This window comes from Marinomonas sp. THO17 (assembly GCF_040436405.1).
Taxonomy (GTDB): domain Bacteria; phylum Pseudomonadota; class Gammaproteobacteria; order Pseudomonadales; family Marinomonadaceae; genus Marinomonas.
Window position 1 is genome coordinate 735,515 of the sequence record NZ_AP031575.1, and the last position, 115,343, is coordinate 850,857.

Annotated in this window: 100 protein-coding genes, 16 tRNA genes and 1 other RNA gene (2 of these 117 running past the window's edge); 35 read left to right on the forward strand and 82 right to left on the reverse strand. The window is 43.6% G+C overall.

Going from position 1 to position 115,343, the window contains the following annotated elements:
• The 3 genes from ABXS85_RS03435 to ABXS85_RS03445 all read left to right on the forward strand — a co-directional run.
• A protein-coding gene (locus ABXS85_RS03435) for a hypothetical protein (protein ID WP_353668653.1) crosses the window boundary here: on the forward strand, positions 1–425 show its final stretch. 670 nt of this gene lie to the left of the window's left edge; the window shows 425 of its 1,095 coding nt (coding positions 671–1,095); the start codon falls outside the window, past its left edge; its stop codon occupies positions 423–425.
• Positions 426–485: 60 nt separating this feature from the next.
• Entirely contained in the window at positions 486–902 is a 417-nt protein-coding gene (locus ABXS85_RS03440) for a hypothetical protein (RefSeq protein ID WP_353668654.1), read from the forward strand.
• Between the two features lie 544 nt (positions 903–1,446).
• Positions 1,447–2,289, forward strand: a complete 843-nt coding sequence (locus ABXS85_RS03445; protein ID WP_353668655.1) for a DUF6279 family lipoprotein — start codon at positions 1,447–1,449, stop codon at positions 2,287–2,289.
• Positions 2,290–2,536: 247 nt separating this feature from the next.
• On the opposite strand, the gene ABXS85_RS03450 is transcribed toward ABXS85_RS03445, so the two are convergent.
• From ABXS85_RS03450 to ABXS85_RS03460, 3 genes are all read right to left on the reverse strand, one after another.
• Positions 2,537–2,833 (reverse strand): hypothetical protein, encoded by a 297-nt coding sequence (locus tag ABXS85_RS03450; RefSeq protein ID WP_353668656.1) that lies wholly within the window; start codon positions 2,831–2,833, stop codon positions 2,537–2,539.
• An 86-nt stretch (positions 2,834–2,919) separates the two neighbouring features.
• Positions 2,920–3,288: a hypothetical protein gene (locus tag ABXS85_RS03455; protein ID WP_353668657.1), complete on the reverse strand. Its 369-nt coding sequence runs from the start codon at positions 3,286–3,288 to the stop codon at positions 2,920–2,922.
• Between the two features lie 321 nt (positions 3,289–3,609).
• A complete protein-coding gene (locus tag ABXS85_RS03460) occupies positions 3,610–3,849 on the reverse strand; it encodes a hypothetical protein (RefSeq protein ID WP_353668658.1) in 240 nt (79 codons plus the stop codon).
• A 170-nt stretch (positions 3,850–4,019) separates the two neighbouring features.
• Here ABXS85_RS03460 and ABXS85_RS03465 point away from each other — a divergent pair, with 170 nt between their 5' ends.
• Positions 4,020–4,916 (forward strand): endonuclease, encoded by an 897-nt coding sequence (locus ABXS85_RS03465; protein ID WP_353668659.1) that lies wholly within the window; start codon positions 4,020–4,022, stop codon positions 4,914–4,916.
• A 296-nt stretch (positions 4,917–5,212) separates the two neighbouring features.
• On the opposite strand, the gene ABXS85_RS03470 is transcribed toward ABXS85_RS03465, so the two are convergent.
• From ABXS85_RS03470 to ABXS85_RS03490, 5 genes are all read right to left on the reverse strand, one after another.
• Positions 5,213–5,845 (reverse strand): hypothetical protein, encoded by a 633-nt coding sequence (locus ABXS85_RS03470; protein ID WP_353668660.1) that lies wholly within the window; start codon positions 5,843–5,845, stop codon positions 5,213–5,215.
• A 261-nt stretch (positions 5,846–6,106) separates the two neighbouring features.
• Positions 6,107–6,772 (reverse strand): hypothetical protein, encoded by a 666-nt coding sequence (locus ABXS85_RS03475; protein WP_353668661.1) that lies wholly within the window; start codon positions 6,770–6,772, stop codon positions 6,107–6,109.
• A gap of 1,023 nt (positions 6,773–7,795) precedes the next feature.
• Complete coding sequence (locus ABXS85_RS03480; protein WP_353668662.1) at positions 7,796–8,182, reverse strand: hypothetical protein; 387 nt, start codon at positions 8,180–8,182, stop codon at positions 7,796–7,798.
• The gene (locus tag ABXS85_RS03485) at positions 8,160–8,456 is read right to left on the reverse strand and encodes a polymorphic toxin type 44 domain-containing protein (protein WP_353668663.1); all 297 of its coding nucleotides are present in this window, start codon (positions 8,454–8,456) and stop codon (positions 8,160–8,162) included. Before ABXS85_RS03485 ends, ABXS85_RS03480 begins: the two co-directional genes overlap by 23 nt.
• Before the next feature lie 1,451 nt (positions 8,457–9,907).
• Positions 9,908–11,614 carry a hypothetical protein gene (locus tag ABXS85_RS03490; protein WP_353668664.1) on the reverse strand — a complete coding sequence of 569 codons (1,707 nt, stop codon included), beginning with the start codon at positions 11,612–11,614 and terminating at the stop codon, positions 9,908–9,910.
• A 686-nt stretch (positions 11,615–12,300) separates the two neighbouring features.
• Here ABXS85_RS03490 and dusA point away from each other — a divergent pair.
• The 4 genes from dusA (at position 12,301) to ABXS85_RS03510 (ending at position 16,290) form a co-directional block, all read left to right on the forward strand.
• The gene (dusA, locus tag ABXS85_RS03495) at positions 12,301–13,338 is read left to right on the forward strand and encodes a tRNA dihydrouridine(20/20a) synthase DusA (RefSeq protein WP_353668665.1); all 1,038 of its coding nucleotides are present in this window, start codon (positions 12,301–12,303) and stop codon (positions 13,336–13,338) included.
• Positions 13,339–13,343: 5 nt separating this feature from the next.
• A complete protein-coding gene (gene tal, locus ABXS85_RS03500; protein WP_353668666.1) occupies positions 13,344–14,294 on the forward strand; it encodes a transaldolase in 951 nt (316 codons plus the stop codon).
• Between the two features lie 186 nt (positions 14,295–14,480).
• Complete coding sequence (locus tag ABXS85_RS03505; RefSeq protein ID WP_353668667.1) at positions 14,481–14,993, forward strand: sugar O-acetyltransferase; 513 nt, start codon at positions 14,481–14,483, stop codon at positions 14,991–14,993.
• Between the two features lie 169 nt (positions 14,994–15,162).
• Positions 15,163–16,290 carry a PQQ-dependent sugar dehydrogenase gene (locus ABXS85_RS03510; protein ID WP_353668668.1) on the forward strand — a complete coding sequence of 376 codons (1,128 nt, stop codon included), beginning with the start codon at positions 15,163–15,165 and terminating at the stop codon, positions 16,288–16,290.
• Positions 16,291–16,485: 195 nt separating this feature from the next.
• Here ABXS85_RS03510 and ABXS85_RS03515 read toward each other — a convergent pair whose 3' ends face one another.
• Positions 16,486–16,908: an HPF/RaiA family ribosome-associated protein gene (locus ABXS85_RS03515; protein ID WP_353668669.1), complete on the reverse strand. Its 423-nt coding sequence runs from the start codon at positions 16,906–16,908 to the stop codon at positions 16,486–16,488.
• A 121-nt stretch (positions 16,909–17,029) separates the two neighbouring features.
• Here ABXS85_RS03515 and nhaR point away from each other — a divergent pair, with 121 nt between their 5' ends.
• Positions 17,030–17,920, forward strand: a complete 891-nt coding sequence (gene nhaR / locus ABXS85_RS03520) for a transcriptional activator NhaR (protein WP_353668670.1) — start codon at positions 17,030–17,032, stop codon at positions 17,918–17,920.
• Between the two features lie 114 nt (positions 17,921–18,034).
• On the opposite strand, the gene ABXS85_RS03525 is transcribed toward nhaR, so the two are convergent.
• On the reverse strand, positions 18,035–18,853 hold the full coding sequence (locus ABXS85_RS03525) for a VacJ family lipoprotein (protein ID WP_353668671.1): 819 nt from the start codon (positions 18,851–18,853) through the stop codon (positions 18,035–18,037).
• A gap of 53 nt (positions 18,854–18,906) precedes the next feature.
• The gene (gene hrpA, locus ABXS85_RS03530; RefSeq protein ID WP_353669749.1) at positions 18,907–22,782 is read right to left on the reverse strand and encodes an ATP-dependent RNA helicase HrpA; all 3,876 of its coding nucleotides are present in this window, start codon (positions 22,780–22,782) and stop codon (positions 18,907–18,909) included.
• Positions 22,783–22,984: 202 nt separating this feature from the next.
• Here hrpA and cysK point away from each other — a divergent pair, with 202 nt between their 5' ends.
• Entirely contained in the window at positions 22,985–23,950 is a 966-nt protein-coding gene (gene cysK / locus ABXS85_RS03535; protein ID WP_353668672.1) for a cysteine synthase A, read from the forward strand.
• Between the two features lie 81 nt (positions 23,951–24,031).
• On the opposite strand, the gene ABXS85_RS03540 is transcribed toward cysK, so the two are convergent.
• From ABXS85_RS03540 to ABXS85_RS03585, 10 genes are all read right to left on the reverse strand, one after another.
• A complete protein-coding gene (locus tag ABXS85_RS03540; RefSeq protein ID WP_353668673.1) occupies positions 24,032–24,829 on the reverse strand; it encodes a class II glutamine amidotransferase in 798 nt (265 codons plus the stop codon).
• Between the two features lie 22 nt (positions 24,830–24,851).
• Entirely contained in the window at positions 24,852–26,720 is a 1,869-nt protein-coding gene (locus tag ABXS85_RS03545) for a VWA domain-containing protein (protein ID WP_353668674.1), read from the reverse strand.
• Between the two features lie 49 nt (positions 26,721–26,769).
• On the reverse strand, positions 26,770–27,249 hold the full coding sequence (locus ABXS85_RS03550) for a YcgN family cysteine cluster protein (RefSeq protein ID WP_353668675.1): 480 nt from the start codon (positions 27,247–27,249) through the stop codon (positions 26,770–26,772).
• Between the two features lie 2 nt (positions 27,250–27,251).
• Complete coding sequence (locus tag ABXS85_RS03555) at positions 27,252–27,545, reverse strand: YcgL domain-containing protein (RefSeq protein WP_353668676.1); 294 nt, start codon at positions 27,543–27,545, stop codon at positions 27,252–27,254.
• Positions 27,546–27,571: 26 nt separating this feature from the next.
• Positions 27,572–28,717: a ribonuclease D gene (gene rnd, locus ABXS85_RS03560; protein WP_353668677.1), complete on the reverse strand. Its 1,146-nt coding sequence runs from the start codon at positions 28,715–28,717 to the stop codon at positions 27,572–27,574.
• A 1-nt stretch (position 28,718) separates the two neighbouring features.
• Positions 28,719–29,312 (reverse strand): recombination mediator RecR, encoded by a 594-nt coding sequence (gene recR / locus ABXS85_RS03565; protein WP_353668678.1) that lies wholly within the window; start codon positions 29,310–29,312, stop codon positions 28,719–28,721.
• Between the two features lie 11 nt (positions 29,313–29,323).
• A complete protein-coding gene (locus ABXS85_RS03570; protein WP_353668679.1) occupies positions 29,324–29,650 on the reverse strand; it encodes a YbaB/EbfC family nucleoid-associated protein in 327 nt (108 codons plus the stop codon).
• A gap of 15 nt (positions 29,651–29,665) precedes the next feature.
• The gene (gene dnaX / locus ABXS85_RS03575) at positions 29,666–31,885 is read right to left on the reverse strand and encodes a DNA polymerase III subunit gamma/tau (RefSeq protein WP_353668680.1); all 2,220 of its coding nucleotides are present in this window, start codon (positions 31,883–31,885) and stop codon (positions 29,666–29,668) included.
• A gap of 218 nt (positions 31,886–32,103) precedes the next feature.
• Entirely contained in the window at positions 32,104–33,105 is a 1,002-nt protein-coding gene (locus tag ABXS85_RS03580; protein WP_353668681.1) for a rhodanese-related sulfurtransferase, read from the reverse strand.
• Positions 33,106–33,274: 169 nt separating this feature from the next.
• Positions 33,275–33,967 (reverse strand): 2OG-Fe(II) oxygenase, encoded by a 693-nt coding sequence (locus ABXS85_RS03585; RefSeq protein WP_353668682.1) that lies wholly within the window; start codon positions 33,965–33,967, stop codon positions 33,275–33,277.
• Positions 33,968–34,052: 85 nt separating this feature from the next.
• Between ABXS85_RS03585 and ABXS85_RS03590 the strand changes: the two genes are divergently transcribed.
• On the forward strand, positions 34,053–35,810 hold the full coding sequence (locus tag ABXS85_RS03590; RefSeq protein WP_353668683.1) for a DEAD/DEAH box helicase: 1,758 nt from the start codon (positions 34,053–34,055) through the stop codon (positions 35,808–35,810).
• Between the two features lie 161 nt (positions 35,811–35,971).
• Here ABXS85_RS03590 and ABXS85_RS03595 read toward each other — a convergent pair whose 3' ends face one another.
• Positions 35,972–36,562 (reverse strand): TetR/AcrR family transcriptional regulator, encoded by a 591-nt coding sequence (locus tag ABXS85_RS03595; protein ID WP_353668684.1) that lies wholly within the window; start codon positions 36,560–36,562, stop codon positions 35,972–35,974.
• Between the two features lie 85 nt (positions 36,563–36,647).
• Complete coding sequence (locus ABXS85_RS03600) at positions 36,648–37,412, reverse strand: DUF1499 domain-containing protein (RefSeq protein WP_353668685.1); 765 nt, start codon at positions 37,410–37,412, stop codon at positions 36,648–36,650.
• A 336-nt stretch (positions 37,413–37,748) separates the two neighbouring features.
• Between ABXS85_RS03600 and ABXS85_RS03605 the strand changes: the two genes are divergently transcribed.
• The gene (locus tag ABXS85_RS03605) at positions 37,749–38,456 is read left to right on the forward strand and encodes a DTW domain-containing protein (RefSeq protein WP_353668686.1); all 708 of its coding nucleotides are present in this window, start codon (positions 37,749–37,751) and stop codon (positions 38,454–38,456) included.
• Between the two features lie 86 nt (positions 38,457–38,542).
• On the opposite strand, the gene ABXS85_RS03610 is transcribed toward ABXS85_RS03605, so the two are convergent.
• Positions 38,543–39,025 (reverse strand): DUF2947 family protein, encoded by a 483-nt coding sequence (locus ABXS85_RS03610; protein WP_353668687.1) that lies wholly within the window; start codon positions 39,023–39,025, stop codon positions 38,543–38,545.
• A gap of 170 nt (positions 39,026–39,195) precedes the next feature.
• Here ABXS85_RS03610 and ABXS85_RS03615 point away from each other — a divergent pair, with 170 nt between their 5' ends.
• Together ABXS85_RS03615 and ABXS85_RS03620 are read left to right on the forward strand one after the other, a co-directional pair.
• The gene (locus ABXS85_RS03615; protein ID WP_353668688.1) at positions 39,196–39,384 is read left to right on the forward strand and encodes a hypothetical protein; all 189 of its coding nucleotides are present in this window, start codon (positions 39,196–39,198) and stop codon (positions 39,382–39,384) included.
• 243 nt (positions 39,385–39,627) lie between these two features.
• Complete coding sequence (locus ABXS85_RS03620) at positions 39,628–40,275, forward strand: HAD family phosphatase (RefSeq protein WP_353668689.1); 648 nt, start codon at positions 39,628–39,630, stop codon at positions 40,273–40,275.
• Positions 40,276–40,373: 98 nt separating this feature from the next.
• Here the strand turns inward: ABXS85_RS03620 and ABXS85_RS03625 are convergent, their stop codons facing one another.
• On the reverse strand, positions 40,374–41,402 hold the full coding sequence (locus tag ABXS85_RS03625) for a nucleoid-associated protein (RefSeq protein ID WP_353668690.1): 1,029 nt from the start codon (positions 41,400–41,402) through the stop codon (positions 40,374–40,376).
• 147 nt (positions 41,403–41,549) lie between these two features.
• On the opposite strand from ABXS85_RS03625, the gene ABXS85_RS03630 reads away from it, so the two are divergent.
• From ABXS85_RS03630 to ABXS85_RS03670, 9 genes are all read left to right on the forward strand, one after another.
• Positions 41,550–41,825 carry a hypothetical protein gene (locus ABXS85_RS03630; protein ID WP_353668691.1) on the forward strand — a complete coding sequence of 92 codons (276 nt, stop codon included), beginning with the start codon at positions 41,550–41,552 and terminating at the stop codon, positions 41,823–41,825.
• An 87-nt stretch (positions 41,826–41,912) separates the two neighbouring features.
• Entirely contained in the window at positions 41,913–42,335 is a 423-nt protein-coding gene (locus ABXS85_RS03635; protein WP_353668692.1) for a VOC family protein, read from the forward strand.
• Positions 42,336–42,559: 224 nt separating this feature from the next.
• Complete coding sequence (locus ABXS85_RS03640) at positions 42,560–43,189, forward strand: OmpA family protein (protein ID WP_353668693.1); 630 nt, start codon at positions 42,560–42,562, stop codon at positions 43,187–43,189.
• Positions 43,190–43,449: 260 nt separating this feature from the next.
• Positions 43,450–44,325, forward strand: a complete 876-nt coding sequence (locus tag ABXS85_RS03645) for a GIY-YIG nuclease family protein (RefSeq protein ID WP_353668694.1) — start codon at positions 43,450–43,452, stop codon at positions 44,323–44,325.
• Positions 44,326–44,460: 135 nt separating this feature from the next.
• The gene (locus tag ABXS85_RS03650; protein WP_353668695.1) at positions 44,461–46,092 is read left to right on the forward strand and encodes a class I SAM-dependent DNA methyltransferase; all 1,632 of its coding nucleotides are present in this window, start codon (positions 44,461–44,463) and stop codon (positions 46,090–46,092) included.
• An 11-nt stretch (positions 46,093–46,103) separates the two neighbouring features.
• Entirely contained in the window at positions 46,104–47,171 is a 1,068-nt protein-coding gene (locus ABXS85_RS03655) for a PDDEXK nuclease domain-containing protein (protein WP_353668696.1), read from the forward strand.
• Between the two features lie 32 nt (positions 47,172–47,203).
• Entirely contained in the window at positions 47,204–48,664 is a 1,461-nt protein-coding gene (locus ABXS85_RS03660) for a restriction endonuclease subunit S (protein WP_353668697.1), read from the forward strand.
• A gap of 132 nt (positions 48,665–48,796) precedes the next feature.
• A complete protein-coding gene (locus ABXS85_RS03665) occupies positions 48,797–49,771 on the forward strand; it encodes a virulence protein RhuM/Fic/DOC family protein (RefSeq protein WP_353668698.1) in 975 nt (324 codons plus the stop codon).
• A gap of 21 nt (positions 49,772–49,792) precedes the next feature.
• Positions 49,793–53,137, forward strand: coding sequence for an HsdR family type I site-specific deoxyribonuclease (locus ABXS85_RS03670; protein ID WP_353668699.1), 3,345 nt, complete (start codon positions 49,793–49,795; stop codon positions 53,135–53,137).
• A gap of 668 nt (positions 53,138–53,805) precedes the next feature.
• Here ABXS85_RS03670 and ABXS85_RS03675 read toward each other — a convergent pair.
• The 6 genes from ABXS85_RS03675 to ABXS85_RS03700 form a co-directional block, all read right to left on the reverse strand.
• Entirely contained in the window at positions 53,806–53,949 is a 144-nt protein-coding gene (locus ABXS85_RS03675) for a hypothetical protein (RefSeq protein WP_353668700.1), read from the reverse strand.
• A 465-nt stretch (positions 53,950–54,414) separates the two neighbouring features.
• Positions 54,415–55,860: a hypothetical protein gene (locus ABXS85_RS03680; RefSeq protein ID WP_353668701.1), complete on the reverse strand. Its 1,446-nt coding sequence runs from the start codon at positions 55,858–55,860 to the stop codon at positions 54,415–54,417.
• 87 nt (positions 55,861–55,947) lie between these two features.
• Entirely contained in the window at positions 55,948–57,327 is a 1,380-nt protein-coding gene (locus ABXS85_RS03685) for an 8-oxoguanine deaminase (protein WP_353668702.1), read from the reverse strand.
• 480 nt (positions 57,328–57,807) lie between these two features.
• Entirely contained in the window at positions 57,808–59,301 is a 1,494-nt protein-coding gene (locus ABXS85_RS03690; protein ID WP_353668703.1) for a tripartite tricarboxylate transporter permease, read from the reverse strand.
• Position 59,302: 1 nt separating this feature from the next.
• Positions 59,303–59,737, reverse strand: coding sequence for a tripartite tricarboxylate transporter TctB family protein (locus tag ABXS85_RS03695; protein ID WP_353668704.1), 435 nt, complete (start codon positions 59,735–59,737; stop codon positions 59,303–59,305).
• 11 nt (positions 59,738–59,748) lie between these two features.
• Positions 59,749–60,726 (reverse strand): tripartite tricarboxylate transporter substrate binding protein, encoded by a 978-nt coding sequence (locus ABXS85_RS03700; protein WP_353668705.1) that lies wholly within the window; start codon positions 60,724–60,726, stop codon positions 59,749–59,751.
• Between the two features lie 119 nt (positions 60,727–60,845).
• Here ABXS85_RS03700 and ABXS85_RS03705 point away from each other — a divergent pair, with 119 nt between their 5' ends.
• Genes ABXS85_RS03705 through ABXS85_RS03715 form a run of 3 tightly spaced genes read left to right on the forward strand, consistent with a single transcriptional unit; the run spans position 60,846 to position 63,955 of the window.
• The gene (locus ABXS85_RS03705) at positions 60,846–61,514 is read left to right on the forward strand and encodes a response regulator transcription factor (protein WP_353668706.1); all 669 of its coding nucleotides are present in this window, start codon (positions 60,846–60,848) and stop codon (positions 61,512–61,514) included.
• Positions 61,501–62,943: a sensor histidine kinase gene (locus tag ABXS85_RS03710; RefSeq protein ID WP_353668707.1), complete on the forward strand. Its 1,443-nt coding sequence runs from the start codon at positions 61,501–61,503 to the stop codon at positions 62,941–62,943. Before ABXS85_RS03705 ends, ABXS85_RS03710 begins: the two co-directional genes overlap by 14 nt.
• Positions 62,936–63,955: an ABC transporter substrate-binding protein gene (locus ABXS85_RS03715; protein ID WP_353668708.1), complete on the forward strand. Its 1,020-nt coding sequence runs from the start codon at positions 62,936–62,938 to the stop codon at positions 63,953–63,955. Before ABXS85_RS03710 ends, ABXS85_RS03715 begins: the two co-directional genes overlap by 8 nt.
• Positions 63,956–63,973: 18 nt before the next feature.
• On the opposite strand, the gene ABXS85_RS03720 is transcribed toward ABXS85_RS03715, so the two are convergent.
• Positions 63,974–65,152 (reverse strand): NAD(P)/FAD-dependent oxidoreductase, encoded by a 1,179-nt coding sequence (locus tag ABXS85_RS03720; RefSeq protein WP_353668709.1) that lies wholly within the window; start codon positions 65,150–65,152, stop codon positions 63,974–63,976.
• A gap of 394 nt (positions 65,153–65,546) precedes the next feature.
• Between ABXS85_RS03720 and ABXS85_RS03725 the strand changes: the two genes are divergently transcribed.
• The 6 genes from ABXS85_RS03725 (at position 65,547) to ABXS85_RS03750 (ending at position 73,658) form a co-directional block, all read left to right on the forward strand.
• Positions 65,547–66,131, forward strand: a complete 585-nt coding sequence (locus tag ABXS85_RS03725) for a hypothetical protein (protein ID WP_353668710.1) — start codon at positions 65,547–65,549, stop codon at positions 66,129–66,131.
• Between the two features lie 150 nt (positions 66,132–66,281).
• Positions 66,282–67,577, forward strand: coding sequence for an imelysin family protein (locus ABXS85_RS03730; RefSeq protein ID WP_353668711.1), 1,296 nt, complete (start codon positions 66,282–66,284; stop codon positions 67,575–67,577).
• 158 nt (positions 67,578–67,735) lie between these two features.
• Positions 67,736–69,118 (forward strand): di-heme oxidoredictase family protein, encoded by a 1,383-nt coding sequence (locus tag ABXS85_RS03735; RefSeq protein WP_353668712.1) that lies wholly within the window; start codon positions 67,736–67,738, stop codon positions 69,116–69,118.
• A gap of 2 nt (positions 69,119–69,120) precedes the next feature.
• Positions 69,121–70,176 carry an imelysin family protein gene (locus ABXS85_RS03740; protein WP_353668713.1) on the forward strand — a complete coding sequence of 352 codons (1,056 nt, stop codon included), beginning with the start codon at positions 69,121–69,123 and terminating at the stop codon, positions 70,174–70,176.
• 1 nt (position 70,177) lies between these two features.
• Positions 70,178–71,296 (forward strand): DUF1513 domain-containing protein, encoded by a 1,119-nt coding sequence (locus tag ABXS85_RS03745; protein WP_353668714.1) that lies wholly within the window; start codon positions 70,178–70,180, stop codon positions 71,294–71,296.
• A gap of 112 nt (positions 71,297–71,408) precedes the next feature.
• Positions 71,409–73,658 (forward strand): GGDEF domain-containing phosphodiesterase, encoded by a 2,250-nt coding sequence (locus tag ABXS85_RS03750; RefSeq protein ID WP_353668715.1) that lies wholly within the window; start codon positions 71,409–71,411, stop codon positions 73,656–73,658.
• Between the two features lie 133 nt (positions 73,659–73,791).
• Here ABXS85_RS03750 and ABXS85_RS03755 read toward each other — a convergent pair whose 3' ends face one another.
• From ABXS85_RS03755 to thrS, 24 genes are all read right to left on the reverse strand, one after another.
• Entirely contained in the window at positions 73,792–75,108 is a 1,317-nt protein-coding gene (locus ABXS85_RS03755; protein ID WP_353668716.1) for an outer membrane protein transport protein, read from the reverse strand.
• Between the two features lie 225 nt (positions 75,109–75,333).
• Positions 75,334–75,409, reverse strand: a tRNA-Val gene (locus ABXS85_RS03760).
• Positions 75,410–75,848: 439 nt separating this feature from the next.
• A tRNA-Asp gene (locus tag ABXS85_RS03765) sits at positions 75,849–75,925 on the reverse strand.
• A gap of 34 nt (positions 75,926–75,959) precedes the next feature.
• Positions 75,960–76,035, reverse strand: a tRNA-Val gene (locus ABXS85_RS03770).
• Positions 76,036–76,223: 188 nt separating this feature from the next.
• A tRNA-Asp gene (locus ABXS85_RS03775) sits at positions 76,224–76,300 on the reverse strand.
• Positions 76,301–76,334: 34 nt separating this feature from the next.
• A tRNA-Val gene (locus ABXS85_RS03780) sits at positions 76,335–76,410 on the reverse strand.
• Positions 76,411–76,621: 211 nt separating this feature from the next.
• Positions 76,622–76,698, reverse strand: a tRNA-Asp gene (locus ABXS85_RS03785).
• Positions 76,699–76,732: 34 nt separating this feature from the next.
• Positions 76,733–76,808, reverse strand: a tRNA-Val gene (locus ABXS85_RS03790).
• Positions 76,809–77,023: 215 nt separating this feature from the next.
• Positions 77,024–77,100 (reverse strand) — tRNA-Asp (locus tag ABXS85_RS03795).
• Positions 77,101–77,134: 34 nt separating this feature from the next.
• Positions 77,135–77,210: transfer RNA gene (locus ABXS85_RS03800), tRNA-Val, on the reverse strand.
• 188 nt (positions 77,211–77,398) lie between these two features.
• Positions 77,399–77,475 (reverse strand) — tRNA-Asp (locus ABXS85_RS03805).
• Positions 77,476–77,509: 34 nt separating this feature from the next.
• Positions 77,510–77,585: transfer RNA gene (locus tag ABXS85_RS03810), tRNA-Val, on the reverse strand.
• A 161-nt stretch (positions 77,586–77,746) separates the two neighbouring features.
• Positions 77,747–77,822, reverse strand: a tRNA-Thr gene (locus tag ABXS85_RS03815).
• 45 nt (positions 77,823–77,867) lie between these two features.
• A tRNA-Thr gene (locus ABXS85_RS03820) sits at positions 77,868–77,943 on the reverse strand.
• 43 nt (positions 77,944–77,986) lie between these two features.
• Positions 77,987–78,062 (reverse strand) — tRNA-Thr (locus ABXS85_RS03825).
• Between the two features lie 61 nt (positions 78,063–78,123).
• Positions 78,124–78,199 (reverse strand) — tRNA-Thr (locus tag ABXS85_RS03830).
• 10 nt (positions 78,200–78,209) lie between these two features.
• Positions 78,210–78,286 (reverse strand) — tRNA-Pro (locus ABXS85_RS03835).
• Positions 78,287–78,542: 256 nt separating this feature from the next.
• Positions 78,543–78,839, reverse strand: coding sequence for an integration host factor subunit alpha (locus tag ABXS85_RS03840; RefSeq protein WP_353668717.1), 297 nt, complete (start codon positions 78,837–78,839; stop codon positions 78,543–78,545).
• Between the two features lie 4 nt (positions 78,840–78,843).
• The gene (gene pheT / locus ABXS85_RS03845; protein WP_353668718.1) at positions 78,844–81,228 is read right to left on the reverse strand and encodes a phenylalanine--tRNA ligase subunit beta; all 2,385 of its coding nucleotides are present in this window, start codon (positions 81,226–81,228) and stop codon (positions 78,844–78,846) included.
• Between the two features lie 22 nt (positions 81,229–81,250).
• The gene (gene pheS / locus ABXS85_RS03850) at positions 81,251–82,246 is read right to left on the reverse strand and encodes a phenylalanine--tRNA ligase subunit alpha (RefSeq protein WP_353668719.1); all 996 of its coding nucleotides are present in this window, start codon (positions 82,244–82,246) and stop codon (positions 81,251–81,253) included.
• A gap of 126 nt (positions 82,247–82,372) precedes the next feature.
• A complete protein-coding gene (rplT, locus tag ABXS85_RS03855) occupies positions 82,373–82,729 on the reverse strand; it encodes a 50S ribosomal protein L20 (RefSeq protein WP_063331359.1) in 357 nt (118 codons plus the stop codon).
• A gap of 43 nt (positions 82,730–82,772) precedes the next feature.
• Positions 82,773–82,967, reverse strand: coding sequence for a 50S ribosomal protein L35 (gene rpmI, locus ABXS85_RS03860; protein WP_013795993.1), 195 nt, complete (start codon positions 82,965–82,967; stop codon positions 82,773–82,775).
• A 74-nt stretch (positions 82,968–83,041) separates the two neighbouring features.
• Positions 83,042–83,575 (reverse strand): translation initiation factor IF-3, encoded by a 534-nt coding sequence (gene infC, locus ABXS85_RS03865; RefSeq protein ID WP_353668720.1) that lies wholly within the window; start codon positions 83,573–83,575, stop codon positions 83,042–83,044.
• A gap of 8 nt (positions 83,576–83,583) precedes the next feature.
• The gene (gene thrS / locus ABXS85_RS03870) at positions 83,584–85,521 is read right to left on the reverse strand and encodes a threonine--tRNA ligase (RefSeq protein WP_353668721.1); all 1,938 of its coding nucleotides are present in this window, start codon (positions 85,519–85,521) and stop codon (positions 83,584–83,586) included.
• A gap of 239 nt (positions 85,522–85,760) precedes the next feature.
• Here thrS and ABXS85_RS03875 point away from each other — a divergent pair, with 239 nt between their 5' ends.
• Together ABXS85_RS03875 and ABXS85_RS03880 are read left to right on the forward strand one after the other, a co-directional pair.
• Positions 85,761–86,387: a class I SAM-dependent methyltransferase gene (locus tag ABXS85_RS03875; protein ID WP_353669750.1), complete on the forward strand. Its 627-nt coding sequence runs from the start codon at positions 85,761–85,763 to the stop codon at positions 86,385–86,387.
• Between the two features lie 90 nt (positions 86,388–86,477).
• Positions 86,478–87,176: a GIY-YIG nuclease family protein gene (locus ABXS85_RS03880; RefSeq protein WP_353668722.1), complete on the forward strand. Its 699-nt coding sequence runs from the start codon at positions 86,478–86,480 to the stop codon at positions 87,174–87,176.
• Positions 87,177–87,355: 179 nt separating this feature from the next.
• Here ABXS85_RS03880 and ABXS85_RS03885 read toward each other — a convergent pair whose 3' ends face one another.
• The 4 genes from ABXS85_RS03885 to ppiC are packed head-to-tail and all read right to left on the reverse strand — an operon-like array spanning position 87,356 to position 90,090.
• Entirely contained in the window at positions 87,356–88,702 is a 1,347-nt protein-coding gene (locus tag ABXS85_RS03885) for a class II 3-deoxy-7-phosphoheptulonate synthase (protein WP_353668723.1), read from the reverse strand.
• Between the two features lie 39 nt (positions 88,703–88,741).
• On the reverse strand, positions 88,742–89,353 hold the full coding sequence (locus ABXS85_RS03890; protein WP_353668724.1) for an XRE family transcriptional regulator: 612 nt from the start codon (positions 89,351–89,353) through the stop codon (positions 88,742–88,744).
• A 7-nt stretch (positions 89,354–89,360) separates the two neighbouring features.
• Positions 89,361–89,789 (reverse strand): TIGR01244 family sulfur transferase, encoded by a 429-nt coding sequence (locus ABXS85_RS03895; RefSeq protein ID WP_353668725.1) that lies wholly within the window; start codon positions 89,787–89,789, stop codon positions 89,361–89,363.
• Positions 89,790–89,811: 22 nt separating this feature from the next.
• Positions 89,812–90,090, reverse strand: a complete 279-nt coding sequence (ppiC, locus tag ABXS85_RS03900) for a peptidylprolyl isomerase PpiC (protein WP_353668726.1) — start codon at positions 90,088–90,090, stop codon at positions 89,812–89,814.
• A 143-nt stretch (positions 90,091–90,233) separates the two neighbouring features.
• Here ppiC and ABXS85_RS03905 point away from each other — a divergent pair, with 143 nt between their 5' ends.
• The gene (locus tag ABXS85_RS03905) at positions 90,234–91,031 is read left to right on the forward strand and encodes a response regulator (RefSeq protein WP_353668727.1); all 798 of its coding nucleotides are present in this window, start codon (positions 90,234–90,236) and stop codon (positions 91,029–91,031) included.
• A gap of 64 nt (positions 91,032–91,095) precedes the next feature.
• On the opposite strand, the gene mutT is transcribed toward ABXS85_RS03905, so the two are convergent.
• From mutT to ABXS85_RS04015, 22 genes are all read right to left on the reverse strand, one after another.
• Positions 91,096–91,479: an 8-oxo-dGTP diphosphatase MutT gene (gene mutT / locus ABXS85_RS03910; protein ID WP_353668728.1), complete on the reverse strand. Its 384-nt coding sequence runs from the start codon at positions 91,477–91,479 to the stop codon at positions 91,096–91,098.
• Positions 91,479–92,699 (reverse strand): bifunctional glutamate N-acetyltransferase/amino-acid acetyltransferase ArgJ, encoded by a 1,221-nt coding sequence (argJ, locus tag ABXS85_RS03915; RefSeq protein ID WP_353668729.1) that lies wholly within the window; start codon positions 92,697–92,699, stop codon positions 91,479–91,481. The genes mutT and argJ overlap by 1 nt, the downstream gene beginning before the upstream one ends.
• A gap of 17 nt (positions 92,700–92,716) precedes the next feature.
• Entirely contained in the window at positions 92,717–95,437 is a 2,721-nt protein-coding gene (secA, locus tag ABXS85_RS03920) for a preprotein translocase subunit SecA (protein WP_353668730.1), read from the reverse strand.
• 145 nt (positions 95,438–95,582) lie between these two features.
• Positions 95,583–96,500, reverse strand: a complete 918-nt coding sequence (lpxC, locus tag ABXS85_RS03925) for a UDP-3-O-acyl-N-acetylglucosamine deacetylase (protein ID WP_353668731.1) — start codon at positions 96,498–96,500, stop codon at positions 95,583–95,585.
• A gap of 104 nt (positions 96,501–96,604) precedes the next feature.
• Entirely contained in the window at positions 96,605–97,837 is a 1,233-nt protein-coding gene (gene ftsZ / locus ABXS85_RS03930) for a cell division protein FtsZ (protein ID WP_353668732.1), read from the reverse strand.
• 40 nt (positions 97,838–97,877) lie between these two features.
• Entirely contained in the window at positions 97,878–99,152 is a 1,275-nt protein-coding gene (ftsA, locus tag ABXS85_RS03935; RefSeq protein WP_353668733.1) for a cell division protein FtsA, read from the reverse strand.
• A gap of 73 nt (positions 99,153–99,225) precedes the next feature.
• A complete protein-coding gene (locus ABXS85_RS03940) occupies positions 99,226–99,873 on the reverse strand; it encodes a cell division protein FtsQ/DivIB (protein WP_353668734.1) in 648 nt (215 codons plus the stop codon).
• 41 nt (positions 99,874–99,914) lie between these two features.
• Positions 99,915–100,862, reverse strand: a complete 948-nt coding sequence (locus ABXS85_RS03945; RefSeq protein WP_353668735.1) for a D-alanine--D-alanine ligase — start codon at positions 100,860–100,862, stop codon at positions 99,915–99,917.
• A gap of 1 nt (position 100,863) precedes the next feature.
• Positions 100,864–102,285 (reverse strand): UDP-N-acetylmuramate--L-alanine ligase, encoded by a 1,422-nt coding sequence (gene murC / locus ABXS85_RS03950; protein ID WP_353668736.1) that lies wholly within the window; start codon positions 102,283–102,285, stop codon positions 100,864–100,866.
• Positions 102,282–103,355, reverse strand: coding sequence for an undecaprenyldiphospho-muramoylpentapeptide beta-N-acetylglucosaminyltransferase (gene murG, locus ABXS85_RS03955; RefSeq protein WP_353668737.1), 1,074 nt, complete (start codon positions 103,353–103,355; stop codon positions 102,282–102,284). The genes murC and murG overlap by 4 nt, the downstream gene beginning before the upstream one ends.
• The gene (gene ftsW, locus ABXS85_RS03960; protein WP_353668738.1) at positions 103,352–104,539 is read right to left on the reverse strand and encodes a putative lipid II flippase FtsW; all 1,188 of its coding nucleotides are present in this window, start codon (positions 104,537–104,539) and stop codon (positions 103,352–103,354) included. Before ftsW ends, murG begins: the two co-directional genes overlap by 4 nt.
• Positions 104,536–105,882, reverse strand: coding sequence for a UDP-N-acetylmuramoyl-L-alanine--D-glutamate ligase (gene murD / locus ABXS85_RS03965; RefSeq protein WP_353668739.1), 1,347 nt, complete (start codon positions 105,880–105,882; stop codon positions 104,536–104,538). Before murD ends, ftsW begins: the two co-directional genes overlap by 4 nt.
• Before the next feature lie 10 nt (positions 105,883–105,892).
• A complete protein-coding gene (gene mraY / locus ABXS85_RS03970) occupies positions 105,893–106,975 on the reverse strand; it encodes a phospho-N-acetylmuramoyl-pentapeptide-transferase (RefSeq protein ID WP_353668740.1) in 1,083 nt (360 codons plus the stop codon).
• A gap of 14 nt (positions 106,976–106,989) precedes the next feature.
• Entirely contained in the window at positions 106,990–108,336 is a 1,347-nt protein-coding gene (gene murF, locus ABXS85_RS03975; RefSeq protein ID WP_353668741.1) for a UDP-N-acetylmuramoyl-tripeptide--D-alanyl-D-alanine ligase, read from the reverse strand.
• Complete coding sequence (locus tag ABXS85_RS03980; RefSeq protein WP_353668742.1) at positions 108,326–109,789, reverse strand: UDP-N-acetylmuramoyl-L-alanyl-D-glutamate--2,6-diaminopimelate ligase; 1,464 nt, start codon at positions 109,787–109,789, stop codon at positions 108,326–108,328. Before ABXS85_RS03980 ends, murF begins: the two co-directional genes overlap by 11 nt.
• A gap of 3 nt (positions 109,790–109,792) precedes the next feature.
• Positions 109,793–111,556, reverse strand: coding sequence for a penicillin-binding protein 2 (locus ABXS85_RS03985; protein ID WP_353668743.1), 1,764 nt, complete (start codon positions 111,554–111,556; stop codon positions 109,793–109,795).
• Positions 111,553–111,831, reverse strand: coding sequence for a cell division protein FtsL (gene ftsL / locus ABXS85_RS03990; protein WP_353668744.1), 279 nt, complete (start codon positions 111,829–111,831; stop codon positions 111,553–111,555). Before ftsL ends, ABXS85_RS03985 begins: the two co-directional genes overlap by 4 nt.
• Complete coding sequence (gene rsmH / locus ABXS85_RS03995) at positions 111,824–112,762, reverse strand: 16S rRNA (cytosine(1402)-N(4))-methyltransferase RsmH (protein ID WP_353668745.1); 939 nt, start codon at positions 112,760–112,762, stop codon at positions 111,824–111,826. Before rsmH ends, ftsL begins: the two co-directional genes overlap by 8 nt.
• Entirely contained in the window at positions 112,759–113,214 is a 456-nt protein-coding gene (gene mraZ, locus ABXS85_RS04000; RefSeq protein ID WP_353668746.1) for a division/cell wall cluster transcriptional repressor MraZ, read from the reverse strand. The genes rsmH and mraZ overlap by 4 nt, the downstream gene beginning before the upstream one ends.
• Before the next feature lie 345 nt (positions 113,215–113,559).
• An RNA gene (gene rnpB / locus ABXS85_RS04005) (RNase P RNA component class A) lies at positions 113,560–113,910 on the reverse strand.
• A gap of 63 nt (positions 113,911–113,973) precedes the next feature.
• A complete protein-coding gene (locus ABXS85_RS04010; RefSeq protein WP_353668747.1) occupies positions 113,974–115,281 on the reverse strand; it encodes an ATP-binding protein in 1,308 nt (435 codons plus the stop codon).
• A gap of 6 nt (positions 115,282–115,287) precedes the next feature.
• Positions 115,288–115,343 carry the final stretch of a response regulator transcription factor gene (locus ABXS85_RS04015; RefSeq protein WP_353668748.1) on the reverse strand. The gene runs 643 nt beyond the window's last position, so only the last 56 of its 699 coding nucleotides appear in the window; the start codon falls outside the window, past its right edge — the gene reads right to left on this strand; its stop codon occupies positions 115,288–115,290.

Genomic DNA, 115,343 nt, shown 5'->3' on the forward strand with positions numbered 1-115,343 from the left:
TCATGTCGTCCCCCACTCAACAAGGCTTGCTGAACTATTCTTTAACTCTGATTCACCGCTACCAAAATTATTCCGTGGGGGTGCCCATCAGTGGTTCCATGGGAGCCAATCATAAAGTCATCGAATATTTACGCTTTTGGAACATGGTACAACGCTTCATGGACATCAGCCAGCCTTTGCCCGACATCTTGGTCTTAGAACCAGCCCGACTGCGAGACCCCACTACCATCGCCTACGACAAGGAACATGACCGCGATCCTCGCTACTGGCGCGACATGACGGACGAAGAGTTTGCGCACAGAATGAAAGCCATCGAAGGCGAACAACGCAACACCCCAGCCACAGGCAAGGCGATTGATATTTTCAAAGGCCCAAACAGCAAGACCTCGGCTCGAAAAAAGCCAACGAATAAAAAGAAGAAATAACTCAAGATAAATAATCAAGTGGTAAAAATTCACTTTAAAAGTATTTATAAGGACAACACCATGCCCCTAGTTTGCATCGACGGAACGACCGTTGCCATCAGTGTGGATGGCCCACAGGTATTAGCGAAAACCTCGGATACCGTGCCATCTTCCACGCAAAACACCTTAAAAGTAGGGGGTAAATCCGCCCTCTTAGAAGCCGATGTGGCCGACTGGCTGGCAGGCTATGCAACCGACTACGACAACCCACCCTATGCTGGAGGCAAAGCACAGGGAGATTCCATTACGGGCGTGTCGGCCCTAACCGTTAACTCCGTCTCCAGTGCGGAAATCGTCAAAAGTGATACCGTATTCAACGCTACCTTAAGCGTCACCACACCCGGTGATGGCCCAAACGGCTCCAAAGACCCAGTATCCACCATCAACATCATTGTGGAAATCACCGACCCTGCACAGACGCAGTTGAAGGCCACCTGATTGGAAGGTGGCTTAATGGGGAAAGCGGTTAAGCTTGAAATAAGTATTTGCAGTGATATTTGCTTCATCATGCTAGAGAATACAAACAGGCGCACCAAGGGCCGGGCTTTAACGGCTTTTTAAAGAGACTGTTTCGCAGGCCAAGCCTTACAAGATTAGAAACCAGTCTACTTGTCCTAAGGCCCAGTTTTGATTGCCACTCAAAACTGGGCCTTTTTCTTAGGAGTACTTTTTTCATCACTTACTCAGTAAACGGCCCTAAAACTATAAATGACACAATGCAAATGTAAACTAATTGTCAAGATAATGATTTAAGCATCCTATTTTATGCATCTGAATGTCATACATCATACACTCGGAACAAGTTTGCTGGTTGATTGTCAAAGAAAATGCGTTTCTTGCCAACGAATCCCATTGACCAAAAAGCCTTCTAGTCTTCAATATGAGATCTGAAGCAAATTGAAAGATAAAGGTTGTTGTCGGCCATCATTAAATAGCAATGGCAAGACACAATCGAGGTTTAGCAAAGAAAAACGAGGTTGTTATGAAAAAAACAAGGTTACCCTTGATCATAGTGTTCAGTTTTTTGTTAAGTGCTTGTTCCACCTCCTTTGTTTATAACAATCTAGATTGGCTGCTCTATTGGTATTTAGATGATTACATTACGCTAACGGCGGAGCAAAAATCCCAGTTAGACGACCGTGTAGAAACATGGCAAGCATGGCATCGCGCAGTAGAATTACCCAAATACCAACAGCAAATCGATCAACTCAGAAACCAATTGCAATCAGGCCCACTAGACCAACAAGCTTGGCTCCTTGTGTTTGATGAGGTGCAACAAAGCGCCAAACGCTTACGCGAAAAAATTGCCCCGGAGCTTGCCGAGCTCGCCAAACAGTTATCCCCTGCGCAAGTAGAGGAACTCTTAACAGAGTGGCAAAAAAACACCCAGGAACGAATCGAAAGACGCACCAATAGCAGCCCAGAAGAACGTTTGGCGGAACGTCAAGAAGAGCGCATTGAAGAAATCGAAGACAATCTAGGCAAACTGACCCCAGAGCAAAAGGACATAGTGAGCTCACATATCAAAAAGTTAAAATCCACTTTTGAGTATCGAACCGCTTACCAAACGAGACTGCAAGGCATTGTTAAAGACCTATTTAATCATCCCGAGGACGAGAACTTCAGTAGCCAACTCAGTGCCTTGATCATAGACCCAAATCAATACAAAACAGCAGAACATACCGCCCTATCAGAACAAAATAAAATTCAATACGCGCAAATGATGGCCGATCTTAACCTTACGTTAAGCACTAAGCAGAAACAAAAACTGGATGAAAGCTTGGCTGACCTTAGCCAAACGATTCAGGCTCTGGTAGAAGATTGAGAGGTTCTATTATTACGACAGTCACTGTTTCGGCCATTAACAGTAATGCTATTAGCGAGTACAGCCATTACTGATGTTCGTGCCTTGCTTTAACAAGACGACAAAATCGGCAATTGAAATCGTTTAGCGCCATTTAGCGCAAGAGAGCTCCTCATTTTTTGGGGCTTAGAAACGACAAAGCCCATCGGATGATGGGCTTAGTTTTGCTAGCTTAGCAGCAATAGACAACGTCTGTTACCAATGGTATTTAAATACCCAGTTTTTTCTGGACATCACAAGTCATTGACGCCTGCCGAATGGCTTTTTTCCTTACTTCTTCAGCGTTATTCATGTCTTTCGCAATATTATAATTTTTAAACATTGTCTCTTCCCACTTTGAACGTGTTTCGGCAGAGCTATCATCACCTACTTTTTGGTCAATCACCGAATTCAAATAGGGAACGCAGTCTTTTTCATACATTGATACATAAGTTTCGATAGACATACTAGAACAAGCTGTTGCAAAAACCATCACAGATAATACTAAACCAAGTTTTTTCATCATTCCTTCACATCAAAACAAGTAGTTACATATTTAGGAAAAGAATAAAATAGATAGTTCATTCTCTTTATCTGAACTCAAAATTGCTCTTATTGTGAATATGTCTTATTGATAAAATGATCCGTTTCTGAGGAATAATAGCGATTCTGATATTTGTGTAAGCACTCCGTTTCTAATGATTTATTCTCATTTTCACATGTTGAGATTAACTTATCTTCATTGTACAAAAGGTAATAGGTTTCCATAGAATCCACCGCTCGCTCCGCACGACTATTACATAAGGTAGTCACGTCTTTCGTACTGTATTTTTGCGTCATACTGGGTGAATTTTGACAGGCTGCTTTTATTTCATTTTGATAGACCGTCATGTCAACTTTTTGCTGTTTAGTCAAACCACTACCAACACAACCAGCTAACATAACAAGACTAAAACCGAATACAATTGATCGCACGAACATTTTCACTCCTTAACAACAAAAACTAACTGAATCAATGATATGGTTTTAACAATATCACCTCATCTAAGCAAGCCTTTTCCAAGCTAGGCTGGAATATGACTAGCTTGTTCGTTTTACCGCTAAATAACACTGCCGCTTAACCTTGTTAGGCTTACCTTATTAAAAAGAAAGCTGAGAGCTTTAGGTTTGACTTTTATCAAAGAAAATACGGATGGCTTTAATCTTGTGAATAAACTCATGCAAGAATTTCACAGGAAAACCATCAAGCCCTTGATATGACTGAGTATAAAAAATGACTATCCTATTGCGATAGAAGTTTTGCTAAGTGTTAGTAAAGTCTGATTTTTCAAAGACGCCATAAGGCAATTTGTCCACGTACTTATTCTTATCCCAAGAAATAGAACTGCCAGAGCCAATATTGGCAATAGTGGTAAAGTAAGGCCCTTGCCCACCACCAGGTAAAATCCGCGTCTTGATCTTAGAGTCAATACTGCTCATTGGCGTACTGTCATTGTTCAGAGAATATCCGCTGAGTAAGAATACACTGGTTAGACGCTTCACAATCGCCCCCATAATGGATTGAATAAAGGGTTAAAGAAGACTAATTAATTCAATTGTAAAAACATCATTAAATATTCTTTTGGCATTTTTTAGCTCTCACCCTATAAAAACAAATCACATATGGAAAAACTCTCCTACACTTTTTATACAAGTCATAAGGAGAGAAAAAAATGTCTCGCTGGATTGTATTTGTTCTCATTACCTTCCCTTTTACTACTTTTGCAAGCTATTACGATGGCACTGAAGGTCTAATAGGGGACGCTTTAAAAGCCAAGCTCCATTCGATAATAGATGGCCATACGCCTCTCAAATATACGCAAAGTGGAAACGATAATTGGTACGATGGGGAAAAGATGGATGTGTGGGAAGCATTAGTATACACAGACTCAGCCTGCCCAGATGAAGCACCTAAATGTGGTCTAGTTCAAATGCTGTATCTCGATGAAGTCAGAAGCATTGACCAGGCGAACCGAGGCAAGTCTAAACACGACTCTTGGGATCGAGAACACGTGTGGCCGACTTCACGAGGGTTTAAAAAACAAAGCCAAGATGGTTATACCGACTTACATCACATTCGTCCTGCCGATCGCAATATAAACGGTGCTCATAGCAACTATGGTTACGATGAAGGTGGTGTCCCCTTCTATGACACCTTAGCGGATGGCAGCAAAGTTCTTAGTGGTACATACGTAGACAAAATCAATGAATCCTTCGAACCAAGCGATAAAGCCAAAGGCCAAATCGCACGTATGATTTTCTACATGGCAACACGCTATGAAAAAGGCGACAACGCCTCACCAGAAAACATGCCGGATTTAATCATATTAGACAGTAACGAAAAACAGAGCGGTAAACCAAGCATTGGCGACCTTTGCACCCTGGTTGAATGGAATTATGAATTTGCCGTCTCCGACTTTGAAAAAAGACGAAATGATCGGATAGAAGAACTGCAAGGCAACCGAAATCCCTTTATCGATCATCCTGAGTTTGTGGGTTTAATATGGGCCAGTAAATGCCCATCGCATGATATGAATAAGCGACCCAATGATACATTAATAATATTTTGAAACGACTCAAATATTATAAGCCTGCCATTTTTTATACCGACAAACCGCGCCATTAAGCTCAGGGTTGAGCTCGAACAAAGCTTCCTCGGCTTCGTCGTCATTGCGGCCTAGACTCATCCATACGATGTTGGAGATAGCGTTGCCCACTTCCCTATTAATGGGGAAGTGGGCAACGCCATTTGGCGCATGGGATTCCTCATTTTATGGAGATTAGAAACGAAAAAGCCCATCAGGGATGGGCTTGGGAATGTTTGATTTGGGCTGAGAGGTTAAGCGGGATTCAGCCTTAAACTCAATTAATTTGCGGGTAGCCCTTTTAATTGTGTAATTGGAGCACAAAAACCTTTATATTTTTTATCTCTAAAGGCCTGATAATATTTAAACTTACCTGAACTAGACGCTGTAATAGTGAGTGTAACCGAATTGTCTTCAAAACTTGGCGTTGACAATACTTGATAAATTTTCTTGTCGATCGATCTTATATATTTTTCTGATTTATCCTTTTTAATCTCTTCCCACAAAGGTGAGTTCTTATTTTCCTGGCGAATTACATTTCCTTGTGTCAAAAAGAGATAAGTAATTTTATTACCTTCAAGTGTCCAAGAACCCGTTGAATGACGAGTGTAAGTGAAAAGTGTCTCCTCAGGATTCAGCCGGATGGGAAAAGAAGAAGTTGAAATATTACTGAAAGTACCATCGTGCCTAATAGCCATAAGATCAGCAGCCTTAAGACTCTGATCTGTATATATTGTCATACACGCCCATTCCCCAACTAACTGCTCTTTCGTCATATGTTGAGTTTTTTCAACTTTAGCATTCGGTTGTTGATTCGTCGTCGAACACCCTGAGATCATAACAGCACCAATTGCGGCCAATAAAAAAGTGCTTCTCATACTTTCCTCTGTGAATAAAAATTCTAATAAAATCATGTATAAACTTATCTTCTTGAGCCAATAAACACAACAACTAAATCCTAAATTGACTGATGGGCTTTTGCCCGTAGCGTGGCAGCGTTGTCCAACCGCCATCGCTGGTGCGTTGCAGCCCTTCGTATGGCGTGCCTTCGTTTAACGAGAACACAAAGCCGCCGAGCGACATCATTTGGCGCATGGGATTCCTCATTTTGTAGGGATTAGAAACGAAAAAGCCCATCGAAGGATGGGCTTGGGGGGGAGTTAGATGAATAAGAGCTATCTTGTGCCTGTTTCCAGATTTTTTAAAAACTGAGAGACATCATCTCCCCTTAAAATATCGAAATCATCTTCTATATTGTACATCAAAGACTCATAAACAACTGGGCTAACATTAGAAAAGTGATCTTCAGGTACTATAATAGCTGAATAAGCATCCATAACTTGACAAACTTGTGCGATTGATAAACCAGCTTCAGCTGCATCATGTTGCATACTCAGTATAATGACTTTATTCATCTGAGGTTTAATCTTACGATATAAATCATCTATTTCTGATGTACTATACTCTTGAACATCTATGGCTTTAGCATATTCTTTTGCGTGTAATTTATTAAATAAGCTTGAAAATGACGAGATATCGACTCCTAAATCTCGACAATACTCATCTTTATATCTAGCACTAAGATAAAAACCCAAAAATACATCAGCTGCTTTTTTTTGCTTTCCTATTTTAGATGTTTGACTATTTAATATATTTTCAGACATTTCAACTGATAATTTTTTTATAGCTACAGCTTCTGGTACACTAGGGTAAGCCTCCTTAGCCTCTCTTATCATTTGATCAGCATTATATGCTTCTTCAAAAAAATACCCTTTGAGAAAATTTACTAAATAAAAAATCGATAGGAAAATACCAACTCCTAATATGATGAATTTTTTCATTTTTTGTAAGGATCCATTTTCTATATATAGATGGCCAATTCAATCTAACCCAATATCAAGTTTATCTTTTTACCGCATGAAAAAAAACAACTAAAGCCCTCTTTCGTGGGCTTAGTTTATACTGCTTGAAGAGTTGCCGCTTAGCTTAGAAATCGACAAAGTTGCGTTGGGCGTAGTCTTTGACGCGGGTGATGTTGTCGTTTACCCAGTCTGGTTACCCTTGATAGAAAGAAAGCTGGGCGATTTGTTTTTACTTACTTTCTCAAGTAAAGGTCGGATGGCTTGTATCATGTCGGTGATTTCACTCGCGGGTAAAACGGCGACTTTAACTCTTTGAATCTCTATTTAATTATACTATCTCCAATTTCTTGATATGAGCCCCAGCCAGCTTGAATAACTTCGTCTAAGTCACCTGACAAGATGTTAAAAGATACGATATATCTATCGTAAGCATATTTAGATATTTCATCCGAGTGTAAAGGTCCTTTATCTACTAGGCTAATTTCAAAATAGCTTTCATTTAGCTTTTTGCTTTTGACGTTTACATCTAAGTCAACAAGAACGAGGTTGTTTTTATAATTTTAGGGTATAATTTTATTATTTCGGCTTTCGATCTTTCTGTAAAACTACTAATGTCAATTCCTGCACCTGCTTGTGAAGTAAAAGAGAGCAATGAGGTCAATAAAAAAATAAGATATTTCATAATCATCCTTAAATAGTAATAGCTTAACAGTGTATTTCGCGTTTACATATTCGATGATACTAAAAGACTTTCTCGTTTCCTACTAGCCCAAACAACAGCTAAAGCTCACTTTCGTGAGCTTTGTTTTTACTGCTTGAAAGTTGCTGCTTAGAAGTCGACGAAGTTGCGTTCGGCTGGAGTAAAACACTTTAACATCGCAATGGCGGCATGTTGGCGATTAATCACAGGTCTTTTTTAATGAATATGTTTTGTTCTGGCACAAAAAACCACCCGTAGGTGGTTTTAGAAAACCCTATGAAAAAAAGGTTATGTAATATCCATTAAGGGGTTGCTATAAAATCAATCTTAACAGGAGCCAATTGTCCATTGTCCTTAACCCAAACAACATTCGTAAACTGGTACACTTTTCCTGAAATGGTAATGGATAAGTGATTAACATCTTCAACGTTAACTTCAACGTTAGGAGTGTCTGAAACTAAAAAGGGTGTAGATAGCTCTACTCCATCTGACTTTATATAAAAATTATAGTGATAACCTACCGTAGCATTGCCACTATTATTTCTAAAACCAACGACAGACAATGAAGTCGACATTGACACATTTAATATTTGTTTATCTAAATTTGTTTCAGGCTCGAAAAACTTTGAGCTTGCATACGCAAGAAGAAAACCTAGCACAACCAGACTAATAGCCTTTACTTTTTGCATATTCGATACCTAGAGAAATATAATATTGGTCTTCAGGGTCATCACCATAGGGCTCTTCTCCCCAACAGCTACCAAAGCTCTCAGAAGAAGTGCCGGATCGCATTTGAGCACATCCCGCCCCACGCAACAGTGTATTTTCAGAAATGCCGCCAGCGTAACCTACGGCTCCATAATGAAAATTACCAAAGTGCTCAAAAGGACCGATTTGCTTAAGGAAGGTACGAACAAGTCCACTGACTTCAGCGTGTGGATAACTCTCTTTTATTCGAGGCAAGTTTCGCTGTCCAATATAAGTATATTGGCAAGAAGCTTAACAAAGAATAAAGAGAGCTTAGACCACGCCCTTCGGGTCTTTCAGAGAAACGCCCTCTCTGTGTTAAGAGTGATTGAAAGGTATTAACATTCCTGCTCACTCTTGCCTTGATAGGCCGTTTCTCTGATAAGACTGATGTTCAGAAGACTTATTCGCACCTTCCTTAGAGTCCCATGGCCCCTTATTTCTTACCTGCTGATAAAACCAATAATAATCTATGGGACCAACTATTTTTCCAAACTTAGCCCTGATCATATTCATATTTACATCAACAGAGACCCCTTTCGGGCTTGTTGGATATAACGGCATCAATGACCTCCTTTTCATTTTTATTAATCTAAATAACAGCCTTAATTTTCTACTCAAAATATCTATATAGTTCGTTGATGCTAAAGCAGTTTTTATGTCTTTACCAGATCAGGATTCACAATGAGCCTTTTTGCTATAGACAGGATTTCCAATTTATTGACCAGAAATGAGGAAGTGGACAATTTGATATTAAGTACTTTCACACCTTCTGCAAATAAAATCCCTCAAACCACTTCACTCGCCACAACCATACACCGATACCCTACTTTGTTGTCGTATCGGGCGGTGACTTTATCGATGCTCCAGTTGCCGCGCATTTCGGCAGGGAAGGTGTCGTTTAGGGTGAGGATGCCTTCGGCAACGAGTTTGGGGTTACCTGGGAATTCTAGGTGTACGCTGGCGCCTTGGCGTTTGGTTTGAATCTATTAATGTCAGATGGAAATTAAAAACTTTTGAAACATTGGGGTCAGGTAAAAAATCAAACTATTATTCATCTGACACCAAGCTTATGTTTGTGCCTGCTTCCAAGACATTATTGAATCGTGTGCAGCATTCAGGAGCTCCTTATTTGTGATATTTCTTAGATGGTTTAAATCAGATTTCTCTGCAATGACCTCTGCCAAATCCTTTATATATTTAACGCCCTGATTATTATAATGCATTTTCTCAGAGCCATTTAGCTGAACTAGAACAGAGAACCCCATGAAACTACTATTACAGTTAACATCGATATAGTATTCGTCGTCGTGCTCCAAGAGAAACCATGCCGCTGGACTGTGATCTACCACTTTCACTTAATCTATGCTCCTAAAAGCAATTAAGGGGCTCAAGCCCTGAGGAATCCCCAAAAATTGTCAATAAATAACAATAAATTAGAGTCTATTAGGAACATTCATGGCTTTTGGTGATCAATAATTTCCCAAAAAACAACTAAGCACCTAGAGCCATGAACGCGACGAAAAGCGTTGCTCGCTTGTCTTCAAAGTATTACACAAGGCAATCTCTGTACCGTGAATAACATTGGTCGTGGTATTCAATCCCTAATCTTTTACTGAACATACTCCATTAAATGCTATTTTTCCTACTCCCTAATGTCGGCGTCCCTAATAAACAAGTATACTCCCATAGTCATTAATTTCGACGCTTCGACCTTCTGTCTCTAGGATTTTCTTAGCACTTGGTAACTCATATACGGTAATATCACCATCAGAAATATTCACACCTTTATTGAAGGTAGCTCTTAGGCTACCTTCATAATTAGCCGCTGTTAACTCCACACCATCTTTCGTAATAAAACCAGACCGGCTGTCAAGACCATAACCTATAGAGTAAACACCAAAATCACTATTATTGGATGCAATATATGAATATTCAGAAGGCTCTAAAACCCAACTATTTTTTTTAAAATCCCATAAACCATAAATATATTCCTTGGTTCTAACAGTCAGAACTGAATCACTGAATTTATCAAAACTAAGTGCTTTTAAGTCCAAAAGTCCATTTTTTTCAGTAAATAAATAAACAGGTTTTTTATAACCAGAATTCAGTCCATAAACACCATACCCAAAATAGCTCACATTACTAAAGTCACCTTTTAAAATCATCCGTCCATTTGAGTCAATTAACCCACTATTGCCTTCTGTTGATTTCAAATGAAAAAGTTTATCTTCTTTATCATCAGAATAAGTTCTGATAAGATCAATCTCACCAAATATAGGCTTTGATCGAATTGAGCTATCAAGATCAAGTATGATTGAATAATTATTATAATCTGTTGCTATAAAATGACCTTGATGGAGGAATGCAGACTTAACATAAGCATCTAACTGAAGCTTTCCTTCTTCATCAAAAACTAGAAAACCTTTATCTGTTTTAACTTTCCATAAGTGCTCAAGCCCAGGAAATCGGAAAAATCTTGTTGCTTCAAAGTCTAAATATTCTTCAGTTGAAGCTGACCAAAACTGTCTAATTTTACTATTATTCTTCCGAATTGAAAAAACGTTATAGGCAGGTTGGTTATAATCAAATTTCCCTTCTTTTATTACAACTAATACATTTCCATTCAAATCTATTAACTTCTGATTTTCACCATCAGGTACAGCATAGCGATTTCCCTTAAACTCTATCATATCAGAATAAGAGCAGGGAATTTCAACTTTTCCTTTAGTGGAAATAACACAAAAACTCTCGCCATTGTAAGCCATGAAGTGTTTCGAATTTAAAATATCACTTCCAATCCACTTGTAATCTTCACTTACCGAGTGCCCCTTGTCATCGACTATTTTGGAAACATCATTCGACACCAATAGGTAATAACCTTTTTCTACCTCTTTAACCTGAGTATATTCACCACTAAAAAGAAGTTTAGCGTCATTACTAAAGACTTTAAAATTTTTCTCATCTTTAGAGGGTAATGATTTTTTTTCTGAAACAATTTTTCCGTCAACTACCTGATAAAAAATACTATTCTTAACCATTCCTGATGAATCTAACGGAATTGAGCCATGGCTACTAAAACCATCACCATTGTGGTATGTATGAACTTTATTATTTGACGGAGACAAGTAGTTCATAGTGAACGTAGGCTCTGAGTTGAACCATTCTAATAACTCCACTTTTGATTTTTTTATTCCGTTAAGTTGTCGGACCCTTTTACCATCAATAAAATGATAGGCGTTCTTCGTTATACCTTTTTCAGACACTTCCTCAACGACATAAAAACCATCTTTTTCCATCGGTTTTGAAGGGAGAAAAGCCGCACATCCTGACAAAATCATTAAAAATGAAAATATTAAAAAAAACCTTACCATTATTTAAATTCCTTATTAATTATTAATGTTTTAAACCACGTAATAACATCTTTTTAATTCGGGTAAACTGTCTTGATTGCTCTTGAAAACAATGAGTCATAATAATATTTTTGAGCACTGCATACGCAATGATTGAAGTCATCCTTCCCCTTTCAGATTTCTGTTACTTTTATGCGTCTTTTTTTCAAATACTTTTTGAACTAAAGCTATGAAACCATTACTAACGGCACGGCAAATTTTTGCTTTGCTGTCATGGATGCTATTCTTAACAATGCTATCACTTAAAAATTCGATTTATCGATCAAAATTAACAAAAAATTAAATGAGGTAATAAGCATATTCAACACTATATTTTCACACAGGAACCTCAAATAAGTCTAAAATAATTGATAATAAGAAACATTTTTCATCCTCTGAAACACAAAATAATGTTCAACTAACTATCCATTTTTGCCAAATACTTAATGCTCTCTTCATCTGTTCTCTCGAATGGGTGTGCATTTAGCGTTTGTCCAGTCCTACTCTCTTCTCACCGCGCATCCCAGAAAGAAAATTTCAATTCCACACTTTATACCAGGCTCCCCGTATCCCCATCCTGTAATTTTATGACATAATAACGACACTCATTTATCATGGCGTTGAGGGTTTGTGTTTCAGCGCCATTTTTCCACTACGACATTGATTGAATGCAATTAGACACGAGACTTAAGGCTGACGAGAAGTCAGCTAATACAAAGGATACACTGGATAGACGCTTCTCAGTTGCGCCCATGATGGATTGGACAACGTCCGATTATCGGGTGTTTGCACGCACCTTAACCAAGAACACCTTGCTGTACACGGAAATGGTGACCTCTGGTGCTTTGTTACATGGCCATCATCCCGAACGTTTTTTGCACTATGATGAATGTGAGCACCCTATTGCCTTGCAACTGGGCGGATCAAATGCCAAAGAATTAGGTCAATGCGCGGCAATGGCCGAGCAATTTGGTTACGATGAGGTGAATTTAAACGTTGGCTGCCCAAGTGATAGGGTGCAAAACAGTTTGATTGGCGCCTGTTTGATGGCCCATCCAGACAAAGTCAAAGACGCCATGAAAGCCATGCAAGACGCCTGTAACATTCCTGTCACCATTAAGCATCGCATTGGTTTGGACGATCAGCAAGATTACAGTGTGGTGCGCGACTTTGTCGGTGACATGGCCACCACGGGAGTGAAGACTTTTATCGTGCATGCCCGTAATGCCATTTTGCAGGGTTTGAGTCCGAAGGAGAATCGTGAGATTCCGCCACTTAAGTATCATTATGTTCATCAGTTAAAAGACGATTTTCCAGACCTTGAAATCATCATTAACGGTGGCATTAAAACCCTAGAGGAAAGCCAAACACATCTGCAAAAAGTAGACGGTGTGATGATGGGCCGTGAAGCGTACCACAATCCTTGGTTATTGAGCCAAGTGGATCAAGTCATCTATGGTAACGCCCCTATGGTGAGTGATCGCTTTGAGGCCTTAGCCGCCTTTGTTCCTTATGTGGAAACAAGGTTAGCGAAAGGCGAGCGTTTACTGCACATGACGCGACACATTTTGGGCATTTTCCAAGGCCAAGCAGGCGGTAAACAGTTCCGTCGCTACCTATCGGAAAAGGGTCATAAAGCTGACGCACAGGTTAACGTATTATTAGAGGCCATTGAATTGGTCAAACAACATCAACACAAAGGATAAGAGCAATGAGCAACAAGTTATCTCAATTAAAAGAGTTTACGACCATTGTAGCCGATACGGGTGACATCACGGCAATCAAAGACTTTTTGCCAGAAGACGCGACAACCAACCCTTCCCTAATGCTAAAAGCCGCTCAAATTCCTGAATACGCGCCTTTCCTAGAGCAAGCGGTGGCGTGGGCGAAAACACAAAGCGACGACAAAGCACAACAAATCCTAGACGCGGGCGACAAGCTTGCGGTGATTGTTGGCTGTGAGATTCTGAAATACGTACCGGGTCGCATTTCCACTGAAGTGGATGCGCGTTTGTCTTTTGATAAAGACGCCACACTGGCGAAAGCCCGTAAGCTGATCGCCCTATATGAAGAAGCCGGTGTATCACGTGACCGTGTATTGATAAAAGCGGCGTCGACTTGGGAAGGCATCAAGGCGGCAGAAGAATTGGAAAAAGAAGGCATCAATTGTAACCTGACCCTGCTGTTCTCATTCGCTCAAGCACAAGCCTGTGCCGAAGCCGGTGTTTACCTAATTTCGCCTTTCGTTGGTCGTATCCTTGATTGGTACAAAAAATCGACTGGTCAAGATTACACGGCAGAAACCGATCCGGGTGTCTTGTCGGTGACGGAAATCTACAACTACTACAAGCAACACGGCTACAAAACAGTGGTAATGGGTGCCAGCTTCCGTAACATTGGTGAGATTGAGCAGCTTGCTGGTTGCGACCGCCTAACCATCAGCCCAGCCTTGTTAGACGAATTGAAGAAAGACGAAGGCACTCTTGAGCGTAAATTGGTGCCAGCCACTGAAGTCACACCAGCACCTGCAGCCATCACGGAAGCAGAATTCCGCTGGGCAATGAACGAAGATGCCATGGCAACGGAAAAATTGTCTGAAGGCATTCGCAACTTCGCGGTTGATCAGCGCAAATTAGAAGACACCTTGTCATCTATGTTGTAAAGCTGTCTTTGCAGTAAAATCTTCTTTACTGTAAAAACCGTCTTTGTTGAAAAAAAGACGATAAAATGCGAAACGCGACTTAGGTCGCGTTTTTTGTGTTTCCCCATAACGGCTTGCCATCCATCCATGATGTTCCCTATAGTCGTTTCGACAAACCATGACGATAAACCATGACAGAGTAAAGCGATGACGGAATTTGAGAAAATGATCTCAGGACAGGCGTTCAATAGTCTGGATAACGAGTTGAGACTAAAGCGCGAAGCCGCCCGCCTCGCCTGCGCAAAATACACGGCTCATCCCAGCAAAGGCAACCTTCGTCACATTACTCGTTTATTCGCCCAATCCACACAGGCCGTCATTGAGCCCGGTTTTCAATGTGACTATGGCGGTCAAATTCATTTGGGTAAAAACGTCTACATCAATTTCCATTGCGTGATGCTCGACAGTGCTCCCATTTATATTGGTGATCAGGTATTGATTGGCCCAGCGGCACATTTTTATACGGTGGATCATCCACGAGCTGCCGCACAAAGAGCGACTGGTGAATGTGTGGCTCGGCCTATTAAGGTCGGTAATAGAGTGTGGATTGGCGGTGGCGCTAAGCTGTTACCTGGTGTGGAAATAGGCGATGATGCCATCATAGCCGCCAATGCCGTGGTGACATGCAATGTTGCACAAGGCGAACGTTATTTTGGCTAAATTGCACAAATATTAATCCATTGTTAGCATATTGGCTCGATTAAGCACAGAGTACTGAACACTTCTTCAAACTGGGTAAGCAATCAGTAATAGTAGAGGAAATCACTTTTCAGCCGCGGTTTATTTGACTATTTTCTCTATACTGAACGGAAAATATCAGGGGGGCCAAATGCAAAATTGGATCATTCTATTTATCAGCTTATTATCCATTAATCTTTATGCAGACAACCTGCAAGAAAATAATGATGATAAGCCACTTAATGTTTCGCAAGTTGCCGAATTCGACGGCATTCCTTGGGGCATTAGCTTGCTTAATGACCAATTTGCTATTGTGACCATTAAGCAAGGTGAAGCTTATAAGGTCAACCTTTCTACGGGTGAGAAACAAGCCTTGAGTAATCTGCCAAAAGTCGATAGCCGTGGCCAAGGTGGTCTATTGGATGTGGCTAAATTACCGGACGACCTTGCTGCGCATGCTTCCTTAGACAATAACTGGTTGTATTTTACTTATTCCAAATCGACGGAAAAAGGCTCAGTGACCACACTGGCAAGAGCCAAACTGGAAGGCACTCAGCTAACCAATTGGCAAGACTTATTGGTTAGTGATTCCGCCACCGACACCAGTAAGCATTATGGCGGACGTATAGCCTTTGACGACCAGCAACATGTGTTCTTTAGCATTGGCGACCGTGGTGTGCGTAAAAGCGCACAAAACTTACAAAATCACGCTGGCAGCATTATTCGTCTTAATCTGGATGGCAGCGTCCCTGCAGACAACCCCTTTGTGTCTCACGCCAATATTCGTAATGAAATCTGGAGTTATGGGCATCGCAACCCGCAAGGATTATTCTATGACCGAGACACACATACTCTTTGGTCCAATGAACATGGGCCACGTGGTGGCGACGAAATTAATCTTATCCGTCCCGGTGCCAATTATGGCTGGCCAATTGTCTCCCATGGTAAAGAATATTGGGGCCCCATTAGTGTCGGCGAAGGCACTGAAAAAGACGGCATTGATAACCCGATAAAAGTCTACATTCCTTCTATCGCACCCAGCAGCATGATTAAGTACCAAGGACGCTTATTCTCCAACTGGAATGGCGACTTTTTATCCACCGCTTTAGCACTGCGTCATCTCAATAAAATTCATATTGAGCAAGATGGGAGCACTAAGGAAACGCGATATCTGGAAGACTTGAATGAACGTTTACGTTCCATCGCGCAAGATTCAAATGGCGTACTCTATTTGGGCACCGACTCAGGTAAGTTACTGAAAGTCACAATTCAGCCCTAGAACCATCTTAAAGCTGTTCTTAAAAACACAGCTCTTAAAAACAAGTCCTTAAAACATAGTCTATAAAAATCTTATCTCGCAAAAAATAGCAAAACGCCCACCCCGATAAAGGGTGGGCGTTTTTACCCTGCACTTTTTATTCGTTCTCCTTTTATGCGCTCTCCTTTATTTTGCTCTACTTTTTATTCAAGCAAATTAATAGTAAGCCGCATAATCTTCGTATTCGTAGTCTTCTAGATCGTCCCTAATAGTGTCTTTAGACTCTCCTTGCTGAGCCTTAACTCGACGTAATCGCGATTTAATGCGACTGGCTTTGTGCTGCAATCGCTCAATTCGCTTAGACACGGTGCGACTGACTTTATCAGCGGCAATGTCGATCGCCGCCTGCAAACTCGTTTGTTTATGATCAACAATAACGTCTTGCTTTCCATCCAGTTGAACAAACACTTGACAGCGTTTGTCTTCCCCACCTTTCGGTCCATTAACATCCGATAAGGTCACTACGACACGCTTAATTCGATTAAATCGAGCGTTAAGGGCGAAACCGATGCGACGCTTAACGTAGTTTTTAAGCTCTTTGGTAAGCCTCAAACGGCGTGACTGTACTTTAATATTCATTTTTCTCTCCCATATCCTAATGTTGGATAAGTAAAGTTGAATACTCAGTCTACATAAGCAATAAATGAAGTTATAATCGAATTATAATTATTGAATATCAGATTTTTTCGAGGTATTTTTCATGATTAATTTCAAGCACCTACATTATTTTTGGGTCGTCGCCAAACAAGGTAGCATTAATAAAGCCAGTAAGATTTTACACATAACCCCGCAAACCATCAGTGGACAAATACACTTACTGGAAGATCAATTGGGTACGACTTTATTTGAAAAAGTAGGCCGCCGACTGCAACTCACAGACATGGGGCGAATGGCACTTGGTTATGCGGATGACATCTTCGCCTTAGGCGGAGAATTAGAACAAAACATGAAGGGCAAAGAGCAGGATCAGACCCAGTTCTTACAGATAGGCATTGCCGATGCGGTGCCAAAATCCATCGCTTATCGCCTGATCAAGCCAGCGCTGAATCTCGATTACCCAGTTCGAATCGTCTGCAAGGAAGATAGCCTGCCCAATCTGCTGAGCAGACTGGCTTTGCATAAGCTGGATCTTATTATTGCCGATGGCCCAATCCCTGAGAATATTGGCGTGCGAGGCTTTAATCATAAACTGGGAAAATGCGGTATTTCCTTTATGGCATCGCCATCCTTAATGGCGCAACTGGTTGGGGAATTTCCATCCTGTTTAACAGGCGCTCCCATGTTAATCCCCAGTGATGCTTCGAGTCTGCATAACCCACTTTTTCAATGGTTGGACAAGCATCAACTGCAGCCCAAAATAGCCGGAGAGTTTGATGACAGTGCCTTAATGAAAGCCTTTGGCCAAGCTGGCGTGGGTGTGTTTGGTATTCCCTCTGCGATTAGCCAAGAGGTGGCCAAGCAATTTGATGTTGAATTAGTGGGGGTTACCAATGATATTCGACAGTCTTTTTACGCCATTTCGACACAGCGCCGTTTAACCAACCCAGCCATTGTCGCCATCAACCAAGCGGCGAGAGATTGGCTAAACTGATTTTTCCGCTGACTTGGATGAAGGCTAAAAAGTCAATGCAACAACACGAAAGAGCCTGTGACGCAATGCCCTAACATGCTATCCATTTTCCAATCTCTGCAGTATCAACTTTTATTAGGACTCGCTGCTGTCGTCACCCCAGCTATCTGTTGAATCGTCGCCCCAGCTATCGCCAGAGTCATCTCCCCAGCTATCGCCAGAATCGTCACCCCAACTGTCACCTGAATCACTGTCCGGCTTGGCTTGAGAGGATTGCTCAGGAACCTGACCATCGTAAATTTCAAATTCACGATTTTGTAAGTAGATATCACGAATGAAACTGTAGCGGTCACCAATGATAAGCGACTCAGCGCTCAGTAGTCCGGCTCGTGTTTTCACTATGTCGATCGCGAATAAACCCGTTTCTTCATCCGAATTCACATCCAACAGACTGACGCCATCATCGTAAGTCAAATCCACCGCAAGACCGGCACCGTCACGCACCGTCGATGGTCCAAAGAAAGGCAACACCAAATAAGGCCCAGAAGACACCCCCCAATAGGCGAGTGTTTGTCCAAAGTCTTCATCGTATTTTTTTAGGCCCATTTCACTGGCAACATCAAAAATACCAAACCAACCCGCGGTACTGTTGATGATGAAACGCCACGTGGAGGATGCGGTTTGATCCCATTTTCCTTGCAACAAATTATTGGCGATATTGCCAATCTCCCCTAAATTCGAGAAGAAGTTGCTCACACCTTTCTGTACAGGATTCGGCGTCACCGCTTTATAGCCCTTAGCAAGAGGCTTTAAAACCGCCCCATCTACCGCGTCATTAAAGCTGAACATGGCACGATTAAAGCCTTCCCATGGATCTTCCTCTGTCGCCGCCCATATTGATTGGCTAAGCAATAACAAACAACCAAACACCAACACATTGATACGATTAAGCATGTTTCATTCCTACCGATGAAAATACAGGCCAAAGACTACATTCTAGCCAATTTTTATGACACTAATTTTTTGACTTCTTGCCATTGTTTGGCAAGGCGTTTTGCCGAAATGGGCTCCAATGTTCCGACCGATTGCGCAAATAATGAAATCCGATACTCTTCTAACATCCAACGGTATTTCATGAGTTCGGGATCATACAAGGCTTTCTCATCATGGGCCTTTTTCTGTTTTGCATAAGTTTGCCATAGGCCTTCAAGCTCTGTGACAAACTGATTTTCTTTGTTTAAGTGGTTTTGAAAGCGTTCCAAGCGCACTTCAATGCCTTTGAAATAACGCGGCAATTGCCCTAGCCAATAGAGTGGCGTATTGCCAATAAAGCCAGGGTAAATAAGTTGTCCAAGCTGGAACTGAATGTCACCGTAAATGCGTGTCCAAGGCAAAGGAATATTGCCTTTCATACGCTTGGCGACGCCTTGATAAGAAGACAAGACACGATACAACTGCTCCGCCATGTCATTGGCTAGGGCAATCAAATTGCCTTTGTTGTCGGCCACACGCTCAACAAACTCATGCTTCTGGCGAGGCAAAGGACGTTGATCCAAAAACACTTTATCCAGAATGGCGTCCAGCAAATCCTCCAACAAAGATTCTTTCGGCCCCAATGGAGCGAAAATCAGCATGGACTCTTTGAGCTTAGGCAAATTCTTTTTCAAGTAGCGCACTTCCTTGTTCAAGGTCAGCTTGAGCAAGGTAATCACGCCCTTACGATGGGCTTCAATGGCCGTGCTTTGATCATCAAACATTTTCAATGCCACAGTGTCACCCTGCGACACCAGCGCAGGAAAGGCCGTCACCTTAATGCCTGCTTGCTTGATTTCTTGACGTTCTGCAATACCCTGCTCTGGCCATTCGGTGAGTCCTTCCTCTTCATGGGCCTTGGTGCCAAATTTAGCAAAACTTTCTTCTACCAGATCACTAAACTGACGTTGTAATTGCGCCAGATCTTTCCCCTGACCTAATACCTTACCACGCTCATCCACCACAGCTAAGTTGAGTGTCAAATGCGCATCCAGTTTGTCAGCATTCCATTCGTTTAAGGGAATGTCGATCAGGGTTTCGCGCTTAATCTGCAAGCTCAGTTGCTCCAGTAAATCCCCTTTTTCTTTCGATAAATTAGGGTAAATACGATCCACAAACTGAGGAATCGGTACAAAGCGACGACGCAGTACTTTCGGCAAAGCACGAATTAAAGCCTCACAACGTTCTTTGATGTAACCCGGCACTGCCCAACCCAAATCCTCAATACTCAACTGGCGTAATAAGCCCACAGGCACTTTAAGGGTCGCGCCATCCGTGGTTTTACCCGGCTCAAATTTATAATCAATAGGCAGGGCCACGCCATTTAAAGCAAAAGAATCAGGAAAGGCCATGTCATCCACCGCCACCTGCTGATTGATCAGATCCGCTTTGCTCATTAACAAGGCATCGGGGTGGGTTTTGATAAAGTGCTCAAGGCTTTTCAGATTGCGCACATTGTCAGGCAGACGCTGATCATAAAATTGGAACACGGCTTCGTCATCGACCAAGATATCGCGTTTTCTCAGCTTGGCTTCCTGGGTTTCCAAGTCGTCAATTAGGGCTTTGTTGTGACGATAAAACGCCAGCTTAGTGCGTAACTCTCCTTCCACTAAGCCCGCTCGAATGAAGATTTCCCGCGCCTCTTCCGGTTGCACATGACCATAATCCACACGGCGCTTAGGCACTATGATTAAGCCATATAAGGACACTTGTTCATTGGCCATAACACGGCCTTGATTGCGCTCAAAGTGCGGATCCAGATACTGACGCTTCACAAAAGGCCCTGCGTATTCTTCAATCCAAGCTGGATCAATGCGCGCCACCACACGGGCATAAAGCTTGCTGGTTTCCACCAGCTCAGCCGCCATCACCCATTGAGGTGGCTTTTTAAATAACATGGACCCTGGAAAGATAGACAGCTTACGAGAACGACAGCCCAACATGTCTTTGCTGTCGTCCATCTTGTTGGCCACCTGGGTAAACAAACCAGCCAACAAAGCCCGGTGAATGGCTTCGTAATTACGGGTGTGACTGGCTTTGTCTTTGAAACCCAGTTGCTTACAAGCGATCATAATTTGGCGATGTATGTCTCGCCATTCGCGCATGCGCATGAAGTTTAAAAACTGCTTACGACAGAATTGGCGTAATTGATTTTGCGATAGGGCTTGGCGCTGGGTTTCAAATCGCTCCCAAAGGTTGAGAAAAACGGCAAAGTCCGAGTCTTCGTCCTTGTCTTGCGCGTGCGCTTGATCCGACTGGGTTTTCTTATCTTGCGGACGCTCTCTTGGGTCAGCGATGGACAAAGCACTGACAATAATAGATACATCAGACAAGACACCATATCTCTCGGCAGCAATCAGAATACGACCTAATTTAGGATCAATTGGCAATTTGGCTAACTGGCGACCAATCGGCGTTAAACGATCTTTTTTCAAGGCGCCTAACTCTGTCAGAGCACGATAACCGTCGTTGATCATGCGTTTTTCTGGCATTTCCACGAAGGGGAATTGTTCTACCGCGCCCAATCTCAGATTCGCCATTTGCAAAATGACTGAGGCCAAATTGGTACGGAAAATTTCCGGATCGGTAAACTCAGGACGATTGTTAAAATCCGCTTCATCGTATAAACGAATACAAATCCCTTCCGCAACACGACCACAACGTCCTGCCCTTTGATTGGCACTGGCTTGACTGATTTTCTCGATGGGTAACTGCTGAACTTTGGAACGCACACTGTAACGACTGATGCGCGCTAAACCCGGATCAATCACATAACGAATGCCAGGAACAGTCAAAGACGTTTCCGCCACGTTAGTAGACAATACAATACGTCGTCCTGAATGGGGCTTGAAGATGCGTTGCTGCTCGCTGGCGGTCAGTCTTGCGTATAAGGGCAAGACTTCGGTAGAACGCAAATCAGCACGGCGTAAAAGGTCTGCGGTTTCACGGATTTCTCGTTCCCCCGGCAGGAACACCAAAATATCACCCGCACCGCGATAGCCTGAGTCTTTTTCTTCGGCAATTAACCACTCCACCGCATCCAAGATGCCCTGCTCCATGCTTTGATCTTCGTCCAACTCGGAATCGGCTTTGCTCAATAAGGGCTGATAACGAATTTCCACCGGATAGGTTCGGCCAGAGACTTCAATAATAGGCGCATCATCAAAGTGCTTGGAAAAACGTTCCACATCTATAGTGGCCGAGGTGACGATCACTTTTAAATCTGGGCGCACCGCCAACACTTGTTTAAGATAGCCCAACAAAAAGTCAATGTTCAAGCTGCGTTCGTGGGCTTCGTCTATGATGATGGTGTCGTATTGATAAAGACGTTTGTCTTGCTGAATTTCGGCCAACAAAATACCGTCTGTCATCAATTTAATCAGGGTGTTGTCGCTGCTTTCGTCACTAAAACGAACCTGAAAACCCACCTGTTCACCCAGTTCAACCTGCAGTTCATCACTGATGCGTTCTGCGACGCTGCGCGCTGCAAGGCGTCGTGGTTGCGTGTGACCAATCAACCCAGCTTGACCACGGCCTGCCTGCAAACACATTTTCGGTAATTGAGTGGTTTTTCCCGACCCTGTCTCACCCGCGATGATGACCACTTGATGTGCTTCAATGGCCTGGATGATTTCATCGGCTCGCGCCGCCACCGGAAGACTTTCATCGTAACGGACGTTTGGCATGGCAGCCAAACGAGCCTCATAACCTTGACGAGATTGCGCCACTAAGTCGGCTAACTCTTTGGTCAATTTATCGAACGGCAACCCGTCTTTTTGACGCTTGTCTATTTGCTCTTGCTTACGACTAATACGATGACGATCTTTGGTCATCACAAGATGATTTTGCATGGTGTCCAAACAGATTTCCTAATTGATTAGGTGTATTGAGTACGCAAAGAAAATGAAAGGCGCACTCATTCTATCGATATAGTTGCAAATTCTAACATTAATCCCTATGAAGAGGTTATAGTGAAGCAGTGCTAAACCGCTTACTTAAGGATTTCGACACCAGCAGCACTTCTCAATTCAACAAAACAAAAAGGATAATGCTATGTCTCATCAAGTATTCGAAGACAACTCTCTCACCATAGGCAATACCCCTTTGGTTCGTTTGAACCGCATTGGTAATGGCAATATTTACGCCAAGTTGGAAGCACGTAACCCAGCCTTTTCGGTAAAATGTCGCATTGGCGCCAACATGATTTGGGACGCGGAAAAGAAAGGCTTGTTGACTAAGGGCAAATCCATCGTTGAACCGTCCAGTGGCAACACTGGGATTGCCTTGTGTTTTGTGGCCGCCTCTCGCGGTTACCCTATTACCATCACCATGCCATCCAGTATGAGTTTAGAACGTCGCCAAGTAATGAAATCCTTAGGGGCCAACATTGTATTGACGGAGCCAGCCAAGGGCATGAAAGGGGCCATTGAAAAAGCACAGGAAATTGCCCAAGACGACAAGTTTGTGTTGATGCAGCAATTTGAAAATCCGGCGAATCCAGAAATCCATGAACAAACCACTGGCCCAGAAATCTGGCAAGACACCAACGGAGACATTGATGTATTTGTCGCGGGAGTCGGCACAGGCGGTACCATTACTGGCGTCAGTCGCTACATCAAACATACCCAAGGCAAAGCCATTACCAGTGTGGCAGTAGAACCCACCAGTTCCCCCGTGATCACCCAAACCCTAAATGGCGAAACACCAACCCCTGCGCCACACAAGATTCAAGGCATTGGCGCAGGCTTTGTGCCGAAAAACCTAGACCTATCTGTGGTCGACTTGGTAGAACAAGTAAGCAACGAAGACGCCATTGCCATGGCCAAACGCTTGATGCGCGAAGAAGGCATTTTATGCGGTATTTCTTGTGGGGCCGCGGTGGTTGCCGCAGAACGCTTAAACCAGCAAGCGGCTTATCAAGACAAAAAAATCGTGGTGGTATTGCCTGATTCCGGCGAGCGTTACTTATCAACCGCCCTGTTTGAAGGCGAATTCAGTGACAATGAGTTAGTGCAATAAACCCATCAATTGCACAACAGCAAGCCCCCTGTTTGAATCCTTTCAAACAGGGGGCTTGCCTTTGTTCATGATGTTTAAAACTCAAACTGCGTCACTCTGTTGTGCATAAATCTGCGCCACCACTTCGCCACCATCAAACACACACAATTCGCCTTCCTGCATTTGTTGCCAGGTTTCATCCTGTGTCAAAGGTTGTGTCGCAATCACGGTAACCACATCTTTGTCTGTGGTCACTTCTTTGAAATCCACGATGACATCTTCATCAGAAAGACTGGCTTTTTTGAATGGCGCACGACGGGTAATCCAATGCAATTTGGTGGTACAAAAGCAATAGAGTCGTTGGCCATCCGACAGCATCATGTTAAACACACCGCGCTCTTTTAATTGCGACGCCAATGCAGACAAGGTACAAGCTAGACTTTGCAGATCCGGCTCCACCTCGTCAAAACGCTTTTGCAGTTGTTCGATAATCCAACAAAAAGCCCGCTCTGAGTCTGTATTGCCTAATGGATGGGTTTTGTCGATTGCTAATTCGTGCGCCTTTTCCAATTGTCCATTATGGGCATAAGACCAGGTCTTTCCCCATAACAAGCGGCTAAAAGGGTGGGTATTGAGTAAGCAGACTTGGCCCACATTGGCCTGACGAATGTGGGTGATAACAATGTCACATTTGAGTGAAGTTTGACTCATCACTTCGGCCATATCGGAATCGGCACTGGGTCTTGGGTCATGAATGGCCCAGACATCCCCGTCTCGATACATGGCCATACCCCAACCGTCTTTATGGGGACCAGTACGGCCACCACGGGCACGCAAACCCGAAAAACTAAAACAAATATCCGTCGGCACGTTGGCACTCATGCCTAACAATTCACACATCTTGGTTTATCTTCACTCTCTTTCAATTATGTTTAGATTTACGGATACGACGATACAAGATTACGCCACCCGCTATAATGGCAAAACCACCTAGATTTAACGCAGCGTATAACATCCAATCGGTGGACGTCATTTGCTCAGCATCGTCTTCCAACGCCGCCAGCAAATCTTCGTCAGAGGCAGTTTGCTCCGTGTTTTCCTCGGCAATATTGTCACTCCCCCCTTCTACTTGCTCATCGTCGTCTTCCACCACGGACACCACGGGAGCCACAGCGACCGCCATGGCTTCACGATTTTCCGAGTTGGTTGGCGTCACCAATAAACTCGGCAAACCAGACTGCCCCTCTTGCGACACATTGGCCTTCGCCTCTCCATGACGGTCGAGATGCCATTGCGGCGTGGTGTATTCAAAACGTAACCCGGCTTGTGTCACGCCAAGCAATGTTGCTTGCACCAATAAATGATCGTCAGGGGAAATCGGCATGACTTTCTCCCAATACCCCTGACCAATTAACGGCATCTCTTCACGACGCTGCGAGCCATCCTGTTCAATGAATTCCAACATCACGCTAGAGCGCAACAAATTCAATTTCAAGTTCACAGGTTTGGCGGTTAAGGCCACCATGTCATCACTTGGTGTTGAACCGGAAAAGACAATCGCCGGATACAGGGTAAAAAATTGACTGAGCTGACGCTGGAAGGTTTGTCCATCCACCGAGCTAACCAATTCATAATTACCCGGCTCAGAAATACCTTCCAAACGCACTTTGAATTGGTTGTTGGTCATCTTCAAATCGTAACCTACAATAGGTTCTTTTTGCTCGCCATTCAGGCGATACAAGGTCTGTTCAACCTTCAACAAGTCCAATATCTGGGGATCTTGTACCAACACTCCGTCTTGGAATAAGCCAATAGAAGAAAAGATGGGTTCATTGACAAAAATTACTGGGGCAATCTTGGTGGCTTGTGCCCCCAGATCCGTTATCACACGGACGCTGCTTCGAGACAAATCCACATTCTTCACTTGCCAAATACCAGCCATAGGGTCTTGCACACTGATGAGGGTGTAATGATCTGCTGCCGACACAGCTACTTTTTCTCCTCCCACCAGAGGCAACACAGTATTATCCGGCAAAATCACTTCTGGTTGCTCACCTTTTTCATGGAACACCACCAAGGTCAGCTCATTAATCGCCTCATCCACCACAAACTGATCCCCTTCAAATGGCAATTCATCAGAGGGTGAGGCTTGTGAGAATATGCGCTCAAAGGTGTCCAGCAAATCTTGCGGCACCGCTACTTCGGTGTGGGTGGCGTTGGTTCGCAGCGACAAGTTTTCGAGCAACAATTTGTCTGTGTAGCCCGTCATGGAAATGGTGTGCAAATGAATATCAAGTGATTCAAGTTGCTGCACTAAATCATTCAGAATACGTTCACGGGAGGCTTTGTTTTCCGCTTCGTCTAAGCTGATGTCCACCATGCCATCAGTCACGAGAATCCAATGACGATCAAAACCCGGTTCTAAATCACCAGAATCCGGTGTTTCTAACAAGAGTTTTATAATGGCTTCCAGATCAGTTTTAACGTCTTGTGTAACATAGCTATTGACGTAATTGGCTACCCGCGCTTTGGTTTGTGCATTGACTGGCGCTTCTGGTACTAACACACGTGGCGCTTCACCAAACAGCCAAATGCCCAAGGTGGCTTTTTCATCCGGAGCAAGATTGGAAATAAGGCGTAACGCCTCTGAGGTCAGTTTATCCGGGTCACTGATCAACATACTACCAGAGGCATCGACTATCACACGAAATTGCGCGTCAGCATAGACAACAGGCGTTGCTAAGCCCAACCAAACCAATAACAACAGAGCACGTATTTTCAACCATTTCAAAACGCTGAACTCCTTTAATCACACTGCTGTCATCGAACCATATGGTGGCCTAACTCAAGTCATAAGGCTCCGGCATACCGTGCACCCATTTGATAATATGAGTGTCCCAGTCTTCTTCATCTACCGTATTTTCATTAACAGCATAGTGTTGAACAGTCAGCCCCTGACGGAGCATTTCTTTGTTGCTACCGACACGCAAAGGATGCCAGTTAGGCAACTCCTTGGTTTCATGCAACACACGATAACTGCATGTGTCTGGCAGCCAGTGAAACTCATCAATCTGATCTGGTGTCAGCGTAATACAACTTGGCACAATAGTCTGTCTTGTTTCGTAAACCTTGCACTGACAACTACTTACATTCAACTGATGACACGAAAGATTAGTGTAATATACTTCTTCCGTGTCTTCGTCCTGCAACTTTTGCAAACAGCATTTGCCACACCCATCGCAAATGGATTCCCATTGCTCAGAAGACATTTTTTCCAACGGCACTGTCTTCCAAAAAGGCTCGTAACGCTTTGCGATCATAACTAGTAAACAGCCTCAGTCGGCGTTTTGTATAGATCCAACAAGTAATCGTCTTTCGCAGGAGGCAATTGCAAATAAAAGCCTTGCTCACGAATGGCATCAATGACAGTTTGTGCCTCGGCGCGAGCCAATTTCTTTTCAGGTGTTAACAGCATGGTCATGGCGCTGATGCCTTTGCCAAAGCGCACCATTAAATCCTCAGGCACTTTTGACAAACCGCTTGCCTTCTCTACGTAAATATACATTTCATCGCGCTTTGAGGAGCGAAATATTTCAATAATTAATGGCTCTTTCATGATTTTCTCTTGGTTGCTTAGGCAACTCAATTGGCATTTTTAAACTTTTCTAAAATGGGCTTCACAATGACGTCTTGTCGCCAACCTGTCATGGCTGGATTCTGCCAATCCATAGCAGAACCATCAAACAAATGACGCACTATGGGATCCAGCAACTTACGCTTCATCATGGCTTCAGGGGCGATGCCTAAGGTCTCTGCACGACCTCTCACGTAGGCTTTTACCGCTTTGGTCAATTCCCCAGCCTGTGAAGGCAAAGGGGCTTCCAAAGCTTGCTGAAACTCATCCGTTGATAACTGTTTGACGATGGCCACCTTCTCCAGAATAGTATCACCGTACAATCGTTGCTGACGGCCCGTCATCTCTTCCGCATTGGACATGGCTTTGTGGTGCGTCGGCATGCTTTTCGCCAAAGCCCACAAGGTGCGATCTTTCAAAATCTGACCTTTTGGCACGTTTTCTTGTCGAGCTTGCTCATCACGCCAGATAAACAACAAACGTAACAGTGTCAAACTTTGTGGTGAGAGACGCCAAGCTGTCTTGACGCCTTGCCAGTTTTGCTCAGGATCGGCATTGAGCTGGAACTGCCATTTTAAAGATTCACAATCTTCCATGACCCATTCAAGCATTTTCTTGTCTTGCAAACGCGCCACTTGCAGCGGATAGACTTTGGCTAAATACACCACATCCAATGCGGCGTAGCGTTTTTGAGCATCGGTAAGCGGTCGCTGCGTCCAATCCGAGCGCGTCTCATCTTTGGCCACTTCAATGCGCAAGTATTCGTGAATCAGCTTCACATAACTTAATGACCATTGTGCACTGACATAAGCTTCCCCCACTTGCGTATCGTAGAAGGGGCTCGGCAAGACACCCAACAAACGATCAAACACGTCCAAATCTTCAGAGCAGGCATGAAACACCTTCATCACCGACGGGTTTACCATCAAGGCTTTCAATGGTGACCAATCGTCTATACCCAGCGGATCGATCAGTACCGCTTTCTCCCCTTCGCTGATTTGAATCAAACCTGTGATAGGGAAATAGGTGGTACGGCGAATGAATTCCGTGTCCACAGCAATAACAGGCAATTGCGCCCAATAGTCACACCAACTGGCCAAGGAGACATTATCCTCAACCCAAACAATATTTAATGTCTCTTCGAGATCATTCATTTTAGAGTGTCTTCCGTCCCTCTAACGCTAACGCCAGAGTATTGCCATCAACGTATTCCAGCTCGCCGCCCATTGGCACCCCATGAGCAATACGACTGACGTTAATGTTCAATGCTTTTAATTTCTCGGCGATGTAATGACAAGTCGCCTCACCTTCTACCGTCGAGTTGGTGGCAATAATGGCTTCTTCCACCTGATTTTTCACCACCAAGTCTTCAAGACGGTCTAAACCTAATTCTTCTGGGCCAATACCATCAATGGGGGACAAATGTCCGAGCAGCACAAAGTAACGCCCCCGATAGGCTCCCGCGGATTCAATGGCGACCACATCAGCAGGGGTTTCAACAATACACAAGCGTGTCGCATCACGCTCTGAGTCTTGACAGATTTCGCACTCTGACTCTTCCGTCAAAGTACGACAACTGCTACAACGCCCTACTTTGTCCAAAGCATCACGAAGTGCTAGCGCAAGCTTGTCGGCGCCTTGATGATCACGCTCTAAAAGATACAAGGCCATTTTCTGTGCCGAACGCGGGCCGACACCGGGCAAACAGCGCAAGGACTCAATCAATTGTGAAATCAGCGGACTAAACAAGATGTCGGCTCCTAGAAAGGCATTTTGAAACCGGGTGGTAGAGACATACCTGCGGTTGCCGCTTCCATTTTTTCTTTCTGATTTTGCTCTATGTTGCGTACCGCATCGTTGACGGCTGCGGCAATCAGGTCTTCCAACATTTCTTTGTCGTCCTCAAACAAAGAGTCATCAATGGACACGCGCTTCACATCGTGACGGCCTGTCATCACTACTTTCACCAGACCCGCACCCGCTTGGCCTTCTACTTCCATGTTGGCAATTTCTTCTTGGGCCTTTTGCATGTTTTCCTGCATTTTCTGCGCTTGGCGCATCATGTTACCCATTCCACCTTTAAACATAGTTTTGTCTCCAAATTAAGCTTTAACTTTTACCGAATCATAGACCAATTGTGCGCCCATCGCGGACGATAAGGCTTGCACAACTGGATGTGAATTCAAATGTTCAATTGCCACCTGTAGGGCTTCTGCCCGCTTACTGGCGGCAAATTCTTCTGCGGTTACCCCTTCGGTATCCTCCACAGTATCAATTATCAAAGGCACTGGCATGGCAAAAAAATCACTCAGCGCCTGTTGAATTTGTTCATAACGAACTTGGTTCAGCATGTGGCCATATTCCAATGGCACCTGCAAACGAATACCCTGATCACTGGCGTCCACCATACTGGAATTCATTAAGATGTTTTGCACCAAGCCTGTTAAAGGCAAACGTGGCGCCACCAGCCACCAGGTTTGCATGGTCAGCTCATTATAATGATTCAAGGGCGGCAATGGCATAGCCAAAGCGGGTTGCGCTATGGTGTCTGGCACTTGTGCTAAAGGCGAATCCGCCGCTTGTTCTCTCTCATCTTGTGTGGCGTTTGCTTCCGTTTCAGTTACCAGAGCCTCAACCAAATCCGCCGCGGGATTAAACGGATCTTCCACATCAGCAATGGCACGTTCTTCCGCTTCTTCTTCGTCTTCTTCCTCATCCTCGTCGACCACGTGATTCAAACTGTGTGATGTTTCCAATAAGGATTCAACTCGAGCAGAAGTGACTGGCTCTTGCTGAGCCTCTTGTGCTTTCGTTGCGGATACACTTGTTTCAGGGACGATTGTTTCAGGGACGATTATTTCAGGGGTAGAGGCCTCAGGGACATGAGCAGGCTCAGCCGATACTTCTTCTTCGGTTACCGCTAAAGGCTCTTTTTCAGCGGAAGGCTCTTCTTCGGCTGACGGCTCCCAAGGTGGACGCTCGGCGTCAGGCTGAGTCTTGTTTGAGACAATCTCTGATTGACTGTCCTTTATTTGAGTCTCTTCAGGAGCCGCTTTTACTGATGCAAGTGGTGTAGATACAGCGGACTCAGGTGTAACCGAGGCTGACCTTATCGTCGCTGAACTCAACTCAGTTTCGTCAGGTGTTTTTTTTTCTGCCGTGATGTTTTCTGCTGCGATGCTTTCTGCAGCAAAAGTTTCTGTAGGCGGTGCCTCATGACTCACCGTCATAGGTGGCGCAGGGCGAAAGGCAATCAAGCGCAACATCAACATTTCAAATCCCGCACGAGCAGAATATGCCAAATGCAGGTCACGGCGACCAATCAGCAAGCTTTGATACATCACCTGAATTTCTTCCGGATGAATGCTTTGCGCCAAGTGTTGAATGCGCGCCAAATCGCCAACTTGATCTGCTAAGGCACCCGGTACTTGCTGCTCAATCGCCACACGATGTAAGGAATCCAACAAGCTGCCACAAATGGCAGAAAAATCCGGTTGATAATCGGCCAAAGCTTCTATACGTGATAACACCTGAGCGGCATTTTTTGCGGCAACTGACGCCAATAAATCCAGTATTTGCGCCTGATTCACCAAGCCCAACATGGCAGTCACACCAGCCTCTGAAATGCCACCGTCACCAAACGCAATGGCCTGATCCGTTAAACTTAAGGCATCACGCATACTGCCATTGGCTGCTTGGCCTATTTGCCAAAGTGCAGGCTGATCAAAGGAGATTTGTTCACTGGTCAATACCGTTTGCAAATAATCTACCACGCGCTGTGGTGACATATTCTTCAAGTTAAACTGCAAACAGCGTGACAGAATGGTCACTGGAAGCTTTTGTGGATCCGTGGTGGCAAGCAAAAATTTCACATGTTCGGGTGGCTCTTCCAAGGTCTTCAATAAAGCGTTGAAAGAATGAGTAGACAACATGTGCACCTCGTCTATCAGATAGACTTTAAAGCGCCCACGGGTTGGTGCATATTGAACATTTTCTAATAGCTCACGAGTGTCTTCGACTTTAGTTCGAGACGCCGCATCCACTTCGATCAAGTCAACAAAGCGACCTTCAGCAATTTCTCGACAACTGTCACAGCTTCCGCAAGGCTCGGGTGAAATACCATTGGTCTCACAGTTTAAGCACTTTGCGAAGATACGAGCAATGGTAGTTTTGCCCACACCACGCGTACCCGTAAACAAATAAGCATGGTGCAAACGCTGCTGTCGCAAAGCGTTCACCAAAGCTTGAAGAACATGGTCTTGCCCCGCCATTTCAAGGAAGGTCTGGGGGCGCCACTTACGTGCTAAAACTTGATAACTCATTTTGAATTCTGGCTATTAGAAAGCGATTTTTCATTGTACGGCAGTCAACGCCATTGGGAAACCACTGAAACGCGAAAGAAAGCTCGGATGAGTATTTTTCATTCGCTTAACTTTGCTTAAATATCAATTGTTTGCAGTAAAGATGATACGAATAGGTGGTTCTTTAAACAAAAGGCCTACCGAATCAGTAAGCCTTGAGTAAACAACAAACGTGATATTTAAGCATTTGCCTGCTTGGCAGCACGAACCTTACGTTGACGCTCTTTTTCTGCCACCTTTTCCTGACGATGCTTTTCTACCGCATCCAATACATCGGCCCCTATGTGCTCTTCACCACGCTGACGAGCCAATTGCACTTGGCGCTCACGCTCTATAAAACGCTGACGTTGTTCATCTGTGTACTTATCAAAACAATGTACACAACTGACGCCTTGCTGATAACGCTCATCTTGCTTCTCTTCTTCGGTAATCGGCATACGACAAGCGTGACATTGATCGTACTCACCCTTCTCTAGATCGTGATTGACCGACACACGATTATCAAAAACGAAACACTCACCTTCCCACATGGTGTCTTCTTTTGGCACTTCTTCTAGATACTTAAGAATGCCACCTTCCAAGTGATACACCTCTTCAAAACCTTGCTCCAACATATAGGCCGTGGATTTCTCACAACGAATTCCACCGGTACAGAACATGGCCACTTTTTTCTGCTTTTTGGGATCCATGTTTTCAGCGACATAAGCAGGAAACTCACGAAAAGTTTCGGTTTTAGGATTGACCGCATTTTTAAAGGTACCGATTTGCACTTCGTAATCGTTACGCGTATCCACCAAAACCACATCAGGGTCTGAAATCAACTCATTCCAATCTTGTGGCTTCACATAAGTCCCCACCACACGCTTGGGGTCAATGCCCTCTACGCCCATGGTAACGATTTCTTTTTTCAGTTTTACCTTGGTACGGTAAAACGGCATGTCTTGGTCGTAAGACTCTTTATACACAATATTTTCCAAGCCGGGTTGTTGGTCCAACCAAGCCAGCATGGCATCAATGCCTTCACGACTGCCAGCAACAGTGCCATTAATACCTTCGCTGGCCAACAGCAAGGTACCACGCACGGCATTGTCTTCTAAGACACTCAATAAAGGTTCACGAAGGGATTCGTAATGGGGAAGTTCAACGAATTTATAAAGGGCACAAACGACTATGTTTGACATGATTTCTATCTCCTATGCGATCTGGAACGTAAAACCAGAGCAATTAATAACGGCGCGCATTATAGAGAGTTATGCCACATATTTCGAGCTTAGCGGGAAAAAATACCTGAATTTTAGCAAGCAATCAGCCTAGATCTGTTCCTATTTATCACTATTCCTGTTTCTCTTTCTACTGATCTGGATCGACAAACTGCCCGGTAGAATTATTGACACGAAACCAACCGGCTATACTGTGGCGAGTGCGCTTAGCTGGCAAGACTTGATGCGGAAAGGCTTCGCTGAGAAAGATGGCCAACCTACCTTGTTGAGGCAAAAAACGCCCTAACTCATGCTCAGAGTCGCGCTCATCATACAAAACCAACTCACCGCCGTCTTGTTGTTGCCAATCTTGATTCAAATACAAGACAGTCGATAAGACGCGATTGCTGCGCCCGTGGAAAGCATCCACATGCTTTTCGTAAAACGCCCCTGCCTCATAACGAGCAAAATGCGCTTCATAATCAAACAAGCCCAAAAACAAACGACGGTTCAAGGCTAGGCGCAAGGCTTCCATTGCGTTAAGAAAATCTCGACGAATGGGCCGATCCCCATCAATCCATTGAATGGTATCGCGACGAGCGTTCAAGCTCAGCTGATGATCTTGCTGACGACCAATCCCAGCTTGCAACATGTTGGTAGACTCAATACCCTGCGCTTCAGCCATCAAGGCTTGTATGAACTCACTGGAAAAAACATTATCTTGCACACTCCAGCCCTGACGTTGCAAATCCGTCAAGATATCAGTAAATACCTCTTCTCGTTCAAATAAGGACATGGCGCTTTCGTGGTAATGAGTTGCAGCGGATAAAGTTTCTCGGGGCATGGATTAATCACTTTCAAACAGGCAAAATGGCCAATCGCCCTATGATACGTTAGCAAAGCCATTAACACACCCAAATTTGTTTGCCATGAGTCAAGCTTTTCAACTTCGTGATTATCAAGTACAAGCCGTGGATGCGGCGCTGACGCATTTTCGTCACTCAGACGACCCTGCTGTCATTGTACTACCAACCGGCGCGGGCAAGAGCTTGGTGATTGCCGAACTCAGTCGCTTAGCCAAAGGCCGTGTTATCTGCCTGGCGCACGTAAAAGAACTGGTGGAACAAAACCACGCCAAATTTATCGCCACAGGGCAAAGGGCTGGTATTTATTCTGCGGGGCTCAACCAAAAAGTCAGCGACGACAAAACCGTGTTTGCTAGCATTCAATCTTTATCAGCCAATTTGGATGCCTTTGATCAGCCCGTCAGCTTGGTCATAGTGGACGAGTGCCATCGAATTGGCATGGACGACAAAGGACAATATTTAACAAGCTTGGCGCATTTTCAAAGACTCAACCCCAAGGTCAAAATTCTCGGTTTAACCGCCACGCCTTATCGTCTTGGCAGTGGCTGGATTTATCACAAACATTACCACGGTTATACGCGCCCGATAGACAAGCCCTTTTTTACACACTGTATTTACGAACTGCCCCTGCAACACATGGTGAAACAGGGGTATTTAACACCGCCTATCCACTTTGACGCGGCCATTGCCCATTACGACTTTAGCTTGCTTACAGAAAGTCTGGATGGCGAGCAGAGTAGTGATGACATCGCTCTCAACGAACTGATACACAAATACCCTCGGGTTACCCAAGCCATTTGCGAGCAAATCTTACAACTCAGTACAGATCGACAAGGGGTGATGATATTCGCGGCCACCATTGACCATGCTGAAGAAATTCTAGGCTATTTACCTGCCGAACAAAGCGCTCTGGTAACAGGCAAAACCAAACAAAAGCAACGAGATCAACTGATACAAGCCTTCAAAGCCAGACAAATAAAGTATCTGGTGAATGTGTCTGTGCTCACCACAGGGTTTGATGCCCCTCATGTGGATGTGATCGCCATTTTGCGCCCCACTCAATCCATCAGCCTGTTCCAACAAATTGTCGGACGTGGTCTACGCCTAAGCCCAGGTAAAAAAGATTGCTTGGTATTGGATTACACCAACAATGGTTACAACATTTTCCAACCGGAAATTGGCGACAAGCGTCCTACTAATGATTCGGTTGCCGTGCAAATCCATTGCCCTGAATGCGATTTTGCCAACACCTTCTGGGGACGAAAAGACAGTGAAGGCAATATCATTGAACATTTTGGTCGTCGCTGTCATGGCTTACTCGACACCCCAGATGGTGAACAAGAATGCCAATATCGCTTTAAGTTCAAACGCTGCCCGCATTGCAATGAAGAAAACGACATCGCGGCTCGTCAGTGCCAACATTGTGGTGAAAAACTGCTCGATGCGGACGATATGTTAAGAAGTGCACTGAATCTAAAAGACAACAAGGTACTACGTTGCGCTGGCATCACGCCAGAAATCAATCGCAATGACAACAGCCTCAAAATCACCTATCACGATGAAGACGGTCTTACCCTAGCGGAAACCTTCAAATTTCAATATAAGAAATCACGTCAATCTTTCAATGAGCTGTTTGCGCGCCGCATTGCCAGCGGCAGCCAAATCATAGAATTTGATAAAGCAGAACAAGTAGAAGCCTTTTTTGACTACTTGCCCACGCCCGATTTCGTCATCGCCAAAAAGAAAAAACAGCATTGGCAAGTGACCGAACGCTTATTTGATTACCAAGGACCCTATCGAAAAGCCAATCAGCTTAATTAATGCAAAGCCAATCAAGGCCACTCTCTATGCAACAAAAGCCAATCAGCTTAATTGATGCAAAGCCAATCAAGGCCACTCTCTATTCAACAAAAGCCAATCAGCTTAACTGATGCAAAGCCAATCAATTGGGTTAGCAAAATAACTTGCCAATCAAGGCCACTTTAGCCCGCCACTTTTCGGGCGGCATTTTGATAAGACACTTGGAAGGGTAAATTAAGACTTGTGATTCGATCTAAGGCGGCTTGGCCCAGTTGACCTTTTGGCAGACTTTCCAATAACACAAACCAATAATTCGCCACCATGTTTTGTGCAAAAATATGAGCCGTTTTATCATCCACCCCCACTTGCAAGAAGCGTTTCACAATACCATCGGTAATCACACTAATTTGCTTAGTATGAAACCCGCCCGTCACCACACTGTCCAGCAAAACTTCGCGGGTGAATTCCGCATACTCATCGTAAAAAGAAAACAGCACTTGCGCCATTTGCGTTAAGTAGTCAATGGGCGAAATGCAAGTCGATTGCGCTTGCGCACCCGCACGCAACGCTGCATCCATCTCATCAAAAAAGATGTCTTTGACCAGGGCCAATTTGTCGGGAAAATGAACGAACAAGGTACCCACAGCAATGCCAGCTTGCTGACTTAAATATCGGGTACTGGTGGCAGCAATGCCTTGAGAAAGAAAAGCCTGCTTGGCAATGGCTTTGATTTTGGAACGGGTTTGCTGTTTTTGTTGCTGACGAAGACTCACTGGATCATGCCCTTCAATGAATGACTCAACAAGCCTAGCTTATCTGATATTTAATGACGAGCAGATTTTCACTTATCAAACAGGATTAACGCACAGTATTTACCCTAGGTAAATTGATGCGTTCTAAGCGAACCTGCAAATCCTCCATAAAGGACTCAACTCGCTCTGCATTAACACCATAATCACCACGCCCCACACGAGAACAAGAGCGTATATCGATTCTTACCTCGCCATCCTCCATTTGCAGAATACGAATCGCCACATCATCACGGAAACCAAAAATTGGCGTACGTGCTGTTGCCTCAATCATACCCGCGGCGGGGTATTTGGCGACCACTTCCCAACCACGATCAGACACCATATCAGCGACGATAAAATACACCTGATCTTTGCTCTGATCAGTAAAAACAGGCTTAACATTTGGGTAGTATTTCTTCTGAATAGGTGCCCAATCAAGGTTGTAAGCAAGGTCATTTTCGTTGGAGCTGCGGATGAAATTTACGTTAATGAAGGAGGGAGGCATTTGGGTGTCTGTGGTAATGTCGTTAATGTGAGGCAGATCTGAACGTTTAAGGTAAAAACCAATCCACATGAAGCTGTATACCAGCGAGACCGTCAAGACCAAACAAAAAAAGCGCTGGGTGCCTACGTTTCTCTCTTTACGACAAGCGACTAAGGAAACAATCGCCAAAACAGACAACACCAAAGAAGCGTAAACACTGTCACGCAGCATGGAGAACCCCGTTATGGGCTCAAAAATTCCCACCCTTACACCAGCGATTGACACAAATGCCATACAACCAACTAGCATCAGAAGGATATATAGCACTGGAGAGATATAACGACTCATAAATAACTCTGGAACATTAAATTAATATCTCACACCTTAGCGCGCGAATGAGACAAGGAACAGCAAGAAAATACAGCTTCCAATTCATTCCTCTGTATTTGCATATTTTCTATCAAGCTTTCTTAAAGAAAGTGTAAATTTCCTTATACAGTATTAACTTAACCACTACAAAGATGGCATTGCAAGCACACTTTTTAGCATTTTCAATAACCAAATCGCTCACTTTTATCTGCGCTTGTCAACTTAGCCCCCATCCCAAAGAGCCTCTATATTAAGATAGACAAAACCATCAAAAACCTCATAATAACGCAGCGCTTCAAATCGGTAAGCTTATTCATGAAACCACTTTTTCCATTTCACGGGGTGGATCGCCTCAGGCAAGATTGCCAAGCGAACGCTATGCGACCTTTTATTGCACATGGTGCCAATGCAATTCGCTGCCCATCCTGCCTAATGACAGAATCCGCCTGTTTCTGTGATAAAAGAAAAGCTATTGAATCCCCTGTGGAATTTATTTTGCTGTATCACAGAGATGAAATTCACAAACCAACCAACAGTGGCCGCTTAATCGCTGATCTCTTCCCACAACACACGCAGGCATTTTTGTGGCACAGAACCGAGCCAGAACAGGCTTTATTGGATCTATTGGACGCGAGACAGCACAGCATCAGCCTGCTCTTCCCCAATACCAACACGGCACAACAGCAAGGCAGAACGCCACGCCTAATAGCAGACATTCAAGATCCAACACAGCAACCCCATACTTTTGTATTGCTCGATGGCACCTGGAAGCAAGCCAGCAAAATGTTTCATCAAAGTCTATGGTTACACAAGATACCGCATTTTGAAATTCAGCAAGCCGCGCAACGCTCTTTCCTGGTTCGTCATGCCAAACACGAAAAGCAATTTGCCACTGCCGAAATCACCGCCATGTTACTACACAATCTTGGATACGAAGACCAAAGCTTAAGGTTATTAAACTATTACCAAGTTTTTAACCAAGCTTGTTTAAGAAGCCGCAAACGCGGCAATGAAAATGAATAAACATACAGGATGCCACCCTGAAAAAATGTAATTAAATTACAAAACCTGCATCATCAGCTGACTATTTTTCAACCAAAAAATCTGTCTCAACTATTTCTCATCAGTAAAGTAGCCCAACCATTTGAGTGGAATTGCACGGCTTGTTTTTTCTTTTTACCGATCAAAATGGGGCCATTGTCCAAGAACAAAAAGGCTTTCCAAGTGCGCTTAAAAACGCCCCAATTTAATTCAAAAATCAGCTCATTGTGACAACAAAAGTACACCTTGGTGTCTTCCCCCCAATGGCCACAATGGGACAATACTTCCACTGGCAATTCTGCAACCTCACTGTCCCACACTTTTTCCCACTGAACCTTATTCATTTCAAGGCCTTCTAATGTTTTATTCGGCCAATCCTGTTCCGTAAAATGCTCCGGATGTAAATGCTCCTGGCTAATATAATCGCGCCAAATTTGCTCTGCTTTTGACTCAGTTAAGTAGTGGATTTGCGCCAAATCTTCAGGCTGCACCTTGGGGTCCTGACGATGAAAAATCCAACGTTTGGGAAACTGAGATAATGCTTGGTACAAGACAAGATTCCTTACAAAAATAAATAGATGAAATAAACTAAACAATCAGGTGAAAAAGGATCGTTTGTTCAATTACTCGAGCTTCACTAATATTAGTCTTGTTGTAATAAAACAACATTTTTATCACCTACATTCCATTGGGAATGTTTAATCAAACATAGGAGAATAGTATGGACTCTCAAAAACAATACGAAGCACTGCTTGCTCAATGGGGCTACAAAGACACCACTGTGGAAGATTACGCTCGTCGCCAAAAACGTGCTCGTCAAGCCAAAGCGCTTGTTGCCTTTTTTAAAGCCACAGTTGCTTCTATCAAAAAAGTCAGCCTGCGTTCACACACCCTAAGCCAAGCTAACTAATAGCCGCTTAGGTTAACACCCGTATAAAAAACGCCACTAGCGTAGAATTATACCTTAGATATTTTCTCTTAAGGGGAGAAAAATAATAACACCCCCTCCCTTCCTTTCTGCTTAATAGCTTCATTCACCCTCTTCATATCAATAACGCCTTGTTATTTCTGCAAACCTTGCTTGCAAAGGCTTCCTTCATCACCAGCAAATTCGTTATTATCAAACCACATTCATCACTTCATATGTTGTTTTATGACTTACTCTTACAAGGCTGTTTTATTTGACTGCGACGGTGTGATCGTCGATACGGAAAACCTTTCAAACAATCTATTGCGCGCCATGCTGAAGGAACAAGGCTTAGTATTAGATGACCAAACCCTGCACGACCAATTCACTGGTTTTACCAATCAGGAAAACCTTCGTAATGCCGAAGCCATGCTAGGCAAAGCCTTACCGGCCAATTTCGATCAAGATTATCGCAAAAAATTTCAAGCCTTAATGGATGAAACCTTAGAACCCATTCAAGGGGTGCCAGAACTACTCAATAAAATTCAAGTCCCCATTGCCATGGCGACCAACGCCAGACGGCAAGAAATGAACTTCAAACTCAATAAGATTGACTTAGCAGAACGCTTTAAAATACGTTTTTGTGTAGAGGACGTTGACCACGGCAAGCCTGCTCCAGACTTGTATTTAAAAGCCGCTGCGGCAGTGGGCGTCGCACCAAAAGACTGTATTGTGGTTGAAGATTCTGTTGCTGGAATTCGCGCCGGGTGCGCCGCAGGTATGCGAGTGTTTGCTTTCAGTGAAACCGTACCTGCCGACCTGCAACTGGCCGCCGGCGCCACCGAGGTATTTGATACCATGCAGCAACTGGAAGCCTTACTTAATCTTAGTTAAGGCTTCCAGCTGTTAGCGATGGTATGTCTTAAGTAAATAGCACTCACTCAGCACATAGATTTGCCAGCAATGTATCTACTATTTATTCGCACCGCTTATTAATTTGATACGGCTTGCAACTGCTTAAGCAGACTCTTGGGCAATTCTTTGATTACTAGCGTGCCTGAATCAGCATCAAACTCAATGGACTCACCTAATAAGTCACTGTCAAAGCTCAAGGTCAAGGCACGTGAGCTGCCCGATAAGCGAGTTAGCTTTTTCAATGCGGCCTTCTCAACGAAGATTTCCTTCTCCATTTTAAAGCTGTCGGAATCGGCAATTTCTAAAAATTTATTCGCTTGCTCTATGGAGAAGCGGGATTCCACTTGCGAGGCAATTTCTTTAATCTCCAAAGGCTCGCGCTCTTCTGCTTTCGATTGACAATGCTCAGACACCACTTTCTTAAAGGCATTCGCTTGTTTTGGTGGAATGCCTTCTGCCTGACAAAAGGCCGACGTCAAATCCACCAGCTTACGGGTTTCCTTGGCCGCTGCTTTGGGTTCATCGCAACCAATGAAATGGGTGAAGTACTCACTTTCAAACTTAGGTGCGCGACCAAAGCGAAAGGCAATATAGCGCCCTTCGTCACGCGATTGCCAAGCGGTCAGATTAATGCGCAGCGCCATGTGCAGTTTTTCCATCTCAATTTGCTCAATCTGCGACAGACTCAAATCCGCATTTAAACCAATACCTTGCTTGCGCTTTAGCATCACTATGTACAAAAAATGCGTGTCATGCAGCTCATAATGGTTAAACCACAACAAGCCCCCTTCCGCCTCTTCTACTGGCTCCAAATGCCTCAAGTACTCCGCCGCACAATCTTTGGTGAAGGCGGCAAAGTCAGCAAAATCATTGTCTTTAAAGTGTTTATACAAAAGGCTCGGCAACTGTGAACCTTCCTCACTGCCCTGCGGATTGGCAAAACGCCCAGTATTCATGCCTGAACGATTGAATAAATTGGTCACCTGTGCCGACAAGGCCTCAGCTTGGCCGTCTATGGGATTTTCATTTGGTCGCGCAATCAAAATGGCCTTGCGCTCCCCTTCGTGCTTTTGAATCTCATGCACAATTAAGTTGCTAATAGACACCAGCTACCTCTTACGTTTAATATGATTGTTTGATGATTTTTTCATTGAACCTGTAACACCTTAATTAACAAAGAATTTTTCCATAATACAAGCGCCATGATAAAACCTAAAGCCACAAAAAAAGAGACACGAAAAGAACTCGAGTCCATGGTCGAGGAATTTATCAGAGCCAAAGGAAAAATTCAGCAAGTCGATATGGGCGAATCCGGCTTGGTTGATGGTAAGTATAACACGAGTCATATTGGCTTTAATGAGCCAAAGCAAGAACGTACTCCCCTTAACCACGTGGTGGCTGCCATCCAACAGAAAAAACAACAAAAGACCTCACCAAACAGCACCAAGTCTGGTAAGGCCAAGCCGAAGAAAAAGATCATTTACGACGATTTTGGCGAACCTTTGCGCTGGGTTTGGGAAGATGAGTAAAAAACAAGAAAGCCAGTTAAGCCTTTTGTGTTTCCACTGTCTTATTGCCATAATGCAAGCCATAGCAGATTCCAAAAAGGAGAGAATATGTCGATTCGTTACCTACACGCCATGATTCGTACCGATAAACCAGAGGAAAGCCACACCTTCTACACTCAAGGCTTAGGGCTCATCCAAACACGCCGTATGGACAGTGAAAAGGGCCAGTTTTCATTGATCTATTATGCTAGTGAGGAAGGTGCCCCAGAAATCGAGCTGACACACAACTGGGACGACAGAAGCTACTCAGGCGGCGACCAATTTGGTCACCTGGCTTTTCAAGTGGACGACATTTATCAGGTATGTGAAAACCTACAAAACATGGGCGTGACCATTCTGCGTCCACCTCGTGATGGTCACATGGCCTTCATTAAAGACCCCAATAATATTTCCATTGAACTTCTACAAAAGGGTGAATCCTTAGCACCAGCAGAACCTTGGGCGTCTATGGAAAATACGGGCAGTTGGTAGACAAGAAGCAGCCAGACATCCAATCTGCCACTCTAGACACTCTAAACGTCTAAGAAAAGAAAAAAAGAAAAGGAAGTCAAAGAAAAGACGGCATTTGTCGTCTTTTTTATTACACAAGATTACAAAATATTTTTTTTATCAAAAGATTGATACAAAAAGCGTCTAGAGACGTACCTTTTTTTAAATTACTCTAAATAGTAAGAAGTATTAAGAGTTGTGGTTTTATGAAGAAGTCAATCATCCACATCAGCATAGCAAGCTATATACTTGCCTTTAGTCATTTGGCAGCGGCTGAAAGCCTGTACGCGTCGAATGTTAAGGCACGTCTTGCTGACGCTGATCGTGATGGCGTGATTGACGCACGTGACTTGTGCCCAGACACAGTACAAGGGGCCGCGATAGACAATTATGGTTGTCCCGCACAAACGTCCAAGCTCTTGTCCATTGAATTGAATATCTTATTCGATTCAGGCAAAGCCAATATAAAACCCAAGTTTTACTCTGAACTTACAGAATTAGCGACCTTCTTGCGTAAACACCCTAACAGTAATGTGGTCATTGAAGGTCACACAGACAGCTTAGGTTCTGCTGAATCGAACCGAGTGTTATCACAAAAACGCGCTTCTGCCATTGCTGACGTATTAATCGACAGCTTTCGTATTGCAGCAGATCGCGTAAAAGGTGTCGGCTACGGCGAAACTCGCCCTATCGCCACCAACGACACGGCCGAAGGCCGTAGTCAAAACCGCCGAGTTGTGGCAGAAGTATTTGCGAAAGAGCAATTTGCCAATCAACGCTGGACCATTTACAGCGTTGAACAAAGCGCTAATAACGCTTACAACAGCAACAACTAAGCCTTTTCAGATTTGGGCTTAACCTGTTGCCTATTCCCTTTTAGTATCTTTATCGGGGCTGTCTAACAGCCCCGTTTTTTTGTTTGCAAAGTGTGTTTAATGGCGCATTTGATCCATTCTAACACGCCTATAACAGCAGATTTGCCAAACAAACAAGCCCTCAAAAGCATTGAGACATAAAGGGTTTTAGCCTATTCTTTAATGCGTTTTATCTTGAAATAACTGTTTCATGGACAAGGATAAACATCCTAAGACGCCATATGGTCACACCAAAACGCCCACGCACCATTCAAATCTTCTTACCAAGCGGCGATCCTTCCGGCATTCGCATTGCCGAACAAACCACCTCTATTATTCGCGTTGTCGAAGTGCCACGCAGTGATCTAGCGGATTTTCTTAAGATGCCAGAAGCACAACAGGTTGCTTTGTACTTCTTAGTATCGGGAGATACGAAAGACGAAGTCTACATAGGTCAATCGGGCGATGTGAGAACGAGGCTGATGCAACACCACAAAGAAGCAGCAAAAGACTGGGAACGAGCCTTGGTGGTGATTTCTCTAACTAATAACCTAACGCAAACCCATGTACTCTATTTGGAGTCCTTATCCATCGAGAAAGCCAAACATTGCCAGCGTTATGAACTACTCAATAGTAACAAGGGACAAAAGCCCCATACGCCGATTCCACTTAAAGCCGACTGCGACGAAATACACCTGATCGGCAGCCTACTGCTCGCCACATTAGGCTACCCTATTTTCGAACCCTTAACCGAGCAAACAAGCTTAGCAACCACTCCAGTATTTCACTGCAACCGCGCAGGCGTAAACGCCAAAGGCATGTACACCAACGAAGGCATGGTGGTGCTCAAAGGCTCTTCTGCCCCTATGTCCACTCAGCGCAAAACGGAACAACGCTTTTACGACAAACGCGACGAGCTGATTGCCAAAGGCATTATTTCAGTAGAAAACGAGCGTTTTGTTTTTCAGCGAGATTACTTATTTCAAACCCCCAGTGGTGCGTCTATGTTTTTACTGCTCGCCTCGTCCAATGGCTGGGTAGATTGGAAAACCGAAAACGGTGTCACCTTGCATGATCATCAGGGAAGGGATTTAGAAACAAAGGTGCAAAAAACCTAACAATAACAATATCGGTTAAGTGTACAATAAGGCGCATCATGACAAACAATTGCCGTTTTTCGGGCATAGATTTTAAGCAATTCCTCCTAGAAAATAGACAAACACCTTTTAAAAAAGAACACCAGAGATCAATCAATGGCCAAGCAAACAGCAAGTAAAAAAGAAATGGGATTTGAAGAGTCCCTATGGGACGCCGCCAACAAACTGCGTGGCAGTGTCGAGTCATCCGAATACAAACACATTGTACTCAGCCTGATCTTCTTAAAGTTCATCAGTGACAAATTCGAGACACAGCGCCAAACCTTAATCGACGAAGGTATGGGCGATTACGTCGATATGGTCGAATTCTACGCCAAAGACAATGTGTTTTACCTAGCCGAAGAATCACGTTGGACTTTTATTCAACAACACGCCAAGCAAGACGACATCGCTATCAAAATCGATACCGCACTGCATACCGTCGAGAAAAACAACGCCTCTCTAAAAGGCGCACTACCAGACAACTATTTCTCTCGTTTAGGTTTAGACGTCAGTAAATTATCCGCACTCATCGACACCATCAACAACATCGACACCATTGCGAACCAATGTCACATGACAGAAGAAGACCTCGTCGGTCGTGTATACGAATACTTTTTAGGTAAGTTTGCCGCCAGTGAAGGTAAAGGCGGTGGCGAGTTCTATACGCCAAAATCCGTGGTCTCTTTAATCGCTGAAATGATCGAACCCTACAAAGGCAAAATCTACGACCCTTGTTGTGGCTCTGGTGGTATGTTCGTACAGTCTCTAAAGTTTATCGACAGCCACAACGGCAACAAAAAAGACATTTCTATCTACGGCCAAGAATACACCAGCACCACCCACAAACTGGCGAAAATGAACCTTGCCGTGCGTGGTATTTCAGGCAACTTAGGCGACGTCGCGGGAGACAGTTTCTTTAGAGACCAACACCCAGATTTGAAGGCCGACTTCATTATGGCTAACCCGCCGTTTAACCAAAAGCAATGGCGCGCCGACAACGAACTGGTCGATGACCCACGTTGGACAGGCTACGAGGTGCCACCAACAGGCAACGCCAACTACGCATGGATCATGCACATGATCTCAAAGCTTAGCGAAAACGGCACAGCGGGCTTTGTCTTGGCGAACGGCTCCATGAGTTCCAACACAGGGGGTGAAGGCGCCATTCGCCAGAAAATCATCGAAAACGACCTCGTCGACTGCATGATCGCCCTGCCCGGCCAACTCTTTTACACCACGCAAATTCCTGTGTGTTTGTGGTTTTTGACAAAAAATAAAAGCGGCACCAACAAAGAACAACACCTAAGAAATCGCCAAGGCGAAACCCTCTTTATCGACGCCCGTGAAATGGGCACTATGATTAGCCGAGTACACAAAGAACTGACCGCAGAAGACATCGCCAAAATCGCCGATACTTACCACGCTTGGCGCTCGGAAACCTCTGAACCTCATCAACTTGATTCCGCATCCAGCACGTCGCAATCTAGCCCTTACAAAGACATCTCAGGCTACTGCAAATCCGCCACTCTCGACGAAATAAAAGCCAACGACTATGTGCTCACTCCGGGTCGTTACGTAGGCGCAGCAGAGCTAGAGGACGACGGCATCCCGTTTGAAGTCAAAATGACAGAACTTAGCCAAACCCTTTATCAGCAAATGGAACAAGCGGAAGCCCTCGACAACGCCATTCGAGAAAACTTAGCCATGCTGGGTTACGGCCCGTCATCAAAAGCATCAGGGAATTGATGGAGCAACAAATGACAACAGACCTAACAAGGGATTCAGCCGAACCTAGCCAGCAGCCGCTCCTCAGCGAGATAAGACAGATCCTTGAGCAAGCTCGTCACCAAGTTAAGCAAACGGTGAACAGTGCGATGGTGCAAGCCTATTGGCAAATTGGCCGCTTAATTATTGAAGACGAGCAACAAGGCAACACTCGTGCAGAATACGGCAAGGCTCAGCTTAAACAACTCTCCTCCCAACTGACCGCAGAGTTTGGTAAAGGCTTCGACGTAACGAACTTGCGCAATATGCGCCGTTTCTACTTAGCATTTGAAAAACGAGAGACAGTGTCTCTCGAATTGAGTTGGTCGCATTACAACCTTTTAGCACGGATTGAAAACGAGAATGCGCGACTTTGGTATCAAGCAGAAGCATCACAACAAAATTGGAGTGTTCGAGCATTAGAGCGCCAAATAGGCACCCTCTATTACGAACGCCTGCTCGCCAGTAAAGAAAAGCAGCCCGTAGAGCAAGAAGCCAATAGCAAAACCCAACCGCTCGCTGAAACAGCACAAGACTATTTACGTGACCCTTATATTCTCGACTTTCTCAATTTGGAACAGGGTCAATATCAAGAGTCCGATTTAGAGCAAGGTATCATCAATAACCTACAAAAATTTCTCTTAGAACTTGGCAAAGGCTTTGCGTTTGTTGAACGCCAACAACGCATCATGACAGACGACGGCGACTACTTTATCGACTTAGTCTTTTACAACTTCCATCTAAAATGCTTTGTGCTGATCGACCTAAAACTCAATAAATTAAGCCATCAAGATGTAGGCCAAATGGACATGTATGTTCGTATGTACGAAGAACAAAAACGCAGTAAAGACGACAACCCCACCATAGGTTTAATCTTATGTTCCGAGCATAACCGCACCGTCGCCAAGTATTCCGTGCTGAACGACAACCAACAATTGTTCGCCTCTACCTATAAAACTCAACTGCCCAGTGAAGAAGAACTGCGTATCGAACTGGAACGCGAACGAACACTGGTACAGCAACAGCTAGAACAACAGCGTAAGGAGAAATTGGGTGAGTGAATTAACACACGAAATCTTGGAGGTATTAGGTCTTGGCCAATAACTGGGAAGAACAAACAATCGAACAGCTTCAAGCTCCTAAAAAAGGAGCTATTGCAATGGGACCTTTCGGGTCAAGAATTAAAGCTGAAAATTTTGTTAATACAGGTATTCCTATTATAAAAGGTGCTCAATTACACGGTACATTCTTGAATGATGTGTCATTCGATTTCCTTACTCAAGAAAAAGCTGATGAATTAGGTAGTTCTAAAGCATACCGAGGAGATATTGTCATAACTCATCGTGGCACAATTGGACAAGTAAGTGTTATTCCATATAACTCTTCATATGAGACTTATATAGTGTCTCAAAGTCAATTGAAGGTTTCGTTGAATACGGAATTAATAAACCCATATTTTGCAGCATATTTTCTAAATTCACATCTAGGACAACATCGACTGCTGGCGAATTCTTCGCAAGTTGGGGTTCCAGCTATAGCAAAAGCATCTACCTCGGTAAAACAAATACTGATTCCTGTTCCTGAGTTAGATTTACAAAACAAGATAGTTAAAAACCTTTTATCCATTGACAACAAAATCGAACTCAATCGCCAAACCAACCAAACCCTAGAACAAATGGCGCAGGCGTTATTTAAAAGCTGGTTTGTGGATTTTGATCCTGTGATCGACAACGCCCTTGCAGCAGGTAACGCCCTACCCGACGCGCTGCAAAAAAGAGCACTTATTCGAAAAGAAATGCGGACTCATTACAAAGAAAAGACTCAACAGCTTGACGGTTTTCACCCTCTGCCCGACGGCCTCCCACAAGAAATACGCGCATTGTTTCCAAGTGAATTTGAACAAACCGACGAGCCAAGCATGGGGATTGAAGGCTGGATACCGAAGGGGTGGAAGGTCAAGCTATTAAGTGAAATAACAACTGAGCTTCGTAGAGGTATTTCACCAAAATACGTTGAAGAAGGTGGGGTACAAGTAATAAATCAAAAATGTATTCGAAACCATGAAATTAACTTTTCGCTTTGTAGACGGAATAATCCTGAATTAAAGAAGGTTACTGGAAAGGAATTACAGCTGGGAGATGTACTAGTTAATTCAACTGGAGTAGGAACTCTAGGTCGAGTAGCTCAGGTTAACTATTTACCCGAAAGTACAGTTGTAGATTCACATGTTACTGTTGTTCGTCCAGATTTTCTTATATACCCAAGATATACATTTGGCCAATTAATGTTAACAAATGAACACCGTATAGAAACGCTAGGAGAAGGAAGTACAGGGCAGACCGAACTAAGCAGAAAAATATTGGGAGAGCTAAAAGTTGTTCTTCCGCCAACAAATTTGACTTATGTAATTGAAGAAACTTTTAAATCATTTGTTGATAAACAAACAAGCAACTACATTCAAGCATCTTCACTTGAAAAGTTAAGAGACACCCTTCTCCCCAAACTTATCTCGGGAGAGATCACTATTCCAACATCAGAACAGAGCAAGCATTAGGCATAAGTCAACGCAGCACAAGGCAGTCACATGAAATTTACAGAAGCACAGTTAGAAGCGGCGATTGTTGAGTTATTGGGGACGCAATGCTAAAGATATTCTGTAACCTCACCCTAAAAAGGAATTTAGTTAATGGATAAAATTGAAATTTACCAAAATGAAGACGGTGGATTGGTCTTACCGGTTGCGATCAATGCCGAAACCGTATGGCTGTCTCAGGCACAAATGATCTTATTGTTTGGTCGAGATAAGTCCGTCATATCGCGGCATATCAACAATGTGTTCAAAGAAGGTGAACTTGAACGAGGCGCAGTTGTTGCAAAATATGCAACAACTGCCGAAGATGGAAAAACCTATCAAGTAGAACATTATAATCTGGATGTCATTATATCTGTTGGCTACCGCGTCAAATCACAGCAAGGAGTACGCTTCCGCCAATGGGCTACAACTCGCTTAAAAGACTATTTAATCAAAGGGTATAGTATTAACCAGCAGCGTTTTGATAAAAACGCTAAAGAGTTAGAGCAAGCGTTAACACTCATTGATAAAGCGATAAAGAGCCCTGAATTAAACCCAGATACAAGCAAGGGACTTGCTGAGATTGTGAGTCGCTACACGCAAACCTTTTTATGGTTGCAAAGATACGACGAGGGCTTGCTAGAAGACCCTTCTGGTCAAACAGGAGGGCAATTAGTGCCTCACGATGTTGCGATGCAATCATTATTACAACTTAAGCAACAGCTTATGGACCGAGGGGAAGCAACACCATTGTTTGCCCAACCGCGCGGTAACGGCTTGGCAAGTTTACTAGGGAATTTAGCACAATCGGCTTTTGGAGAGCTTGCTTACCCAACCATTGAAAGCAAAGCGGCGCATTTACTCTACTTTGTAGTCAAAAATCACCCATTTGTTGATGGAAACAAACGCAGTGGAGCGTTTTTGTTTGTCGATTTTCTGTATCGTAATCATCACTTATATCAAGAGAATGGGGAGGCAGTTATTAACGATACAGGCTTAGCGGCTTTAACGTTACTCGTAGCAGAATCCGCTCCTGAACAAAAAGAAACCATTATTCGCTTAATCATGAATATGCTTGCAAGGGAATAAAAAAGGAATAAAGAGGCAAAGTTGAACAAATTTACAGAAGCACAGTTGGAAGCGGCGATTGTTGAGTTATTGGGGACGCAAGGCTTCCCCCATGTGTCGGGCAATTCGATTGTCGAAGCCAATGGTAGTGCTCGTCATAAAAGCGATGTCTTGATTAAAGCCGATTTACGGGCGTTTTTGGCGACTCGTTATGCGGCGGATGGCATAACGGAAAGTGAGATAGATGCCATTATTCTGCAAATTGAATCCTTACCCGCCAGTGACTTGTATGAAAGCAATAAAACCTTCTGTAAATGGCTGAGTGATGGTTTTCTGTTTAAACGAAAAAGCACTCAACATGACACGCAAAACGCCTCTGAAAATCGAGCTCGTCAGAAAGACCTCTATATTCAATTGTTGGATTACGCCAATGTGGCGCAAGGCCTGTTGCCGTTTGTGTCTGGCCAAGCCAAAGAGCAACAGACTGATTACCCGATGGTCGCAGAGCCTACCGCTACTTACAATGACGCCAATATATATAAGCTGGTCACTCAGTTAGAAATTGAAGGCAGTGCATCTTCTAGCGGCCAAGGGGAAACACGCATTCCCGATGCCATCTTGTATATCAACGGTTTGCCTTTGGTGGTGTTTGAATTTAAGAGCGCCATTCGCGAAGAAGACGCCACGATTTTTGGCGCTTGGGATCAACTGACCAATCGCTACCGCCGTGATATCCCTACCCTCTTTGTGTACAACGCTTTTTGCGTGATCAGCGACGGCGTTAACAATAAGATGGGCGGGCTCTTCGCGCCTTACGAATTCTTCTATGCATGGCGCAAAATCACGGGCAATGAGTCGATTGAAAAAGACGGTATTAGCTCCCTTCATACCATGCTGCAAGGCTTGTTCGATAAAGCCCGTTTGCGCGACGTGATGCGCCACTTTATTTACTTTCCTGACGCGTCGAAATCTGAGACGAAAATCGTGTGTCGTTATCCGCAATATTACGCGGCTCGTAAACTGCACCACAGCATTAAGCAAGCCAGAAAGCCTAACGGAGATGGTAAAGGCGGCACCTACTTTGGCGCGACAGGCTGCGGTAAAAGCTACACCATGCAGTTTTTAACTCGCTTGTTAATGAAAAGCATTGAGTTTGAAAGCCCAACCATTGTCTTGATCACCGACCGAACTGATTTGGACGATCAGCTTGCCCAACAGTTTGGTCAAGCCATGAGTTACATTGGCGATCAAAGTATTGTCGCAGTGAAAAGTCGTGACCATTTACGAGACTTACTGCAAGGTCGCAACAGCGGCGGCGTCTTCTTAACCACAATCCATAAGTTTACCGAAGACACAGAGCTACTGACTTTCCGCAGTAATGTGATCTGTATTTCCGACGAAGCCCACCGCAGCCAAACCAATTTAGATCAGAAACTTCGCATTATCGAAGACGGCCCAAATAAAGGTATCCGCAAGACTTACAGCTTTGCCAAGTACCTGCATGAATCCTTACCCAATGCGACCTATGTGGGCTTTACGGGAACACCTGTGGATGCCACGCTGGCCGTGTTTGGTCAGGTGGTAGACAGCTACACCATGACTGAATCGGTAAAAGATGAAATTACCGTGCGCATCGTCTACGAAGGTCGTGCTGCCAAGGTAATTTTGGACAACGCTAAGCTGGCTGAAATCGAAACCTACTATCAGGAATGCGCGGACGCGGGGGCTAACGAGCACCAGATTGAAGAAAGTAAAAAAGCCTCTGCCAATATGACGGCTATTTTAGGCGACCCTGACCGCATAAAAGCCCTTGCCAAAGATTTTGTTGCGCATTACGAAACCCGCATTGAAGAAGGCTCGACCATCAAGGGTAAGGCCATGTTCGTCAGCTCCTCTCGTGAGGTGGCCTACTTGTTCTACCAAGAGTTGCAACAGCTTCGCCCACACTGGTTTGAGATAAAAGAAGCCGAAGACGTTGAACGGTTCAGTGAAGAAGAACGTAAACGCGCCATCGAAACAGGTAAGTTAGCCAAACCAATGGAACGGGTCAAAATGGTAATGACCCGTGGCAAAGACGATCCGAAAGCCCTATGGGATTTGCTGGGTTCAAAAGATTATCGAAAAGAGCTGGATCGTCAGTTTAAAAATGGTCAATCCAACTTCAAAATCGCCATCGTAGTGGATATGTGGCTAACAGGGTTTGATGTCCCTTTCTTAGACACCATTTATATTGATAAACCGATTCAGCGCCATAATTTGATTCAAACCATTTCCCGCGTGAACCGTAAATTTGAGGGCAAAGACAAAGGCTTGGTGGTGGATTACATAGGTATTAAATCCCAGATGAATTCTGCCCTAGCCATGTACTCCAAAAGTGAGGAAACCAACTTTGAAGACATCGCCCAGTCGATCATTGTGGTGAAAGACCATTTGGATTTATTAGGGAAGTTACTGCATAAATTCGATGCTGCGCCCTATTTCACGGGCGAACCTGTCGCACAACTTAACTGCTTAAACCATGCGGCTGAGTTTGTTTTACAGCACCCGCCAAAATTCGAACAACGTTTTATGGCGTTAGTAAAACGCCTAAAAACTGCTTACGATGTCTGCTGCGGTAGCGAAAAGTTAACACAACAAGAACGCGACTGGATTCACTTCTACCTCGCCGTTCGCTCTATTGTCTATAAACTTACCAAAGGCGACGCCCCCGATACGGCGCAAATGAATGCCCGTGTGCGAGAGATGATCTCGGCTGCACTCAAAAGTGACGGTGTCGAAGAGATATTCAAGCTAGGACAAGGGGAAGATGGGGTTGATATCTTCGACGATGACTACCTCGCCAAAATTGAAAAAATCAAACTGCCCAATACCAAGATCAAACTGCTGCAACAAATGCTGGCAAAAGCCATTGGCGAGTTTAAACAGGTGAACAAGCTCAAAGCGGTGGATTTTTCTGAGCGTTTTAAATCTTTAGTAGACAGATACAACGAACGCAAAGAAGAAGATGTGCTGGTCAGTGATGTTTTGGAAGATTTTTCTGATGAAATCATTACCATGTATCAAGACCTCAGAACAGAAATGGGGTCATTCGTGGACATGGGCATTAATCTAGAAGAAAAAGCCTTCTACGATATCTTGCTATCACTGGCAACTCGCTACGACTTTTCCTATCCAGAAGACAAGTTACTCGCCCTTGCCAAAGCCGTAAAAGAAGTCGTAGACGACAAAGCCAAATACACAGATTGGAGCCAAAGAGACGACATCAAAGCCGAGCTAAAAGTAGACTTGATCATGCTATTGGCAAAATTCGGCTATCCACCAGTGGATCGTGACGAAGTCTATAAAGAGATCTTCGAACAAGCTGAGAACTTTAAAAAGAATCGTTGACGGTAAGAGCTACATCGCAAGGTATTTGGTTTCAACACCCTGCGATGCTTGTTGTTTATGGTGCGGTCTTAATCTTGAGTCGAGTTAGCATTACACTAAAACTATAACAAGCTAACGACAGTATTAGCCCAGATACCACAGCGGCTTTCCAGTACCCCACCAGTCCATGATCTAGCAACTCTAGCACTAACACCATTACAACAGCACCAGCAACAATTCGGTATATACCCTGTATAGCGAACCCTAGTTCATAAGTAAATTCATGCAATTTCCTAAAGAACTCCTTCCTCCTAAGATTAGACTGAAATATCCATTTATTTAGGGCGTAACAAACAAAATGTATACCAAATAGATAAACAAAGTAGATAAACAGCGTATCGCTCGGCACCGTGGCTTTTAGAGTTTTTATCCTATCTAAACTCCCTTCGATATCCACAATCAAAGTAGGAACAGCCCCTAGAAAAAAGCAGAAGAAAAATTCCGTGATGAGTATGTTTTTCATAAGAATCTTTTTCATTCATAATATTAATAATAAGTTGTAATAGCAGTAGACAAGCTTTGTATTCAGCGTCTATTTCATCAATGAAAACGCCTTCAATCCAAAAAGTACTGTCTCTCGAATTCAAGTCACTTTTTTCTACGAGTTGCTTTTCCCAATACCCCTTCCCCTAATAATGCGCCAAATTTTCCAACACTTCTTCTAACTGCTCGACTCTTTGTTGGGTCTGCCAGTTGTTCCAGTCTTCAATACTGTATTGAGAAATGGCGCTAAAGAGTGCGGCGTTGCTGTCACGGTGTTTGATCATTGGCATTGTAAGGTGTACTAAGGTGTACGATGTACTAAGGAAAACGGCAGCGTAGCCGAGTCTTTTTTTGCTGTCCTGTTCATCAAAAAAAGGCAATCTGGGGTTGGCCTGCTTGCCTATCTTATACACTTCTAAGACATGCTTAAACTATTTTTTTTGACCTATGCTTTTTGGCGTGATGGAAGAAAAAATCGATAATTTTTACCGAAAAGACTGCACAAGATATGGCAAAGGCAAGATGTGATATGGCGTTGTCGCAAACACAACTTTGGGTGAATTGTAGGGTTACATCGAACTTTTTTAAATTTTACGCAATCCTTGTTGTATAGAAGAAAAAGCGCTTTGATTAAAGTCTCAATAACTGAAACACTATTCAAATCTAAAAAGTGGGGTTAAGATAAACTTAACCCCACTTTAATATTAGAGAAATATCATAAACTAATTATGTTAATAAATTTATTTTTCTTAACACTAAATTTTTTCACATAAGAGTGGATAAATTTGATAAACATGACCTAGTGAAACATCACCCCATACATCACCAATGAAATAATCTCTGCGAATTCTTAGTGAAACTGCATGGCAGCCTCCTTGATCATCCTGCACAACAACTTCATAATCGGCCGCTTTACGAATAGGGAGATTAGTAAAGCTGTCTCTATAGAGAGTCCAATCTCCAGTTTGAATAGGAAAGCTAATGACTTTTTGTGATTTGACTTTTCGACCCATTACATCAATAAAAGGAACCCCACCGCTAAAGTAAGAACTTGCTACTTCACTAACCATATCTTGCTCTACTCGATTTTGAGCATGATTTGTTCTTGGCACTTCAGCATTATGTAAATCCGAAAGCACACGTTCTCTTAGCTTTTCATGTCCTTTTTGAATTTCAGCTTTGGTAATCGATTCCGTTTTTGGCATTTCAGTTCTATACTTATTTATCATATCTGAATCTGGAAGAAAAGTATGCCAATCATTTAACTCTTTTTTAAGTGTTTTTAGAGAAGCATACATTTTCTCTTCCACGGGCTCAGGGGTATAGTATTTTTTACTATCTGGAATATCAAATATGGTTGCCTGATTATAGTAATCAAATAAGAATTTCGTCAAAAAATTACTTTCTGTAGTCATCCTCGCATTTTGATAGGCATCAAAGTAAGAATCAAATGTTGGCTTTAAGCCTTTGAAATAAGCTTTACTCGATAATTTTTCTACCACTTCAACACTTACTACTTTTTTCCAATGGTCTTTACGGACATTATTTGAACCTTTCACCTGAGTATAATCACTGATTCGTTTTAACCTATCTATGCTCGAAATCACCTCAAATATTAACTCTGAAGCCGAATCCTCAACCTCATACTTACTATGAATCTTAGAAATAATATCCTCATATTTTGCAATATCAAAAGAAGGTGCCTTGCTTTTTATATTTGCAACACTGCTTTCAATCTCGTTATAAGTTTTAGCTTTTCTAGTATTTGATCTAGCTAAATCCCATTTCATATCGTCAAATGAAGCAAACGAATCTAGATTATTAAAATCGTAACTCAAGCTCTTATACTTATATATATTCTCTCTAAGATAATTAATGTCTCTCAAAGCTCTAAGGGATTTTTCATCAAAGCTATCTTTATAAATAGAAAAAAGAGGAACATTTTTGTTATATCTCTTATTCATTGCTTTAATTTCATTATTCAGTTTTTTCAAAGCAGCATCACTGTTAATTTTTTCATTCTTATCTAATGCAGACTGAATCAGTGACCCACAACTGAAAACATCTTTATCAAAATTAGAACTCCCTTTAATTTTATAATCTAAACATAGAGAAAAACTTTTCTCAAAATCATTAGCACTAACGGTTAAGCTAACAAAGCTCAAAAAAATAAGCAGAAAAATCCGATTTAAAATGTGCACTTTACATCAATCCTTCAAAAGTTTAAAAATGTATACTATATTTTGATAATATAAATTGCAATTTAGAAAAAGGATTATTCACACATTTTATCTTGCGTTTATTAAACCCTTGGCACAGGCACTGTGTTTGGCGATAAGCTCGTTTATATCTAAGCCCAGAATCTGTCTGTGTTTCACCCGCCATTGCCCTGCTACCATGACATGCTCGGCTTGGTCTGCGCCACAAAGCAATAAGGCAGAAATAGGGTCATGACTGCCGGAAAATCTCAGTTCATCCAGACTAAAGAAGGCCAAATCGGCTTGTTTGCCCGGGGCGATGTCACCTATGTCGTTACGCCCCAATACACTGGCAGAGCCTTTGGTCGCCCAACCCAGTACGGTTTTTGGGGTAATGCGCTCGGCACCGTATTTGAGCCTTTGTAGATACAAGGCCTGACGCGCTTCGTACATGAGGTTGGACGCATCATTAGACGCTGAACCATCGACCCCTAAGCCCAGCGGCGCGCCCGCCTCGATTAAGTCCAAAGTAGGGCAAATACCGGAGGCCAAGCGCATGTTGGACACAGGACAATGGCAAATGCCCGTGCCGGCTTGGCCTAAACGACGGATTTCGTCGTCATTAAAATGGATACCATGAGCCAACCAGGTACGATCACTCAGCCAACCCACACTGTCTAGGTAATCCACGGTGCGCAGGCCAAACATCTTTAAGCAGAAGGCTTCTTCGTCCAAGGTTTCCGCCAGATGCGTATGCAAGCGCACGTCTTCTTGCTCGGCCAATTTGGCACTGTCGATCATGATGTCTCGGGTGACAGAAAAGGGAGAGCAAGGGGCTAAGGCAATTTGGATCTGAGCGCCCTCTTCCCGCTCATGGTATTGGCGAATCAGTCGCTGACTGTCTACCAAAATGGTGTCCCCATCTTGCACCGTATGACGCGGCGGCAAACCACCTTCGTCTTCCCCTAAACTCATGGAACCTCGGGTTAGCATGGCGCGCATACCAAGCTGACGCACCACTTCTACTTGCACGTCGATAGCGTCTTCCATGCCAGTGGGAAACAGGTAATGGTGATCGGCCGCCGTGGTACAGCCAGACAATAACAACTCGGCCATGGCCACTTGTGTCGCTAACGAAAGCGCTTCTGGCGTGAGCCTTGCCCAAACGGGATAAAGGTTTTGCAGCCAAGGGAACAGGGGCACATTGACCACAGGTGCCCAGGCACGGGTCAGGGTTTGGTAAAAATGGTGATGGGTATTAATCAAGCCTGGTAATACCACCAGATTCTTAGCGTCAAACACCTCATCCACTGGACTACTGGGCTCTTGTCCTTGTGCTAACACTTCGACAATACGTTGATTTTCAATGACGATGCCAGCGCTGGCATCCAGCTCGTTGGCTGTAAAACAAGCGAGAGGTTGCTTGATCCATAAGCGGGAAACAGAATGATTAGTTTGAAACGCAGACATAAACAGGCTCCTTGAAACGATAAATGAAATAGGATTTCGTCAAATAGCCAGCTCAGTTATTACCCTGTCTGCTGATCCAGGGAGTTTGCTAAGAATATTCATAACAAACAGGCAGTAAGATAGACAATCTTGTTGTCGCTTTAAACCTTACTCGTAACCACTTTAAATCATACTCGTTGCCAGTGCAAAAAGACCACTATAAAAGGCTATAGCAACAGCTTTATGAAACAATTGAATTGCAATGTTAACTTTTCAAACATTGAACGCAGCAGATGAAAATTTCGACTGACATTGAGTTCCTGCAATCAGGAAATTCAGCAATCTGAGTATGCCTCTCTCTGTATATCCCTGAACTTTGAGTAATGAAAATGAATACTCCTACTCGCTTTGTCTGTAATTCAGTCGTGGTAAGATCAAATTTAAAAGCCACTGATCAACTAGATAAGTGGCTTTTTGTTATGGACCTAGTGTTCTTAACCTTTAGTGTTTCGGCTTTAATGCCTTGTATATAACAGGCCCTATCGCGGCGACAAGGGTCGCCACTGCAAGTGATATGGAGATGGGCCCATTAAATAAAATGCCCCATTCACCGCCACTGATGGACAAGGCTCGACGTAGGTTTTCTTCTAAAACCTTACCCAGTACCAGACCTAAAATCACTGGCGCTAGAGAAAAGTCCAACTTGCGTAAAATGAATGCAAATACACCAAGCAGAACCATAAAGTAAAGGTCAAAGCTATCACCGTGGATCGAATAAATGCCGATGAATGTCAACATGACGATAATTGGTACTAGGTAAGACTGTTTAATCGAAAGCAATCGCACAAACATGCCGACCAAAGGCAAGTTCATCACTAATAAAGCAATATTTCCGACAAACATTGACGCTATCAGACCCCATGCGATCTCTGGCTGCTGTTCAAACAAAAGCGGTCCAGGTGTGATGTTAAACATCAGCAAGGCACCCAGCAAAATCGCTGTCGTGCCACTACCAGGAATACCCAAAGTTAACATAGGTAACATGGAGCCGGCTGCCGATGCATTGTTAGCAGCTTCCGGAGCAGCTAAACCGCGGATGTCCCCTTTACCAAATTGATCACCGTTGCCTTCGGCAAAACGCTTTTCCGTTCCGTAGGCAACCGCACTGCCAATTGAAGCCCCTGTTCCAGGTAAAACACCAATTACGAATCCGATCAAGGTTGAGCGCAGAACAACCCATTTCACCGCAATCAAGTCACTCATAGAAACAAAGCTTTTGCCAACCGGCGTAAGCTTCATATCATTTTTCAGCCAGTTTTCTAGTAATATCAAGACTTCACTGATGGCAAACATACCTATGACAACCACCAAGAAATCCACGCCATCATAGAAATTCGGAATATCCATGGTAAAGCGCAAAACGCCAGTGCCTGAATCCACACCAATAGTGGCTAGCAATAAACCTATCACCACCCCTACGGTTGTTTTTAAAGGACGACTACCTACCATGGTCGCAAGACAAGTAAATGCAAACGCCATCAACCAAACAAATTCACTGGGACCAAACTTGAGTGCGAGCTCGCTCAGCAAAGGAGCAAACAGCACGATCAAGATCAACGCTCCCATACTTCCGATAAAGGAAGCTACTGCAGACAGCGCCAACGCTCTTCCACCTTCCCCTTTTTGAGACAAAGGGTAACCATCTAGCGTGGTCATAATGGCACCCGCATCACCAGGTACATTAAGCAAGATACTTGAGATACGACCACCGTATTCAGCACCGTAATAGACTCCTGCTAATAAAATGAGTGCGGATTCTGGTGGAAAACCCATGGCATAAGCCAAAGGTAAAAGAATGGCCACACCATTAATAGGGCCGATACCAGGCAGTGAACCAATCAGCGTGCCAACAAAACAGCCGATCAGTACCAGCGCAAGGTTCATTGGAGCGAGAGCCACAGAAAAACCCGTCGCTAAAAAGTCGAGTGTTTCCATACTAACCTCCGAATAACATACCGGTTGGTACGTTCAACTGTAAAACATGTTTCAGAATAAAATAGCTCACAAGACTTAAAGTCACTGAATACAACACCGCGCGAATGAGTTGCTCGCCAAACAGCACACAAAAGACCGTACCGACCATGGCTGTCGAGATAATGAAACCTGCTTTCTCAAACAAAAATGCGTAGCCAGTCATCAACAGGACACCGCTGATTAGCTTAATCAACACGGCACCCGTTGGTGTCCACTTGTTTGCACTTGGCTTAATGATCAACCAAACGGAACAAATCGCTAAAACAACAGATAAAATTAGAGGGAAGGCCTTTGGCCCAAGGGGTTCATACTGGAACGCTACTTCAAAGTGGTAAGCTGTCCAGGCAATAAGCCCGGACACACCTAACAGAATGCAAGCAAATAGGCGGTCAAACATAAAAAGCCTCATTAGTTGATTAAACCAGCTGCTTTAGCAAGTTCATGCATATCCTGAACTCGGACTTTTACGTATTCATCTAATGCTTCACCATGCATATAAAATGGCATCAGTCCTTTTTCCACCACGGTTTGTTTGAATGCTTCAGTTTTGTAGGCCTCAGCAAATTTGTTTGACCAGTATTGGTAGGCTTCATCGGAGACTTTTGGCCCTAGGTAATAACCCCGCATGATGGTCCATTCAACATTAAAGCCTTGCTCATGGGCAGTTGGGATCGAAGCAAACTCACCCTCTAAGCGTTCTGGAGACATCACCGCTAAAACACGAACTTTGCCAGCATCCAGTTGACCTTTCATTTCACCAATGTCACCTGGGAAGACTTTAATATGTCCGCCCATCAAGGCCGCTAAGGCCTCACCGCCACCTTCGTAAGCTACGTAGCGCATTTTCTTAGGATCAATGGAAGACGCCTTCATCAGAATAGCCGCTTTCATCCAGTCTTGGCTGCCAACACCACCGCCAGCACCCAACACGAAAGCCGATGGGTCTTTACGAATGTCTTCAACCAACTCGCCTAATGTCTTCCAAGGGGCATCGGATTTGACAATAATGGCACCGTAATCCACACCCGCTGTACCCACCCAACGGGCATCGTTTTCGTCCAGGCCTTTGCCAAACTTACCTTGCGCTAGGTTAAGTAGTGAACCTGAGCTAAAGGCAACCAACGCATTGCCATCATCAGGATTCACTTTGTTGATGTGGTTGTAGGCTACTGCCCCAACACCACCAGGCATGAAGGTCACAGCCATTGGTTTTGGCAGCAGTTCAGCACGCTCAAAACCCGTAGCTACCACACGACAGGTTAAGTCAAAACCACCACCAGGCTTCGCTGGAGCAATACAGGTTGGCTTTGATGGTTCAAAGGCGAAAGCCGCTGACGTTAAACCTATGATTGAAACGGCGAGTAAGGATTTTTTGATAGTCTTCATTAATCAAGCTCCACTTTTTTTGTTATTGTTCTGCGCCCAAAAACACAGTAGCGTAAAAGTAAGCATTGAATCTGACATCAAACTGACACCAAATAAAAAAACAAAAAAGAGTAGGGAATATGCGAATATTGCTCACGGAAGATAACCAAGGTTTAGCACAATCTATCATCCAATATTTTTCTAAAATGGGACATGCCATTGATTGGGTAGAAAGTGCTGAAAAAGCAGAATCTATCTTGGTTCATGACGCCATCGAAGTCTTGATACTTGACGTAAACTTGCCAGGAAAAAGTGGCTTTGAGTTACTAACGTCGGTTAGATCAAGAAAAAACCCCATTCCCGTTTTAATTCTAACTGCCCGTGCAGAGGTGGATGATAAGATCAGTGCGCTAGACTTAGGAGCCGATGATTATTTGGTCAAGCCGTTTGATTTAAGAGAGCTGGCGGCTCGGTGCCGAGCACTGGTACGTCGGGAGCGAGGCAAGTCCGATAATGAAATTCATTGCGGCAATTTAAGCTTTAACAGTGCGACCAAAGTCGTTAAGGTCAACCAAGAGATCATTGAGTTGCGCCCTAGAGAAGTTCAGATGCTTGAGCTTTTTTTAACCCATCTTGATCGAATGCTAACCAAAGATGACATCGCAAACCGGCTATACAATTTCGATGAAGCCTACACACCTAACGCGGTTGAACAGACACTGACGAGGTTACGAAAACAACTCCAAGGCTCCACATTAATCATTAAGACTGTCCGTGGTCTGGGATATTTAGCGCATGTCCACGATTGAAAAGAGGCTCGCCGTGTTTTCGTCTTCTGAGGAGTATTCATTACGTCAACGAATGTTGACTAGAACGGCACTCTTTATGTGTTCCGTTCTGGCCATACTGAGTGTTGGTGTTTGGCATTACGCTAACACCAGTGCAGACTATTCCTATGATCGCCTGTTATCCAGCGCAAGTGTAACCATGCTAGACGGCATTAATGTGGCCAAAAATCAACTTCATATCGACTTACCCTACTCCGCTTTCGAAATCTTACAACTGGCCCCAGACGATAAGATCTACTACGCCATTTATGGGCCAAACGCTAATTTTCTTAGCGGATATTCTGACCTGCCCGTAAAACTAACTGAGCAACCAGCGGATCTACTTGAACCTCATTACGCTCTTCATACCTATAAAGGGAATAAAGTACGGTTCATTGTCCGTCAAAAACGCCTTAGTGAGCGCTCAGTAGCTGGTAATGTCACCATTATTTTGGGGCAAACAACATTAGCAAGAGACGCGCAAATGCGAGAGACACTTTATGCCGCTCTAACAACGCTAATGGTGGTGATGGGCACTGCTTTATTGGTGATGTGGATCACCATCAATCGCGCATTATCTCCTTTAAATTGGCTGTCTTCCCAGCTCAATACACAATCGCCAATGGATAAGCAAAACCTGCCGACAACCAAGATGCTTGAAGTCGCACCACTAACTCAAGCCATCAACGCTTATCGTCAACAATGGTTAAGTGCATTGACTGCTATGCGTGATTTTATTACCGATGCCTCTCATCAAATTCGTACAGCTCAAGCTACGACGAAAGCACAGCTAGAAATTGCTTTAACCTCAGATAACGATCAAATTGATAAACATACCATTAATGAGATTTATAAAGACCACACCAAGCTTACTCGATTAACTAATCAGCTGTTGGCCCATGCCACCATAGTTCATCGCGGTGATCGTCAAACCTTTACTGTATTAACCATGCAAAGGATCCTACAAGACGTCATCACTCAGGCCGTCCGGGACTACGCCCATATGGATATAGAGTTCGAATACGTTCCACCGCTTAAAGATGTGGAGATATTAGGCGATGAGTTAGTGTTGAAAGAAGCCTTACGAAATGTCATTGATAACGCTGTCCAACATGGCGCCAATACTTCAAACAATACGGCAATTATCCGTATCAGCCTCCTTCATATGCAGGAAAATCATCAAGTACGGGTTGAAGACAATGGTCCAGGCATACCGGAAAACATGATGAACCAAGCGCTAGAGCGATTCGTTAAAGTAGGCAGCAACATTCAGGGATCTGGCCTTGGACTTGCTATCGCAAAAAGTGCCACCTTAACCCATGGAGGTAAGCTCTCGTTATCTAAAAGCGAGCTGGGTGGACTTGCTGTGTGTTTTTCATTCCCTCACATAATGGCTAGTCACTATGCTTAGAATCATCATTGCATCTTGTTTGCTTTTCTCCTTGTTGCCATTGATAGCACAAGAATCCGTTCTACGAATCTATAGCACCACAGACATCAGTGCGATTCGCCCATTACTCAATGAGTTTGAAACCTTAACCCCTGAGGTCACCATTTTGTATAGGGAGTTTAATACTCAAGAGCTCTATAATGAATTGCTTGATCCGACATTGCCAACTCCAGATGTGGTAATCAGCTCAGCTTCAGATCTACAGGTAAAATTAGTCAATGATGGTTATGCACAAGCTATTTTCGATGTACCGAATGTTTCAAGCCATCAATCCTGGGCACAATGGAGCAACGAACTGTTTGGCTTTACCTATGAGCCGATTGTATTCGTTTATAATAAAGAGGCGTTTCAAAACAGAGCTATTCCTCATACTCATGAAGCATTATCCGAACAGCTACGGGAGCAGGCTAATTTTTACCACGGTCGAATTGGAACTTATGACGCCGCCAGTTCAGGGCTAGGCTATTTGGTCGCGTCCCAAGACGAAGTTACCTTTAGCTTAACAGGACGTCTACAAGAAAGTTTAGGTCGAGCACAAGCGCATATTGATTGCTGTACGTCTTTGCTGTTAACTCGACTGACAATCGGTGATTTGGTATTTGGCTACAACTTGTTAGGCTCTTATGCTATGGCCAAAGCCATGACCAATGAACACATTGGGGTGATTGTTCCTGAGGACTACGCTTTGGTCATTGTGCGCTCCGCCTTTGTTCATCGTAACGCAGTGGAAGCAGAACTAGGTGCGGATTTTATTGCCTACTTAAGATCCCCAGCAGGCCAACAAACCATTGCTAACAACACGGCTTTATTGCCATTAGATCGAACTCTAGACTCCCATAACGACCCCGAAAATCAGCTCAACAGTAGCACTAACTTTCACCCTATTCGCCTAGGTCCAGAACTTTTGCTGTATTTAGATCAGCATAAGCAAACGCAGTTTTTAAATAGCTGGTCTCAAGCCTTAAGTGATTGATGTGTTTTTGTAGTGCATTTATACATACTGCCCTGCAGCAAAGCCGCTACTCCAAGCCCATTGGAAATTGTAACCACCTAGCCAGCCTGTCACATCTAGCACTTCACCGATGAAATAAAGGCCTTTTTGTTTTTGTGATTCAAAGGTTTTAGAAGACACTTCTTTGGTATCCACTCCCCCGAGAGTGACTTCCGCCGTACGATAACCTTCGGTGCCGTTTGGCGCGATATCAAAATGACTGAGATAGTGAATCAAGCTGTCCAATTGTTCATTAGATACTTGCGCTAATTTTTGCTCTAGCCAAGGCAATTCCGTTTTCATGAGTTCGACCAGTCGCTTGGGTAATTCATTGGCCAGCACGCTTTCTATTGTCTTTTTTGCTTGTTGATCTCGCGCTTGATTCAAGCTCTCCAAAGTGAGGTTGGGAGCAAGATGAATTTGTAAGGCCTCACCCGGTTGCCAAAAGTTGGTAATTTGCAGTATGGCTGGACCACTCACACCACGGTGGGTAAATAGCATGGGCTCTTCAAATTGCGCATTGTGAGCACTTGCACGAATCTCACAGGCGATACCTGACAAAGCAGAAAGTTGTTCTTTGCGCTCTGGTTGTAAGGTAATTGGCACCAGACTTGCGCGCATCGGCAAGACATGATGACCCACTTGCTCGGCAAGCTCGTAGCCGAAACCACTCGCGCCCATGGTTGGAATAGACAAGCCTCCTGTTGCGACAACTAAGGATTCACACTCAAATTGGCCTTGGTTCGTCGTCACCAGAATACCATCGCTCAAATATTCTATCTGTTGAACATGAGTATTTAGCTGCAGTTGCGCTCCCGACCACTCTACCTCTGTCATGAGAATGGACAATAAGTCTTTTGCTGAATGCTCGCAAAATAATTGCCCCGGCGCTTTTTCTACATAATCCAGACTATGACGATCCACCAGATCCACAAAGTCTTGCGGTGTATAGCGTCGCAATGCCGAAATACAAAAATGTGGATTATCTGATAAGAAGTGTTTCGGTGCAGCGTCCATGTTGGTGAAATTACAACGGCCACCACCTGACATGAGAATTTTTTTACCCGCTTTATTGGCATGATCTAATATCAGCACTTTTCTACCACGATAAGCCGCCGTAGCAGCACACATTAAACCCGACGCACCAGCACCAATTATGATCACATCTTGTTTATCCACAGCCTACCTCATGTCGATTTTCGCTGCATTATAGTGTTTGAACAAGATAATTTCATTGCTAAGTCAGAAAATCCCTACAAAAAACAGAAAAACATTTTGTGACATTTATTTTCCACAGAATCCGTGAAGAAGCTTGTGGGAAGGTTATATTTATCTATATTTTTCATATGGTTATACAAAATCAAACATTTTTTATTTTTTTCTTACAAATAAAGTTTATTCGATAAAAGCAAGTTTTTTTTTATAAAAATACAAACTTTTTTCAGATTAAGGCTTTACATCATTTCTGTACGCATATACAGTACTGTATAAATAAACAGTAAGGCTTTTTCCTTGTTTCAACTCACCACTTTATTTGGTCAAACAAGGAAGATAGAAGAGTAAGGAATAGATTATGATTAAACGTCTTGCCATAGCGTCACGTACGCAAAAATTTGCTTTGTTCAGTTTGGCTGCACTTGCTTTATATGCCCCAACTAAAGACTTGATGGAATACTCGCGTTCTGTATTTGCTCAAGAAAACATTGCGATTGTGGATGTGTCTTTTGGTGCTAACATGCCTTGGCAAAATTCACCAAGTCATTATCTAAAGGTGGGCAGTAATGCTCAAAGCAGCTTATCAAGAGCGCAGATGATTTATACTAAGTTACGTTTTGATAATCCGACCAATGAAACCCAAACTTATCGTAAAATTTGGCTGAACTTCAGCCATGAAAATGGCGATCAAGAATACACAACAGATTACATCCTCTATAACAAAGACACACGCCAACGTTTAATCGGCCAGTCTATTCAAGTAGGTCCAAATACGTCAGTGGAAGTGATTGCCGCTTATCGCTTTATCCCCAGCTATCAACATAAAACCCCTGTTAGCATGAGTGTTTCTTGGGAAGGTCAAAATTTACTACGAGAAAAGGCATGCGACTACAATCTTATGAAAACTGCTGAAAATACCTTTAACTATGAATGTGGTTTATAGATTATATAACGGAATTGCAGAATATTGAGAGCGCCCTTTAACTCTTAACACTCAGTTACATATTCGGTAAATTTTCTGCAAAAGCACAGATTGATAATCGTTTTCATTTCTCTTATAGTGTTTTGACAATTCAATATTGGAGTGTCATACATGAAACCTTTACTTACACCCGTTGCGCTTTTGGTAACAGGTGCGCTGCTCACAGCTTGTGGTCCTAACAATGTTAAAAATGAATCTTCAGATGTAACGGCGGATTCGGTTGTTACTCATTACGCAGATATAGCTGAGGCCATTTATGGCGACTCTCTATCTACTGCACTAGATCTACGTTCAGCGATTGATCGTTTCCTTGATAATCCAACTGAAGCCAACTTAACCGCAGCAAAAGAGGCTTGGGTAGCTTCTCGTGTACCTTATCAACAAAGTGAGGTTTACCGTTTTGGCAACGCCATCGTAGATGACTGGGAAGGCAAGGTGAACGCTTGGCCTTTGGATGAAGGCTTGATTGATTATGTGGATATCAGTAGCTATGGTACTGAATCGGATCTGAACCCATTGTATACCGCTAATGTTATCGCTTCACAAAGTTTGATGATTGGCGGGAAAAAGATAGATACCAGTAACATTACGCCAGAACTGATTGCTGATTATTTACAAGAAGCCGACGGTGTCGAAGCGAACGTTGCCAGTGGTTACCATGCCATTGAATTCCTCTTATGGGGTCAAGACTTACATGGCACCAATCCAGGAGCTGGTGAACGCCCTGCTACCGATTTCGATCTAAATAATTGCACTAATGGCAACTGCGACCGTCGTCGCGACTATTTATCGGCTGCAACTGACCTGTTGATTTCTGATCTTGAAGAAATGGCTGACAACTGGAAGCAAGGTGGTGCAGCTCGTGTTGCTTTAGAAGAGCAATCTGCGGAGCAAGGCCTAGCCACTATGCTAACCGGTATGGGTAGTTTGGCTTATGGTGAATTAGGCGGTGAACGTACTAAATTGGGCTTGATGCTACACGACCCAGAAGAAGAACACGATTGCTTCTCTGATAACACTCACTGGTCTCACTACTACGATGCAAAAGGCATCAAGAATGTGTACCTTGGTGAATATCAACGTGTTGATGGCTCTTGGGTGAAAGGCGCTTCTTTATCACAACTTGTTGCGCAACAAGATGCTGCTCTTGATAAAGACATGAAGCAAAAACTGGATAAGACCGAAGACGCTGCACAAGCTATGGTCGATGCCGCTGCTAAAGGTCAAACATTTGATGTACTGATTGCCATGAACAACACTCAAGGTAATCAGTTGGTACAAAATTTTGTTGATTCTTTGGTTGACGAAACTCATGTTACCGAGCAAATCATTCAAACCTTAGACCTTCAAGGTATCGCACTAGAAGGCTCCGACAGTCTGGATAATCCAAGCGCTGTGTTTGAATAATACCTTCATTAAGGTATTTCACTAGGGACGATGAAAACCGAATAAAGGGAAGGCAACCACTTCTTGTTGTATATCATAGAAGTGGCTGCCTTCCCTTTCACTTTTCAGGTGATGTGAAATACTATGTCATTTAGTCAATTAAGGGTGTTTGTCTAACAATGACCTTAAAACAAGGCAAGGTATTTGTCTTTATGGGCCTCTTTGCAGGCTTTTGTGCTTTTCAGAACATGGCAGTAGCAAGTGATTATAATCAACCTCTTGCAAACTTAAGTGTGGAAGAAAAATTTGATTTTCACATAGGCGAAGGCGTGTTCCAAAAATTTTGGGTGCCCTCGCCCTCTTCAACGACCGCCAGTGATGGTTTAGGTCCTTTATTTAATACTCGCTCATGTAATAACTGCCACCGTAATAATGGACGCGGCCATGCACCTGAAGAAGGTATTAGTGGCGCCTCAATTCCCTCTTTTATGGTGCGTTTTGGCAGACGTTATGAAGAAACCTCTATGTTGGAACAGACGATATTTCCAAACATTGGTGATCCACATTATGGTGGACAATTACAAGGGCAAAGTTCACCAGGCGTGTTACCAGAAGGTGATTTTTATCTCAGTTACGAGACAAAGATTGTCACCTTAGACGATGGTACAGAAGTAGCACTACGCAAACCCAAACTGCATTGGACAAGCTTGCACTATGGTCCTCTCAGCGACAACACAGGCATAACCTTATTAAATTCGCCGCCACTCATTGGTATGGGACTATTAGATAATATTCCCGAAAAGATCATTATCGACGCCGCAGATCCTAATGATGAAGATAATGACGGTATCAGTGGTAAAGTCAGCTGGATTCCAGCCCCTAAAGGAAATCAGCTGGTTGTTGGTCGTTTTGGTTATAAGGCCTCTACACCAAGCGTTAGTGTGCAAAATCAATTGGCTTTCAATACCGATCTTGGGTTGTCTACCAAACATTTTCCTTCGCCTTCAGGTGACTGCACTGATTGGCAACAAGCGTGCCTTCAAAGCCCTAATGGCAACAGTCCACATCTTGGTAATTTGGAAGTCGACGAGCAACAAGCTCGCCTAGTAGACTTGTATGTTTCCCTTGCAGCACCACCTGCTATGCGAAATCTATCGGATGAGAGTTTTTTAAAGGGTAAAGATATTTTTATGGCATCTGGCTGTGCAAATTGTCATACACCTAAAATGACGACGGATGATCAGTCTGCTTTTGATGTCTTAAAAAATCGCACTTTTTACCCTTTTACCGATATGCTTCTGCATGATATGGGCGCAGAATTGTCTGCAGGCTTTCCCAGTTATTCCGCTCAGCCTCAAGAATGGCGTACCGCGCCACTATGGGGGTTAGGTTTATCTGAAAAAGTATCAGGTCGTGTTGGCTTTTTACACGATGGGCGAGCTCGTACAATCGAAGAAGCCATCTTATGGCACGGTGGTGAAGCTAAAAAAAGTCAACAGGCTTATAAAAATTTATCAAAAGAATACCGTCAAAAACTTATCTATTTTTTGGAGTCATTGTAATAATGAAGCAGTTTCCTAAATTGATTTCCTTCGCTATCGGGTTCGCTTTACCTGTGATAACCTACGCTGGACAATGGCAAGGCCCATTAAATGGCATAGTAAATGATGTAATCAAAAGCGGTTATGAGACATACGCCACATCAGCGCAAACATTACAGACCGCAACAGCTGAATTTTGTGCGAAGCCAAACCCAGCCAATAAAGAACTTGCACAACAAGCATTTCAACACAACACCTTAGATTGGCAACAAGTTCAATGGCTCAATTTTGGACCTGTTACCTATTTCATGCGTTACTATGCGTTTGAATATTGGCCAGACAAAAAAGGGGTGACGCAACGACAGCTACGCAGTCTGGCACAACAACCAGATAAAATGGATGCCCCTAAATTCTGGACTTCCGCCAGCATTGCCGTACGCGGACTTACTGCCATTGAAAGCCTCATGTACCATCCCGATTTCACACCACTGACTTCGCCTGAGCATTGTCATTTGCTCACTAAAGTTACCCAACATCAGTATGACAGCGCAAAAGCCGTTGCCAAGCAATGGCAAGAAAGCCAAGCCCAAGATTGGATCTTTGCAGAAGAAGGTACCCAAGTGGATAACGAGCATGCTGCACTGGAACAAATGCTACAACAATGGCTAGAACACATGTCTGCCGTTAAAGATGCTAAGTTAGAAAACCCGATTGGCTATAAAGGTCGCCAAAATCTTAAACTGGCAGAATTTTATCGCAGTAAATTATCCTTGCCCTCTATTCAAGCCAACCTGCTTTCTTATCGTAAAATCTATCATGCTGGCAAACCTTCCTTATACGATATTGCTGAGCAACAATACCCACAACTCGCTGACAAACTGGAAAACGCCTTAAGCAATAACCAAAAGTTGGCACTGCAATTACCAGAAGATTATTTTTGGGGGGAATACAATCAAGCACAGCGTACCAAAATGGCTCAGCCTTTAATTAACTCCCTTTCAAACAGTCAAACCTACCTTACACAGTTGGTCACGCAATTAGGCTTTCAAATTGGTTTCAATAGTCGCGATGGAGACTAATATGCTTAGTAGACGAGCATTTTTAGGTCTAAGTAGTGTCATTGCCTGCACGCCAACTTGGGCCAAGTTGACGCCTCCCAAAAGCGATCTCAATCTCTTTGCCTCAGCCTTTTCAAAAACCAATGGAGCTGGCCTCAAAAGCCACCATTTTGGTTTATTTGATACGCAAGGAAAAATGGTCTGGCAAACCCAATTAGCCAAAAGAGCACACGCACCACTAGTTCACCCAAGTCAAGCCATCGTTGGCATTGTTGCGCGCCGACCGGGTTTTTTTATCGATTTTTTTGATGTGACGAGTCAACAGCTTGTATCACGCATTGAACCGGAAACTGATCATCACTTCTATGGTCACGCCCTATTTACCCTGGACGGTCAACGCCTGATCACACAGGAAAATCACTATCCTTCAGGGCAGGGTAAAATTTTCATTCGTGAATGGCCTAGTGGTAAGGTGTTGCAACATTTTCCTAGTAATGGCATTGGCCCTCACGAATCCGTGTTACTTAAAGAAGACGTCCTTGTTGTTGCCAATGGCGGTTTAAAAACCCACCCCAGTGAAGATAGAAAAATACTCAACTTAGAAAGCATGGCACCGAACGTCAGTTATGTGTCTTTAATCGATGGCAAAATACTGAACCAAGCAGCCAATGCACCTGAACTGCATCAGTTAAGTATTCGTCATTTGGATGTTAATGCCCAAGGTACGGTTGCGCTAGGATTTCAATATCAAGGCCCACTCTGGGATCGAGTACCTTTGGTAGCACTGTCACGCTTGGATCAAACGGAGTTGGAATATTTGCCTATCCCTGAGGCGATTAGACAACGCTTCAAGCAATATTGTGGCAGTGTTTGTTTTGATCGCTCCGGCGATGTGTTGGCCATCAGTACGCCTCGGGGCGGCTTTGTTGCTTACTGGCATGTAGAAAGTAAAACCTTTCTTGGCGTTGATAATTGTCGTGATGTATGCGGCTTGGTGGCCCATAACCACTCACATGAATTCATCTTAACCACAGGAAATGGAAAACAATTTTCAACTAATCCAGTGCAAAATCGGATACAAATGATCAATAAACAGGCAGATGTTCACTGGGATAACCATTTAAGAGAAATTAGTGTATAAATTTTCCATTTTAAAGCCCAAAGCCAATGGTCAAGCGCATTATTTTTAGGTAATGTCTATACAAGATGTTTTTGTATTAGCTGTAATTATTACATTATAAAGTTGTTTGATCTTGTTGGATTCTCTTAAGCAGTATTTTTTTATTGATTCCGCTCAATCTTCTGGACAAGGCCCAGCCACATTCCAGTTAAGCATTTTGCGCATTTTAATCGCTATCACAATCAGTATATTTGTGATTTCTGAATTACACTCCATGCTCATCAATGGTGTATTATTCTTTTTTGAAATAAACAGCCTCTATCTCTGTGCTTTATTCGCTATTCTCTATTTAAGCAAATCACATACTAAAATTTGCGCGATTGTGTTTGTGCTTTCACTCACACTTATCAGTGGTGTTATGCTGCTAACCAACCCAGACAGAGAATCTGAAAAATACGCCCTAATCGCACTTTACTCTGTCCCCATCATCACCAGATTATTATTCACTTTCAAAGCCTCCTTATTAGCGATGGCATTCAACTTGATCCCTTTCTATTTGGTAACCACTCAATGGATTGATGAGTTATTAGTGGGTGAATCGTCATCCTTCTATTTCCAGTTATTGACCTTCATGACACTCAACATAGGCTTACCGTTAGCGGTTTCGCAGATCATCCACAGCTTAGAAAGTCACAGTGCAAAAATGCGTGAGCTGTATCGCAAACTAAATGAAAATTACCTTTTGTATGAAGAATTTTTTGAAAACACAGGTACTCCCACTCTACTATGCGATCAACGTGGTGTACTAATTAAAGCCAATCAATTGGCTCAGAAATTATTAAGCAAACATAAACATACTAATTTTACAGGAACTCGTATTGGCGAATGGCTTGCTCCATTAAATCAACAAACTAAACTTTTTTGGCAGTCCAATAAGGCGGAATGCACATTAAAGCACAACATCGATATTCACATTCAGGTAAGACGCGCTTCTTTGACCAATCACGGCCATTATGTTTTGCATTTGGATAACATGACCGAGTTTCGTGCCATTCAACAAAAACTGGAAAGCACACAACAAACCAACAGCCGTTTAGCGCATTTCGACCTACTGACCCTACTGCCCAACCATTTGCATTTTTGCCGTCAAGTCAATTTAAAAATCAATGAACAAGACAACCATTTAACGGGTGCCATGTTTATCATACGCATTAGCCAATTTAAATTACTGAACAAGCAATACGGCAAAGACAATGCTAATAAAGTCATTTTAAACTTCTCTAAGGCTTTACAAAAAAGGCTATCCGATCAAGCCATTGTTGGGCGTTTACGCGGTGTAAAATTCGCCTGTTTTATTCCCTTAAATCAAACACACCTGATTCCTAAAAACTTATCCATGCTGATTCAAGCTTTATTACCCAGCCAACTTATGATGGATGGGCAAAGACTAAACATGGATTATCAATTAGGTATCGCCTACTACGACACAGACGGTAAAACCGCAGAAGAATTATTAGAACATTGTGAGATGGCCCTCGAATACTCTAGTAGTTCGGATAAATTCTCTTTTTATAATCATAAACTCGAAGGCAAACTGGTTAGAGAGCATAACCTAAGCCTTCAACTAAGCAGCGCCATTAAAAACAAACAAATTGATATTTGGCTTCAACCTCAGGTGGCTGGTAATGGCCAAATCAAATCCTTCGAGGCATTGGCGAGATGGCATAATGAGGGTGAGTTTGTTTCTCCTATGGAATTTATCAAACTCGCGGAAAAACTCGGTATGTTACCGGTATTAGCTGAAAATCTCGTAAGAGAATTGGTCATTACTTTATCCGCTTGGCATAAAGAACGCGTCAAAATACCCATTGCGTTTAATTTAGCTGGGCAAGAATTAATGAACGACACCTTCTTTGCCTTGTTAATGACATTAATTGCAGATAACCCTTGGCTATCTGAGATGCTGGAATTGGAAATCACTGAAACCAGCTCAGTGATGACTCACCCTCTTATCCATAAACGTTTACGCAGTTTATCGCAATACGGTTACTCCATCGCCATTGACGACTTTGGCACAGGACAGGCTTCTCTTGGGCAACTGGTTGATATTCCAGCTAGCATACTCAAGATAGACCGTCGTTTCGTCGCTCCTTTACCACAAGATAAACGCCACCTGGACATAGTGAAGTCTACTATTCAACTGGCTGTATCTTTGGACATGCAAGTCATTGCTGAAGGGATTGAAACCAAAGAACAAGCAAACCTACTGACCGCTTTAGGCTGTCATACATTACAAGGTTATTACTTTGGCAAACCTGCTCCGATGAGCGACTGGACGGCCAATGACCATGAAAAAGCCAAAGAGTTAAGAATGGTCTATTAATCTTTTGCAGTATGATATGGGTTACTCAAAAGAAAGCAGCAAACCCAAACTCTTTATAACCCCCTTATTCCTGGCATAAAAAAACCAGAGTCTAGGCTCTGGTTTTTATCGACCCTCTTTTTTCTAAGGTTACTTAGAAAGACATATTGATCGCGGCAGACACCACGTTTGCAGAAGACTCGTAATCAGCGTTTAACTTACCGCGAGACGAATCTTCTGATAATGAACCATCTCTGTTAACATTCACATCGTCAATCATGACATGAGTGAAAGCAAAGCTTGCTGAAGTCATATCATTGAAGTCATAAGTAGCACCAAAAGAGATCCATTTACGGTCACCATCTGGCGTACGTGCGGAGCGATATTCATCCTTAACAGGTGAATTATCCATAGCAACACCCGTACGAAGCGTTAGCTTATCAGAGTAAACATAGTTTACACCTGCTGAGTACATCCATTGATCTTCAAATGCAAAAGTTAGTACAGAGTTAGACTGATTACTATCGAAATCGATATTAATGCCATCCATTGAGCCCCAACCTGTGCGAATAGCAGAGAAGCCTAAAGTAACTTTCTCATTTAGATCATGCTCAACACTTAATGTTAAAACCGAAGGGAAAGTAATAGAATCTGAAAGATTAGCATTCTCAAGGTTGGCAGCTGAAGCTAATGTTGCAGATACATCTGTGTATTTAACATCGCCTTCAAAATCAAAATCTACTTCACTACGATATCCAGCACCTAATCTGGTACCTTTCGTAGGTTCAAACATAATACCAAGACTATAACCTATACCAGTCGCATCCGCTTCAATACGACCAATGCCTTCCCCACCAGCTGCTACAGTCGAAGTACCAACAGCGGACTCAAGTACTACGTCAGCTTTATGTACTTGAATACTGGCACCTGCAGACAATTTTTCTGATAAACGATGAGCAAGCGCAAAACTCAAAGCAATATCTTGAATACCTGTTTCTGTCGCATGAAAACGGCCCGCCCAATCTTGACCATAATCACCTGACAATCCAAATGGAACATTTAAAGAAACGCCAGCAACGGTTTTATCCGAAAGCGGCTTTGCAAAATAAAGAGAAGGCACAAGACTATTATCTACAGAGTCTTGAGTAACACCATCAGAAGACAAATCCTTAGGACCACCTGCAGCTGCAGGGGTTGCATCTTCAGCAGAATTTAAGGTTACATCCATACTCGGCATAATGTAAGCACCAGACGCCATAAAAGTCGTGGTATCAGCATTAGTAAAAAGAGCTGGGTTCCAGAAGCTAAAAGAAATATCGCTTTTAGAAGCGGCGGCGCCAGCTAAAGCTGCACCAGATGCAGTCGCACTATGATCGTTTAAGGCGAATCCAGCTGAATATGCACTGGACGCTGCAGCAACAGACACAGCAACAATGCTTGCCTTAAACAAGCCTTTAGATGAAGTAGTCATAATAATCTCCATTATTATTGTTATTGGAAAATACGATTTTTTTACTTAGTCTTTAACGTTTCTATTATAGAATTCCGTTGACTGATATTACCAGTATGTATTTCATGCGCAATACAATATTCAAAAAATAACAACAAAAAACTATCAAGTACAAATAAAAAGTCATACAACAGCCAACAACTCATATTTGAAGAATAGGTCATAAAGAGGATTATTGGAAAAGAATGGTGGGTGTGGAGAGGTTCGAACTCCCGACATTCGCCTTGTAAGGGCGACGCTCTCCCAACTGAGCTACACACCCATTTTAGATTTACATCTCTAATGGAAAGATGAGGAGTTCTTAACTCCCGGTGTCTATGCGCCTTGTTAGGACAGAATCCCAACTGAGCTACACACCCATTTTAGATTTACATCTCTAATGGAAAGATGAGGAGTTATTAACTCCCGGTGACTATGCGCCTTGTTAGGACAGAATCCCAACTGAGCTAAACAGCCTTCATTGTTTTACATCTTGAGGATAGATGAGGAGTTCTTAACTCCCGGTGTCTATGCGCCTTGTTAGGACAGAATCCCAACTGAGCTACACACCCATTTTAGATTTACATCTCTAATGGAAAGATGAGGAGTTCTTAACTCCCGGTGTCTATGCGCCTTGTTAGGACAAATTCCCAACTTAGCTACCCCCCCCGCTAACCGTTTACTTTAGTAACGTTAACTTGAGTTTTACATCTTATGAAAGATGGCGGAACGGACGGGACTCGAACCCGCGACCCCCTGCGTGACAGGCAGGTATTCTAACCAACTGAACTACCGCTCCATTGTCATAGGTTGTTTAGCCACTCTCCTATAAGTGGTGGGTGTGGAGAGGTTCGAACTCCCGACATTCGCCTTGTAAGGGCGACGCTCTCCCAACTGAGCTACACACCCATTGCCATTTTAGATCTGACGATCGAAGTTCTTAACTCCCGGTGTCTATGCGCCTTGTTAGGACAGAATCCCAACTGAGCTACACACCCGCTTCATATGGAGTTTTCACTCCCGGTGTCTATGCGCCTTGTTAGGACAACTTCCCAACTGAGCTACACACCCATCGATATTTTACATCTTATGAAAGATGGCGGAACGGACGGGACTCGAACCCGCGACCCCCTGCGTGACAGGCAGGTATTCTAACCAACTGAACTACCGCTCCATTGTCATAGGTTGTTTAGCCACTTTCCTATAAGTGGTGGGTGTGGAGAGGTTCGAACTCCCGACATTCGCCTTGTAAGGGCGACGCTCTCCCAACTGAGCTACACACCCATTTTAGATTTACATCTCTAATGGAGAGATGTGGAGTTTTCACTCCCGGTGTCTATGCGCCTTGTTAGGACAGAATCCCAACTGAGCTACACACCCATTGCCATTTTAGATCTGACCATCGGAGTTCTTAACTCCCGGTGTCTATGCACCTTGTTAGGACAAATTCCCAACTGAGCTACACACCCATCGATATTTTACATCCTGAGAAAGATGGCGGAACGGACGGGACTCGAACCCGCGACCCCCTGCGTGACAGGCAGGTATTCTAACCAACTGAACTACCGCTCCAGTGTCATAGGTTGTTTAGCCACTCTCCTATAAGTGGTGGGTGTGGAGAGGTTCGAACTCCCGACATTCGCCTTGTAAGGGCGACGCTCTCCCAACTGAGCTACACACCCATTGCCATTTTAGATCTGACGATCGAAGTTCTTAACTCCCGGTGTCTATGCGCCTTGTTAGGACAGAATCCCAACTGAGCTACACACCCGCTTCATGTGGAGCTTTCACTCCCGGTGTCTATGCGCCTTGTTAGGACAAATTCCCAACTTAGCTACCCCCCCCGCTAACCGTTTACTTTAGTAACGTTAACTTGAGTTTTACATCTTATGAAAGATGGCGGAACGGACGGGACTCGAACCCGCGACCCCCTGCGTGACAGGCAGGTATTCTAACCAACTGAACTACCGCTCCATTGTCATAGGTTGTTTAGCCACTCTCCTATAAGTGGTGGGTGTGGAGAGGTTCGAACTCCCGACATTCGCCTTGTAAGGGCGACGCTCTCCCAACTGAGCTACACACCCATTGCCATTTTAGATCTGACGATCGAAGTTCTTAACTCCCGGTGTCTATGCGCCTTGTTAGGACAGAATCCCAACTGAGCTACACACCCGCTTCATATGGAGTTTTCACTCCCGGTGTCTATGCGCCTTGTTAGGACAACTTCCCAACTGAGCTACACACCCATCGATATTTTACATCTTATGAAAGATGGCGGAACGGACGGGACTCGAACCCGCGACCCCCTGCGTGACAGGCAGGTATTCTAACCAACTGAACTACCGCTCCATTGTCATAGGTTGTTTAGCCACTTTCCTATAAGTGGTGGGTGTGGAGAGGTTCGAACTCCCGACATTCGCCTTGTAAGGGCGACGCTCTCCCAACTGAGCTACACACCCACTAACCGTTTACTTGCGTAACGTTAACTTGAGTTTTACATCTTAAGAAAGATGTGGAGTTCTGAACTCCCGGTATCTATGCACCTTGTTAGGACAAAATTCCCAACTGAGCCAGACATCCAACTCATTCAGCTGGCCTCATCACTATTAACAATAGTGAGTGGTGCCGCCACCAAGAGTCGAACTCGGGACCCTCTGATTACAAGTCAGATGCTCTACCAACTGAGCTATAGCGGCATAACGCCAAATAAAAATATTATTACTTTCTCAATAGTGAAGTAATGGTGCCGCCACCAAGAGTCGAACTCGGGACCCTCTGATTACAAGTCAGATGCTCTACCAACTGAGCTATAGCGGCATAACTATAGCTAACGCAGTTTACTCTTATCATTCCATATAAATGGTGCCGCCACCAAGAGTCGAACTCGGGACCCTCTGATTACAAGTCAGATGCTCTACCAACTGAGCTATAGCGGCTTTAACAAAAGCAAAATCTTTTTTAATCTCTTACCTAAAGCAAGACATTTTCACCAAGAAATGGTGCCGCCACCAAGAGTCGAACTCGGGACCCTCTGATTACAAGTCAGATGCTCTACCAACTGAGCTATAGCGGCTAAAAATTCTTGGTCGGGACGGCAGGATTTGAACCTGCGACCACTAGCACCCCATGCTAGTGCGCTACCAGGCTGCGCTACGCCCCGATGCAAACAACAACACTGTCGTTGTCAGCGGGTGCGTATATTACTATAACGAGTTGAAAAGGGAAGACTTTTATTAACTTTTTTTCGATTTTATCACTGCATTCTCAAAAGCAAATCAAATAGATTAAGCATTGATCTAAATATCATTATTCATGCCCTATCTTATTATCCGTGATCCACAATTTACCAAGTTGACTTAATGTATACACACGCAAAAAAGCCACCATAGAGGTGGCTTTTCAGGCATCATTTGCGCTTACTCTTGCATATAATCTTCAACTTTAGACTTGAGCTTTTGACCCGGCCTAAAGGTAACAACAGTACGAGCAGTAATTGGAATTTCTTCCCCTGTTTTTGGGTTTCGACCAGGCCGTTGACTCTTCTCTCGAACTTCGAAGTTACCGAAGCCAGACAGTTTCACTTGTTCTCTTTCAACAAGGGAATTACGCACAACGCCAAAAAAACCCTCAACCAAATCTTTAGCATCTTTTTTACTAAGACCAATTGAATCGACTAAGTTTTCAGCAAGGTCTGCTTTCGTCAACGATCCCATAAATCTACCCCCTTACAACGGCTCCCAATTTTTCGGACAGTGCTTTCACCGCCTGCTCGACAGAGTTGTTTACTTCTTCATCACTAAGAGTGTGTGAAGGATGCTGCCACGTCAAGCCCAAAGCAACACTTTTTTTCGATTCATCAATACCTTGTCCCTGATAAACATCAAAAACCAACACATCTTTGAAAGCATCACCAGCAGATTGTACAATCACAGCTTCCAATTCATTCACCGGAACATCGCGATCCAGTAACAAAGCAAGGTCACGTCGTACTTCCGGGAAACGAGATACCGCTTGATACTCTGGTAATGTCGCATTCAATACCGCATCTAAAGCAATATCAAACACATACAGAGTTTGCTTAGCACCCAGCGCTTTCGCTATTTGTGGATGTAACTCCCCCATCAAACCAACAAATTCACCGTTAAGGTAAATATTCGCAGAACGACCTGGATGCAAGAATTCACAGGTAGAACGCTGATAAGTCGGTTGACCACCATTGTTCACCGCAAATAAAGCTTCAACATGCGCTTTAAGATCATAGAAATCCACCTTCTCATTATTGTGGTACCAGGCTTCAGGATGACGACTTCCAGCAATCAAACCGGAAATTTGCAATTGCTGATCCAACTCATCAAGCGCATCAACAGAACCGATAAAACGACGCCCAGTTTCAAACAAGCGTACACGGGATTGCTGACGGTTCTGATTGTATAAATAGGCTTTCACCAAACCTGGAATCAAACTTGGACGCATGACCCCCATATCCGCTGAGATAGGGTTTTCTAATGGCACAGGTTCAATTTCAGGTAAAAACTGCTTACTTAAGCTAGGGTCGATGAAACTGTAAGTGACCGCTTCTTGATAACCATAAGAGACCAAAGTAGCACGCAATGATTGAATCGGTGTTTTAGATTCGCTCAATGGGGTGAAATTGACCGCGGCTGATGGCATAGAAGAAGGCAGATTATCGTAGCCATAAATACGCGCTACTTCTTCGATCAAATCCGCTTCAATAGCAATATCAAATCTGTGAGATGGTGCTTTTGCTACCCAAGCTTGATCCGTCACTTCAACCATTTCAAGACCAAGTCGCGTTAAGATATCAGTCACCAAGTCTTTTTCTAAAGACATGGCAAGATACTGATCTAACTTTTGACGACGTAAGGTTACTTCAGTCGCGACAGGCAAAGCATCTTCATTCACCGCCTGAGTGATTGGACCAACTTGACCGCCAGCAATTTCCAATACCAGCTGAGTAGCACGCTCAATGGCTTTTTCTTGCAACGAAGCATCAACACCACGCTCAAAACGGTGAGATGAATCCGTATGCAAACCATAAGAACGGGCTTTGCCAGCTAAAGCTAATGGTGTAAAAAAAGCACTCTCAAGAAAAATGTCTTGTGTTTTCTCATTCACTCCTGATCCTTCGCCACCCATAATACCAGCAATAGCAAGTGGCGCCTGTTCATCAGCGATCACCATAGTATCTTCGCGCAAACTAATCTCTTGACCGTCTAGCAAGACAATCTTTTCACCAGCGCCTGCCATACGAACCACCACGGAACCACTTAAGTTCGCTAAGTCGAAGGCATGCATAGGCTGGCCTAATTCCAACATTACATAATTGGTAATGTCGACAATAGGATCAATCGAACGAATGCCGCTACGACGCAGTTTTTCTGTCATCCACAATGGCGTTTCTGCGCTGACATTCACACCGCGGATCACACGACCAAGGTAACGTGGACAGGCATCAGTCGCCTCCACTTTCACAGGAAAAGCATCCGCTATACTCACTTCTGCAGCCTGAATAGCAACCGGCGTCAGATCAACTTTATTCAATACACCTACTTCACGAGCCAAACCCGCAACACTTAGGCAATCACTACGATTTGGCGTCAAATCAACGTCAATGATCTGATCATCTAACCCTAGAAAAGCACGAAAATCCTCGCCTGTTGTCGCACCTAGTGGCAATTCCATAATGCCGTCGTTGTCTTCACTTACACCTAATTCAGAAGCGGAGCACAACATACCGAACGACTCAACCTGACGCAACTTGGCTTTTTTGATTTTGAAATCATCACCTAATACAGCGCCAATTTTAGCGAATGGAATCTTAATTCCTGGACGAGCGTTTGGCGCGCCACATACCACTTGAAATTCTTCTTTACCATCTGACACACGACAAACTTGTAACTTGTCGGCATTCGGGTGTGGCTCAGCAGCCAAGATTTCACCCACAACTACACCACTGAAGGGTGCCGCAGCTGGCAATACTTCATCAACTTCTAAGCCAGCCATGGTAATTTGAGCAACCAAATCATCGCTACTGATGTTTGGATTGACCCACTCTCTTAGCCAATTCTCACTAACTTTCATATAAACATCCTAGGTCGACTGATTACTTAAATTGTTTAAGGAAACGTAGATCGTTCTCAAAGAACATGCGCAGGTCATCTACCTTGTAACGTAACATAGCAAAACGCTCTACCCCCATACCAAAGGCGAAGCCTGTGTATTTTTCTGGGTCAATGCCAGACATTTCCAATACTTTCGGATGCACCATGCCACACCCCAACACTTCCAACCAAGATTCTTCGCCTTTGCTGTTAGTACGCATGATATCCACCTCAATAGATGGCTCAGTGAATGGGAAGTAACTCGGACGAAAACGTACCTTCAGATCGTCCTCAAAGAAAACGTTCAAAAATTGTTGAAGAATGCCCTTAAGATCCGCAAAAGAAATGTTTTCGTCGATCAACAAGCCTTCCACTTGATGGAACATAGGCGTATGAGTTTGATCAGAGTCACAACGGTATACACGACCAGGACAAATAATACGGATCGGTGGCTGCGAGGCTTCCATAGTTCGCACCTGAACAGGTGACGTATGGGTTCTCAACACGGTATTAGGATTAAAATAAAAGGTATCCTGCATAGCACGCGCTGGATGGTGTGCAGGAATGTTTAATGCTTCGAAGTTATGATAATCATCTTCGATTTCTGGGCCAGCAGCAACATCGAAACCAATTCCACGAAAGAAAGATTCGATACGCTCCATAGTGCGAGTTACTGGGTGCAGGCCACCTACTTCTTCGCCTTTTCCAGCCAAAGAAATATCTATTGTTTCGGTTGCAAGTTTGGCATCCAAAGCAGCTTTCATTAAAGCAGCTTTACGCTCATTGAGCTTTTCTTGAACTTGACCTTTGGCCTCGTTTACTAGCTGACCGAACTTTGGTCTATCCTCTGCAGAGACATTACCAAGCTGTTTTAATAAAGCGGTCAGAGCGCCTTTTTTACCTAGATACTGTACACGAACATCATCTAGTTCGGACTCACTTTCAGAAGCAGCCACTGCGCTTAGCGCATCAGCAAGAATCTGCTTTAGGTTCTCCATTATTCACTCCAAAAAATAAAATAGGGGAAGAGCATTGGCTCTTCCCCTATTAAAGACTGCATTGAGTCACTCGTTCTATTAAGAGATGCTCTTTCAAGATCGAATCACCCTAAGGCTACGTCAGAATTAAGCCAAGCTTGCTTTCGCTTTTTCAACGATCGCTGCAAAAACTTCTTTCTCGTACACAGCTAGATCAGCCAAAACTTTACGGTCGATTTCGATTGCAGCTTTCTTAAGACCTGCAATGAAACGGCTATAAGACAAACCGTTTAGACGAGCCGCAGCGTTAATACGAGCAATCCACAATGCACGGAATTGACGCTTACGTTGACGACGGTCACGGTATTGATATTGACCAGCTTTGATGACAGCTTGTTTTGCTACACGAAATACACGACTACGTGCACCGTAGTAACCTTTAGCTTGCTTTAAAATCTTCTTGTGACGGCGACGAGCCTGAACACCACGTTTTACGCGAGGCATAATATAAACCCTTTACTAATGAATTAATGACTAAAAATGAAACTTAAACGTATGGCAACATGCGTACAATTAACGCTTTGTCGCTTTGTGCAACTTGGTTCAAAGAACGAAGATGACGTTTACGCTTAGTCGATTTCTTAGTCAAAATGTGACTAGTATGAGACTGCTTATGTTTAAAACCATTCGCGGTACGTTTGAAGCGCTTAGCTGCGCCACTGTGTGACTTAATTTTGGACATGATAAAACCACTCTCGCATTCGTTAATGTTAATGTAATTTACCTACGCGACGCATAATCACGCCGCGTGAGAAATTACTTCTTCTTTTTGGGGCCTAGCACCATAGTCAATTGACGACCTTCCATTTTCGCAGCTTGTTCAACTGTACCGTATTCCTCTAAGTCTTGAGCGACTCGATTCATAAGTTGCATCCCAAGCTCCTGATGGGCCATTTCACGACCGCGGTATCTAAGTGATACTTTGGCCTTATCCCCGCCTTCAAGGAAACGTATCAGGTTGCGGAGTTTTACCTGATAATCCCCTTCCTCCGTCCCTGGACGGAATTTCATTTCTTTAACCTGGATTTGCTTCGCATTTTTCTTTTGAGCAGCCTTCGCTTTTTTCTGCTCAAAAACATGCTTACCGTAGTCCATAATCTTACAAACAACTGGATCAGAGTCAGCGATTTGTACTAAATCAAGGCCCGCTTCTTGAGCTGCTTGTAGCGCCTCTTCAATCGATACAACACCAATTTGTTCACCATCCGCTGCGATTAGACGCACTTCAGTTGCTCGAATGTTCTCGTTGATTTGAGGACGCTGCTTGTTAGCGGCACGTCCACGATTCATATTACCTTTTATAGCTCTATCTCCACTTCTTGTTTACGGCTACGGCGAGCAACTTCTTTTTGAAGCAAATCTTCAAAATCAGAAATACTCATTACTCCAAGATCTTCACCAGAACGAGTTCGCACTGCGACTTGTTGATTTTCAACTTCTTTGTCGCCGATAACTATCATGTAAGGGACTCGTTGAAGAGTATGCTCGCGAATTTTAAACCCGATCTTCTCGTTTCTCAAGTCAAGTTTTGCTCTAAAGCCGTTTGAATTCAATCTTTTTTCCAAATCAGAGCAATAATCTGCTTGGCGATCAGTAATATTCATTATTACCACCTGCTCTGGGGCTAACCAAGCAGGGAAAGCGCCTTCACTTTCTTCGATCAAGATACCAATGAAACGCTCCAAAGAACCCACTATGGCTCGATGCAACATAACGGGTGTTTGACGCGAACCGTCTTCGGAGACGTATTGCGCACTCAAACGCGTTGGCATTGAGAAATCGACCTGCATAGTACCGCATTGCCAAACACGGCCAATCGCATCTTTTAAGGAAAATTCTATTTTAGGCCCATAGAAAGCCCCTTCACCTGGTAATTCTTCCCATTCCAGGTTAGCCGCATCTAATGCGTCCGCCAAGGCTTTCTCAGATTTATCCCAAACCTCATCAGAACCCACTCGCTGTTCTGGACGAGTAGACAAACGATAAATAATATTTTCAAATCCAAAATCTGCATAAACTTCGTGCAGCAGCTTAATGAATTCAGAGACTTCTTGCTGAATCTGGCCTTCTGTCACAAAGATGTGTCCATCATCCTGTACAAAGTTACGCACACGCATAATACCGTGCAATGCACCTGATGGCTCGTTACGGTGACAAGAACCAAACTCCGCCATACGGAATGGTAAGTCACGATAACTCTTCAGACCTTGGTTATATACCTGAATATGACACGGGCAGTTCATTGGTTTCACGGCGTAATCACGGTTTTCAGAATGAGTAGTAAACATGTTTTCATGATACTTACCCCAGTGACCGGATTTCTCCCACAAAACACGATCCACAATTTGTGGCGTTTTTACTTCTTGATAGCCATTATCAAGCTGTTTCTGACGCATGTACTGTTCAACCACTTGATACAAGCGCCAACCTTTAGGATGCCAAAACACCATACCGGGAGCTTCTTCTTGTACATGAAAGAGATCTAGCTTTTTACCCAGTTTACGGTGATCACGCTTTTCTGCCTCTTCAATACGATTCAAATAGGCTTTTAATTCTTTCTTATCATTCCACGCTGTACCATAAATACGCTGTAATTGCTCATTGTTAGAATCACCGCGCCAATATGCACCAGCCAACTTCATCAATTTAAAATGACGCAAAACACGAGTATTTGGCACGTGAGGGCCACGACACATATCCATGTATTCTTCGTGATGATACAAACCCACCTCTTTGACAGAGTCGTCCATATCATCGATAAGAGACACCTTATAAGATTCACCACGATCAACAAATTGCTGACGCGCATCGGCAATCGGCGTCATTTTCTTCACAACGTCATAATCCGTTTTGATCAACTCAGCCATGCGCTTTTCGATAGCGGCAAGATCCTCTGGTGTAAAGGGACGCTCATACGCAATATCGTAATAGAAACCTTCATCAATTACCGGACCTATGGCCATTTCAGCCGTTGGGTACAATTGCTTAACCGCGTGACCAACAAGGTGAGCAAAGGAGTGGCGAATGATTTCAACCCCTTCTGCATCCTTACCGGTTACTATGCTGAGATCTGCGTCGTTTGTGATCAATTCACAAGCATCGACAAGCTGACCATTGATACGACCCGCCACCGTTGCTTTTGCAAGACCAGGACCAATATCCTCGGCCACTTGCATCACAGTTACAGGATCAGAAAAAGAACGTTGACTGCCATCAGGCAAAGTAATTACAGGCATTTTATTCCCCTATCGGAGTCAGTGGTGCTCCATACCAAAGAGCACATGGAAATTTAAGCGCATAACCTATCATTTTTCGTATCATCATGCGACTTTAATTTAGCAATTACGCAAAACATGTGAATTCTCTACAGGATAAGAAAATCAAGTATTTTTTCTTACTTTCAACCATAGACATTCTGCTGCTAACGAGTAAAATTGCCCTCCGTTTCACACAGACTTCACCAAACAAAGGCGTTATGGACCTCAATATTCTTGACGATTACTGCATTGAAACCACTCAAGCAGAACCTGAGCTATTACTCGAGTTAGTGGAAAAAACTTACTCGGATATGGGCTACCCAAATAAATTGTCAGGTAAGACCATTGGCCGTACATTGAAGTTATTAGCCAAAATTGCTCAACCCAAACGTGCTTTAGAAATTGGCATGTTCACGGGATATTCAGCACTTTCCATTGCGGAAGGCATGCCTGAGCAAGGCAAGCTTATTTGTTGTGAAACCAATCCCAGGGCAATTGAATTTGCTCAATCTTTCTTTGATCGCAGCGAGCATGGTCACAAAATCCAAGCGATTTTTGGCCCGGCCCTCGAAACGATCAAATCCTTAGACGGTGATTTCGACTTTGTCTTTATCGATGCGGATAAGAGCAATTATCTAAACTACTATCAAGCAGTGGTTCCTCTGGTACGCTCTGGCGGCCTAATTATCATCGATAATTCATTGTGGCAAGGCAGGGTTCTAGCCCCTCAAGAAAATAGTGACATTGCTGTGAACGACTTAAATCGCTTTATTGCTCAAGACAGTCGTGTGGAAAATGTTCACCTCAATGTTCGAGATGGATTAAACATCGTCGTCAAGCACTAAATTTATTTTTCAATTTGTCAATCACCTTTCCACATCAAGGTGAGAGGCGTTTATTTGCTATTTACAGAGACAAGCTAAGAGGCTGCAATTTTGGTTGTTTTTAAAATCACGAATCATATTACTGGAAAGCACTATATTGGAACGTCGTTTAATAGCGGTTTTCAACGTTTCGAACAATACGTTGAAGCAACCAACGAAGGCCTTGATTTTCCACTTTACAATGACATTCGTGCACATGGCGTGGAAGCTTTTACGGTAGAAGAATTATTCGATACAACAGATAAGAAAGAACTCTATGAACTGGAGTCAGATTACTTAGCCATTTATAACGCTGATAGTTTACGTGGCTATAAGATTGCTCAAACGGCAGAAAAAAACCTCAATTTACATTTTGCTAAAAAAGCCCTATTTGATGCCAATGGTGTATCCACCGCCGAACCGATAAAAAAAATGAAAAAGGCTACCGAAAAGAAAAGCGTCGAACTGCCTAAAAAAGCCACCGATCCCACTCCCAAAGTTCGATCTTTCTTTGGCGAGTTGATTGGTGAAGAAAGACTAGACAGTCTTGCCAAACCAGCAAAGGAAAATAAAAAATCACCGACTCGTACACGCAGTAAAGCCAGTATCCAAAAAATGTTGAAAGAAGCGGAACGAGCTGCCAAAAAGGAACGTGAGGAAAAGCTTAAACGACAACAGCAAGCCGAAGCAGATGAAATGGCTATCATCATGGCGAAAATTGACATCACCTCAAAATCTGCCGCCTCTGCCTTTCGTCGCCGCAAAGCCTAACAACAGACAAAGCCTAACAGTAAAAAATCAAACGAAGTCATAAAAAGACCCCCAATAATTGGTGTCCAACTATTGGGGGTCACTTCACATTGGCAGGTTTTTTTGATCTAGCGAGTCTCAATTTACCCCAAGCATACATAACTGATTTCAGGCAATCCAACTCACAGTAAGCCAAAAACTTAGCTACGGGCTTTTTTCAATGTCTCAGAGATCATGAAAGCCAATTCCAGAGATTGATCAGCATTCAAACGAGGATCACAATGAGTATGATAACGATCCGCCAAATCCGCTTCCGTTACTTGGAAGGCTCCGCCAACGCATTCAGTGACATTTTGCCCTGTCATTTCAAAATGTACGCCACCTGCATAAGTACCTTCAGCATTGTGTACTTGAAAGAACTGCTGGACTTCTTTTAACACATCATCAACATGACGTGTCTTATACCCCGTAGAGGCCTTCACTGTATTACCATGCATTGGGTCACAGCTCCACACCACTTTTTTACCTTCACGTTCAACAGCACGAATCAAAGCTGGCATTCCATCTTCAACTTTATCAGCTCCCATACGTACGATCACATTTAAGCGACCCGCTTCATTATTCGGGTTTAAAGTATCACACAAACGCACTAGGTCTTCTGGGTCCATAGTTGGACCAGCTTTAACACCAATTGGATTTTGTACACCTCGTAAGAACTCAACATGCGCACCATCAAGTTGACGAGTACGATCACCAATCCATAACATGTGTGCAGAACAGTCGTACCAGTCTCCCGTCATGCTATCTTGGCGAGTTAAGGCTTGTTCATATGGCAAGAGAAGAGCTTCATGGGAAGTATAAAATTCCGTTTCTGTCAGCTGCGCCAATCCAGGACCAATTCCACACGCTTCCATAAACTGTAAAGCATCATCAATTTTATCCGCTACATCCTGAAAACGACTACCCGCTGGACTGGCATTCAGGAAATCCAAATTCCATTTATGTACTTCATGTAAATCGGCGAAACCACCTTGCGCAAAAGCACGTAGCAAGTTCATTGTAGAAGCACTTTGGTTGTACACCTGAACAAGACGCTCAGGGTCTGGCACACGAGCATGCTCATTAAATTCAATACCATTGATAATATCACCACGGTAGCTTGGAAGCTCAACGCCATTAACGGTTTCAGTTCCTGCCGATCTAGGTTTGGCAAATTGACCCGCCATACGACCCACCTTAACAATTGGGCATTTACCTGCGTAAGTTAGCACCACTGCCATTTGCAGCATAACCTTAAAGGTATCGCGAATATTGTTAGCGTGGAATTCCGCAAAGCTCTCTGCACAGTCACCACCTTGCAACAAGAAGGATTGACGATTAGCCACTTTCGCTAATGCACTTTTCAGCTGACGCGCCTCACCCGCAAAAACAAGCGGAGGCATTTTTCCCAAAGTACTTTCTACTTGAGCCAGATGCTCAGCACTTGGATAAACCGGCTGTTGAAGTGCCGTTTTATTTCTCCAACTTGTTAACTCCCACTCTTTCATATCAATTTACAACCTTATTTTATTTTCAACTTTATTATGTTATCGGGCTACAACCCACAATATTTCAGCATCCTTTGCTGACAATGATGTAACAGCGTGTCCCATGGTGGCATCATAATACACACTATCCCCTTCTTTTAATTCAATTGGTTCATAGAGTTCAGAGAAAAAATTAATTTTACCCTGCAAAACCAACAAAAATTCCTCACCATCATGACGTACCCACTCTTTAAACTCCGCAAAAGAACGTGCTCTCACGCGAGTTTTGAAAGGCACCATTTTTTTACGGCTAATTGAGTAATTTAGCAATTCATGCTCATAAGTCGCAGTAGGATGCGGCTCCCCTTTACCCTTACGAGTAATATCGCGACGTCCTGCAATGGATTGATCACTCGCCTCAACAAACAATTGTGGCAAGTCCATTTCTAATCCATTTATGAGTTTCTGAACTATGGTAAAACTAGGCGACACTTGGTCATTTTCAATTTTTGACAAAGTTGAGCGAGCTATTCCAGTGCGTTTACCCACCTCTTCTAGGGTCCAACCTTTGGCCAAACGAATTTTTTTCACTCGTTTTCCTAGCTCTAAAGGTTCAACAAAACGATCTGGATCTGCGGCGGTTGCAGTTTCTAAAGAAGGACGACTAACCATACTCTTACTACTGGCCTTTCAAAGGTATCATTGCAGACTCACAACGAGACAAGTCAAATCCTTTTGCAGAGACTTGTGAAACTAGATCAGCATAGGACCGTCCTTTGGCATTTTCCATTAACACCCAAAGTACTGAGGAACGCGTTCCTGTACGACAAAAAGCCAAGGTTTTTTGTATGGGTGTAATGATCTCAGACTGCTTAGTAAGATGTTCCTGCGCTAATTTTGGCAATTCAATCGGGTTCCAAGCGTATTTTAAACCTAATGCTTTTGCCGCTTTTTCAAGCTGCTCTGCATTTGGCTGATCTTCCGCTTCACCATCAGGACGATTATTCACAATCAATGTAAAACCTTGCTCTTTTAACACAGATAAATCTTCGACAAATATTTGCGGAGCAACGAAGTAATTTTCATCTAATTGAACAGGCGTAGTCATAATCTGAATCCTATTTTCTTTGTTAATTTCGGTATAATACTTTAATCAAATGAAAACCAAATTGGGTTTTTATTGGACCTTGTATTTTCAATAAAGGCCCATTGAAAACCGCCTTGTCAAAAGCAGGCACCATTTCCCCTTTACGGAATTCACCAAGATCACCACCTTTTTTACCTGAAGGGCAGGTAGAATGCTGTTTCGCAAGCTTATGAAAATCACCGCCCTTATCCAATTTTTCTTTAATTAAAGACGCTTCTGCTTTGGTTTTTACCAAGATATGACAGGCACTTGCCGTAGGCATGAAAACCCCTAAGTTATTTAATCTGCTAGAAAAATGATATTAACCCAATTAGTATAATAGAATTACCTACTAGTCAGCACTAGTTGAATCATTTTTTACGACATTAATCACAATAATATAATAACCGATGGGCAAGGCCGTTTATGAGCGCATACGCAGCAATCAGCGATTTATCTTTTCTGCTTGTGGAACCTTCAGAAACACAAAGAAAGATAATCACAAAAGCACTAGAAGACGCAGGCATTAAGCAAATTGAATACGCTAACGACATAAAACAAACCATTGAGATTCTTTCAAGCTTTCCGCCTGATCTAGTGATTTCTTCAATGTATTTGCCTGATGGTTCAGCAAACGAATTGATTGATCGTATTCGCAGCAATCAAGAAACCGAAGAACAATGCTTCATGCTGATTTCCAGTGAAAGAAACCGTGAATATCTGGAGCACCTAAAGCAATCTGGGGTTTTAGCCATTCTTCCCAAGCCCTTTAATCAGAAAGATCTAAAAAGAGCCATTCACGCAACACTTGACCTAATAGTGGCGGAGGAAATCGACCTTGAGATGTTCGACCCCCACAGTTTACGAGTGTTGGTGACAGATGACAGCATAACGGCCAGAAAACACATCAGCAAGACTCTCAACACTATGGGTATCGACGACATAGAATTTGCTGAAAATGGCCGCCAAGCCATTGAACGACTTAATGAAGAAGAGTTTGACCTCATCGTAACCGACTACAATATGCCAGAAATGGATGGTCGCGAACTCACCGATGCGGTGAGACAAAATCCAGATATTGCTCATATTCCAATCTTGATGGTCAGCTCCAATGCTGATGAAAGTCAATTATCCAATATCACTCAAGAGGGAGTCGATGCCATTTGTGGTAAACCATTTGAGCCGAACACAGTAAGACAACTCTTAGCACAAATACTGAACTAAAATTGCCTGCTAATGGGTAAAAAAAAGAGTTCAACTTGAGCTCTTTTTTTGCATTAAACCAAAGTTATTCTGATGACAAAGCATCCACTATTGGCACATTTGCTTCAGGAAAGGAAAAGGCTTTGAGTTGCGACAAGGACGCCCAGCGAACTTCTTGACCCTCTTTACCGTGAGGTTCACCAGTAAACTCCATTACCTTGTAAAAGACCAGCTCAACTTGTTTGTCACCATAATCATGAACAATAGTTTGAAAATGTTCACATGCATTGATGCGAATACCACACTCTTCTTCAAGCTCTCGAGACAATGCCAGTTCAACAGCCTCGCCAGATTCAACTTTACCACCAGGAAATTCCCAAAGGCCCCCTTGATGCTTGCTTGAATCACGCAGTGCAATAAAGATTTGATCACCACGCATGATCAAACCAACCGCTACTCTAACTAACATTAGGTACGGTACTCTGCATTAATAGTAACGTATTCATGAGAAAAATCAGTAGTCCAAACCGTATCCATTTGATCTCCCATGCCCAAGTCCACACAAATATGTATGTCTTGCGGAGCCATGGCTTGCACACCATGCTCTTCCAAATAATCCGGTGAACGACCGCCATCGCGAGCGATTTCAAAGCCATTAATATGCAACTGAACTTTATCTACGTCCAAACCCTCAACACCAGCACGACCCACAACAGCCAAAATACGTCCCCAGTTAGGATCGGAGGCAAACAATGCCGTTTTTACCAAAGGTGAATGCGCAATTTCAAATGCTGTTTTGGTAGCATCACTCGTTTGTTTCGCTCCAACCACTTCAACGGTGACAAATTTGGTCGCACCTTCACCATCTCTAACAATCGCATGCGCCAATTCTTGCATCACTTCAGTGAAAGCCACTTCAAATGCTTGTGCCAATGGCGTATCTAAAGTTTCGATAATAGGATTACCAGCCTTACCCGTCGCAATTGCAATGCAAGAATCATTAGTAGAGGTATCACTGTCAACCGTGATGCGGTTAAAGCTCTTATCTGTAGTCTTTTTCAAAAGTTGCTGCAACGATTCAGCCGCAATTGCTACATCCGTACAAAGATAACCTAACATAGTCGCCATGTTTGGACGAATCATACCAGCACCCTTAGAAATACCAGCAATTCGATAGACCTTATCTTCAAACTTAAACTCACGAAAAGAACCTTTGGGCAAGGTATCTGTAGTCATAATGCCAAAACCAGCCGACGACCAATTATCGGCTGACAAATTTGCTAAAGCATCCGGGATAGCAGCCGTAATTTTCGCAACCGGCAAAGGTTCACCAATCACACCGGTCGAAAATGGCAATACAGCCTGCAACGGTACACCAGTTTGCTCTGCCAAATACTGACAAGTAGTCAAAGCATTATCAACGCCAGATTTTCCTGTACCGGCATTGGCATTACCTGTGTTGATCAATAGGTAACGAGAATCAGCTTGGGCTAAATGAGATCGACAGATTCGAACAGGGGCCGCACAAAATGCATTCTGTGTAAACACACTAGCAACACTTGCACCTTCACAGATTTCAAACACCACAACATCTTTATTATTTGGTTTTTTAATACCCGCTTCTGCAACACCAATTCTGATTCCATCAATGCCCGGAATGAATGGAAAATCCTGCAAGCCAACAGCCATTTATTACTTACTCCGAATTAAACTAATTTACCGTGACATTGTTTGTATTTTTTACCGGATCCACAAGGACAAGGCTCATTACGCCCTACCTTCGGAAAGTTTCGCGCAACACTCTCTGAAGCTCCTGGCGATGAATCAGAACCCGCTAATGAATCTGCAGCCTTATGCACCATGCTCATCTTCACTTTTTCTTCTTGTTGACGACGAGCCTGTTCAATTTTTTCTGCTTCATCTGCTGTTTGAACCCTCACTCGGGTAATAACTTGAATAACCTCAAATTTGATTTGCTCCATCAAACCCTGGAACAGTTCAAACGATTCACGCTTGTACTCTTGTTTGGGATTTTTCTGCGCATAACCACGCAAATGTATGCCTTGTCTAAGCATATCCATGGTTTGCAGATGCTCTTTCCATAATGTATCCAATACTTGCAGCAAAACCTGTTTTTCAAACGCACGGAATTGCTTCTCACCAGCCACTTGTTCTTTAGTTTTATAATCTTCAATAAAACAATCTAGAATTTTCTGACGCAATGGCTCTTCATAAAGCTTTTTATCTTCAGCAAGCCACTGAGCAACCGGAATATCTAAGCTAAATTCATTACGCAATTTTTCTTCTAAACCAGTCACATCCCACATATCAAAGATGCTTTGCGGTGGAATAAATTCGTCTATCACCCCCATCACCACTTCTTCACGCATGGCAGCAATGGCTTCTGATAAATCATCCGACACCATCATATCAAAGCGCTGGCGATAAATGACTTGACGCTGATCGTTAGCAACATCATCGTATTCAAGCAATTGCTTACGAATATCAAAGTTGCGGCCTTCTACTTTGCGTTGAGCTTTTTCGATGGCATTAGACACCATCTTATGCTCAATTGCTTCTCCTTTTTCCATGCCTAATGCCATCATCATGCGCTTAATTCGATCAGACATAAAAATACGCATCAAATTGTCTTCAAGAGACAAATAGAAACGAGAAGAACCAACATCTCCCTGACGACCAGAGCGACCTCGCAGTTGATTATCTATACGACGAGACTCATGGCGCTCAGTTCCTATAATATGCAAACCGCCAGCCGCCAATACAGATTCATTACGAGTCTGCCAATCTGCCTTCAGCGCATTAATTTGCTCTTCAGAGGCACCTTCGCCTAACTGAGCAATCTCAACCTGCAAGTTACCACCCAAGACAATATCAGTACCACGACCAGCCATATTAGTCGCAATAGTAACAGCGCCAGGTCGACCTGCCTCAGCAACAATTTCTGCCTCGCGTTCGTGCTGCTTGGCATTCAATACATTGTGCTTAACCTTCTTTTTGTTCAGATAATTGGACAATAATTCAGAGTATTCAATAGATGCCGTTCCTACTAAAACAGGACGACCTTGTTTAACATTCTCTTCAATATCCAACACAATGGCTTCAAACTTGTCTTCCGTTGACATATAAATAAGGTCGTTATAGTCCTTACGTTGTACCTGACGATTGGTAGGAATAACAATAACTTGCAAACCATAGATTTGCTGAAATTCAAATGCCTCTGTATCAGCAGTACCTGTCATGCCTGACAGTTTTTCATATAAACGGAAGTAATTCTGGAAAGTCGTCGATGCCAGTGTTTGGCTCTCCGCTTGAATGGTTACACCTTCTTTTGCCTCTACCGCCTGATGGATACCTTCAGACCAACGACGCCCTGGCATGGTACGACCAGTATGTTCATCAACGATCACAACCTGATCACCCTGAATCACATAATCTATGTTCTTTTTGAAAATAACATGCGCTTTCAAGCAAGCATGAACATGATGAAGCAGAGCTAGGTTAGTAGCAGCATATAAGCTTTCCCCTTCTTCCAACATCCCCTGTTCGACCAACCAAGCTTCAACAAAACTGTGACCATCTTCAGTGAGTTCAATACTGCGTTGAGACTCATCTAAAATATAGTGACCATCTTGGCCTTCTGCTCCTTCATCAGCCTCTACATGGGGCTTAAGCAAGGCAGCCAAAGCATTAATTTTTCGATATTGTTCAGAGCTGTCTTCGACTGCACCAGAAATGATAAGCGGTGTTCGAGCCTCATCAATTAAGATGGAGTCAACTTCATCAACCACGGAGAAATGCAAATCACGCTGCACTCGATCCTCAAGGCGAAATACCATGTTATCCCGTAAGTAATCAAAACCGAACTCGTTGTTGGTACCGTATGTGATATCACAAAGGTAAGCGGCTTTTTTGTCATCACGCTCCTGACCAGAGAAGACAACACCGACACTCATGTCCAAAAATTCATAAAGTGGGCGCATCCAATTAGCGTCACGCTTGGCCAAATAATCATTTACCGTAACAACATGCACACCTTTTGAAGCCAATGCATTTAAATATACCGCCAAAGTCGCTACCAAGGTCTTACCTTCACCAGTACGCATTTCCGCGATACGACCTTCGTTAAGCACCATCCCACCAATTAACTGAACATCAAAGTGGCGCATCCCCATTACACGGCAACTACCCTCACGCACAACTGCGAAAGCTTCTGGCAATATAGAGTCTAGAGAATCACCTTGCTGCAATCGCTCACGAAACTCACTTGTTTTACCGGCCAAGTCATCATCTGACAATGACTTATAGCTTTCTTCAAGTTGATTTATCTTCGCTACAATTTTTTTGTAGCGTTTTACTTCTCGGTCATTCTTAGTACCGACGATTTTTTTAATTACAGTTCCTAACATCTCGAATTCAACGTAGCCAATTAGTAATAAATAGAGTCTATCACGGTAATGTGTGACAAAACATGAAATATCAAGGACCTAGACATAAAAAAACCAGACACATAGTCTGGTTTTTATCATTTCTTAGATAGTCATTTTACCAAGTTTAAGCACCGGCTAAAACAGGCTCAACATATGAAACAGGATTTTCTTGTGTTTCATCTTCAAAAACAACATATTCCCACGCTTCTGGCTGCTCTAACATAGCTAACAACAACTTATTGTTTAGACCATGACCAGATTTGTATGCTTTGTACTCACCAATCAAACTATGACCAAGAAGATACAAATCACCGATGGCATCAAGAATCTTGTGACGAACTAATTCATCACGATAACGCAAACCTTCTTCATTCAAGACACGATAATCATCCAATACAATCGCATTTTCCATGTTCGCACCGCGAGCAAGATTGTTCGTCTTAAAGTATTCAATGTCTTTCATGAAACCGAAAGTACGCGCACGACTGATTTCTTTAACAAAAGTCGTTGTTGAAAAATCCAAAGACGTGGTTTGCACATCTTCACCTATTGCTGGGTGATCAAAATCAATCTTGAATGACAATCTGAAACCAGAGTGCGGCTCAAGAGAAGCATATTTATCACCATCTTCAATGCGAATAGGCTTTTTAACGCGGATGAATTTCTTCGGTGCATTTTGTGCTTCCAAACCTGCTGATTGCAGCAAGAAAACAAAAGGACTTGCACTACCATCCATCAGAGGAATCTCACTAGCGCTAACCTCTACATAAGCGTTATCAACACCGAGGCCAGCCATAGCAGAAAGTAAATGCTCAACCGTACTCACTTCAACACCATTTTGCGACAAAGCCGTAGCAAAATTAGTCGAGCCGACTAGACGTGCATCCCCATGGATCTCTACAACTGGATCCAAATCCGTACGAACAAATACAATGCCGGTATTTACTGGGGCAGGTTTCAGTGTCAGATACACCTTCTCGCCAGAGTGCAGACCAACGCCAGTTGCTCGAATAATGTTCTTAAGTGTATGTTGGCGTACCATTCTATTCCTACATTTATATGACTAGATACATTTATTTACAAATATATCAGTAACTCATTATATATACAATCCAACGTTTTGATTTTGCACGTTTTTTGCTCAAATTAATCAGCCTGACGACGCAAAAATGCTGGAATGTCCAAATACGATAATTTATCGCCACTTGAATTATCCGTTGAATCTTTAGATTCTGCCGGCTCCTCCAAGTTTCTCTCCACCTCTTCCACCTTCGCGCTAGGCGTAGGGGTTGACACAGGTTTTACCGCTTCCTGAGAGACTTCTTCCTTCTCGATTACAGGCTGCTCCACCTTAGTCGTAACTGGTTGAGAGATAACAGATTCGCCAACAGCAGATTTCATTTCTACTGAATTTCGACCCTCTAAACCAGTCGCCACCACTGTAACTCGCATCTCATCACCCACACTTGGGTCAATCGCACAGCCAATTACAACAGTTGCATCCTCCGATGCATATTCTTCAATAATGCCACCTACCTCAGTAAACTCTGACAAACCAACCTCTTCATTGGCTGTGATATTTACCAGCACACCTCGTGCACCTTTAAGATTGATGTCTTCCAATAACGGGTTATGAATGGCAGCTTCAGCAGCTACTTTCGCCCTATCATCTCCTGAGGCAGTACCTGTCCCCATCATTGCCATGCCCATTTCAGACATCACAGTTCTTACATCAGCAAAATCGACATTAATAAGACCTGGACGCATGATAAGGTCAGTAATACCTTGTACCGCATTAAACAAAACATTGTTTGCTTCACCAAACGCCTTCAATAGAGAAATGTTCTTCCCCAATACTGGCAACAAACGTTCATTTGGCACTGTAATTAATGAATCGACATTTTCTCGTAATTCTTTAACACCTTCTTCCGCTACTTTTGCACGACGGCGTCCTTCAAAAGGAAATGGCTTAGTAACGACCGCTACCGTTAGGATTCCCAATTCACGAGCAACCTTAGCAATCACAGGGGCTGCACCGGTACCTGTACCACCACCCATACCGGCTGTGATAAACACCATATCAGCGCCAGTAAGTAACTGTGTAATTCGTTCTTGATCTTCCAGAGCAGAATCACGACCTACTTCTGGGTTTGCTCCTGCTCCCAACCCTTTGGTGATGGTTGAACCAAGCTGCAAGGAAATTCCAGTATCAAAACCAATCAGCGCTTTAGAATCTGTGTTGGCACAAATAAACTCAACACCCTCTAATTGATTTTCAAGCATGTGGCGAACTGCGTTTCCGCCGCCACCGCCAACACCAACAACTTTAATCACCGCGTTGTCGGATAAATTATCTTCGGCCATATCAAAGACATTCATGGGCTTACTCGCTCCTCAATAAATTCGCTATCAATTTTGCTTAGATGTAATTCTGAAACCAATGTTTCAACTTCTGCCATCCTTTCGTTGCACTGAAAGACGACCTGGTTTCTTTCTTCGGAGCCAAAATTGATGCTTCACGTTTAGTTTGCGTCTTAGACATCATCCCTTTAGCGACTTCGGCTACATCAGCCTCTTTACTGCCATAAGCCAACAACCCAACGCTGGTTGAATATATTGGGTTATCGACAATATCTGACATTCCTTTAGTACAATCTGGCACTGACAACCTCACTGGCATCTGAAAAATCTTCTCAGCCAGATCTGCCGCACCTTCCATAAGTGATGTACCGCCAGTAATCACAATACCTGCAGGGATGCGCTCGGCAAAACCACTGCGCCTTAATTCATCCAGAATTAAGTTATAAATTTCTTCATATCTTGCTTCTACCACTTCCGTTAACGCATGACGAGTAATAGATCGAGGTTGACGATCACCAACACTGGGCACCTGCAACACTTGATCTGTAGACGCCATGGACGACATTGCACAAGCGTATTTTACTTTTATTTCTTCAGCGTGTTGAGTTGGAGTACGTAATGCCATCGATATGTCATTCGTCACCTGATCACCCGCTACCGGCACAACAGCTGTGTGATGCAAAGCACCATCAATCCAAACTGCTATATCGGAAGTGCCTGCCCCTATATCAATCAAGCAAACACCCAAATCTTTTTCATCTTCACTCAATGATGACTCACTGGAAGCCAACTGAGATAAAATGGCGCCATCTACACCAAGTCCACAGCGTTTTATGCATTTTTCAACATTCATAACCGCATTCACAGCGCCAGTTATTAAATGCACATTTGCTTCCAGTCGAACTCCAGACATACCAAGTGGATCTTTAATCCCTTCTTGGGAGTCTATGTGATATTCTTGCGGTAAAATATGCAGCACACGCTGATCAGAAGAAATAGGCACAGCTTGTGCTGCATCTATCACTCGCTCAATATCTTCCTTTTGAACCTCACCGTCTTTCACCGCGACAATACCGTGAGAGTTGAGGCTACGTATATGGCTACCTGCCACGCTGACATACACCGAATGAATATTACAACCCGCCATCAATTCAGCTTCTTCAACCGCACGCTGAATCGACTGCACTGTTGACTCAATATTAATTACAACACCGCGCTTCATTCCTTTCGCGCTATGAGAGCCAATACCGACAATTTCTAAACTACCATCAGCCAGTATTTCACCGACCAAACAGATAACTTTTGATGTGCCTACATCTAGACCGACTATCATTTCACCTTCCCGGTATTTATGTGCGTTGTCACCCGGCAAGTTTGTTATTTTGAAAGCAACAAACAGGCCAAAATCAATTTTTTTTCTTCCAACCGACCGCTACCCCGTGAGGATAACGTGCATCAATAGAAGAAATTTGCTCTATTCTACCTGATAAATCGCTTTTATACACGGCTATAAAGCGCTGTAATCGCTCTAAAATTTCATCTCGACCTAGCTTAACAACTAGACCATTCCTAAAAACAATTTGCCAAGCACCTCTTGGCTCTAAAGTCAGCTTTGCAATACGTAAAGAAGTTGGTGCTAACACCTGACTAATTAACCCAAACTGCTCCAACACCACATCACTCGAATCCGCTGGCCCAAACAAACTTGGCAAAGGCAAATCAGGCACAGTAGGCGGAGTAATCACCACCGCTGAAGCGGAAATAATTTGCCCATCACGCCAGTATGCAAGAGGCACATATTCGTGCACAATCACCTGCAAGGTATTTGGCCAAACTTTACGAACCTCTGCACTTTCTATCCAAGGTGATGACAAAACCGTTTGTAACGCCTCTTTCACAGACAGCCCTAACAAACTTCGCCCCAGTAGTGGAGAGAACTCTTGTTGCAATTCCACCTGCGAGGTATTTTTCAAATCCCCTTGTATGTCTATTTTATTAATAGCAAACCAAGTGTCCGGAGAGTTTTCCCCCTGAAAACTTGCTACTAAAATCAACAGAACGGCTCCTATGAGCGCTGCTAACCTCATCTTTTTGCTTATCTCGCTTTATCAAAAGCTTGCTGAGCGATTTTCTCCACCAAGGAGGCGTAATCCAAGCCAAGATACGCTGCCGCCATAGGCACTAAACTGTGAGACGTCATACCCGGTGCAGTATTCACTTCCAACACCCAAAACTGGCCCTGCTGATCACGCATCACATCCACTCGCCCCCAACCAGTACAACCAAGCGACTGATACGACTCAAGGGCTAGTTGTTTCAATTCCGCCTCATCCGCTTCATTCAGACCGCATGGCAATAGATATTGGGTATCATCAGCAATGTATTTAGCTTCGTAATCATATAGCTTATGCTCTTGTGAAGGCTGCAAACCAATTGGCGTATAAGCTTCATTATCAATAATTGTAACGGTGAATTCAGGGCCATCCACAAACTCTTCTACTAGAATATCGGAATCATACTGCAAGGCCTGTTTCAAAGCCGTTGCCAATTCCTCCTGATTAGCCACCTTACTAATACCAATAGTGGAACCTTCTCGAGACGGCTTCACAATCAAAGGATAAGACATTTGTTGCTCAATGCTAGCCACATCAGCTTTGTCGGAAAATGACATATAAGCAGGTGTTGGAATACCTATGCCTTTCCAGAAGCGCTTAGTCAGCACCTTATCCATAGCAAAACCACAAGCTAATGGTGAGCTACCTGTATAAGGCCTACCCATAAGCTCTAGCAAAGCTTGAATACGACCGTCTTCACCTTCACCGCCATGCAGGGCAATAAAAGCCAAATCAAAATCAACCGCTTGCAATTGCGCAATAGGATCAAGATTTTTATTAGCACCAAATAAATCAATCGCCTCGACTTGGTAACCTTTATCACGCAAAGCTTTCACTATCATAGTGCCACTTTCTAGAGATACTTCTCGCTCTGCAGAACGGCCACCATAAATAACGGCAATGATGGATTCTTTAAAACTCTTAGTCATATTAGATCCCTTGCGCCGACAGATTTTTTGACACAGTTCCGATATCTCCCGCGCCTTGAGTAATTAACAAATCCCCTTCACGTAAAACGTTCTTGAGAATAGAACGCAAATCCGCCTCACCACCAACATGAATTGGATCCACATTGCCCCGTTGGCGAATACTGCCACAAAGAGAACGACTGTCAGCGCCATTTATTGGCTGCTCACCCGCAGGATAAACCTCCAACAATAGCAACACATCTACTTGCGATAAGACACGCACAAAATCTTCATAAAGGTCTCGTGTTCTGGAATATCTATGCGGTTGATACACCATCACCAAACGTTTTTCAGGCCAACCTTCGCGAATCGCACTGATGGTTGCCATCACTTCACTTGGATGGTGACCATAGTCATCCACAAACATCACTTCCGATTGATCGGCCAACTTCAAAGGCTGTTGCTCTTGAAAACGACGTCCTACACCTTCAAAGCCCATCAACCCTGCCTGAATAGCGACAGCGTCGACACCCAAATCTGTCGCTACTGCAATGGTTGATAAGGCATTCAACACATTATGACGCCCCGGCATGGGCAGACGAATCTTTAACGGCTCCCCTTCTGGACGATGAGCCATAAACTCACAAAAGCGGCCTGTTTGAGTAATGTCTGTAGCATAAAAATCTGCTTCATTATCTATCCCATAAGTCAGCACTGGACGACTCAAATGCGGCAAAATTTCACGCACATTGGCATCATCGACACACATTACAGCCAAACCGTAAAAGGGTAGATTATGAACAAACTCGACAAAGGTATGTTTTACTTTCTCAAAATCCCCCTGATACGTATCCATATGATCTTCATCAATGTTGGTCACTATCACGGTCTGAGGCTGTAAATGTAGAAATGAAGCATCGCTCTCATCCGCTTCGGCAACCAAATATGAACTACTGCCCAACTGAGCATTGGTTCCCGCACTGGTAAGACGCCCACCAATAACAAAAGTTGGCGTTTCCCCAGTTGCTGCCAAAACGGATGCCATCAAACTAGTAGTGGTGGTTTTACCATGCGTCCCAGCCACCGCAATACCGTGACGATAGCGCATGAGCTCAGCCAGCATTTCAGCACGACGAACAATAGGAATACGATGTTCTTTACCCCAGATAATTTCCGGATTCGCTTCATTAATAGCGGTAGATACGACAATAACGTGCGCATCAAGGACGTTACCTTCTTCATGTCCTATGCAGATCTTAATACCTAACTCTGCCAATCGTTTCGTCGTAGAAGACGCTTTGAGATCAGAGCCAGATACCTTATATCCTTGATTATGCAATACTTCGGCAATACCACACATTCCGACACCACCAATACCAATAAAGTGGATATTTTGGATACGACGCATAGTCGGGATATCGTATTGAACTTTGTTTTCCATCATGATTTCACTAACCTTAAGCAATGTGCAACGACATCTTGTGTCGCCCTCGGGTGGGCAATCAGTTTTGCCTGCTCACCCATTTTTAATAATGTTTCGTCACTTTCCAGCAGCCCAGCTAACAAAGAAATCACCTTCTCACTGCTTAATTCTGACTGAGGTAACATATATGCAGCGCCTACTTTTTCCAGATGACGTGCATTTTCTGTTTGATGATCATCAATCGCAAAAGGAAACGGTACTAATATGGATGGCAATCCAGCAATCGCCAATTCACTAACCGTCATCGCACCAGAACGACATAAAACCACATCAGCCCAATAATAGGCGTGGTTCATATTTTCCAAATAGGGCTCAACACGTGCCTCCACCCCAAGCGATCGGTACGCATTCTGTACTTCTGTAAAATTACGCTTACCTGTTTGATGCCATATATCTAAGCGTTGTGAAAATGGCCATTCAGCCAACACCTTTGGCACCATATCGTTAATCGCTTTAGCCCCTAGGCTGCCACCAACCACTAATAAACGCAGAGGCCTGGCTGAATCAAATCTTGACGCTCTAACCTGCTGGTGCAAAATATCGCTACGTACCGGATTACCCAAAGTCAACGCCTTAGGCAAAGCCTTATTAAAAGCCTGCATACGAAGACTGGCTACTTTCGCCAACAATTTATTGGTTGTTCCTGCAATCGCATTTTGCTCATGAATGGCCAAAGGAATACCCAACAACTTTGCCGCCACACCACCCGGACCGGCAACAAATCCTCCCATTCCTAACACCACATCCGGTTTTATAGATTGCATAATAGCTATCGCCTGACCTAAGGCATGAAGAATACGAAACGGCGCGCTAACTAACCCAAGTAGCCCTTTACCACGCACACCTTTGATAGATAAAGTATGCAATGGAATCTCGTTCTGCGGCACAATAGATTCTTCCATGCCACCTTTTGAACCTAACCAATGCACTTCCATTCCTTTCTTTTTAAAATCTTCAGCACAGGCTAAAGCGGGATAAATATGACCACCTGTTCCACCCGCCATGATAACGACCCTGTTCATTTTGCTCATCCTGCACTCTCTTTTGTTAGGCTATTGTTAATAACAGAACCTTCTGCACGACGGTTTTCTACATCCACTCGAGCAATAACAAACAAACTTGCCATAGTAATAATGAGACTACTGCCACCAAAGCTAATTAATGGCAAAGTCAGCCCCTTAGTAGGTAAAAAACCTGTATTGACACCAATATTAATGATGACTTGAGCCAGTATTAAAATAGCGAACCCAAAACTCATGTATGCGGCGAAAGGCTGCCCAAGAGACATAGCCTTATAACCTATTTTAAAAGCGCGACTGACCATCAAACCAAATAACAGTATTAGCAAGAGGCCCCCCATCATTCCGGTCTCCTCTACCCAAATTGAAAACACAAAATCGGTATGAGCTTCTGGCAAATATGATAACTTCTGCACACTGTTGCCCAGGCCTAAACCAAACCATTCACCCCGACCGTAAGCGATTAAGGCCTGACTCAATTGATAACCTTCATTAAAAGGATCTGCCCACGGATCGACAAAATTCATCAAGCGCTTGAGGCGATAACTTTCCGACACAGCCACCAAAGCCAACATGGAAACCGCTGCGGCCATCAGTAACAAAAACTGATACAGAGGAGCACCACCTAAAAACAACAACACCATCACGGTGCCAAGCAATACAACAGAGGCTCCAAAGTCTGGCTCTAATAGTAAAAACAATAAAAAAATACTGCACAGACACAAAGGCAGCACGAAGCCAACCCAACCTTGTCGTACACGATCAGCGCGGCGCACCAAGTAGCCAGACACGTAGACCACCATACAGACTTTCGCTACTTCCGACGCTTGCAGATTAAACAACACCAGATTTATCCAGCGACGACTACCATTGACGCTTTTTCCAATGCCCGGCACTAATACCAAAATCAGCAATACCAGAGACAGGCCCATCATCAAAATCCCCCATTTTTGCAGCTGACTGGTTGGCAAAGACAGCATAATCCAACCAAAAATCAGTCCTAAAACAAGGTAAATCGTTTGACGAACCATAAAGAAATAAGGGTGACCATGAACACTTTCAGAAATAGAAATAGAAGCGCTGGACACCATAATAAGACCCAACGCCAAAATCGCAGTGACGGAAGTCAGAAACAAGGCATCAACTCGCGAAAATTCATCCAACGACACGCGATCAAAAAGGCTCAACCACTTCATAGAGCATTAACCAGAGAAACAAAGTGCTGACCTCGCACTTCATAGTTTTTGTACATATCCAAGCTGGCGCAAGCGGGTGAAAACAGGACTATGTCGCCCTCTTCAGCCATTGACGAGGCTGCAAGTACAATCTCATCCAAGGTCTCACAGCGCGAAAAAACCACATCTTCAGGTACAATGTGTGCAATACGTTCAGCGTCTTTACCAAACAAATATAAGTGTCGTACAAATTGCTGTAGCGGTTTCGCTAAGCTACTGAAATCAGCTCCCTTACCTTCTCCTCCCGCGATCAAAATAATATTCTTTCGACTGCTTCCTAATCCTTGTAATGCCGCCAAAGTAGCACCCACATTAGTACCTTTCGAGTCATTAATGTATGTAACTCCCAGATACTTACGCACCGTCTCACAGCGATGCTCTAAACCGCCAAAGCTTGCTAGTACTTCAGCAACTTGTGGTGCCTTAATATCAACTTTAAGCAATTCCAACATCGCCAAACAAGCCAACACATTGGCATGATTATGAGAGCCTTGTAATGCGATATTATCTGTATGGTAAAGACGCTCCACACCACGACACAACCAAGCTCCTTCACCATCAGCTAGAAGACCAAATTCTTTAAGGTCAGGACTTTTTGTTGTAAAGGCTCGCACAGGGACACCTTCAGCTAATAAAGGTGCAGTGAGAATATCTTGCTTATTACAGACTGCTGCTTTACAACCACGATAAACCCGTTGTTTGGCTCTTTGATATTCATATAAATCGTCATAACGATCCATATGATCTTCTGAAACGTTGAGCAAACATGCCACATCTGCTTTCAAGGCATGAGTCGTTTCCAACTGAAAGCTGGACAATTCCAGCACATAATAGTCTTTATCATCTGCTAATAAATCTAATGCTGGTAAACCGAGATTACCGCCAGCTATGGCCTTTTTCCCCAAGGCTTGGAGCAACTTAGCCAACAAGGTTGTGACAGTACTTTTGGCATTTGATCCTGTAATGGCCACAAAGGGTGCATTGGCGTAATCACAAAACAAATCTATGTCACCACGCATAGCAACACCCTTTTCAGCTAAGCGTTTCAAAACTGGCGTTTTTAAAGAAATACCTGGACTGACAAACAATTCAGTCACCCCAAGACTTTCAAGCACATCCAGATCACCCACCATGATTCGATCTTCAGGACAATGAGCCTTTACCTCTTCAAGCCCGGGTGGTTGCGTTCGCGAATCCACCACATAAAAGTCCAAGTCTTTTGAAGACAAAAAACGGGCACAAGATACCCCTGTCGCTCCCAAGCCGACAACGGCTCTTATTCGATCTGACCCGATTAACGACATGATGCTTCTCCTAGCGAACTTTCAGAGTAGCCAAACCGATCAAAACTAAACACACAGTAATGATCCAAAAACGCACAATGACTTTAGGTTCTGCCCAACCTTTTAATTCAAAATGATGATGGATGGGTGCCATTCTAAAAATACGACGCTTGGTCAATTTATAGGACGCTACCTGTAAAATAACCGATACCGTTTCCATTACGAATACACCACCCATAATGAAAAGCACCAACTCCTGACGAACTACAACAGCAATTACACCAAGCGCAGCACCTAACGCCAAAGACCCCACATCCCCCATAAAAATTTGTGCAGGGTAAGTGTTAAACCATAAAAAGCCTAATCCAGCACCAGCCAAAGCGGCACAAAACACCAATAACTCACCTGTTCCCTGCACATAGGGGATCAACAAATACTCAGAGAACTGACTATTACCAGTCAGGTAAGCAAAAATACCTAGCGCGCCACCAACCAGTACCGTAGGTAAAATCGCTAAGCCATCTAAACCATCGGTTAAGTTCACTGCGTTACTGGTGCCAACAATGACAAAATAGGTAAGCACAACAAAGAAGATTCCCAAAGGAATAGCGACATCTTTAAACAAAGGAACAATCAGAGAAGTTTCCACTGGTGTTGTGGCAGTAATGTAAAGAAACACGGCTGCTGCCAAACCGAAGAAGCTCTGCCAAAAGTACTTCCATTTAGCCGGTAAACCACGAGGATTCTTCTCAACTACTTTACGATAGTCGTCTACCCAGCCAATGGCTCCAAAACTCAACATCACCAACAACACTAGCCATACATAATGATTAGTTAAGTCACCCCATAAGATGGTACTAACGGAAATGGAAAAAATAATGAGTGCACCACCCATAGTTGGTGTGCCTGCTTTTGACAAATGGGTTTGCGGGCCATCATCTCGAACCGCCTGACCAATTTGTAACCGCTGCAACATGACAATCACCTTATTACCAATTAATAAAGAGATCACCAAGGCAGTTAACACCCCTAAAATGGCGCGTAATGATAGATAGTTAAATACCGTAAAAAAGGTGTGGTACTTACTTAAATAGGTTGTGAGAAGAAGTAACATGGCTCAAGAACATCCTAATCTTTTAATTTTTCTACAATTTTTTCCATCTTAGCGGAGCGAGAGCCCTTCACTAAAATAGCGTGGTTTTTATCTAGCTCTTGCACAACAACAGCCGCTTCTTCATGGTGATCACAAAAATGCGCATCACCACCTAAATTCTCAAAAGTTTTTCCTGCAATCGCTGCCAATGGCCCTAAACAGACCAAATGTGACACGTCTTTTTGCTTTGCATACTCTCCTAGTTCGGCATGAAATTCATCTTGACGCTCGCCAAGCTCCCCCAATCCCCCCAAAACCAACCAAGTTGCCGAGGCAGCTTGCATAGTTAGCACATCAATGGCCGCTTTCACCGAAGTGGGGTTCGCATTGTAACAATCATTGATCAACAGAGCGCCTTTTTTTGTATTTAGACGCTCCAAACGACCTGACACCTGAACAGCTTGCGCCAATTTCCCAGCGGCATCAGTAAAAGACATTCCGACTGTCATCAAGGCCAACACAATCGCCATACCATTGGCAATTTGGTGACGCCCAGGACTTCCTACTTCGACAGACAAAGTTTCACCTTGATAGCACAAAGTAACTTGGCTAGATTGCGCACCGAGCACAATATCTTTGGCAAATAAACTGGCTTTATCAGTAAAACCAAATGACAAGACCTTGCGTTGTCCAGCAATACCACACCAATAATCAAAAAAAGCATCGTCTGAATTCAAAATCACAGTGGCATTGTCTGCAGCTCCCGTAATTAAACTGCCTTTTTCGATGGCAATGCCTTCTAAGCTGCCCAAACCTTCAAAATGACTACCACTGGCATTTGTCAAAATCACCACATCTGGCTGAGCAATACTCGCCAAACTGGCAATTTCACCAGGATAATTGGTACCAGCCTCAATCACGGCCACTTCATGGTATGGTTGTAATTCCAGTAAGGTTTGCGGTAAACCAATTTGGTTGTTTAAGTTAGCGCGGGTTTTTAACACATTTTTATGACTGAGGGATTGGGCAAGCCAGTCTTTTACAGTGGTTTTACCATTGCTACCAGTAATGCAAATCACCGGCCCTTGAAATGCATGACGTATTAGATTAGCAATTCGACCATACGCCACTCGAGTATCTTCCACTTTAATATGACAAATGCCTTGCAACTCACTATCACTGACTACACAGACTGCCCCCATTTCAATGGCTTGATAGGCAAAGTCGTGACCATCAAAATGCTCACCACGTAAGGCAACAAAGACACTACTAGGCTCGATTTTGCGGGTATCTGTGATAACACTTTCAACAAATTGATTGTCTCCCACCAGTTCGCCATCACAAGCGAGGGCCATTTCTTCCAGAGACAATTTAACTAACATATTCTTCTAACACCTTACTGGCTTCTTCTTTGTCATCAAAATGATGTTTAACACCATCAATATCTTGGTAAGTCTCATGTCCTTTACCAGCAATTAAAATAACATCATTTGGCGAAGCTGACATCACTGCTTGACGAATTGCCAAGCGCCGATCTGCTTGCTGATGATAACAGGCCTCTGTGTCAATTTTCTCTACCGCATCTGCAAATATTTGCGCGACTGATTCAGTACGTGGATTATCAGAGGTTAGCCATACATCATCGGCGTTTTCCATTGCTGCTGCCATCATCAAAGGACGCTTTCCTCTGTCCCTATCGCCACCGCAACCAAACACACAAATAAGCTTACCACTAGTATGCTCTTTGACTGCAGATAAAGCACTCTGCAAAGCATCTGCTGTGTGTGCAAAGTCCACTACCACTAACGGCGCACCTTGCTTTTCTATCTTATCCATTCGACCTGGCGCACCTTGCAAGCTCTGTAATGCCGCAATTAAATTTTGTTTATTCGCAGTTTGCTGCCAGAGTGAAGCCAATGCAGCCAACGCATTTTGCACATTAAATCGACCTAATAGAGGTAAAAAGACAGCTTGTTCACCTTCAGGATGGCATAAAGTAAAACGACAACCTGTTGGCTCAAGTTGCAAATCCTTGGTGTAAAAATCGGCTTGCGGATTCGCCTCACTGTAAAAATAGCAATTAGCATTAATGGCAGGTTGCGCCATAAAAGCAACATATTCATCATCTAAACAAAAGACCGCATTCTCAACGCTTGGGTAAGAGAACAATTTCTGCTTGGCTGCAGCGTAATTTTCCATGGTAAGGTGATAATCTAGATGATCTCGGGTTAGATTGGAAAACACTGCGGTTTGAAAGGTCACTCCTAAAATACGCCCTTGATCAAGGGCATGAGAAGATGCTTCAAACGCCACATAATCTACGCCCTGCTGTGCGAGGGACATTAAGGTTTTATGCATTGTCAAAATGTCTGGCGTGGTTTGTTCGGCGGCTTCTAATTGACCTAGAGGGCCGATACCAAAGGTTCCAACAAGACCACTTCGCTGACCGACTTTTTCAGCCAATTGCGCAGCATAATAACAAATAGAAGATTTGCCATTGGTGCCAGTTACCGCCATCATTTTGGCTGGCATTGAACCAAATTTTTGCAAGCATGAGAGCATAAGATCAATTGGCTCATCCACAGCAAGCAGTTGAATATCTTGCCTCTTAACGTTCAAGCCAGTAGGTAAGATTGCCAGCTGACAACCTAACGCAACAACATCATCTAGATAATCCCAACCGTTTGAGGTCACACCCGGCAAAGCGAAAAACACACCATCTTTATCCAGCTTTCGACTATCCGTTTCTATATGGCTATAAAAAGCAGAATGCGGGCTACCCTGTTCAGAGTAGCCCGCTAATGAAAGTATATCTTGATGAGAAATGACTGGCATACGCTAGCCTCCTTGCGCCACCTGATATGGAAGCTTTTTCGTTTGTAATCTTACTTCCCGCAATCCTTCTGGCATATCTGGGTAAATATTTAAGGTGGTGAGCGCACCTTCCATCACACGTGAAAAAACTGGCGCCGCCACTTCTCCACCATAATACTCACGACCTTTTGGATCATTTACCATCACTACCATGGCCAATCTTGGATTTGACGCCGGCGCAACACCGGCGAACAAGGCAATGTATTGATCGTATTCATAACCCTTTGAACCAACTTTGTGTACCGTGCCTGTTTTACCCGCCACACGATAGCCTGGAATTTGTGCCGCTTTACCTGAGCCTCGTTGCACAACCGCTTCCATCATTTTCACCACATCACCAGCAACCTGGCTGGGTATCACCTGCTTTCCTTCGGCTGGTATATCTTGCTTAAAAATGGTGACAGGTACACGATAACCATGATTAGCTAAGGCCATATAAGCTTGCGCAAGCTGAAGTGTGGAAACAGACAAACCGTACCCATAAGATAAAGCAGCAACTTCAGCTGGATGCCACTTAGGATGGGACGGCAAAACACCTGTAGCCTCACCAGGGAAACCAATGCCAACTGGCGAACCAATACCAAGTTCATAATCCATATTCCAAACCGCATCTTGCGATAGGGATAAAGCAACTTTAGAAGCTCCCACGTTACTGGATTTAATCAGCAGTTTTTCAAAATCTATGGCGCCGTAGTTGGCTGCATCTCGAATGGTGAAGCGACCAAAGCGCATATAACCAGGCGAGGTATCAATAATAGATTCTGTAGAATATTGCCCCGACATCAAGGCTGCAGAAATGGTAAAGGGCTTCATGGTCGATCCAGGTTCAAACAAATCAATAACAGCACGATTACGCAATTCTTCATATTCTAGTGCAGAACGATCATTTGGATTATAGGATGGCTGATTAACCATGGCCAAAATCTCACCTGTTTTCACATCCAAAATCACTGCTGATGCGGATGTCGCCCTATGCTCAGTCACTGCGGCCTTAAGTTCTCGATAAGCCAGATATTGCAATCTCAGATCAATACTTAACTCAATATTTTCACCAGGACGCTCGTGTATTTCATCGCCGATACCATGAATAATATTACCCGACAAATCTTTTAAATAACGACGTTCACCCGGCTGTCCTTGCAAAGCAGCATCATAAGCCAGTTCAATACCTTCTTGCCCTTTATCGTCTATATTAGTAAAACCCACTACATGAGAAGCCACTTCACCTGCTGGATAAAAGCGCTTGTACTCTTTCATCTTACTAACACCTAACACCTTTGCCGCCATAATGGCATCGGCTTCTTGTGGTGGTATTTGCCGACGTAAATACATGAAGGAGCGATTTTTATTCGCCTCAAACTTTTCTTGCAACCATGCTCGCCCCACCCCCATAACTTCCGCCAAGCGTTTGATCTCTTGCTCAGGGCCCACTCCAACGGTAGGGTCACTCGGCATTCTCCACAAGGCCTTAGGGTTGGCAATAATAGTCCAAGTTGGTGTACTAACTGCCAAGGGCTCACCACGACGGTCCAAAATCATACCTCGAGTAGCAGGAATGGATTCAGTTCGGACAGCACGAATCTCGCCCTGATTCTGTAAAAAAGCTTTGTCTACCACTGTTAGATAAAACAAACGCCCAGCAGCCACGACAAACAAAATGAGGGCCATTCCATACACAAAGCGTAGGCGCCATTTACCGATATATTGAGAACTCTCTAACGTTTTCATGGTTTCACTATTATCAATTCATTTTGAGATGGCGCATGCATATTTAGATCCTTTATTGCTGTCTGCTCCAACCGACTTGGTTGAGTTAAAGCACTTTGCTCCAAAAGCAACTGCCCCCATTTCACTTCAAAATCCACTTCTTCTTGCTTGAGTTTTTGTAAATAAGAAAAATCTTGTCGAAACTCATAAACCTGTACCACAACGAACAAAGAAACCAGAGTCAGCACCACCACACCAAATAAAAAGATGATGGGTGTGAATCTCGATTTATTCACTGACACGCTCCAATACTCTTAATACCGCACTGCGCGAGCGAACATTATCATTTACCTCATTCTTAGAAGGTTTAATTGCCTTACCTACTGTTTTGAATTTGATGTCCAAATGCGCATTCTGAATCGGTAAGTGTCGAGGCAATTCCGGTCCTTTGGACTTCAATTTCATAAAGCGCTTAACAATACGGTCTTCCAATGAGTGAAAGCTGATCACTACTAAACGACCACCTACTTTAAGAGCATCCACTGCCGCTTCTAGACCTTTTTCTAAATCACCCAATTCATTATTTATATGAATTCGAATTCCTTGAAAGGCGCGTGTTGCAGGGTTTTTGCCTTTTTCCCAAGCTGGATTTGCTTCCGCAATAATTTTCGCCAATTGCAAGGTACTGACAATCGGCGTATGCACTCGATATTCACATATTGCTTTAGCAATACGGCGGGAAAAACGTTCTTCACCGTATTGATACATGACATCTGCTAACTCTTTTTCTTCTACGTGAGCAATCCATTCAGCCGCACTCATACCCTCATTTGGATTCATACGCATATCCAATGGGCCATCATTCATAAAACTAAAACCACGCTCAGCATCATCCAGCTGAGGCGATGAAACACCCAAGTCCATCATGACGCCATCAATCTTCTCAGTTCCAAATACGACTGAAATGTGCTCTTGCATATTGGCAAAACTGTCTTGCACGATGTGAAAGCGCGCATCTTCTTGCTCAAGTTGTCGACCAAACCCAATCGCCACAGGATCTTTATCAAACCCTAACAAACGCCCTTTATTCAGCTGACTTAACACCAAACGTGTATGCCCACCTCGCCCAAAGGTACCATCGAGATAATCCCCATCCGGGTTGGTCACCAACATATCGACGGATTCATTAAGCATTACACTTATGTGTTCGTGTTCGGCATTTGTCATAAAGAGATATCCATCATGCTTTCTGTCTGTAAGTCCTCAAGCGCATCTTGGGATAAATAATCTTCTCGTTGCGCATCCCATTCTTCTTGACTCCAAATTTCAAGTTTTTTGCCTTGACCAAGAATGGTGAGCTTTTTATCAAGCCGCGCAAATTCTCGAAGTGGCGCCGGCAATAAAATTCGCCCAGCCTTGTCTACTTCTAAATCGGTAGCGTGTCCCACTAGCAAACGTTGCAAACGCCTTGCTTGTGGCTGAAAAGTAGGCAGTTTGTCTAACTTCTGCTGAATTAACTCCCACTCCGATAAGGGATAAAGCAATAAACAACGAGAAACAGGATCTATGGTGACCACCACACCTTCTTCCTCATATTGACTGAGTTCATCACGCAAGCGAGCAGGAAGCGACATGCGCCCCTTTGCATCCACACTGACTTGATGAATCCCTCTAAACACAATTATATCCCACTTATCGACACTTTCTCCCACAATTTAACACCATTCCACCAAAATAGTAAAAAAATATTGGTTAAAAAATGCAAAATTGATGAAAAGCAGGCACAACAAAACCTCTCTAGAATCAAATGAGTGGTAAAAACATGTACTTCTGGAAACAAAAAAGACTTTTAAAACAATAAAGAAGGAAAAATATGGGGACAATTCCCATTTTCGACGACCAAAAATATGAAAAAAGGGTATAAAGTGGGAAATAAGGACAAGGACACGCTAAAACCAAAGCCAATCGAACAAAGCGATAGCTTTACTTATCAACATGAGTCTTGAGAGACAAAGAAATGAGAAAAAGCAAGTTGGTCGATAAGCCGGGTTCTGTCGTGGACAGTCATTCATCTAATACGTACATCACTGCACGTCTTTAGCAACCTACCCGAACTCAGCGCGGGTCACGCCAAAGAGTTCCTATTTGGTCTTGCTTCAAGTGGGGTTTACCATGCCACAAACTGTTACCAGTCGCGCGGTGCGCTCTTACCGCACCATTTCAACCTTACCGGCAGTAAACTGCTTAGGCGGTATATTTTCTGCTGCACTTTCCGTAGGCTCACGCCCCCCAGGTGTTACCTGGCACTTTACCCTGCGAAGCCCGGACTTTCCTCCCCCCATAAATATATGAGCGGCGACTGCCTGACCAACTTGCGAGGCGCATATTACGTCTCTCGCTACAGAATGACAAGGCATTTTAACAGGCAAACTGAACTTCTATTTCATTGGCAAACAAAAACAAACCTCCAAGCCTCCCTCTGGGCGATTTTTAGCAGTAATCTTCCCTTTATGGGCACGAATGATACGCTGGGAAATAGTCAATCCAACACCAAAACCACCACTATTAGCTTCCCTTGCTTCAGAAGAACGATAAAAAGCATGAAAGATCTTCTCTAACTTCTCTTCATCCACACCAGGGCCATTATCTCTAACACAAATAAAGGCTTCACCTGCCTTCTCATCTGTAACTACTTCAACCATGCCACCTTTCCCTGTATAAAAGCAGGCATTGCGCAGCACATTCTCAATCGCATGTCGCAATTGCAGCGGATCACCTATCAAGGTCTTAGGCAATCGTCCCGTTTTGGTGACGGAGATACCTTTTAACTGACTTTCAAAATTCACATCAGCTACTATCTCATCCAACCACACCTGCACGTCCATGCTTTCCTTAACCAATGCCGCAGCTTCCAAACGACTCAGGGTCAGCACTTGACCAATCAATTCGTCTAATTCATGCAATTCATCACGGATACGACACAGGTAATTTTTCTGAATATCCATGCCATGCTTATCTTCTGCGATGGTTAACGCCACCTCGATTCGGGCTAAAGGGGTACGCAATTCATGCGACACATCACGCATCAAGCGCTCTTTAGAAGACAACAAGGTTTCAATACGTTCCGCCATCTCATTGAACTCACGCGCCAATTTACCTACCGCATCACTCCGGCGCGCCAATTTATTCTCGACCCGCACGGACATTTCACCATGACCAAAAGATCGAGCAACACGCTGCAACTTAAGCAAGGGACCAAGCAACCAATAGGCCAATACACCGCTGGATACCAACAAACCTAATAGGGAGAAGCCTACCACAGCCTCAGGAGCCAAGGAGTTTAGCTCAGGATTGGGCTTAAAAATCAACAAATACTGAACATTATTGCCACCAATCACTTGAATGAATTGGCTGTGTAGAAAGTCCGCAGATGGTTGTCCATTCGCATCCGCCGAATTTTGCTCACGAAAATTACGTGGTAAGGCTTTCAATAAAGGCTTACCATTTTCCTGATACAAATAAATGGAACCAGATAAACGCTTCTCCGCTTGCGCTGTTTCTTTTTCCAACACCGCAATACCAAATTGCTCATAACTGGACACGAGCTGGACACCCACATCCCCCAATAAGTCTGCAGATACTTGATTTTGTTTTTGAACAATTTGAACCACGCTCAAACCAATGCTGACAACCACAATATTGGAAAGCAGCACGACAAGAAACACGCGCAGAAAAGTGTTTTTCATGAAAAATTAAGCGCCTTGATCGTTTGCGACAAAAATATACCCAACACCACGAACCGTTTTAA

What these genes read in the sequence shown, in the direction of transcription:
- ABXS85_RS03440 (WP_353668654.1), top strand. Translation starts at nt 486, where the DNA reads ATGCCCCTAGTTTGCATCGACGGAACGACCGTTGCCATCAGTGTGGAT.
- ABXS85_RS03445 (WP_353668655.1), top strand. Translation starts at nt 1,447, where the DNA reads ATGAAAAAAACAAGGTTACCCTTGATCATAGTGTTCAGTTTTTTGTTA.
- ABXS85_RS03450 (WP_353668656.1), bottom strand. Translation starts at nt 2,833, where the DNA reads ATGATGAAAAAACTTGGTTTAGTATTATCTGTGATGGTTTTTGCAACA.
- ABXS85_RS03455 (WP_353668657.1), bottom strand. Translation starts at nt 3,288, where the DNA reads ATGTTCGTGCGATCAATTGTATTCGGTTTTAGTCTTGTTATGTTAGCT.
- ABXS85_RS03465 (WP_353668659.1), top strand. Translation starts at nt 4,020, where the DNA reads ATGTCTCGCTGGATTGTATTTGTTCTCATTACCTTCCCTTTTACTACT.
- ABXS85_RS03470 (WP_353668660.1), bottom strand. Translation starts at nt 5,845, where the DNA reads ATGATTTTATTAGAATTTTTATTCACAGAGGAAAGTATGAGAAGCACT.
- ABXS85_RS03475 (WP_353668661.1), bottom strand. Translation starts at nt 6,772, where the DNA reads ATGAAAAAATTCATCATATTAGGAGTTGGTATTTTCCTATCGATTTTT.
- ABXS85_RS03480 (WP_353668662.1), bottom strand. Translation starts at nt 8,182, where the DNA reads ATGCAAAAAGTAAAGGCTATTAGTCTGGTTGTGCTAGGTTTTCTTCTT.
- ABXS85_RS03490 (WP_353668664.1), bottom strand. Translation starts at nt 11,614, where the DNA reads ATGGTAAGGTTTTTTTTAATATTTTCATTTTTAATGATTTTGTCAGGA.
- dusA (WP_353668665.1), top strand. Translation starts at nt 12,301, where the DNA reads ATGCAATTAGACACGAGACTTAAGGCTGACGAGAAGTCAGCTAATACA.
- tal (WP_353668666.1), top strand. Translation starts at nt 13,344, where the DNA reads ATGAGCAACAAGTTATCTCAATTAAAAGAGTTTACGACCATTGTAGCC.
- ABXS85_RS03505 (WP_353668667.1), top strand. Translation starts at nt 14,481, where the DNA reads ATGACGGAATTTGAGAAAATGATCTCAGGACAGGCGTTCAATAGTCTG.
- ABXS85_RS03510 (WP_353668668.1), top strand. Translation starts at nt 15,163, where the DNA reads ATGCAAAATTGGATCATTCTATTTATCAGCTTATTATCCATTAATCTT.
- ABXS85_RS03515 (WP_353668669.1), bottom strand. Translation starts at nt 16,908, where the DNA reads ATGAATATTAAAGTACAGTCACGCCGTTTGAGGCTTACCAAAGAGCTT.
- nhaR (WP_353668670.1), top strand. Translation starts at nt 17,030, where the DNA reads ATGATTAATTTCAAGCACCTACATTATTTTTGGGTCGTCGCCAAACAA.
- ABXS85_RS03525 (WP_353668671.1), bottom strand. Translation starts at nt 18,853, where the DNA reads ATGCTTAATCGTATCAATGTGTTGGTGTTTGGTTGTTTGTTATTGCTT.
- hrpA (WP_353669749.1), bottom strand. Translation starts at nt 22,782, where the DNA reads ATGCAAAATCATCTTGTGATGACCAAAGATCGTCATCGTATTAGTCGT.
- cysK (WP_353668672.1), top strand. Translation starts at nt 22,985, where the DNA reads ATGTCTCATCAAGTATTCGAAGACAACTCTCTCACCATAGGCAATACC.
- ABXS85_RS03540 (WP_353668673.1), bottom strand. Translation starts at nt 24,829, where the DNA reads ATGTGTGAATTGTTAGGCATGAGTGCCAACGTGCCGACGGATATTTGT.
- ABXS85_RS03550 (WP_353668675.1), bottom strand. Translation starts at nt 27,249, where the DNA reads ATGATCGCAAAGCGTTACGAGCCTTTTTGGAAGACAGTGCCGTTGGAA.
- ABXS85_RS03555 (WP_353668676.1), bottom strand. Translation starts at nt 27,545, where the DNA reads ATGAAAGAGCCATTAATTATTGAAATATTTCGCTCCTCAAAGCGCGAT.
- rnd (WP_353668677.1), bottom strand. Translation starts at nt 28,717, where the DNA reads ATGAATGATCTCGAAGAGACATTAAATATTGTTTGGGTTGAGGATAAT.
- ABXS85_RS03570 (WP_353668679.1), bottom strand. Translation starts at nt 29,650, where the DNA reads ATGTTTAAAGGTGGAATGGGTAACATGATGCGCCAAGCGCAGAAAATG.
- dnaX (WP_353668680.1), bottom strand. Translation starts at nt 31,885, where the DNA reads ATGAGTTATCAAGTTTTAGCACGTAAGTGGCGCCCCCAGACCTTCCTT.
- ABXS85_RS03580 (WP_353668681.1), bottom strand. Translation starts at nt 33,105, where the DNA reads ATGTCAAACATAGTCGTTTGTGCCCTTTATAAATTCGTTGAACTTCCC.
- ABXS85_RS03585 (WP_353668682.1), bottom strand. Translation starts at nt 33,967, where the DNA reads ATGCCCCGAGAAACTTTATCCGCTGCAACTCATTACCACGAAAGCGCC.
- ABXS85_RS03590 (WP_353668683.1), top strand. Translation starts at nt 34,053, where the DNA reads ATGAGTCAAGCTTTTCAACTTCGTGATTATCAAGTACAAGCCGTGGAT.
- ABXS85_RS03600 (WP_353668685.1), bottom strand. Translation starts at nt 37,412, where the DNA reads ATGAGTCGTTATATCTCTCCAGTGCTATATATCCTTCTGATGCTAGTT.
- ABXS85_RS03605 (WP_353668686.1), top strand. Translation starts at nt 37,749, where the DNA reads ATGAAACCACTTTTTCCATTTCACGGGGTGGATCGCCTCAGGCAAGAT.
- ABXS85_RS03615 (WP_353668688.1), top strand. Translation starts at nt 39,196, where the DNA reads ATGGACTCTCAAAAACAATACGAAGCACTGCTTGCTCAATGGGGCTAC.
- ABXS85_RS03620 (WP_353668689.1), top strand. Translation starts at nt 39,628, where the DNA reads ATGACTTACTCTTACAAGGCTGTTTTATTTGACTGCGACGGTGTGATC.
- ABXS85_RS03630 (WP_353668691.1), top strand. Translation starts at nt 41,550, where the DNA reads ATGGTCGAGGAATTTATCAGAGCCAAAGGAAAAATTCAGCAAGTCGAT.
- ABXS85_RS03635 (WP_353668692.1), top strand. Translation starts at nt 41,913, where the DNA reads ATGTCGATTCGTTACCTACACGCCATGATTCGTACCGATAAACCAGAG.
- ABXS85_RS03640 (WP_353668693.1), top strand. Translation starts at nt 42,560, where the DNA reads ATGAAGAAGTCAATCATCCACATCAGCATAGCAAGCTATATACTTGCC.
- ABXS85_RS03645 (WP_353668694.1), top strand. Translation starts at nt 43,450, where the DNA reads ATGGTCACACCAAAACGCCCACGCACCATTCAAATCTTCTTACCAAGC.
- ABXS85_RS03650 (WP_353668695.1), top strand. Translation starts at nt 44,461, where the DNA reads ATGGCCAAGCAAACAGCAAGTAAAAAAGAAATGGGATTTGAAGAGTCC.
- ABXS85_RS03655 (WP_353668696.1), top strand. Translation starts at nt 46,104, where the DNA reads ATGACAACAGACCTAACAAGGGATTCAGCCGAACCTAGCCAGCAGCCG.
- ABXS85_RS03665 (WP_353668698.1), top strand. Translation starts at nt 48,797, where the DNA reads ATGGATAAAATTGAAATTTACCAAAATGAAGACGGTGGATTGGTCTTA.
- ABXS85_RS03675 (WP_353668700.1), bottom strand. Translation starts at nt 53,949, where the DNA reads ATGCCAATGATCAAACACCGTGACAGCAACGCCGCACTCTTTAGCGCC.
- ABXS85_RS03685 (WP_353668702.1), bottom strand. Translation starts at nt 57,327, where the DNA reads ATGTCTGCGTTTCAAACTAATCATTCTGTTTCCCGCTTATGGATCAAG.
- ABXS85_RS03690 (WP_353668703.1), bottom strand. Translation starts at nt 59,301, where the DNA reads ATGGAAACACTCGACTTTTTAGCGACGGGTTTTTCTGTGGCTCTCGCT.
- ABXS85_RS03695 (WP_353668704.1), bottom strand. Translation starts at nt 59,737, where the DNA reads ATGTTTGACCGCCTATTTGCTTGCATTCTGTTAGGTGTGTCCGGGCTT.
- ABXS85_RS03700 (WP_353668705.1), bottom strand. Translation starts at nt 60,726, where the DNA reads ATGAAGACTATCAAAAAATCCTTACTCGCCGTTTCAATCATAGGTTTA.
- ABXS85_RS03705 (WP_353668706.1), top strand. Translation starts at nt 60,846, where the DNA reads ATGCGAATATTGCTCACGGAAGATAACCAAGGTTTAGCACAATCTATC.
- ABXS85_RS03710 (WP_353668707.1), top strand. Translation starts at nt 61,501, where the DNA reads ATGTCCACGATTGAAAAGAGGCTCGCCGTGTTTTCGTCTTCTGAGGAG.
- ABXS85_RS03715 (WP_353668708.1), top strand. Translation starts at nt 62,936, where the DNA reads ATGCTTAGAATCATCATTGCATCTTGTTTGCTTTTCTCCTTGTTGCCA.
- ABXS85_RS03725 (WP_353668710.1), top strand. Translation starts at nt 65,547, where the DNA reads ATGATTAAACGTCTTGCCATAGCGTCACGTACGCAAAAATTTGCTTTG.
- ABXS85_RS03730 (WP_353668711.1), top strand. Translation starts at nt 66,282, where the DNA reads ATGAAACCTTTACTTACACCCGTTGCGCTTTTGGTAACAGGTGCGCTG.
- ABXS85_RS03735 (WP_353668712.1), top strand. Translation starts at nt 67,736, where the DNA reads ATGACCTTAAAACAAGGCAAGGTATTTGTCTTTATGGGCCTCTTTGCA.
- ABXS85_RS03740 (WP_353668713.1), top strand. Translation starts at nt 69,121, where the DNA reads ATGAAGCAGTTTCCTAAATTGATTTCCTTCGCTATCGGGTTCGCTTTA.
- ABXS85_RS03745 (WP_353668714.1), top strand. Translation starts at nt 70,178, where the DNA reads ATGCTTAGTAGACGAGCATTTTTAGGTCTAAGTAGTGTCATTGCCTGC.
- ABXS85_RS03755 (WP_353668716.1), bottom strand. Translation starts at nt 75,108, where the DNA reads ATGACTACTTCATCTAAAGGCTTGTTTAAGGCAAGCATTGTTGCTGTG.
- ABXS85_RS03840 (WP_353668717.1), bottom strand. Translation starts at nt 78,839, where the DNA reads ATGGGATCGTTGACGAAAGCAGACCTTGCTGAAAACTTAGTCGATTCA.
- pheT (WP_353668718.1), bottom strand. Translation starts at nt 81,228, where the DNA reads ATGAAAGTTAGTGAGAATTGGCTAAGAGAGTGGGTCAATCCAAACATC.
- pheS (WP_353668719.1), bottom strand. Translation starts at nt 82,246, where the DNA reads ATGGAGAACCTAAAGCAGATTCTTGCTGATGCGCTAAGCGCAGTGGCT.
- rplT (WP_063331359.1), bottom strand. Translation starts at nt 82,729, where the DNA reads ATGCCTCGCGTAAAACGTGGTGTTCAGGCTCGTCGCCGTCACAAGAAG.
- rpmI (WP_013795993.1), bottom strand. Translation starts at nt 82,967, where the DNA reads ATGTCCAAAATTAAGTCACACAGTGGCGCAGCTAAGCGCTTCAAACGT.
- infC (WP_353668720.1), bottom strand. Translation starts at nt 83,575, where the DNA reads ATGAATCGTGGACGTGCCGCTAACAAGCAGCGTCCTCAAATCAACGAG.
- thrS (WP_353668721.1), bottom strand. Translation starts at nt 85,521, where the DNA reads ATGCCTGTAATTACTTTGCCTGATGGCAGTCAACGTTCTTTTTCTGAT.
- ABXS85_RS03875 (WP_353669750.1), top strand. Translation starts at nt 85,761, where the DNA reads ATGGACCTCAATATTCTTGACGATTACTGCATTGAAACCACTCAAGCA.
- ABXS85_RS03885 (WP_353668723.1), bottom strand. Translation starts at nt 88,702, where the DNA reads ATGAAAGAGTGGGAGTTAACAAGTTGGAGAAATAAAACGGCACTTCAA.
- ABXS85_RS03890 (WP_353668724.1), bottom strand. Translation starts at nt 89,353, where the DNA reads ATGGTTAGTCGTCCTTCTTTAGAAACTGCAACCGCCGCAGATCCAGAT.
- ABXS85_RS03895 (WP_353668725.1), bottom strand. Translation starts at nt 89,789, where the DNA reads ATGACTACGCCTGTTCAATTAGATGAAAATTACTTCGTTGCTCCGCAA.
- ppiC (WP_353668726.1), bottom strand. Translation starts at nt 90,090, where the DNA reads ATGCCTACGGCAAGTGCCTGTCATATCTTGGTAAAAACCAAAGCAGAA.
- ABXS85_RS03905 (WP_353668727.1), top strand. Translation starts at nt 90,234, where the DNA reads ATGAGCGCATACGCAGCAATCAGCGATTTATCTTTTCTGCTTGTGGAA.
- mutT (WP_353668728.1), bottom strand. Translation starts at nt 91,479, where the DNA reads ATGTTAGTTAGAGTAGCGGTTGGTTTGATCATGCGTGGTGATCAAATC.
- argJ (WP_353668729.1), bottom strand. Translation starts at nt 92,699, where the DNA reads ATGGCTGTTGGCTTGCAGGATTTTCCATTCATTCCGGGCATTGATGGA.
- secA (WP_353668730.1), bottom strand. Translation starts at nt 95,437, where the DNA reads ATGTTAGGAACTGTAATTAAAAAAATCGTCGGTACTAAGAATGACCGA.
- lpxC (WP_353668731.1), bottom strand. Translation starts at nt 96,500, where the DNA reads ATGGTACGCCAACATACACTTAAGAACATTATTCGAGCAACTGGCGTT.
- ftsZ (WP_353668732.1), bottom strand. Translation starts at nt 97,837, where the DNA reads ATGAATGTCTTTGATATGGCCGAAGATAATTTATCCGACAACGCGGTG.
- ftsA (WP_353668733.1), bottom strand. Translation starts at nt 99,152, where the DNA reads ATGATAGTCGGTCTAGATGTAGGCACATCAAAAGTTATCTGTTTGGTC.
- ABXS85_RS03945 (WP_353668735.1), bottom strand. Translation starts at nt 100,862, where the DNA reads ATGACTAAGAGTTTTAAAGAATCCATCATTGCCGTTATTTATGGTGGC.
- murC (WP_353668736.1), bottom strand. Translation starts at nt 102,285, where the DNA reads ATGATGGAAAACAAAGTTCAATACGATATCCCGACTATGCGTCGTATC.
- murG (WP_353668737.1), bottom strand. Translation starts at nt 103,355, where the DNA reads ATGAGCAAAATGAACAGGGTCGTTATCATGGCGGGTGGAACAGGTGGT.
- ftsW (WP_353668738.1), bottom strand. Translation starts at nt 104,539, where the DNA reads ATGAAGTGGTTGAGCCTTTTTGATCGCGTGTCGTTGGATGAATTTTCG.
- murD (WP_353668739.1), bottom strand. Translation starts at nt 105,882, where the DNA reads ATGTCGTTAATCGGGTCAGATCGAATAAGAGCCGTTGTCGGCTTGGGA.
- mraY (WP_353668740.1), bottom strand. Translation starts at nt 106,975, where the DNA reads ATGTTACTTCTTCTCACAACCTATTTAAGTAAGTACCACACCTTTTTT.
- murF (WP_353668741.1), bottom strand. Translation starts at nt 108,336, where the DNA reads ATGTTAGTTAAATTGTCTCTGGAAGAAATGGCCCTCGCTTGTGATGGC.
- ABXS85_RS03980 (WP_353668742.1), bottom strand. Translation starts at nt 109,789, where the DNA reads ATGCCAGTCATTTCTCATCAAGATATACTTTCATTAGCGGGCTACTCT.
- ABXS85_RS03985 (WP_353668743.1), bottom strand. Translation starts at nt 111,556, where the DNA reads ATGAAAACGTTAGAGAGTTCTCAATATATCGGTAAATGGCGCCTACGC.
- rsmH (WP_353668745.1), bottom strand. Translation starts at nt 112,762, where the DNA reads ATGACAAATGCCGAACACGAACACATAAGTGTAATGCTTAATGAATCC.
- ABXS85_RS04010 (WP_353668747.1), bottom strand. Translation starts at nt 115,281, where the DNA reads ATGAAAAACACTTTTCTGCGCGTGTTTCTTGTCGTGCTGCTTTCCAAT.